71 protein-coding genes, 1 tRNA gene and 1 rRNA gene are annotated in these 83,785 nt (G+C 48.4%); 60 read left to right on the top strand and 13 right to left on the bottom strand.

All coding sequences use genetic code 11. The features are described from left to right. Positions 1 to 128 precede the first annotated feature (128 nt). The 3 genes from rrf (at position 129) to EKM89_RS14050 (ending at position 795) form a co-directional block, all read left to right on the top strand. A 5S ribosomal RNA gene (gene rrf, locus EKM89_RS05585) occupies positions 129 to 245 on the top strand. Positions 246 to 317: 72 nt separating this feature from the next. Continuing rightward, positions 318 to 390, top strand: a tRNA-Thr gene (locus EKM89_RS05580). Between the two features lie 213 nt (positions 391 to 603). Beyond that, positions 604 to 795: a hypothetical protein gene (locus EKM89_RS14050; protein WP_164510516.1), complete on the top strand. Its 192-nt coding sequence runs from the start codon at positions 604 to 606 to the stop codon at positions 793 to 795. Positions 796 to 874: 79 nt separating this feature from the next. Here the strand turns inward: EKM89_RS14050 and EKM89_RS05575 are convergent, their stop codons facing one another. Further along, entirely contained in the window at positions 875 to 1,126 is a 252-nt protein-coding gene (locus EKM89_RS05575) for a hypothetical protein (protein WP_125686499.1), read from the bottom strand. A gap of 325 nt (positions 1,127 to 1,451) precedes the next feature. Between EKM89_RS05575 and EKM89_RS05570 the strand changes: the two genes are divergently transcribed. Both EKM89_RS05570 and EKM89_RS05565 read left to right on the top strand, forming a co-directional pair. After that, complete coding sequence (locus tag EKM89_RS05570) at positions 1,452 to 2,054, top strand: type 1 periplasmic-binding domain-containing protein (protein ID WP_125686497.1); 603 nt, start codon at positions 1,452 to 1,454, stop codon at positions 2,052 to 2,054. Between the two features lie 2 nt (positions 2,055 to 2,056). Next, positions 2,057 to 2,308, top strand: coding sequence for a hypothetical protein (locus tag EKM89_RS05565; protein WP_164510515.1), 252 nt, complete (start codon positions 2,057 to 2,059; stop codon positions 2,306 to 2,308). Positions 2,309 to 2,482: 174 nt separating this feature from the next. Here EKM89_RS05565 and EKM89_RS05560 read toward each other — a convergent pair whose 3' ends face one another. Together EKM89_RS05560 and EKM89_RS05555 are read right to left on the bottom strand one after the other, a co-directional pair. Then, positions 2,483 to 2,998: an NUDIX hydrolase gene (locus tag EKM89_RS05560; protein WP_125686501.1), complete on the bottom strand. Its 516-nt coding sequence runs from the start codon at positions 2,996 to 2,998 to the stop codon at positions 2,483 to 2,485. A gap of 246 nt (positions 2,999 to 3,244) precedes the next feature. Then, a complete protein-coding gene (locus tag EKM89_RS05555; RefSeq protein ID WP_125686493.1) occupies positions 3,245 to 4,135 on the bottom strand; it encodes a helix-turn-helix domain-containing protein in 891 nt (296 codons plus the stop codon). Positions 4,136 to 4,240: 105 nt separating this feature from the next. Here EKM89_RS05555 and EKM89_RS05550 point away from each other — a divergent pair, with 105 nt between their 5' ends. The 6 genes from EKM89_RS05550 (at position 4,241) to EKM89_RS05525 (ending at position 13,587) form a co-directional block, all read left to right on the top strand. Beyond that, entirely contained in the window at positions 4,241 to 5,581 is a 1,341-nt protein-coding gene (locus tag EKM89_RS05550; RefSeq protein WP_125686491.1) for an MFS transporter, read from the top strand. 117 nt (positions 5,582 to 5,698) lie between these two features. Next, positions 5,699 to 7,033 carry a dihydrolipoyl dehydrogenase family protein gene (locus EKM89_RS05545; RefSeq protein WP_125686489.1) on the top strand — a complete coding sequence of 445 codons (1,335 nt, stop codon included), beginning with the start codon at positions 5,699 to 5,701 and terminating at the stop codon, positions 7,031 to 7,033. A gap of 524 nt (positions 7,034 to 7,557) precedes the next feature. Further along, on the top strand, positions 7,558 to 7,755 hold the full coding sequence (locus tag EKM89_RS05540; protein WP_125686487.1) for a hypothetical protein: 198 nt from the start codon (positions 7,558 to 7,560) through the stop codon (positions 7,753 to 7,755). A gap of 176 nt (positions 7,756 to 7,931) precedes the next feature. Continuing rightward, a complete protein-coding gene (locus tag EKM89_RS05535) occupies positions 7,932 to 9,104 on the top strand; it encodes a cation:proton antiporter (protein ID WP_125686485.1) in 1,173 nt (390 codons plus the stop codon). A gap of 151 nt (positions 9,105 to 9,255) precedes the next feature. Further along, positions 9,256 to 10,896, top strand: a complete 1,641-nt coding sequence (locus tag EKM89_RS05530) for an ATP-binding cassette domain-containing protein (protein ID WP_125686483.1) — start codon at positions 9,256 to 9,258, stop codon at positions 10,894 to 10,896. Between the two features lie 549 nt (positions 10,897 to 11,445). Continuing rightward, positions 11,446 to 13,587 (top strand): amidase family protein, encoded by a 2,142-nt coding sequence (locus EKM89_RS05525; protein ID WP_125686481.1) that lies wholly within the window; start codon positions 11,446 to 11,448, stop codon positions 13,585 to 13,587. Positions 13,588 to 13,986: 399 nt separating this feature from the next. Here EKM89_RS05525 and EKM89_RS05520 read toward each other — a convergent pair whose 3' ends face one another. After that, complete coding sequence (locus EKM89_RS05520; protein WP_125686479.1) at positions 13,987 to 14,214, bottom strand: hypothetical protein; 228 nt, start codon at positions 14,212 to 14,214, stop codon at positions 13,987 to 13,989. Positions 14,215 to 14,483: 269 nt separating this feature from the next. Between EKM89_RS05520 and EKM89_RS05515 the strand changes: the two genes are divergently transcribed. Together EKM89_RS05515 and EKM89_RS05510 are read left to right on the top strand one after the other, a co-directional pair. Further along, the gene (locus tag EKM89_RS05515; RefSeq protein ID WP_125686477.1) at positions 14,484 to 14,948 is read left to right on the top strand and encodes a hypothetical protein; all 465 of its coding nucleotides are present in this window, start codon (positions 14,484 to 14,486) and stop codon (positions 14,946 to 14,948) included. A 97-nt stretch (positions 14,949 to 15,045) separates the two neighbouring features. Beyond that, positions 15,046 to 15,573: a GNAT family N-acetyltransferase gene (locus EKM89_RS05510; protein ID WP_125686475.1), complete on the top strand. Its 528-nt coding sequence runs from the start codon at positions 15,046 to 15,048 to the stop codon at positions 15,571 to 15,573. Between the two features lie 340 nt (positions 15,574 to 15,913). On the opposite strand, the gene helD is transcribed toward EKM89_RS05510, so the two are convergent. Beyond that, entirely contained in the window at positions 15,914 to 18,220 is a 2,307-nt protein-coding gene (helD, locus tag EKM89_RS05505; RefSeq protein WP_125686473.1) for an RNA polymerase recycling motor HelD, read from the bottom strand. A gap of 574 nt (positions 18,221 to 18,794) precedes the next feature. Here helD and trpS point away from each other — a divergent pair. The 7 genes from trpS to EKM89_RS05470 all read left to right on the top strand — a co-directional run bounded on the left by trpS (position 18,795) and on the right by EKM89_RS05470 (position 25,826). Further along, positions 18,795 to 19,814, top strand: a complete 1,020-nt coding sequence (trpS, locus tag EKM89_RS05500; RefSeq protein ID WP_191988752.1) for a tryptophan--tRNA ligase — start codon at positions 18,795 to 18,797, stop codon at positions 19,812 to 19,814. Between the two features lie 20 nt (positions 19,815 to 19,834). Next, complete coding sequence (locus tag EKM89_RS05495) at positions 19,835 to 20,755, top strand: Ppx/GppA family phosphatase (protein ID WP_125686469.1); 921 nt, start codon at positions 19,835 to 19,837, stop codon at positions 20,753 to 20,755. A gap of 669 nt (positions 20,756 to 21,424) precedes the next feature. Next, positions 21,425 to 22,681: a hydroxymethylglutaryl-CoA reductase, degradative gene (locus EKM89_RS05490; RefSeq protein WP_125686467.1), complete on the top strand. Its 1,257-nt coding sequence runs from the start codon at positions 21,425 to 21,427 to the stop codon at positions 22,679 to 22,681. 15 nt (positions 22,682 to 22,696) lie between these two features. Beyond that, positions 22,697 to 23,662 (top strand): IpaB/EvcA family protein, encoded by a 966-nt coding sequence (locus EKM89_RS05485; protein ID WP_125686465.1) that lies wholly within the window; start codon positions 22,697 to 22,699, stop codon positions 23,660 to 23,662. 21 nt (positions 23,663 to 23,683) lie between these two features. Beyond that, a complete protein-coding gene (locus EKM89_RS05480; RefSeq protein WP_125686462.1) occupies positions 23,684 to 24,388 on the top strand; it encodes an NAD-dependent protein deacylase in 705 nt (234 codons plus the stop codon). A 5-nt stretch (positions 24,389 to 24,393) separates the two neighbouring features. Then, positions 24,394 to 24,720 carry a hypothetical protein gene (locus EKM89_RS05475; RefSeq protein ID WP_125686460.1) on the top strand — a complete coding sequence of 109 codons (327 nt, stop codon included), beginning with the start codon at positions 24,394 to 24,396 and terminating at the stop codon, positions 24,718 to 24,720. Between the two features lie 260 nt (positions 24,721 to 24,980). Further along, the gene (locus tag EKM89_RS05470; RefSeq protein WP_125686458.1) at positions 24,981 to 25,826 is read left to right on the top strand and encodes a DUF72 domain-containing protein; all 846 of its coding nucleotides are present in this window, start codon (positions 24,981 to 24,983) and stop codon (positions 25,824 to 25,826) included. A 482-nt stretch (positions 25,827 to 26,308) separates the two neighbouring features. Here the strand turns inward: EKM89_RS05470 and EKM89_RS05465 are convergent, their stop codons facing one another. Next, positions 26,309 to 27,343, bottom strand: coding sequence for an AraC family transcriptional regulator (locus EKM89_RS05465; RefSeq protein ID WP_125686456.1), 1,035 nt, complete (start codon positions 27,341 to 27,343; stop codon positions 26,309 to 26,311). Positions 27,344 to 27,502: 159 nt separating this feature from the next. On the opposite strand from EKM89_RS05465, the gene EKM89_RS05460 reads away from it, so the two are divergent. The 8 genes from EKM89_RS05460 to EKM89_RS05425 all read left to right on the top strand — a co-directional run bounded on the left by EKM89_RS05460 (position 27,503) and on the right by EKM89_RS05425 (position 37,238). After that, positions 27,503 to 29,953 carry a glycoside hydrolase family 2 protein gene (locus EKM89_RS05460; RefSeq protein ID WP_125686454.1) on the top strand — a complete coding sequence of 817 codons (2,451 nt, stop codon included), beginning with the start codon at positions 27,503 to 27,505 and terminating at the stop codon, positions 29,951 to 29,953. Positions 29,954 to 29,965: 12 nt separating this feature from the next. Beyond that, the gene (locus EKM89_RS05455) at positions 29,966 to 31,180 is read left to right on the top strand and encodes an MFS transporter (RefSeq protein ID WP_125686452.1); all 1,215 of its coding nucleotides are present in this window, start codon (positions 29,966 to 29,968) and stop codon (positions 31,178 to 31,180) included. A gap of 32 nt (positions 31,181 to 31,212) precedes the next feature. Then, complete coding sequence (locus tag EKM89_RS05450; protein WP_125686450.1) at positions 31,213 to 32,082, top strand: glycoside hydrolase family 43 protein; 870 nt, start codon at positions 31,213 to 31,215, stop codon at positions 32,080 to 32,082. A 313-nt stretch (positions 32,083 to 32,395) separates the two neighbouring features. After that, entirely contained in the window at positions 32,396 to 34,432 is a 2,037-nt protein-coding gene (metG, locus tag EKM89_RS05445) for a methionine--tRNA ligase (RefSeq protein WP_125686448.1), read from the top strand. Positions 34,433 to 34,683: 251 nt separating this feature from the next. Further along, the gene (locus EKM89_RS05440) at positions 34,684 to 35,463 is read left to right on the top strand and encodes a TatD family hydrolase (RefSeq protein ID WP_125686446.1); all 780 of its coding nucleotides are present in this window, start codon (positions 34,684 to 34,686) and stop codon (positions 35,461 to 35,463) included. Further along, the gene (gene rnmV / locus EKM89_RS05435; protein WP_125686444.1) at positions 35,450 to 36,019 is read left to right on the top strand and encodes a ribonuclease M5; all 570 of its coding nucleotides are present in this window, start codon (positions 35,450 to 35,452) and stop codon (positions 36,017 to 36,019) included. Before EKM89_RS05440 ends, rnmV begins: the two co-directional genes overlap by 14 nt. Beyond that, positions 36,012 to 36,902 carry a 16S rRNA (adenine(1518)-N(6)/adenine(1519)-N(6))-dimethyltransferase RsmA gene (rsmA, locus tag EKM89_RS05430; RefSeq protein WP_125686442.1) on the top strand — a complete coding sequence of 297 codons (891 nt, stop codon included), beginning with the start codon at positions 36,012 to 36,014 and terminating at the stop codon, positions 36,900 to 36,902. The genes rnmV and rsmA overlap by 8 nt, the downstream gene beginning before the upstream one ends. A 99-nt stretch (positions 36,903 to 37,001) precedes the next feature. Continuing rightward, positions 37,002 to 37,238, top strand: coding sequence for a Veg family protein (locus tag EKM89_RS05425; protein WP_011667243.1), 237 nt, complete (start codon positions 37,002 to 37,004; stop codon positions 37,236 to 37,238). A 652-nt stretch (positions 37,239 to 37,890) separates the two neighbouring features. Here EKM89_RS05425 and EKM89_RS05420 read toward each other — a convergent pair. After that, the gene (locus EKM89_RS05420; protein ID WP_125686440.1) at positions 37,891 to 38,577 is read right to left on the bottom strand and encodes a hypothetical protein; all 687 of its coding nucleotides are present in this window, start codon (positions 38,575 to 38,577) and stop codon (positions 37,891 to 37,893) included. 652 nt (positions 38,578 to 39,229) lie between these two features. Here EKM89_RS05420 and ispE point away from each other — a divergent pair. Next, positions 39,230 to 40,084 carry a 4-(cytidine 5'-diphospho)-2-C-methyl-D-erythritol kinase gene (gene ispE, locus EKM89_RS05415; protein WP_125686438.1) on the top strand — a complete coding sequence of 285 codons (855 nt, stop codon included), beginning with the start codon at positions 39,230 to 39,232 and terminating at the stop codon, positions 40,082 to 40,084. 25 nt (positions 40,085 to 40,109) lie between these two features. Then, positions 40,110 to 40,691: a uracil-DNA glycosylase family protein gene (locus EKM89_RS05410; RefSeq protein ID WP_125686436.1), complete on the top strand. Its 582-nt coding sequence runs from the start codon at positions 40,110 to 40,112 to the stop codon at positions 40,689 to 40,691. 165 nt (positions 40,692 to 40,856) lie between these two features. Here the strand turns inward: EKM89_RS05410 and EKM89_RS05405 are convergent, their stop codons facing one another. Next, positions 40,857 to 41,096: a hypothetical protein gene (locus tag EKM89_RS05405; RefSeq protein ID WP_125686434.1), complete on the bottom strand. Its 240-nt coding sequence runs from the start codon at positions 41,094 to 41,096 to the stop codon at positions 40,857 to 40,859. Between the two features lie 818 nt (positions 41,097 to 41,914). Between EKM89_RS05405 and EKM89_RS05400 the strand changes: the two genes are divergently transcribed. The 15 genes from EKM89_RS05400 (at position 41,915) to EKM89_RS05335 (ending at position 57,043) form a co-directional block, all read left to right on the top strand. Next, complete coding sequence (locus EKM89_RS05400; protein ID WP_125686432.1) at positions 41,915 to 43,330, top strand: MFS transporter; 1,416 nt, start codon at positions 41,915 to 41,917, stop codon at positions 43,328 to 43,330. A 22-nt stretch (positions 43,331 to 43,352) separates the two neighbouring features. Continuing rightward, a complete protein-coding gene (locus EKM89_RS05395) occupies positions 43,353 to 44,510 on the top strand; it encodes an ROK family transcriptional regulator (protein ID WP_125686430.1) in 1,158 nt (385 codons plus the stop codon). Positions 44,511 to 44,676: 166 nt separating this feature from the next. After that, positions 44,677 to 46,149 carry a 6-phospho-beta-glucosidase gene (locus EKM89_RS05390; RefSeq protein WP_125686428.1) on the top strand — a complete coding sequence of 491 codons (1,473 nt, stop codon included), beginning with the start codon at positions 44,677 to 44,679 and terminating at the stop codon, positions 46,147 to 46,149. Next, complete coding sequence (locus tag EKM89_RS05385) at positions 46,130 to 47,053, top strand: ROK family protein (protein WP_225421824.1); 924 nt, start codon at positions 46,130 to 46,132, stop codon at positions 47,051 to 47,053. The genes EKM89_RS05390 and EKM89_RS05385 overlap by 20 nt, the downstream gene beginning before the upstream one ends. Positions 47,054 to 47,422: 369 nt before the next feature. Continuing rightward, on the top strand, positions 47,423 to 47,578 hold the full coding sequence (locus tag EKM89_RS14045; protein ID WP_164510513.1) for a hypothetical protein: 156 nt from the start codon (positions 47,423 to 47,425) through the stop codon (positions 47,576 to 47,578). Positions 47,579 to 47,655: 77 nt separating this feature from the next. Beyond that, on the top strand, positions 47,656 to 47,976 hold the full coding sequence (locus EKM89_RS05380) for a hypothetical protein (RefSeq protein ID WP_125686424.1): 321 nt from the start codon (positions 47,656 to 47,658) through the stop codon (positions 47,974 to 47,976). A gap of 306 nt (positions 47,977 to 48,282) precedes the next feature. After that, complete coding sequence (locus EKM89_RS05375; RefSeq protein WP_382333493.1) at positions 48,283 to 49,224, top strand: alpha/beta hydrolase; 942 nt, start codon at positions 48,283 to 48,285, stop codon at positions 49,222 to 49,224. Between the two features lie 185 nt (positions 49,225 to 49,409). Continuing rightward, a complete protein-coding gene (locus EKM89_RS05370; RefSeq protein WP_225421823.1) occupies positions 49,410 to 50,306 on the top strand; it encodes a metal ABC transporter solute-binding protein, Zn/Mn family in 897 nt (298 codons plus the stop codon). Between the two features lie 2 nt (positions 50,307 to 50,308). Next, on the top strand, positions 50,309 to 51,007 hold the full coding sequence (locus EKM89_RS05365; RefSeq protein ID WP_125686418.1) for a metal ABC transporter ATP-binding protein: 699 nt from the start codon (positions 50,309 to 50,311) through the stop codon (positions 51,005 to 51,007). Continuing rightward, entirely contained in the window at positions 51,000 to 51,797 is a 798-nt protein-coding gene (locus EKM89_RS05360) for a metal ABC transporter permease (protein ID WP_125686416.1), read from the top strand. The genes EKM89_RS05365 and EKM89_RS05360 overlap by 8 nt, the downstream gene beginning before the upstream one ends. A gap of 705 nt (positions 51,798 to 52,502) precedes the next feature. Continuing rightward, positions 52,503 to 53,333 carry a pur operon repressor gene (purR, locus tag EKM89_RS05355; protein ID WP_125686414.1) on the top strand — a complete coding sequence of 277 codons (831 nt, stop codon included), beginning with the start codon at positions 52,503 to 52,505 and terminating at the stop codon, positions 53,331 to 53,333. A 20-nt stretch (positions 53,334 to 53,353) separates the two neighbouring features. After that, on the top strand, positions 53,354 to 54,733 hold the full coding sequence (glmU, locus tag EKM89_RS05350) for a bifunctional UDP-N-acetylglucosamine diphosphorylase/glucosamine-1-phosphate N-acetyltransferase GlmU (protein WP_125686412.1): 1,380 nt from the start codon (positions 53,354 to 53,356) through the stop codon (positions 54,731 to 54,733). Between the two features lie 83 nt (positions 54,734 to 54,816). Beyond that, positions 54,817 to 55,797, top strand: coding sequence for a ribose-phosphate diphosphokinase (locus EKM89_RS05345; RefSeq protein ID WP_125686410.1), 981 nt, complete (start codon positions 54,817 to 54,819; stop codon positions 55,795 to 55,797). Between the two features lie 342 nt (positions 55,798 to 56,139). Next, complete coding sequence (locus EKM89_RS05340) at positions 56,140 to 56,502, top strand: DUF3899 domain-containing protein (RefSeq protein WP_125686408.1); 363 nt, start codon at positions 56,140 to 56,142, stop codon at positions 56,500 to 56,502. A gap of 268 nt (positions 56,503 to 56,770) precedes the next feature. Then, a complete protein-coding gene (locus EKM89_RS05335; RefSeq protein ID WP_125686406.1) occupies positions 56,771 to 57,043 on the top strand; it encodes a hypothetical protein in 273 nt (90 codons plus the stop codon). A gap of 252 nt (positions 57,044 to 57,295) precedes the next feature. Here the strand turns inward: EKM89_RS05335 and yidA are convergent, their stop codons facing one another. From yidA to EKM89_RS05320, 3 genes are read right to left on the bottom strand one after another with little or no spacing between them, the layout of a single operon-like run. Then, positions 57,296 to 58,105, bottom strand: coding sequence for a sugar-phosphatase (yidA, locus tag EKM89_RS05330; RefSeq protein ID WP_125686404.1), 810 nt, complete (start codon positions 58,103 to 58,105; stop codon positions 57,296 to 57,298). A gap of 4 nt (positions 58,106 to 58,109) precedes the next feature. Next, a complete protein-coding gene (locus tag EKM89_RS05325) occupies positions 58,110 to 59,474 on the bottom strand; it encodes an HD domain-containing protein (RefSeq protein WP_125686402.1) in 1,365 nt (454 codons plus the stop codon). Between the two features lie 19 nt (positions 59,475 to 59,493). Continuing rightward, the gene (locus EKM89_RS05320; protein ID WP_125686400.1) at positions 59,494 to 60,321 is read right to left on the bottom strand and encodes a lipoate--protein ligase family protein; all 828 of its coding nucleotides are present in this window, start codon (positions 60,319 to 60,321) and stop codon (positions 59,494 to 59,496) included. 421 nt (positions 60,322 to 60,742) lie between these two features. Between EKM89_RS05320 and EKM89_RS05315 the strand changes: the two genes are divergently transcribed. The 3 genes from EKM89_RS05315 to EKM89_RS05305 all read left to right on the top strand — a co-directional run bounded on the left by EKM89_RS05315 (position 60,743) and on the right by EKM89_RS05305 (position 63,660). After that, positions 60,743 to 61,183 carry a DUF1934 domain-containing protein gene (locus EKM89_RS05315; protein WP_125686398.1) on the top strand — a complete coding sequence of 147 codons (441 nt, stop codon included), beginning with the start codon at positions 60,743 to 60,745 and terminating at the stop codon, positions 61,181 to 61,183. 44 nt (positions 61,184 to 61,227) lie between these two features. Continuing rightward, positions 61,228 to 61,884 (top strand): DNA-directed RNA polymerase subunit delta, encoded by a 657-nt coding sequence (gene rpoE, locus EKM89_RS05310; RefSeq protein ID WP_125686396.1) that lies wholly within the window; start codon positions 61,228 to 61,230, stop codon positions 61,882 to 61,884. Between the two features lie 168 nt (positions 61,885 to 62,052). Continuing rightward, the gene (locus EKM89_RS05305) at positions 62,053 to 63,660 is read left to right on the top strand and encodes a CTP synthase (RefSeq protein ID WP_125686394.1); all 1,608 of its coding nucleotides are present in this window, start codon (positions 62,053 to 62,055) and stop codon (positions 63,658 to 63,660) included. Between the two features lie 389 nt (positions 63,661 to 64,049). On the opposite strand, the gene EKM89_RS05300 is transcribed toward EKM89_RS05305, so the two are convergent. Then, entirely contained in the window at positions 64,050 to 64,469 is a 420-nt protein-coding gene (locus EKM89_RS05300) for a MarR family winged helix-turn-helix transcriptional regulator (protein WP_125686392.1), read from the bottom strand. Positions 64,470 to 64,607: 138 nt separating this feature from the next. Here EKM89_RS05300 and alsS point away from each other — a divergent pair, with 138 nt between their 5' ends. Together alsS and budA are read left to right on the top strand one after the other, a co-directional pair. Then, positions 64,608 to 66,284: an acetolactate synthase AlsS gene (gene alsS / locus EKM89_RS05295; RefSeq protein ID WP_125686390.1), complete on the top strand. Its 1,677-nt coding sequence runs from the start codon at positions 64,608 to 64,610 to the stop codon at positions 66,282 to 66,284. Positions 66,285 to 66,297: 13 nt separating this feature from the next. Further along, positions 66,298 to 67,008 (top strand): acetolactate decarboxylase, encoded by a 711-nt coding sequence (budA, locus tag EKM89_RS05290; protein ID WP_125686388.1) that lies wholly within the window; start codon positions 66,298 to 66,300, stop codon positions 67,006 to 67,008. Between the two features lie 497 nt (positions 67,009 to 67,505). Here the strand turns inward: budA and EKM89_RS05285 are convergent, their stop codons facing one another. Then, complete coding sequence (locus EKM89_RS05285) at positions 67,506 to 69,842, bottom strand: ABC transporter ATP-binding protein/permease (protein ID WP_125686386.1); 2,337 nt, start codon at positions 69,840 to 69,842, stop codon at positions 67,506 to 67,508. A gap of 190 nt (positions 69,843 to 70,032) precedes the next feature. On the opposite strand from EKM89_RS05285, the gene EKM89_RS05280 reads away from it, so the two are divergent. The 10 genes from EKM89_RS05280 to EKM89_RS05235 all read left to right on the top strand — a co-directional run bounded on the left by EKM89_RS05280 (position 70,033) and on the right by EKM89_RS05235 (position 83,581). Further along, a complete protein-coding gene (locus EKM89_RS05280; protein WP_125686383.1) occupies positions 70,033 to 70,569 on the top strand; it encodes a TetR/AcrR family transcriptional regulator in 537 nt (178 codons plus the stop codon). 186 nt (positions 70,570 to 70,755) lie between these two features. After that, positions 70,756 to 72,042, top strand: coding sequence for a UDP-N-acetylglucosamine 1-carboxyvinyltransferase (locus EKM89_RS05275; RefSeq protein ID WP_125686381.1), 1,287 nt, complete (start codon positions 70,756 to 70,758; stop codon positions 72,040 to 72,042). A 101-nt stretch (positions 72,043 to 72,143) separates the two neighbouring features. Next, entirely contained in the window at positions 72,144 to 72,395 is a 252-nt protein-coding gene (locus EKM89_RS05270) for a type B 50S ribosomal protein L31 (RefSeq protein ID WP_048732595.1), read from the top strand. Positions 72,396 to 73,395: 1,000 nt separating this feature from the next. Then, complete coding sequence (locus EKM89_RS05265) at positions 73,396 to 74,106, top strand: class A sortase (RefSeq protein WP_125686378.1); 711 nt, start codon at positions 73,396 to 73,398, stop codon at positions 74,104 to 74,106. A gap of 528 nt (positions 74,107 to 74,634) precedes the next feature. Then, positions 74,635 to 75,069: an LPXTG cell wall anchor domain-containing protein gene (locus tag EKM89_RS05260; protein ID WP_125686376.1), complete on the top strand. Its 435-nt coding sequence runs from the start codon at positions 74,635 to 74,637 to the stop codon at positions 75,067 to 75,069. Then, the gene (locus EKM89_RS05255; RefSeq protein ID WP_125686374.1) at positions 75,062 to 75,769 is read left to right on the top strand and encodes a WxL domain-containing protein; all 708 of its coding nucleotides are present in this window, start codon (positions 75,062 to 75,064) and stop codon (positions 75,767 to 75,769) included. The genes EKM89_RS05260 and EKM89_RS05255 overlap by 8 nt, the downstream gene beginning before the upstream one ends. Positions 75,770 to 75,800: 31 nt before the next feature. Then, on the top strand, positions 75,801 to 76,481 hold the full coding sequence (locus tag EKM89_RS05250) for a WxL domain-containing protein (RefSeq protein ID WP_125686372.1): 681 nt from the start codon (positions 75,801 to 75,803) through the stop codon (positions 76,479 to 76,481). 86 nt (positions 76,482 to 76,567) lie between these two features. Further along, positions 76,568 to 77,623: a DUF916 and DUF3324 domain-containing protein gene (locus tag EKM89_RS05245; RefSeq protein ID WP_125686370.1), complete on the top strand. Its 1,056-nt coding sequence runs from the start codon at positions 76,568 to 76,570 to the stop codon at positions 77,621 to 77,623. A gap of 793 nt (positions 77,624 to 78,416) precedes the next feature. Further along, complete coding sequence (locus tag EKM89_RS05240; protein WP_125686368.1) at positions 78,417 to 80,672, top strand: WxL domain-containing protein; 2,256 nt, start codon at positions 78,417 to 78,419, stop codon at positions 80,670 to 80,672. Positions 80,673 to 81,247: 575 nt separating this feature from the next. Next, positions 81,248 to 83,581 (top strand): L-type lectin family protein, encoded by a 2,334-nt coding sequence (locus tag EKM89_RS05235; RefSeq protein WP_125686366.1) that lies wholly within the window; start codon positions 81,248 to 81,250, stop codon positions 83,579 to 83,581. Positions 83,582 to 83,785: the final 204 nt, after the last annotated feature.

Genomic DNA, 83,785 nt, shown 5'->3' with positions numbered 1-83,785 from the left:
AGCGCCGTGAGGCGTGGAGCGGACCAGTACTAATCGGTCGAGGACTTAACCAAGTTGTAAAACGTGGTGTTCTCAAAAAGGAAATAATTGACTAATATCTAGTTTTGAGGGAAGAAGTTCTCTTATAGTGTGGTGGCGATAGCCTAAAGGATACACCCGTTCCCATGCCGAACACGGAAGTTAAGCTTTAGCACGCCGATAGTAGTTGGGGGATCGCCCCCTGCGAGGATAGGACGTTGCCACGCGACGGAAAGAACCCAGTGATTGGGTTCTTTTTTATTTGTCATTATTATCAAAAACGGTGATAATGACAGTATGCCGCTTTAGCTCAGAAGGTAGAGCGTTTCCATGGTAAGGAAGAGGTCGTTGGTTCAAATCCAATAAGCGGCTTATTAGTACGAATTAGAACCGTTTTGCAAAATAGGAACCGCGCTGGAACAGCATTCCGGCACGGTTCCTATTTTTAGTATCCACTAGAATGCACTAGAATCTCAAAAAAAGTTTGCGGCGAATTTTATAATCAAGGTAGCCACTTAGAATTTGGGACAAAATAAATACACCAAGACGTAAATCTCAGGTATCATTGGAGTTCCTACACAAACAATGAAAGAGGTTTTCGTCTTGATGCAAGAACAGCTTACCATGAATCGTCCCAAGGGTCACCATTTAACTTTGAAAGAGCGCGGAAACGTTGCAATTTACTTCAATCACGATGGATATTCTCACTGTAGAATCGTTGGCTTAATCGCGGGGGTGTATATGGCGGTCGCAAAATGTGGGGGAAATGGCAATTAGAACCGAATTAATCCTAAAAAATCAGCTCCCAAAATCACACTTTGATTTTGGCGGTTACTGCCGTTTAACGTTAAATTTGTTATGCGGATACCTGCGCATTGATCATGAATTTATCAATCACGAACTGCTTACGTAGATTGTAGTGGCCGTAAACCGCAATCTGGCTACCCAAGGTGGCCTGATAGAGAAAGTTTAGACCATGCTTATGGACGAGACAATTAATCAGTTGGCCGCTGCGTGTATCAGCAATTTTGACGAAGAGTAGAATGGGCGACATCTTTAAAACTTTCGGATCGCTAATAATGTTGCCGGTTAGAGCGCGTTGTTCCATGGTCATCACCTCTGTAAGTTATATTATACGAACGTACGTTCAGAAATGCAAGCCTTTTTATTACAACTGTGGGTGTCAACGGAATAGGAAAGGTCCCAGTGGTGATCGAGTCAAACTGAATATTTTAATCCAGTCTTTAACCGAAATAGATTCGTAATATTAATAAATACGACAACTATGTTTCTGAATAAGTTAAAACTCAGTCAGACTTAACCGCCAGTTATTCCCATTTTGAATGTAGCTAGAGTTTTTATGGCAATGGCTATGTATATTTGATAGTATATGAAGTGTTAAGAATATAGCTCACGGGTGAAGGAGAAGTATTATGAAGAAGTTGAACCGGGTTGGGGTTGCTATTGCTCTGGCTTTAATGGGAATTGGGTTCTGGGGGACGAAAACGAGTTACGCGGCGACACCGTCATCTGGCAGTGAGTCGGCTAAGGTGACGGCGAATGTCTACGGTACTGATGGCAAAGTTATTGGGACGACTCGTGACGCCGATGAGTCCAATAAAGTTTACGGAACTAATGGTAAGGTCATTGGTACCACCCGCGATGCGGACAACTCCGGTAAGGTTTACGGGACTAATGGCAAAGTTATTGGGACGACTCGCGACGCCGACGAGTCCAGCAACGTTTACCATCCGGATGGTAAAGTAGTCGGTACCACGCGTGATGCGGATGAGACGGGTAAAGTCTATGGTGCTGATGATAAAATGATCGGCACCACGCGCGCCAACAACGGTTCCGTCGGTGTCACGACGAACGTTTACGATGCGGAAGGCAATACGATTGGGACCACGCGTAGTGACAGTGAGATTCTGCCTCAAACCGCCGAAGCACGCTCCAAACTTTCTTGGTTGGGGGCCTTGATGGCGGCACTAACATTGACTGGCTGGCGGGTTTCTCGGCGTCGAGATCGGGCGTAATCATGACGAGAAAAATGATGATGAAGGGACTAGTTGCACTCATGCTGAGCCTGACCTTACTGGGGAGTGGGGGCGTGGCAGCACAAGCAACGCAAATAGAAACAACACCTGGGACTCAGCGGGGCGTAACCACGAGTATTCACCGGGTAACCGCCCAGTCTAGACGTCACCAGACAATCGAATTAACTTGGTTGGGGGCAACTTTAGTGGGAGCAATCGGCCTCAGTTGGGCGTTAAATCGTCATCATAAGTAAGTGCGGACCGGATAACTAATCGGTTCTTTTTACTTGTCGGCACAAAAGGAAATGGGCACACTAAATATAATTTAGGACTCGAAGGAGCACAATCATCATGGATGACTTATTGGCGTGTATCGAAATTTTACCGGACGATTCAAAAATAGACGACACCGCCATCGCGGCTGTCGCCTATTTTTGATTGAGATGTTCCCATGCCCGCCGAAGTTCCAGCGCGTAGGCGTTGAAACCAATCTGTTCAAGGTGGTTGTGGGCTGCTGCAGGGGAGAAGAAGGCGGCACGTTGAACTTCCGATTGTTGGAGGGTGAGACCATCCAAGGGCGTCGTTGTTTTAAATGCGAACCATGCTTCGATCCAGTGACTATAGGTGCGTAAGAAGTAGTTATCCGTTGCGGTCACTGGCAACTCTAACCCCAACTCCTCGTGCATTTCCCGGTGCATGCCGGCCACAATCGTCTCACCGGCGAGGACGGACCCGCCAACCGAACAGTCCCAACAACTGGGAAAGTTCAGCTTGTCTGCCGTCCGTTGCTGAAGAAGAACCTGACCATTTGGATGAAAAATGAAGGCGTCGACCACCAAATGGTATTCGCCCGGGCGTAGCGTTTCCCTTCGTTGGCGGCGCCCCACGACTTGTAGTTGCCGATTATAAATATCCCAATGTTCCGTTAACCGATCCGCGGCCATTGCGGTCACCAGCTTTCTTAAATTTAGTGTAGCACTTTTCCAGCTAGTCGTTGTGGGACAATAAATTAGAAGGGTTGGCAAGAGATGAACGACGATATGAGGCAATGTCCAAGTGTGTTCTCATCACAGTCATGAGCCTAATTTAGAAGTTGAAAAATATAAAATCGCCGGAAAATCAACCGCAGCAGATAACATCTCTAGTAGCCGTTGTGTGGTTAAATTTAATGATTCTAAGAAGGAAAGCGACTATTTTTTGTCCGCCAATTTCAAATGATAGCGTTTTGCTTGTTGTTGCCAAGAGCTCAGGATGGCCCGAATCCCCGGATCAATCCGCGCAACCTTCAGCTGGCGTAGTAGACTGGCCTGTTGGTCCGCAGTCGACGAATCACCAAAGAACCAGGTCCAAATACACAGGCAGAGCTGGAGCGTCAGGTTACCTTCGCTGGTGAGCTGTTCGAGATGACCAGTCATTAGTTCCGTTTTAAACGCCCGGGCCTGAGCATAGTCACGGTGACTGAGGAGTACCTGTAGGGCTACCAGGTCGAACGATAGTCGCAGATCCATCACGTGAAAGGGATCGGTCAGTTCGGATACATACCGGTCACAACTTTGATGCATTTTACGAATCGTTTCCGACACGGCAGCGTCCTTGAAGCCCATCAGCGCCATCAAAATGGGGCCCATCCGAATTTCCTGTAGCGTCCAGGATTTGGTGGACATAATCTGTTGCCACAGGTGATCCATATCGCTAGTTAACGTGGCATGTCGGTGACTGTAGGCTGTCAGAAGGACCGCTGCAATCGTCGCTATTCGACGTTCAGCGGGATTTTTGCTCTGACCGTAGCGTTGTGCTAAGTGACTAAGTTGCGGAAAGTTCTGCTGGTCATAAGCCAACATGACCTGACTGCGAAGAATTTCACCGTCGTCTGGGCGGTAGTCGTTTTGAATGAAGCGGAATTCGTCTGCAGAGACGCCCAGTCGCTCTAAAATTTCAAAGAGTTTAGTTGCCGTGACGTCGTGATCGCCATTTTCCAGTCGGGTTGCGAATGAGCGCGAGACGATGCCTGAATAAACTTCTTTTTGCGTCAGACCCTTAGCTTGTCTGATTTGTTTGATGGTAGTACCGAGTTCTTCCATGAGAAATGGCCCCCTAAGCAATGTGGCAAATTTGCCACATATTATACGGAACTTTTGATGAGAAATCAATTAGAATTAGATTAATAACTTGAAGGGGGAACCGTCATGGAAGTTCAAATTACCAATCGCCAGTCTGTGATTCAAATCGTGCGGGCGGCTAGCAGTGACATTATCAGTACCTTAGGCGGTGACACCTTTGGTTTTGCCTTAGGCCTCATGCTCCTACACACGACCCATTCTGCATTGAGCTTTGGGTTAGGATCGATCATCTATCCCATTGTGGGCCTCTTGTTGATGATTCCTGTTGGGAACCTGATTGACCGGGGTCATCACAAGCCCTTGATTTTAACCAGTAAGGCCTTAGACATCGGTGCGTATATTGTGTATGCCTTATTGGCCGATCGTGTTGCGAATCAAATGTTGCTTGCCATTTTAGTCTTAACGTTTATTGCCTGTTGCGATAAGGTCACCAATACCGGGTTCACCGCGTCGATTCATGAATTGGTCAATGATAACCATATCAAGACGTTAGCCACCATCGAACAGGCCGCGACTGCCGGTATTCAGCTGATTTCGCCAGTGTTAGCCGCTGCACTGTACGGGATGATCGGCTTTGACGGTATCGTTAGAGTTGAAATTGCTGCCGAAATTAGTGTGTGGTTGATTACACTTTCCATGCGCTTTCATCCACTAAAGGCCGCTGAAACGAAAGAAGTCAGTGCTGCCACTCCTGCCGATCAAACGAGTCAGTCAGATCAACCACGCCAATCAGGGGCGGTAAAGTCAGCAACCCAACCGGCCCAGACCCAGTGGCAGCTATTCAAGGTCGGGTTACGGTATATCTGGAATCGGTTTACGCTCCGTTCCGTGGTTATCATGGGGGTTTTCTTGAACTTTCTCTTTAGCTCGGTCGACGTCGGCTTACCATACGCCATTGTGCAGACTCGCCACATGAGCAATACGAGTCTAAGTGTGGTCATGAGTGGATTCGCTGCCGGAATTCTAGTTGGTAACTTGGTCTTATCTATGTTGCCAACGTTCAAACGCGTTCTGTTGACGATTCTGCGTCTGTCAATGGTCGTCGGCGGGGCAATCTTTGCCCTGGGAATGCTCTTCATGAGCACATTACCCGACACCCAATTGGTCTTAATCTTGGTCATTTGGGCCCTACTGGTAGGACTGACACTAGCCTTCGTCAACACGCCAATGTCCGTCTACATGCAAATGACCGTGCCCACTGAATTGCTCGGGCGCGTAGGGTCAACGTTTGGGACGCTGATGCAGCTGGCGGTTCCCGTGGGTACCGCATTTTACAGCATCTTCTTCCAACATGTATCCGCTGGCCCCGTCTACGCCATGACCGGAATCGTCGTGCTGGTTTACATTGGGGTTAATCTCCTGATTGTGCAACAGAAATTAGCGGCCGGCAAGCAAATTGACGATTGATCTGGCCTTTCCGTGCTAGAATCAAAGGCGTACATGGTGAATGTTTAGCAGTAAATTGGGACGGTTTAGGACCGTCAGATGGGCTAAGCATGCGACACGGAAAGGGAGGGTCAATGTATGCAAGAGTTTGATATCGGGATTATCGGTGGCGGGCCCGGCGGTTTAGCGGCCGCTTACGGTCTCCATGCACGGGGGATGAACGTGGCCGTGGTCGAAAAGGACCTTTGGGGCGGCACATGTCCGAACCGTGGCTGTGATCCTAAGAAGATCCTGATGGCCGCTGTGGAGGCTCAGGGCCACAGTGAGGCGTTGCAGGGCCATGGCTTAACCGGTATTCCCCAAATCGATTGGGCGGCGCTGATGGCAGCTAAGCGGGCTTACACGGAAAAGATTCCCGGTGGGACGAAAAGCGGGTTAGAAGCAGCCGGTATTGCCAATTTTCACGGGACTGCGAGCTTCAATGACGATGGTACGTTGACCGTTGGTGCTGAGCAGCTGAGCGCGGCCAACTGGATCGTTGCGACCGGTCAGGAACCCCGCTTACCGAAAATCGCGGGTCAGGAGTGGCTCCGCACCAGTAACGACTTTCTTGATCTCGACAAACTTCCTGGAGATATTACGCTGATGGGCGCTGGCTTCGTGGGGGTTGAACTGGCGGCAATCGCCAACGCCGCGGGGAGTCGCGTCCACCTGGTCCATCACAACGCGCGGCCACTGCGGGCGTTTGACCAAGACTTAGTCAATGATCTACTTGAGCGGTTACGGGAAAATGGTGTGGATGTCAGATTGGATACGACCATCACGGCTGTTGCGCCAGCTGATGACCAGTATCAAGTGACCACGGCAACTGGTGAGACATGGACGACTGGTCTGGTCTTTGCAACTGCTGGGCGTACTCCGGTCTTGGCGGACCTTCATTTGGACCGCGTCGACGTAGAAACGACTACTCATGGCATCACGGTCAACGGACGCCTACAGTCCTCTAATCACCATATCTTTGCGTTAGGGGATGTGGTTGATCGGCCACAACCCAAGCTGACGCCGGTGGCCGGGTTTGAAGGCCGCTACTTGACGGAAACGCTGACGACCTGTGACTCACCAGCCATTCAGTATCCAGTGATTCCAGCGGTAGTTTATGGGAAGACACAGTTGGCCCAGCTCGGCATTTCAACCGTTCAGGCGGAATCTCAGTCGGAGAAGTATGTGATCAATGACTTAGATCTAACCCATTGGTACAGTTACCAGCGGATTCAAGATCCTCATGCGCGGATTAAAGTGGTCGTGGATAAATCGTCGAATAAAATCGTTGGCGCCGCGGTATTGAGTAGTGAGGCGGAACAAGTGATCAATTATCTCGACTTCGTCATCAGTAATCAGCTCAGCATGGACGACATCAGTGCCACGATCATGGCCTACCCAACCTTGGCTTCAGACTTGACTTACTTTAATTAAAGGTTGAAAATCAAAATGTTTGTCTTACGCTTGCGACTGTGGAAATTGTCACCGCTAAATTAGGGGTACTGGTCGCATTCCGGCTGCCAGGAACTTCATTTGCTGTAGGAAACGCTTCCAGCCAAAGGATGGGCTTTCGGCTCGCCTGAAAGCCGCTAAGTTCAGGTGTCTCCCAGGTCGTCCCACGATGTAAGCCGGAAAGAACGCCGCCTAATATCGTCGACATGGCTAGCTGCATCTCTGTCCTGTGGGCTATGGCAGGTAAACTGCTAAAGCCTGAATATGACGTCGGTTGTTACCAAGTTATATTTTCCGCAAAGTGTCTGGCCATCGCTTAATTGATGATGGTCAGACACTTTTTTACTATCAAGGGAATTGTGGGGCGATACAAAATTTGGGGCAGGTGCTAGATTGTTAAGTTGCGCGTCCAATCGAGCGGGAAATGATTCTTGTATACGGACTCTTTACATGTGCGTGTTAAGTTGTAGCTGAACTGGCAGACACCACGAATGGGGGAGAGCGTTATGGGAATCAAATTCTGCAAGCACTTCTACAGCACGTTTTCGTTTTGGTTGGGACTTTTTCTATTTTTACCCGCGGCAAAGTGGCTGATGGTTTATCCGCATGAGGGATTGGGCGACTTCACGATTAACATTATCGCAATCGTCTGGGGGCTGATTGCAATCCTTCGCGCGCTGATTCAGGCTAAGGATGTGGCGTAGGGCGTGCCTGAGCACATAGCGGCTGACCTCTTAGGTTACTTGATTGTCCTGGGGCAGTGAGGCGTAAGCTTATAGAAAGGTTCTTGATTTAGGCTAAACCCTAATCACCACTAGTGAATGTTCCCGGATTTTGGCGTATCATAGGACTATTAATATTTTCTAAAGGAGGCGTCCGTGTGGCTTTTCTGGGAACACTCTGTTTGATTCTGGTACTGACGACGTTGGCGGGGAATTTTGCCAACCGGTTAGGCGTTCCGGCCGTGATCGGCGAGTTGCTGATTGGAATTATCATTGGGCCGGCCCTGCTCAACTGGGTTCAACTCAACAGTCTAGTCAGTTTATTCGCCGACATTGGGGTGGTGATCCTAATGTTCTTGGGCGGGCTCGAAAGTAATTTACAACTTTTGATGAAGTATCTCAAGCCGGCGATCGTGGTAGCGACTTCCGGGGTAATCTTTCCCATTGCGATGATGGGGTTGGCCTCCTGGTGGTGGGGCTTCACGCCGCTCGAAGCGCTGTTTATTGGTGTCATCTTTTCAGCAACGTCGGTCTCTATTTCCGTGGCCGTTTTGAAGGAGTACCACGCCCTCTCTACGCGTGAGGGTGCGACGATTCTGGGGGCCGCGGTGGCCGACGACATCATGGGGGTCATCCTGTTGTCACTGATGATCAGTCTGCTGGCCAGTCAAGGAATCCAGGCCGCGGGCAGTCAACCGGCGCTGGGCTTAGTCTTACTTGAACAGGTCGCCTTTTTCGGTGGGACTTACGTCGTGGTCAAATGGATCGCACCGTACCTGATGCATTTGAGCGAGCGGCTGGTCATGGCATCCAGTGTAACGATCATGTCGATGGTCATCTGTCTGAGTATGGCGTGGCTAGCTGACATTGTCGGGTTGAGTGGGGCTATTGGCGCCTTCTTTGCCGGAATTGCCGTGGCGCACACGCCGTACCGCGCGGTGTTGGCCGATCACGTGGAACCGCTGGGAAATGCCATCTTCATTCCTGTTTTCTTTGTGAGTGTGGGCTTGAACATGACGCTGGACCATTTGGCGGATAACCTGGGTATCATCGTGGGCTTAACGGTCCTGGCGTGCCTGGCAAAATTGTTGGGCTGTGGCTTGGGCGCACGTCTGTGTGGTTTCGACCTGAAGAGCAGCACCGTGATTGGTACCGGGATGATCGCCCGGGGTGAAATGGGGCTGATTACCGCCCAGATTGGGCATCAAGCGGGTCTGCTTGGTGGAGCAGACTATTCCGCCATGATCTTGGTTATTGTCTTGGCAACAATTATTGCACCACTCGTGTTGAAACAAGCATTGAAGGGCATGCCGCAACCGGCTGCTGAATAAGTCTGTTGAGAGAAGGTTCGCTAACTGGGCGAACCTTTTTTTTCTAAAGACTTTCTATTGACCATCATTATAAAAAAATTAGAATTAGTACACTTAAATGAAAAAAGCCTAATTATTGTGGTGATATAAATGAGAGGTCGTGGTTCCAAGTATGCGTAAATATATTCTACAACATCGTGGAGAAGTGTTGGTCGAGACGTTTCTGTTGATGGTGATTGAGGGACTGACGGTCTTGGGGTCAGTACTCAATGCGAACCTGTTGAACGCCCTAATCAAAGGCCAACTGAATCTATTTTTGCTGGCAGTCGGATTGCTGATGCTGGATTGGCTCGTGATTGCGGCCTTGAATTACGGGGCGTCTATCTATCAGGAAAAGGTGATTCAGAATATCGACATCTCTATTCGACAGGATCTGGCCGATATTTTGATCGCTAAGGATTATGAATCATACAATTCGCGGTCGATGGGGGTCTATGAGTCGTGGGTCAATAATGACATTCAGACGATCAACGTGCAGGGCCTTGAAAGCTTTTTTATCGTCGTCGAAGGCGTCTTTGGGACGGTCTTTGCATTGTTCACGCTGATCGCGTATCACTGGAGTTTAGCGTTATCGGCGCTGATCTTGGCGGGACTGATCATCGTGGCGCCCAAGGTTTTTGACAAGCGGATCATGCGGGCCAACACACAATTAACGCACCAAAATGAGGCCTTTGTTAATCGAACACAAGACGTGATGGGCGTGTTCAACCTGCTCTATGCCTTTCAGGCGTTACGGTTACTGAAGCAGGGGATCATTTCAGCATCTAAGGCGCTTAAGCGATCTTACGTCAACCAACGGCGTGCGCAGAGTAGCGTACAAGTTGTGGGATTCCTGGGCAACGTCATTTCCCAAGTCATGTTGATGGGGTTGACCGGGATTTTAGCGATGATGAAGTTGGTTTCAATTGGGACATTAAGTGCTGTGAGCAGTCTGTCGGGGAACATTTTCAATAACCTGGGTAATATGAGTACGTATTTAGGAATGATTCGTGGGGTGAAGCCCATTTTTGAAAAATTTGAGCTGGAACGTGAAAAATTCCCAGTCGAACCGGAGATGGCAGAGCTAGCCGTCTCCACAATGGCCGTGGTACCAGACATCATTCAGGTCCACGACTTAAGCTTTGCCTATCACACCGACCACCCCATTTTGTGTCACGTGACCTACAACTTTGAGCAAGGCAAAAAGTATCTGATCCTGGGTGAAAGTGGCTGTGGTAAGTCGACCTTCCTGAAAGTCTTGACGGGCTACCTGACCAATTATACCGGTGAAATTCGGCTGGCCGGTAAGTCACTTAAAGATTATTCAGCGAATCAGTTGGGGCAACAACTGTTGTATTTGGACCAACGGCCACAAGCGTTGACGGCTACGGTGCGGGAAAACCTCCGCCTAGCCGATGACTACGGTGACGAAGAGCTGGTGGCGGTCTTGTTGGCAACGAAACTGTGTCCGGACCAGGAGAGTGCCCGGGCGTTTCTGGATCAAAACGTTGGGGATGGTGGCAGTGATCTGTCTGGTGGTCAGCTACAGCGGCTGGCTTTAGCACGTGGGCTACTGCGACACGTCGGGCTGATTCTGTTGGATGAAGGGACATCGGCAGTCGATACCGTGAATGCGGTGAAGATTGAACGTGACTTGCTGGAAAACCCAGCGTTAACGCTAATTATGATCAGTCACACGCCACATGAGGAGACACAAGCGCTATTTGATGAGACGATTCAGTTTGAGGCGCTTAACGGGAAGCAAGCAGAGTGACGATTCCCAGTGCCACGAGAGACACGGGCGCGGGTTAGCTTTCTTTGAGGTTTCAGAAAAGATCGGTAGTCACATGCAGTTAACCTGACAAAGGCGGGATGCATGGGATGCCGATTTTTTTGGGGGAAAATAAGGCGGGTAGCGGCTACTTCATGGTATGAAATAAGTTTTAAATAATGAAAACTATAAATGAATATACAAACGCCGGTATTATCATTAATCCAAGGGATGGAATAGTTCTAAATTGCGGGATGAGGCGGTCACCTACCGGATGTAATGAATGAAGTAGGTGAAATAAATATAGTATTGATAATATTTTGCTTATTGAAAATGGCAAATAAGCGTTTTCATTCAGGCTTAAAACCTGTACTATGGAACGTGAGGTTGTGTTTTACAGAGGATAGGGAGCTAACAACTGGTGAATGGCAGTAATAGTGTGGTTCCTATGTTGTTTATTCTGACGCTTAAGAAAAAAATGGCGATTCGTCGTTAGTTCCTATGTCATCTGCAGAACATAAATTAGGTTGGAAAAGGTTGGAGGAATTTTGGATGAAACAAGTTAAGTTTAGCCACTGGTTAAAGACCAAAGCGGTGTTAGCGGCTGTGGTGGCTGCAACCATCGTAGGTGGCGCCGTTACCGGCGTGACTGCCAGTGATACCAGTGTACATAGTACTACCAGCAACGTCACGACAACCGCTACGGCTAATCCGTTAACGTTGTCGCAATACGAGCACGCCACCGCGACGCAACTCGCGCAGATGGTGCGTTCTGGTAAGGTTACCAGTCAACAGTTGATTCAATTGGCGATGACCAAGGTCAAACAGGATAATCCACAGTTGAATGCTGTGATTACCATGCGTGAGGATAAGGCCTTAGACGAAGCCGCCGCTATGAAGGATACCGGTCAGCCATTCTATGGCGTGCCCATTTTGATTAAAGGCTTGGCACAGGAATTAAAGGGCGAGTCCGCAACGCAGGGCCTGCCTTACTCCAGCACGCGAGTCTCGTCGTACACCAAGCCATTTGTGACTCAGCTGCAGAGTTTGGGTTTTGTCGTCATTGGGCAAACGAATTATCCCGAGTTGGGGCTGACCAATATTACGACGTCCAAGCTCTATGGGGCAGCGAATAATCCATGGAACACCGCCGATAATCCCGGTGGATCTTCCGGTGGTGCGGCAGCGAGTGTCGCCGACGACATGGTTCCAGTTGCAACCGGGAACGATGCCGGTGGGTCACTACGGATTCCAGCGTCATGGTCTGGCGTTATTGGTCTGAAGCCCTCCGCGGGGATGATCAAGGGAGACAGTGCCGCCAGCACCATGGCAAGCTTCGCTGAGACCAAGAGTATGGCAGATACGCAGACCTTATTTGATAACATGTTGAGTGGTAGCGTCACGGCAGAGGCCGCACCAAAGGACCTGAAGTCGGTGACGATTGCCTACTCGACCAAATCGCCTGTGGGCACGCCGGTCAGTCAGGATGCTGTGAACGCGGTCACCCAGGCCGTGTCTTTCCTGAAGAGCCAAGGATTTAACGTCAAGCAGGTCGACAGTCCAGTCGATGGTAAAGCCTTGATGCAGGCCTACTACAAGGGGGCAACAAGTAGTGGCTTTGCCGCTAATTCGTGGGCGAAAGCGGCTTATAAACGTGATCTCTTACCTGATGATGGGAGTATCATGACCTATGCGTTATTTGAAGCCAGCAAGAAATTAACCGCGCCAGACCGTGCCAGTTATGCCAGTGTGGTTGCAACGGCCAAACAACAGATGACTGATTTTCACCAAAAATATGGTCTGTATTTGACACCAACAACGGCCACCACAGCGCCAAGCAACACGGATCCGGCTTACTTGCCCGAGTACGTTGAGAAGATGCGCGACATTGCATCGCTGGACAGTAAGGACCAGATGCAGTTGATCTACGATGCTTGGTTACATGGCTTGAGCAAGACGCCATTTACCCAACTGGCTAACGTGACCGGCGAACCGGCAATTAGTTTGCCAACGTACGTGAGTGCTAGTCGGATGCCGCTGGGGATTCAATTGGAAGCCGCCAAGAACCAAGACCGGCTGCTGTTAGCGATGGGTGATCTCTTTGAAAGTAAGAATCAACTAAAATTCTTGGACAGCCAGTCGACAAGTGATAATACGACTGGGACCACAACGACCCCGGCAACAGCTGAAACTTCAGCGTCGAGCGAATCAAAGCCAGCAACATCAGAGTCCAAGCCAACCAAACCGGTAACGCCAGTCGTTGCCCAGGCACCAAAGGTTGTTTACGCCAAGGGGGCATTGAACCTGTATAAGGACGTCAACTTGACGCAACGGGTTCGGCACTACACGGCCAAGCCGCGAGTTCACAGTCGGACGTTTAAGACGCTGGGCGTAGCCTTTACCAAGAACGGTGCGTTACGTTACCGAGTCAAGGGTGGTTATATTACGGCTAATTCGAAGTTCGTGGCCTCGCTCTACTACCTGCAGAATCCACGGCGGGTGCGGGTCATCAGTCAGCACGGTATCTACAGTTATCGTGGCAAGACTTTTAAGTCCAGCCAACGGGTTCGTTTGATCAAGAAGGGACAGGTCTTGAAAATCAAGGCAATTCGTTTCCACGGTCAAATTGCACGCCTGGAGCTCACAAACGGCCAATTGATTACAGCAAATAAGCAGTTTGTGATTCGAAAATAGGTAGAAATAGGTAACCGCAGTACAGTAAACTTAAATTAATATGAGTAGAGAAAGGCCGCCAGATTGGTATTTTCTTCCAATCTGGCGGCCTTTCTCTACTCTTTTTTGAGGTCATGTAGATGTTTCGTGAACGCTTCAGCCGGGTACTTGGTGACGTTCCCTGTTCTTCACAGCTTTTAGAGCGACCTTTAGATCAATGGTCACCAGTAGTCGTCAGCAGTTCCCTTTGATCATTTGGGTAAGAAAGAGGGTGGCAAGTCGCTATCTAATTCTTTGGCGCCCTTTTCCGCTTGCTACTTACGGTTAGTGTCCTTAGCCTAGCTTATTCTGGTTTTGCCATAGTTTTTTCCCTAAATCTAGGCTTGTTGGCGAATGAATCAGTAACGATAGACGTATCGGCTAGCTCCAAGGCATGACACCTAGAAAACCTAGCCAGGTCAGGAGGCCGATAATCAGCCAGAGACCGTAAAAAACAATCAGACAACGGCGCAGGACAGACAATTGGTGCCAGCCGTGCTGCCGCCAACTGAAAAGATAAATGGTCAGCATGATCAGGCTCAGTACGCCCATTAGTAGGCTGCCACCGAGAATTAATGCGTCGGGATGGGACGGATTGTGTTCGGCCATTCCAATACCACCAATGATAAATAGGATGACGGGCAAAACTATAAGAGGGCGTTGATGAGTCCCTCAATGAATAACGTGCGTTTCGTCATTTGCATAAGCTACCTCCCCAGGTATCCTCAGCTTACCACGAAAGCGTGGCAAAGATAGTGGTATTGCTGTGGGGGCACACTTATTTTCTAAGAGCCAGTGGTTCGTCTTGCTTTCTGACCCGAAGTCGCGTAACTTTAGGGAGCAAGATGAACACAGCATTTCCTGGGGAGGAAAATGATTTGAAAAAACCAATCTTTTTACTGAGCTTAGCGGCGATTACGTTGGGGTTAGGTGCAACTAGTTTGACATCGTCGGCACAAGCAGCAACTTGGCATCAGGGAACGCCTAAAGCTTTGCGGCATACGTGGATCTATAATGGTCATGGTGATAATAAGGCGTACATCACGTACAGCAAGTCGACTAGCACCGGGAACCTCTTTGCACGGGATGAAACTAGTCACCACTACTACCGGTTGCCGGGTTATGGCCTGAAAAAGCTGAAATATCAATCGTTGGGTCACCACATTTATCGGTTGTCCGGCATTCAGTATTCGCCTAAGAACAGTCAGGTCCAGTTCGATGGGCAGCGACTGAGTTACAAGTTGAGGCTGACTAAGAACCATCTGCATTTTTACAAGGGTTACCGTAACTATGACCGGCACGCGAGTTTTGCGACGATGAAGACGCCAAAGGGACTGGAATAGGGAATTGACAGAAAAGGACTTGCGATACGCGTAGGTCCTTTTTGAGTCCCTTGATGGCGACACCTGCTATACTGAGAAAAATGGGGGATGAGGTCAAATGAGGGTGACACTAAGGCCGCTAACAATGGCGGATGCACCGGCGTTTTGGCAGCTGGCGTATGGGGATGAAGATGCCGAATGGACGCGGTGGAATGGGCCGTACTTTCACGATCAATTACCGAGTCGTGAGCAGTTTCTAAGCAACATTGTGCCAACGAAGTTTATTGATCAGCCGAATCAGCGGGTCATCTGGGCCGATTCGAAAATGGTTGGTAGCGTCTCCTACCACTATGCGGATGGCAATCTACGTCGGTGGTTGGAAGTCGGTATCGTCATTTATCGTCAAAATAACTGGCAACAGGGCATTGGCAAACAGGCACTGACTCAATGGGTCAATCAGGTCTGGGCCCAAACAACGTTGCCGCATCTAGGGCTGACGACCTGGTCGGGCAACACACGCATGTGTCGTTTGGCGAAAAGTATCGGTTGGCAAGAAGAGGGCCGCAGCCGACAAGTTCGTTATTGGCAGGGGCAGTACTGGGATTCGGTCAAGTATGGCTGCTTGCGCGAAGAATGGCGGGGATGATGAGAAAGCCTAGCCGTTGCCGAATTACGCTGGCTTGTGGCAAACGTATTTCTCGAGATAGTCAATAAAATAGCGGCGCTGTCGTCTGAAAGATTCAGCTGACAGCGCCGCTATTTGCTTGATGGGATATTAGTCTAAGATGTGTCTAAAGCTTGAAATCTGAATGAGTTAAATGACTCTGGTGACAGTAGGACTTGTCACCACTAAGTTAGTGACAATGATCGCACTGCAGCTGCCAGGAGTGGGCAGCGCCTCAAGCCTATATCTACCGACCGATAAGACGCTGGCTGACCAATGTTGCCTAATTCTAATCTTAGTATCGCTGTTACAATAAACTGGTTTAATTCTGGAATTCATGTTCGATCGTTAAATCGGCTTGCGGAATTTTGTCCGATGCAATCAACGGGGAGGCGGCCCCAATACTCAACAGGGTCAAGTGGTGCATGGCCCGCGACGCAATCGTGTAGAGCGTCCCGGTCAACTGCTCGTCGGGGTAGTTCTCGGCGGATACGTTGTAGGCAATGACGCTATCGAACTCCAGTCCCTTGGCCAAGTAGATTGGTAAGACGACGATCCCCTTTGGCAAGGAGCGGTCGGTGTCGGTCAGCCGCGTCAGGTCGAACTCGGTATGAAGTTCCTGATAGACGTACTTGGCCTCGGCTGTACTCTTAGTGAGAATCGCGACGGTCCCATTTGTGGCGAGCTCTAAGCGTAGTTCGTGAGCAAGGGCTTTGAAAGCCGCAGCGTTATCGTAACGGATGACCACCTTGGGCAGGTCGCCTGGCCGGTTGAAGGCTTCAATTTGGTCGCCGTCGGGTAGAAGGGCCTTGGCAAAGGTAGTGATGGGTAGCGTTGAACGGTAGGAACGCCGTAACGTAATCAGGCGCGACCGTTTGACATTGAGCGCGGCATCCAACTTTTTCAGAATGGATTCCGGTGACTCCACCGCCTTGAAGAGGGCCTGTTCGCTATCGCCTAGAAGGGTCAGCTTAGCCCGCGGGAAGGCGTGCTGCAGGTAAATCAGTTGGGCCATCGAGTAGTCCTGCATTTCGTCGACGAAAAGGTGTTGCATCCGGTGATTCGCCCCGCCCCCAGCGAGAATGTCACGCAAATACAGCAGAGGAGCGGCGTCAGTCAGCGCGAGTTTATGGTATTCGATGTCGTGCTGGTAGGCGTCAATAACAGTTTGCCAGTCTGTAGTCAAAACGTCGTCGGGAAGCGGACATTGCTTGAGAAAGGCGGTGTACTGCGCGTAAGCATCCAGAAAGTAGCCGTTGTAAATGGCGTCGTCGACCTGCCGTAGACGACGGCGAACAATTTGCCGGGCGATGAAGTCAATCTCATCGTCGAGTTGTTCAAACTTACCCAGGTGTTTTTCGCCTAGTAGGTTGTGATAGTCCTCGTCGCTGAGCTGGTCGATGGTGTCACGCACCCAGTCGGCCTTGGCTTCTTCGCGAATCCGATGTTTAAGTCGCTTTTCTAGTTCATTTTTAGTGCGCAAAAAGCGGTCGGCTGGTGCCGTGGCTGCTGGGAAATGACTGTAAATGTCGCGAATCTCTTCCTTATCAAAAAAGACGCGACCCTTAAACCGAATGTCCGTGAACTGCAACTCATCCGGAGATACCTGATGACAGTAGTCGTTGACGGCTGTCATCATGGTGGCACTCTCACGAAAATTTCGGAGGGGCAAGTTGACCGGTGTTTGCTGGTCTTCTTCATAGCGCGCGAATTGGGTTTGAACGTTAAGCCCTTGGAAACGTTGGGTTAAAAACTCGGCCAACGTGACCTGCCGCATGTTCCGTTCCCCCAGACTAGGAAGAACGTCGCTGATGTAGTGACTGAACAACCGATTAGGTGAGAACAGAACAATCTGATCGGCTTCTAGGTCGCGCCGACTGTGGTACAGCAAAAAGGCAATGCGCTGTAAGATAGCGGACGTCTTGCCGGAACCGGCGACCCCTTGAACGACCAGCAAATCACTCTTAGTGTCACGAATGATGTCGTTTTGTTCGCGTTGAATGGTCGACACGATGTTCTGCATGGTGGCGTCGTTTTGTTCACCCAGGGCATGTTGCAACATCTCATCGCCGACGGTCTCGTTGGTGTCGAACATACTGGTAATTTGACCGTTTTGAATCAGAAATTGGCGTTTCTTCAGGAGGTTAGTTTCTTGATCGCCGGCGGGCGTACTGTAAGCGACTTCGCCGAGCACCCCGTTGTAATAAATACTGGAGACGGGCGCGCGCCAATCGTAGACCAGAAAGTTCTGGTCCTCGTCGACAAATGAGGCGGTCCCAATGTAAAGTGACTCCGGCTGAGATTCACCGGGATCTTGAATGTCAATGCGGCCAAAGTAAGGTGACTTTTTGAGTTCCTTATAAGTATCTAATTGGCCTTCAATGATATTTTGATTTTCGGTCAACCGGGAAACCAAGGCCCGTTGTTGTTGCAGCTCGGCACTAGTTTCAATTCGGTCATCGACTTCAAACCAGTTGACTGAGGTGTTTTCACTATAATTCTTTAACACATTGCGCAGTTCTTTGTGGGCGGCCGTGTAGTCGGCGACGGTCTTGTCGATGCGTTCGCCAATCTGGTCGGCCACTTGGTCCACACGCTGTTGTTCCTCTGCTTGTTCGCTGGTGGTCAAATTGACCGCCTCCTTTTTTCAAATTCTGATTAAGTGTAGATTGTTCATTGGTGGTTCGCTTCCGGCTATCAGACGCTACGCTGTGGGGGAGCATATAGAAGCTTTTGAATCCCGGCTTGAAGTCTTAATGAGTGAGTCTTCAAATCCTTCAGTGGTGTTGCCCACAGCAGGTAGCAACTTTGGCAACCGGTATGCAGCAATGCCACATTTTAAGTCCTAAATTGCTTAACAAGTTTAGTCATATTCCGGGGCAGTGTCAATCAATCCCACCGTTTTTGATGGAAATAAATCTTCTGGGGGCTGACAGTTTACATTGCCCGTAAAAACCGCTAATATAAAGGAATAGGGACTCGAAAAAAGTAGGCCAATTGCAGAGAAAAACCGGCAGTGCTGAAACGGTTTTGTGGGCGAAATGGGTCGAGTCAGTTTTATTTAACCGATAACTAATTTTATCGCGGTGTCTCCGTTAACGACAAAAGTGGTGGCTAAAATGGTCACAATTTAGGTGGTACCGCGCATAAGCGTCCTATTGGCATTGGCCAATGGGGCGCTTTTTCAGAAAGGATGAAAAATATTGAGTAAAAAACACGTCATTTTAACTGGGGACCGACCAACCGGAAAGCTTCATATTGGACACTACGTTGGTTCGTTGAAGAACCGGGTCGCTTTACAGAATACCGGCGATTACGACACCTACATCATGATCGCTGACACGCAAGCGTTGACCGACAATGCCCGCGATCCCGAAAAGATTCGGCACAGTTTGCTACAAGTAGCTTTAGACTACCTAGCCGTGGGAATCGACCCCGCCAAGTCAACGATTCTGGTGCAGTCTCAGATTCCAGCCCTAAGCGAATTGACCATGGCTTACTTGAACTTAGTCAGCGTCTCTCGGCTGAACCGGAACCCAACGGTCAAGGCAGAAATTAAGCAAAAGGCCTTTGGTGAAAGTGTCCCGGCCGGTTTCTTCATCTATCCGGTTAGCCAGGCTGCCGATATCACGGCGTTCAAGGCCGATACGGTACCTGTTGGTGAAGACCAAGAGCCAATGTTGGAACAAACCCGTGAAATCGTCCGGACCTTCAACAACGTTTATGGTCAAGAAATTCTGGTAGAACCTGAGGGCTACTTCCCACCAAAGGGTCAAGGTCGGATTCCTGGGTTAGATGGCAACGCTAAGATGAGTAAGTCTCTGGACAATGCCATTTACCTCGGCGATAGTGAAGATACGATTCAAAAGAAGATCATGTCCATGTACACCGATCCCGAACACATTCACATCGAAGATCCAGGTCACATTGAAGGGAACACTGTCTTCACGTACCTCGATATTTTCGCTGAAGATCAAGCACACGTGGCTGACTTGAAAGCTCAATACCAACACGGTGGCCTCGGCGATGTCAAGATCAAGCGCTACTTAAATGACGTCTTGCAAGCCAAATTACAACCGATCCGCCAACGCCGCGAACAGTTTGCTGCCGACGAAGGGGCTGTTTATGACATCTTGAAGCAGGGGAGCGAACGCGCGAACCAAGTGGCTGCGCAAACCTTGCACGAAGTACGCCACGCAATTGGTGTGGACTACTTCGGCTAAGTTGAAATGGGGGATAGACAATGCAAAATTTAGCCATTGTTGATTTGGGGTCAAATTCGGTCCGCATGGCCGTTAATGAGCTGCACGATGACGGCACCTATCGGGAAGTTAACCGAGTCAAGGTCGATAGTCGTTTGTCAGAGGGCATGGGGCCCGAGAAAATTCTCCAACCGAATGCGATGGACCGCACGATTGCGGCGTTAAAGTCGTTTCGGCCCTACTATGAACAACTTCCCCATTTAATTGTCCGGGGGATTGCGACAGCGGCAGTGCGTCAAGCGCGTAACCGCGATGATTTCTTGAAACGCGTGGCCGAGGCAACCGATATTCAGCTTGAAGTGCTGTCGGGTGATCAGGAAGCCTACTATGACTACTTAGGGGCCGTCAACCGCTTGAAAATTAAGGACTGTCTCCTTTTGGATACCGGTGGGGCCAGTTGTGAACTGGTCCACGTAAAAAATAGTCGTGATGCCAATCTGATCAGTGTGCCGTTTGGTGCCGTCAACCTCTCCGAACAGTTTCATCTCGACGACCAAGTGACAGCCGTTGACCTCTTCTCGGCTCAGGTCTTTCTGCGCGAACGGCTTCAGGACATCTGGTGGCTAAATGATGCGAAACACCTCCCGCTTGTCTTGTTGGGTGGCGCGAATCGGACGCTGGCCCGGATGAATCGGCAGCAGCAAAAAATCTTACACGTGGAAAATATCCACGGTTACCGACTGACTACCGGCCAGGTTATGAAGACCTTTGAACGGTTGTTGGAAGTGCGACTAGCCGAACGACGGCGAATCTCCGGCTTGGAGCCGGAACGTGCCGACATTATCATTGGCGGGATGTTGCCGTTGGTGACACTGCTGCAGATGTTGGATTCGGATAGGGTCATCTTCTCCGAAAGCGGCGTCCGCGAAGGCATCATCTCGGAATACCTGAGTCAACGGTAACCCTGATGCCGCCTGCGGAGACTAGGTACTACGTCCGTGGGGCGACCTCTGAAGCCTGAAGAGCGGTCTTCAGAGGCGGCTTGGAGCCTCGAAAGACGAGTCTCCAAGCCGTCCCGTGCTGTAACCTAGCAGAAACGCTAGCTAACAGCACCGACACGGACTCCGTACCTAGTCTCCTCCAGCTCCGGCAACCCGAGTTAATGTTGACTGGATTTTCCGGTGGCCTTTCGCTACCTAGAGGTGGGTTGTTGGAGAGATTGGTTTAGTGATTATGGGGATTTTACCTGCGGCTGGCAGACGCCCATACTGTGGGGACCGACCGAAGCCTATGCAGCGGTCTTCGGTCTCACCTTGAAGCCGCCAAGAGCGAGTCTCCAAGCCGTCCCGTGCTGTAACCTAGCAGAAACGCTAGCTAACAGCACCGACACGGACTCCGTACCTAGTCTCCTCCGGCTCCGGCAACACGAGTTAACGTTGACTGGATTTTCCAGTGGCCTTTCGCTACCTAGTGGTGGGTGTTAGAGAGAGTGGTTTAGGGACTGTGGATTTTTTCTGCGGCTGGCAGACGCCCATACTGTGGGGACCGACCGAAGCCTGTGAAGCGTTCGTACAATAAGCGACACGCACTAGCTTCGCAATATTTACACGATTGAAAGGAGTCGATGGTCGATGACGGCTTTTTACCGGTTACCTTATCGGGTACGACGCGATCAGCTTGCGCGTACCAGTCATTTGACGGTGGCACAATTGGCATTGCTGGCACAGCGTCGGCAGGCCACCGATGAAGATTTAATTGAAAACTATTTAACGACTTATGGGTTGCCCGAGGGGGTGGCTGTCAATCTGCGGGTCAACGGGTGCGACGTGGCCGTTCCCATGGTGACCGAGGAACCGTCAGTGATTGCCGCTGCCAGCAATGGTGGCCGTTTGCTGACTAGCGCTACAGGAATCACGACCGAAGTCTCTCGGCGCGAGTTGATGGGCCAGATTGTGTTTAGCCACGTCCGTGATCCACAGCACTTACAGGATTGGCTGATGAGCCATGAGAAGAAACTCCTAAAGGTGGCCGATGCGGCGCACCCCACGTTGCTCACGCACGGTGGCGGCGCTCGGTCCTTGCGCGTTCGTATTTTGCCGCCGGACTGGGTCTCCTTAGACCTGTTCATCGACGTTGGTGAGGCGATGGGAGCCAATTTAGTCAACACGCTGACTGAAGCCGTCGCTACCGAAATCAAGGCACACTTCGACGTGGATATTTTGATGAGTATTCTTAGTAATTACGCCACGCACAGTCTGGTAACGGCGAGTTGTGCCGTGCCGGTTGGGCAGTTAAAGACGAAGACAATTGCGGGTGCCACAGTGGCCAAACGAATTGCTGAGGCTAGCGATTACGCGCAGGTCGATCCGTACCGCGCCGTAACTCACAACAAGGGGATTATGAACGGTATCGATGCCGTGGTGCTTGCCATGGGCAACGATTGGCGAGCCGTCGAAAGTGGCGTGCACGCGTATGCTAGCCGAAATGGGCGTTATCAAGGCCTAAGTCGCTGGTGGGTCAGTGCAGGAGTCCTGCACGGTGAACTGACGATTCCTTTAGCGCTTGGCTTCGTTGGCGGGGCGACCAAGGTGTTGCCGTTAGTGCAGATAAACCAGCAACTCGCTCAGGTTGACAACGCCCGTGAACTCATGGGCATGACGGCCGCCGTGGGGCTGGCACAGAATGTGGCGGCACTGCGGGCACTCGTGACCGATGGCATTCAGCGTGGTCACATGTCGCTTCAGCGCAAGTCACTAGCACTGTCCGTGGGAGCGACCCCAACAGAATTACCAGCCGTGACGCAACGGTTGGCCCAATTCAAGCAGCCGACCACGGCGCAAGCGACGGCGGCACTTCAAGCCGTTCGTCAGGCAAATTTAAAGAAATAGGGGAACTTAAAAATTATGCAAGCAAAAGATGTGCAATTAAACGATGAGGTTCAAGGCCTCTTAAATCAGGTTAACGCGCTCTATCCCGGCAAAGTCGAAGTTCAATTTATTGGTGAACTCCAAGCGGGTTTCGTCCGTCACGACCAAGCCCAACAGGTTCAAATGGGTAAGGACATTAATATTCAGGTCGCCGATTTGACGGCACCAAATTACACGGCTTCTCACGAACTGGTTCATTTGCTAATGATCCTGTCTGGTTTCCCCCAAGTCTTCTTCTCGTTGACGACCGGCCAACCCCAGCTCGACGAACAATTGATGATCATGGGGACCGAGCTTTATGATATCGTGAGCCACATTGTGGTAGTTAGTGAACAACGCAAGCATGGACTGATCACTGATGAGATTGCGGGACTATACTTAAATGGGGTCACGGCGACACTCAAGCCGGAACCCACACCGGTCGATGATGAAATGACGTTGCGAACGCTGACACTGTTGGATGCACTGGTCTTCTTTGGCCTTGACAACGATAAAATCATCGCCCAGTTCAAGCGCGACTATCCAATTAGTTACGCTGCCGCGCGGAAGTTATACGATATCATTAGCGAAAAGCCAGTGGATTCGCCGTTTACCTTACGCCGTAACGTAGTCAAATTGTTCAAGGCATTCGACGCCCAATTAGAGGCTTGGCATTTGCCAGCACTGCACAATACGGAATTCACAACGCTGACCAGTGTGCTATCCAAGCGTCAACTAAGCTTGACCGTCAAGCAAATTTTCGAACTGTACCATTCAGATATGCACGAAAAGACGACCCAGCGGCGCGGCTACGTTGGCTTTAACCGGGCTGATCAGCAGAACGCCTTTGTCTTGCCGTCACCAGCACCGAAGGATGACACGCCGGATTATTACACGAAGATCTATGATATGTCGGTGGAAGACCTCTTCAAACAGTTGAAGATGCCATACATCTTGCGTTAATTTTAGAAAGGATGATTGGGTATGGAAGCGAGCTTACAAGCAACCTTTGACGAGGCGAAGCACATTGTATTTTTAACTGGTGCGGGCGTCTCGACGCCTTCTGGGATTCCAGATTATCGGTCGAAAAATGGCCTATACACTGGACACCGCAACGCCGAGTATTATCTGAGTCACACCTGTTTAGTTCAGGAACCAGATGTATTTTACGATTACGTAAAACAGAACCTCTACTACCCGGATGCCACCCCCAACGTCATTCACGAAAAGCAAGCGGCCTTGACGCAACAGGACCGTGCAATGGTCATTACGCAAAATATCGACAACTTGTACAACGTGGCCCACACCAAGCATCTGGTGGAATTTCACGGCAACATGTACCAGGTGCACTGCCAGGTCTGCGGCGCTAAAGTGGCGTGGCAGGACTATCTGAAGGACCCACACCATGACGTGGATGGCGGTTGGTTACGGCCAGACGTCGTGCTCTACGATGAGGGACTAAACGAAACGAACATTCAACGGTCTGTGGCGGCCATGAATCAGGCCGATTTGGTGGTTATCGTTGGGACGTCGATGCGCGTTTACCCGTTTGCTGGTTTACTCGATTACAGAAACAGTGCGGCCAAAGTAGTCGTTGTGAATCAGGAAAAATTAGATTTAGGCTTTGACTATGATATGGTCCAAGCCGACGCCACTGACTTCTTTAACGAACTCCAGGTCCGGGGGTAACGCGCATGAGCCATCAAGAAGTGATTCATCAACTCAAGCAGTTGGTCCGGCGATTACGCTGGCTTAGCTTTCTGCAACTGATTCCGGACACCTTGGTCATCTATGGTATTTTACAGGTGGCGTTCAACGGTCAGCTAGTCACACTATTTAGCGTGACGTTCACGCGGCAACAGGCGGTACTGGTGACGGCACTGTTTGCCTTGATCGATTTGTGTGTCACCGGGATTCGCTACAATGATCGATTAGCGGGGAAACGGCTGATCAGTCAGCTTAGCGGTCGCCTGACCACGCCCGAGGCTGAACTGATCAAGCAATTCGAGCGGTTTAAATAGGTTTTACCCGGGGGGTGGCGTTTCTATTTGTTGGCGATGATGACCTGGGAGACGCCTGAACTTGGCAGCTTTCAGGCGATCCGGAAGCCCGCCCTTTGGCTGGAGGCGTTCTCTACAGTAAGCGGAATCCCTGACGGTCGGAGTGCGGCTGTTTTCACTAATTTAGCCGTGATAATTCTTACTGCTGCAAGAGTAACGCAAACATTTTGGTTTTCAACCTTTGGTAACTAGTTTAAAAATCTTAGAGGAGGACTCTGCGGATGATTAGTATTGGGTTAACCACTTGGACCGAGCACCCGGCGTTGATTGGCGGTGAAGATCGGCCAGTGACCTTAACTGAATACGCGGGCCATTTTCCGGTGGTTGAACTGGATACGCCATTCTATGGGATTCCGCGGCAGACTACGATTGGCAAGTGGGCCGCTACCGTGCCGGATGGCTTTCAGTATATTCTGAAGGCGAATCAGGTCATGACCAAGCACAATCGCAAGGAGCCAGTTGATGCAGTGGCATTGGCAACGGTATTTGAGCAGTTTAAGGAAGCCATTCAACCCCTGGTAGTCAGTGGCAAGTTGTTAACGGTGCTGTTTCAATTTCCGCCGTTTTTCAATCGGACGACGGCCAACATTGAGTATCTCCGTGACGTGCGTGTGCAGATGGGCAATCTGCCAGTAGCCGTTGAGTTTCGAAGCCCGAGTTGGTTCGCAACACCGGGGATGACGACCGACGTGCTGGACTATCTCAAGTCACTGAAGTTGACCAACGTGACGACCGACGAACCGCATAATTTAAACGATGGGATTCCGTTGATCGACACAGTGACGACATCGGCACTGGCGGTGGTCCGCTTGCACGGCCGCAACGCGCAAGGCTGGTTTAATCAAGGCGCTAGCTGGCGTAAGACGCGGACGCTGTATCGGTACTCAGAAGAGGAGCTGCAGAACTTTGCGGCACTGGCTAAACGGCTAGATCAACAGGCAAAAAATGTCTGCGTCATCTTCAACAACAACTCCGGCCGAGATGCCGCACCGAATGCGCAACGGTTGCAGGCGATTCTAGGCTTACATTGGGCGAATTTGGCGCCACAGCAGTTGGATTTGTTTTAAAAGAATAAAGTCAGCGGTGGAGAGTGGGACATAAAGCGGCTAGTTTGCGAGCATTAACGTGATAGCAGGAATTATGCTTGATTTTGGCATGATTTTTGCTATCGGGTTAAGCGCAACAAACTGCTTTATGTCCCACGTTTCGGCACCATAGTGGCGTAAATAAAAGTTGCTCTTTTCAGAATCATTAGATTCTGAAAAGAGCAACTTTTTGAGCTAATCTTAGTATGTTTTTGTGTTTCCAAATCTATATTACCGAAACGGGTGAAAAAGTAGCCGGCTCCGCTTAAAACTGATAACTGAAAGGTTTAAGCCATGACATATGACTGTTGTCCAGCCATCGCCATACCCGGCCGGTAACTATGGGACTAGATCGGTGCGAACACAACTTAAAACTTCGAAAATGCCGAGTCTGCAAGCTTATTTTTCTACTAAACACTCCTTGACTTAATAGAACGACGCACCTGAACCCGGTTTTGCCGCTGTTAGTGAACCTGGTGTTCTTTACGATATTCTGCTGGTCCCATGCCGTGTTTCTGTTGGAAGAGGCGATTAAAGCTAGTACGATTCGTAAAGCCAAGTTGGGAAATGATTTCTTTAACCGATTTGTTGGAGTTGATAAGGAGGTAGTCTGCGCGACGGATACAGACAATGTTACTGTATTGCTTAATGGAAAGGCCGTATTCTTTTTGAAATAGTCGGTTTAAATAATTACCGTTATATTTTAGCGCCGCACCTAAATCGACATAGGAAATTTTCGCCTCTCGAAGGTCGATAAGTTGCTTAACCTGTTGAATGACAATATTACGTTCAGGGGAGAGTACGCGAATAGCAGATCCAGTATAGAGGTTGCCATTGGCCAGGGCGTCTAGCAGTCTGACCAGCAGTCCTTTTAGCATGAAAACAAAACCAGATTGTTTTACTTTGAACTCGGCTTCAATAGCTGAAAAGCCAACTAGAACTGAGGCAATCTTTGCCGGCGAATAATTTCGTTTTAGAATGAGGGCTTGCTTCTCAGTTGTTGTTTCATCGAGTGTCTGTTGAAAAAAGTCGAAAACCGCACCTGAACGGTGAAAATAAACAAAACGATTATTGAATAATTGCCGCATTAAGTCCGCCGAAATATTTAAAAAGAAAGTCTGAACTTCATTTTGCCGAGCAACCTCTGTGTGAAATAGATTCTTGTCCACAATGCAAACATCACCCTCATTTAGCTTCACAACATGACCATCAAGGTTGACAGAAAGCTCACCTTTTAGCGGACAAATGAGGACAAAATAGTTTTGCGCATGGAGAAGATTGAATTTTTCAAAGTACTTTGACTCCTGTGTATTCATTGAAAATGCTGAGTTTTTATTTAAGGTGTAACGATAGAAATAATTTGTCGTTGCGCCTTTTTCGAATGTTTCGAGAGAGATATCATAGTCACTTTGTCGCGTTGACCGAATTTCCGCAATAGATACTTTTTCCTCTCGCTCTGTGCGTAAATTCTTGTGTACGAAAAAATCTTGTTCGGACAATTGCGTTCACCTCACTAGCTAATGATGTTTAAAAAAGGTACATGGATGTCTGAATAGGTAAAGAAATGATACCAAATTTAAGGCGCCCGTCCCGTAAGATAGGACTTGTCAATTAGGAAAGCGCTTTCGTAAAAACCAACAAGTTAAGGAGCGGTTTAGATGGAATCTATTTTAATTAATGAGTCTTGGAAAGTAAAGAATGGGACTACGGATGTTAGTGATCAAGTGTCAGGTGGTACCGCAAAGATCCATGACGTTAATGTCGACTTGCCCTACGATGGGATGCTGCGAACGCAGAGACGTGCAGAAAATGATACAGGATCAGACATGGGATTCTTCGCTGGTGAAGACTATGAGTATGTCAAGGAAATCTTGATTGATGCGCAACATGTAAATCAGGAAGTATTTTTGAAATTTAAAGGTGTCATGGGAAATACGACGATTTTAGTCAATAACCAGGTCGTTGGCCGCCATCCCTATGGTTATACCGGCTTTACGGTTGCCGTTCAGGACTACGTTGTCTTTGGTCAAACCAACACGATCAAAGTTGTTGTGAAAAATAAAGCGCAACCGGCTAGTCGCTGGTATACCGGGTCGGGAATTTTCGATGATGTGTGGCTATTGTTTGGTCAGCCATTGCGCCTCAGCGACGATAGCGTTCATATTCAAACGGAAAGTGCGGATGCGGATAATGCGACGTTAGTTGTGAGCGCACAACTAGTTAATCGGGAAATTGGTGCGAAGACGGTTCATCTGAAATATGAGATTTTTGATAGCGAAGAGCAGGTTGTTGCAAGCAGACTTGAGAAGGTCAATTTAAAGTCGACTTCTAAGCTTGAACTTTCAACCAGAATTTATTTAGCATCGCCAAGATTATGGTCCGTGGCTACGCCGAATTTATACCGGTGTCGGGTGTCCTTATTAGTGGCCGATGAAATTGTTGACAAGGAGTCAGCTATCTTTGGTGTCCGAACCCTGGCATTAAACAATCGACAAGGCCTAATGTTGAATGGAAAAGTGATTAACCTGAAAGGTGGTTGTGTTCATCCTGACGAAGGATTCTTGGGGGCAGCCATCTTTAAGGATAATGAGGAACGTAAGGTTAAACGACTTAAATCGGCTGGCTACAATGCAATTCGCTCGGCGCACAATCCAATGAATGACAAATTAATTGCTGCGTGCGACAAGTACGGCATGCTCGTCATCGATGAATTTACCGATGTGTGGACGCAACCCAAAACGCCTTATGATTATGCACTCTACATGGAACAGCAATGGGAACAAGACCTCACGGCAATGGTCAACAAAGATTTCAATCATCCGTCTGTCATTATCTATTCCATTGGCAATGAAATTCCCGAGACGGGAACCGAGACATCCGCTTTCTGGGGCCGGAAGTTTATCGATAAGATTCGGTCTTTGGACGCGACGCGGTATGTGCTTAATGCGATTAATCCAACCTTATCTAGTATGGACAAATTACCACAGATTGCAGCTTCACTGAAGACCAAAATGAGTCAGGAAAATATCAATGATTTGATGAATAACTTTAAGGAACTTATGCCGTTGGTCAATACGCATCCAATCACGACCGAAGCAATTGCGGAGTCCTGTGACATGGTAGATATCATTGGCTACAATTATGCGGCGGCGCGGTATGAACTTGATCATCAACGGGATGCGCACAGAGTCTTTATTGGAACGGAAACAAATCCATCAGATTTAGCGACCAATTGGGATTTAGTCACGCAGCATCCGTACGTCTTAGGCGATTTCTCGTGGACGGCTTGGGATTATTTGGGAGAGACCGGCGTTGGCCGCTTAGTACCCGATGACGGTAATCAGTCCTTCACGGCCCCTTATCCGTGGGTAACGGCTTACTGTGGTGATTTTGATTTGACTGGTAATCGCAAGCCCGTTTCGTATTGGCGATCGATGATCTGGAATCGCCAACAAAATGAGCCATACATTGCCGTTCAGCGGCCTGAAAACTTTGGTAAGAAGATGTTTGTCAGCAATTGGTCATGGACCGATTCGGAACACTCTTGGACGTGGCCGGGATTTGATGATCAACCAATCATTGTAGAAGTCTACGCAACGGGGGATGAGGTCGAACTGTTTTTGAATGATCAGTCCTTAGGAAAGAAACCAGTTGGTGATGATTTTCAAAAATTTTACAGTAAATGGCAATTGACCTATCAGCCAGGAACCTTGAAAGCAGTGACCTATAAGCATGGTGTCGTTGTCGGTGAAAGCAACTTACAGACAGTTCAGGCGACGAATCATTTAGCCGTGCAAGTTGATAATGCACAGATTCAATCCGGAGAAGACCATTTATGCTTTATTGAAATTGAAGCAGTTGACCAAGATGGTTTGTGTAATCCAATTGATACCAGTGACATTAGGGTAACCGTCACCGGTCCGGGGACACTACAGGCATTGGGGACGAGTGATCCGTGTCCAGAAGAAGGTTTTACGACACCTACACAGCATCTATTTAAGGGGCAGGCCCTTGGAATCGTTCGTTTAGGACAGCGCTCGGGGACAGTAACGGTTCGTGTTGCGGCCGAGAATTTAGCAGAAGTGACGACTGAAATCAAAGTTAATTAAGGAGAGATTATAATGGCGACGAAGAGTATATTATCAAGAAAAGTTGGAATTTTAGCCTTAAGTACATTGTCGATGATCTCATTGACAACATCACCATCCTACGCTGCGATTGCGCAAGCTTTCCATGCAGGGAATACGTTTGTTCAGATGCTGACGTCGATTCCAAACCTGGCTGCCTTGATTGCTGGATTGGTCATTGGGCGATTAGCTGCCGGGCGGATGCCACATAAATATTTGGCGATTACCGGTGTTGCCCTGATTTGCTTAGGAGGACTGGCACCGCTGGTATACCATGCTAGTTTAAGTTTTCTGTTAGTCTGTTCTGCTGTAATTGGGTTTGGCCAAGGGATGGTGACGAACATCGTTCAGGTTTTGATTACGGAAGAGTTGCCGGAAAATCAACGGCAGGATGTTATGGGAAAGAACACAGCGTTTACGAACTTTGGGGCAATGCTGGTTATTTTTGCAGGAGGCGTCTTAGCCGCCAAATCCTGGGTGAACAACTATTTGGCCTATCTCTTTCCAGTTCTGATTTTAATCATTGTTTTGATAGCGCTGCCATTGCATAAGAGTGAAGCTGTGGAAAATGTTCAGACGAAAAATTCACCTGTCGAGAAGACTAAAATTTCCGTGAATAAGTTTACGTGGCTCATTGCATTAGGTGGTTTCTGTTCAATGGTACTGTACAATGTTTTTTCCAACAATATTTCATTGTTCGTGACCGCGCATCATCTTGGTGGTAGCGCCCTAGCCGGTGGTCTCTCAATGATTGGGCTACTAGGTGGGTTGCTCTGCGGAATTATCGTTGGATCGTTAGCTAAGGTCCTAAAAAACTATACGATTAGTTCATCATTTTTGTTAATGGCGTTATCGTTCTTGATTATCGGCTTTGCGAACTCAATGATTATGATTGGGGTTGGTAGTTTCTTGTCCGGTGCCGCATTAAGCCTGTGCATGGCCCAATATCCCTACTTAATTTCAATTTCTGCTGATAAGACCAGTGTCCCGATGTCGATTGGTGTTTACTCGGCTGGGTTGGCGATTGGCGGCTTTGCAAGTCCATTCTTAATGAATATTTTGGCCGGCAGCGATACATCAGCGTTAAATATTTTCACGACCAGTGGTCTGGCTAGCCTGGTTCTGTGCATTTTGATTGCCGCAATTGGGTTGCAAAGAAAAATTGTCGAACAGGCCTTTGGTCAATCTGGAAAAACGGAAAATGCTTAAAAAGGATAATCTAATGGTGGGAGGAAACTAGTTTGAAAACAGCTGATATCAATATTCGTGATCCGTATGTTCTTGTTCAAGATGGTAAGTATTATTTATTTGGCACGCGTAGTCAATCGTGTTGGGGTGAGATGGATGGTTTTGACTGCTATGTCAGTTCAGACCTTGAAAATTGGCAGGGGCCTAATGAGGTCTTTCATCGACCAGAGGGCTTTTGGGCAACAGAAAACTACTGGGCGCCGGAAGCGTACGAACATAATGGCCAGAACTACCTGGTAACGACCCTAGGTGGTGCGCATCGGAAGAAGTCCATTAACTTGTTCAAAGCGGATAAGCCATTGGGTCCCTACCACTACGTGACACAATTGACCGCAGCAGACAGTGAAGCAATCGATGCAACAATTTTTGAAAAGGATGGTCGGTCCTACTTAGTTTACTCGCATACGTTACAGGACGTGCCACAAGGCGATATGTGTGCGGTAGCTTTGACTGACGATTGGACTAAGACAGTCGGCGAGCCGGTTCGTTTATTCTCGGCTGCAGAAGCCAAGTGGGCGAAACCAGTGCCATTTGCAGAAAAGGAGTTTGGAATTAAGGGGGATGCCTACTTTGCTGATGGACCAACTGTTTATCAACAGCCCGATGGTTCCCTAGTGATGTTGTGGTCAAGCTGGGGAAATGCGGGATATTCAGTTGGACAGGCTATTTCTAAGTCCGGGGATATCTTTGGCGATTGGCAACAGTTACCCGATCCAGTAATTGAAACGGGGGGCCATGGCATGCTATTTACGACGTTGACCGGACAAAAACGATATGTTTTGCATTCGCCGAATGATTTTTATCAGGAGCATCCGAAGTTTCTACCCGTGGGTGAAAAGAACCAGCAATTGATCATCAAGTAGGTGCGGTATGCGGTGCAGGGGTAACCTTCAACGGCGTAAAATCAGAGCTAGAATGTCGTCGGCCGAGTCGGGGAAACGGAGTACGCCCACAGCAGATGAAATCCCTGGCAGTTGCAGTATGACCAATTTACATGACCTCAAGGGCTTTAATTTTTCAGCTCGATTTGGGTAATTATCCCCTAAAATTAAGATATAAAACCCCGGTAAAGCGCTATGGCTGAACCGGGGTTTATGCTATACTTAATTAGAATTTACATTGAATTTTAACCCGAAAACAACGGAATAATTTAGAGCGAGGGAAGGCTTTTCTTTTATGGCAGACAAACCAACTTTTTACATTACAACGCCGATCTACTACCCATCTGGGCGGTTACACATCGGGAATTCTTATACGACGATTGCGTGTGACGTGGTTGCGCGTTATAAGCGGAGCAACGGTTACGACGTGTTCTTCTTGACGGGGACCGACGAACACGGTTTAAAAATTGAAGATAAGGCCCAATCTCAAAACCAGACGCCTCAGGAATACGTGGACGGCATGGCTAAGGGAATCAAGCAACTGTGGCAGACGTTGGAAATTTCTAACGACAAATTTATCCGGACGACCGATAAGGAACACGTTGCGGCTGTTCAGGAAGTCTTCGAACGCTTACTGAAGCAGGGCGACATTTACTTAGGTGAGTACGAAGGCTGGTATTCCGAGGACGACGAAGAATACTTTACGGAAACGCAGCTCGCCGAAGTCTACCATGATGATAATGGTAAGGTGATTGGTGGGAAGGCCCCATCTGGTCATGAAGTTTCATTGGTTAAGGAACAGTCGTACTTCTTCAAGATGAGCAAGTACGCTGACTGGCTGTTGGACTTCTATCACAGCCATCCCCACTTTATCCAACCAGAATCACGGATGACGGAAATGATCAATAACTTCATCAAGCCTGGTCTGGAAGACCTCGCCGTTTCCCGGACGACCTTTACTTGGGGCGTGCCGGTCAAAAGTAATCCCAAGCACGTGGTCTACGTGTGGATCGATGCCTTGCTCAACTATATTACGGCGTTGGGCTACACCAGTGACGATGAGAGCCTCTTCAAGAAGTTCTGGCCCGCTAATGTTCAAATGGTGGGTAAGGAAATTGTTCGGTTCCATTCCATTTATTGGCCAATCGTGTTGCACGCGTTAGGTGTTGAAGCACCCGATGAATTATTTGCGCACGGCTGGTTATTGATGAAGGACGGTAAGATGTCCAAGTCTAAAGGAAACGTCATTTATCCTGAAACGTTGGTCGATCGTTACGGTCTCGATGCGCTACGGTACTACCTGATGCGTGCGATGCCTTACGGAAACGACGGGACATTTACGCCCGAAGACTTCGTGGACCGCTTGAACTATGATTTGGCCAACGACTTGGGGAACTTGTTGAACCGGACCGTTGCCATGATCAACAAGTATGAGGATGGCAAATTGCCAGTCTATACAGCTGGTGTGACTGAATTTGACGGTGACCTCGAAGCCACCGCTGATGCCGTTATTGCCAACTACCATGACTTGATGGACCAAATGCACTTCGCCGATGCACTGTCTGAGATCTGGAAACTGGTTTCACGGAGCAACAAGTACATTGATGAAACTGCCCCTTGGAACTTGGCTAAGGACGATAGTAAGGCTACCGAGTTGGCCGCCGTTATGGCCCACCTGGCTGCTAGTCTGCGGGTAATCGCTGCGCTGATCAGTCCAGTGATGACCCATGCGCCTAAGGAGATCTTTACGCAATTGGGCTTGGATCCAGAGACGTTGACCATGACCGATTTGAAACTTGCTGACTTACCAGCCGGCAAGCAGGTCGTTGCTAAGGGGACGCCAATTTTCCCACGGATCGACGTGCAAGAAGAAGTCGACTTCATCCAAGGCCAAATGACCAAGTCTGAAAAGACGAAGGGTCGTGCGGCCATGGCTGCTAAGGCGCAAGCCCAACAAGAGGCTGCTCAGGCAGACGATGCTGGTGACCTGACGTTAAACAAGCCGGAGATTCGTTTTGACAAGTTCGAAAAGATTGAACTCCGTGTGGCCGAAGTTAAAGCGGTTGACCACGTTGAAGGTGCCGACAAGTTGCTCAAGTTCCAACTGGACGCTGGTGACCAGGGGACGCGGCAAATTCTGTCCGGAATTGCCCAATGGTATCCAGAACCACAAGAACTCGTGGGTAAAAAGGTCGTTATTGTGGCCAACTTGAAGCCACGGAAGATGCGTGGCCAAGTCAGTCAAGGGATGTTGCTTTCTGCCGAACATGATGGCAAGGTTCAACTCCTGACGCTACCAAGCGCCATGGTCAACGGCTCTGACGTTAGCTAGAAAATTCAAAAATAACCATAACCAAAACGTGGGCGGCGGGTCGATGAGACGCCAACCCGCGTTTTGTTGGTTATGAGCACCTTCTTCTGGCAACGATACTAAGACTAAAATGTTCAGGCATCGTCTAACCGACCGGCTGACTTGGTCATAGGTTATGCCTATAGAAACGTTATTGATTTACACTAAAAGTTAGCACGCAACCTTTAGTGCTTAACCTTGAGATTAACTCTTAAAAATCAAGGAGGAATTCGATGAAGATATTTGATTCGCATACGCATTTGAACAGCGAGGAATTTATTAACGACGTGCCCGGCTACCTGAAACGGGCGGCCGATTTGGGCGTTGTCAAGATGACCAACATTGGTTCCAACACGCAACTGAACGCCGACGCAATCAAGTTGGCTCACCAATATCCGCAACTCTATGCGGCGGTTGGCTGGCATCCAGAAGACTCTAAGAATTACGATGCCGCAGCTGAGAAGCTATTGGAAGAACAGTTGGCCGATGACCGAGTCGTGGCTTTGGGCGAAATTGGACTGGACTATCACTGGGATTCGTCGCCACAGGACGTTCAGCGTAAAGTTTTTGCCCGGCAAATTGCGATTGCTAAAGAAGTTGGTAAGCCCATCGCTGTCCACAACCGCGATGCCTTTGAAGACACTTATCGGATCATTAAAGCAGCTGGTATTAGTGAAATCGGTGGTGTTATGCACAGTTTCAACGGTAATCCGGAATGGCTGAAAAAGTTTTTGGATTTGGGTATGCACATTTCCTACTCCGGGGTCGCCAGTTTTAAGAACGCTCATGAAGTCCATGATTCCGTACGGGCCACGCCGCTAGACGTCATGATGGTCGAGACTGATGCGCCATATTTGACGCCGGAACCGCATCGTGGGGAGCAGAACGAACCCGGATTCACGCGTTACACCGTTGAGGCCATTGCCAAGGAACGGGAAACGACACCGGAAGAAATCGCTGCTGCCACGTTTAAAAATGCAGAGGAGTTTTACAAAATAAATGAAGAAGATTAAAGAGGTCCTCGTGGTCGAGGGTAAGGACGATACTAAGCAGATCAACCGGGCGGTCAATGCCGATACCATTGAGACGCGCGGTTCTGCTATTGATGACGACACGCTGGCCTTAATTGAAAAATTAGCCGACCAACGCGGTATCATCATTTTTACCGATCCTGATTTCTCTGGCGAAAAGATTCGTAAAATTGTGGCCGAGGCCGTTCCAAACGCCAAACACGCCTTTTTACCTAAAGCCGAAGGACGACCAGACAAGGCCGGTGGCTCACTGGGTGTGGAGCATGCCAGTCCTGAAGCAATTCGAGCCGCACTAGATCACGTGTACACGGAAACTACGGCGGCGCCAACCTTGATTACTCATGAGGACTTGTTGGCCGCTGGACTGATTGGTGGCGCTGGGGCCAAAGAGCGACGGGAACAACTCGGCGAACTCTTGCAGATCGGTTACGTTAATGGCAAACAGCTCGAGAAACGCTTGCGGATGTTTAGCATCCAGCCGGCAGATTTTGCCGCGGCTTTGAAGCGGGTTCGAGCAAAGGAGAATGCAAATGAATAACAGCGTACCAGAAATTGGGTCACCAGCCCGGACTAAAGCGATTCTCAACCGGTACCACTTGGTTGCGAAGAAGAGTTTAGGCCAGAACTTCTTGTCCGACCTGAATATTTTACGCAACATTGTGGCGGCTGGCGATGTGAACGCTCATGATAATGTTATCGAAATTGGTCCTGGGATTGGTGCCTTGACCGAACAAATCGCCAAACAAGCGTATCATGTGGTGGCATTTGAAATCGATGAGAACCTCCTGCCAGTCTTGGACGAAACGTTGATGGATTACAACAACGTCACGGTCATCAATCAAGACATTTTAAAGGCGAATTTGCCAGAAGTGGTCAAGCATGATTTTGAGCCCGGTCATCCACTGAAATTAATTGCGAACTTGCCTTATTACATCACGACACCGATCTTGATGGGTGTTCTGCAGAGCGACGTGGCGTTTGATACGATTGTGGTCATGATGCAGGCCGAAGTTGCAGACCGCTTGGTCGCTAAACCCGGCACCAAGGCGTATGGATCATTGTCGGTGGTTATGCAATACCGCGCGCACGTTGAGGTAGCCTTTGCGGTTCCCCGGACGGCATTCATTCCACAACCGAACGTTGACTCGGCAATCATTCGGTTGACCCGTCGCGACCCGTTACCGGTTAAACCGTACGAAGACCAGGCCCTCTTCAAGTTTGTTAAGGGCTGCTTCGCTCATCGCCGGAAATCATTGTGGAACAATTTACAGGGGATTTTCGGGAAACAACCAGAAGTCCGTGAACGAATTGAAGCCGCTTTAAATCAGACTGGAATTTCTCGTCAACTCCGCCCAGAGCGGCTAACCTTGATAAATTTCATCGAATTGACCAATGCTTTTCACAATGAAGGACTTATGTAACCCTTACCAATTGAGGATTCTTGCGGTTTTAAGCCGGTTGTGGTATAATTTGCGTTTTTTGTGAAACGATGTTATAATTGTTTCACAGAGGTGAAGTGCATGCCAACAAGTTTAGCGAACATTAAGAACAAACTGGACGATCGCATCGGCGAAAAGTTGATGGTGATTGCACAGGCCGGGCGTAAGAAGACGACAGAGCGGCATGGAATTCTTCGGGAAACCTATCCAGCCGTTTTCGTAGTGGATCTAGACCAAGACGAAAACTCGTTTGAACGGGTTTCATACAGTTACACCGATATTTTAACCAAGAACATCGAAGTTGACTTTGATGAATAGATAATTGGGCCGATTGCGGCCTTTTTATTTTGCGGACATTTCTGTCACTGTGATGTAATGAGTTAACCAGTAGTAACGCCGAGTTGACTGGTAACTGAAGGTTGAAAGTCCCAAAATACACGTTATGACTGTTGTCACAACGATACTGGGTCTAAATTAGGCAACGTTGGCCGACCATCGCCTTACCGGCCGGCAGATATGGGATGAATCGGTGTGAACACAACTTGGAGCCTCGAAGGGACCGAGTCTCCAAGCTTGGTTTTCTATTAAGCCAACGAGGAACCACCACCCACTGATTAAGTAGAACGACGCGCCTGAGCCCATATCTGCTGACCTCTCGGCTACCGTAGTTGGTCTGAGGCAACATAGATCATGCCTATTAGAAATAGCTATTGCGCCGTGTTGAATTCTAACACCTACCTGGAATTCAGCGTTCGAAATGGACGGGCACAGTCAGAGCCGAAGTGCGGCTGTTTTCCACTAATTTAGCCGTGATAATTCCTACTGTCGCAAGAGTAACGCAAACATTTTGGCTTTCAACCTTTAGCTGGTAACTAAAAGCGCTCCCCTAAGCCGCAATCATCACTGGATAGGGGAGGGCTTTTAATTAGTAAATGGGATAAAGGTGTGTTAATTGAACAACTGCTTGAGCTTAGTGATTGTCAATGAATTTCAATGCTTTATTTAGATTCCCTGATTTTTGTAGATTATTAAATGTAATTCTACGAGAATTGGCATTAGAGTCAGTATATTTCACAAAGAAAGCGTTGTTAGCGTTTATTTTTGCATTTTTAATAACGACATCATATCTTTTCTTGCCCAACTCTTTTTCTAAAGTTGCCATATTAATACTGGGTAGATCATTACTTTGTTCTAATGAATACAGGCGAATTAGATGGTTCACGTCTTTATATGAGTGATCTGTCTTTCTATAGAAGTAAATGGGGAAGTCTTTATATGGATTATACGACTTGGAATTTACTTGTTTTTCAACTGTGACAGCGCTTATTGGATAAGGTGTTACATGGTAGCTCTTATAATTGGGAGACTGTGTGAATTGAAAAATATAGCCACTCAAAGTTACGACTAGAATACTAAAGTTTAGCCATGTTTTAAAATTTAACTCTTTAGTGCGAAAATAAAACCATACTAAATCATTTAAGATTAAAATGATTACCAAAATCCAAAGAATCAAAATATAATTCTTTAAGTGGGCGTCAGGATGATCCACCCACATCTTTGATAGTTGATAATAATCAGTTATCTTGATAGACAATAGGATTCCGGCGATTAGACTAAAGGAAACAGTAGCAATGTTTAATTTTCGTTGCGTATTCATTAGCATCTCCATAACAACCAAATTAATAATAAGCGGTATAAAATTCCTTACGCTCTCCGGCGCCCCCCAACCTTGCTAACCATGGTTGTCTTACCGCCACTGGTTTTAGATATGCCGGGGACAGAAAAAAGCCACTGAGTCGAGTGTGTTATTTACCAATACAAAGCTATCACTTGATTTGGTTGCTTCCTTTTCTACTTAAATGTAGCATGTTTCTTCACTTTTTTCCCGTAATATAAATTCATACTCTTGGTTCTGCGTTTGTGAACTGTGCCTGACTAAACCCCTTTTCTGGTAATCCCCATTTGGGAATAGTAAAGAGGCGGTCCGGTTTTATTTTGCCCAAAATTTCTTAGCAACAAAATTTGAGAACGTTGTGGTTGCTTTGCCTTACCTTACCGGGGTGCCAGATAGGGGCTGGCAACGGTGCTAATCCAACTTGCAGCGCGTCTTCAAACACGAAGCCAACAGAATCTCTGGCGGTCGTCGTGCATCACCAGTCAGCAGCAAGCCGGCTTTCTCTATGTATTTCCAGAAAGAATTCACAGCGCTTGGAGAACCCTTTTTCTTTTGGGAGTAACCATAGTATAATAGGCTTAATCAGATTCACGAGAATGGTAGGCGGTGGCCTATTTAGAATTAAGGTGAGCTCATGCAACTGATTGAAAAGGCGCCTGCCAAGATAAACCTCGGGCTCGATACCCCCTATCACCACCAAGATGGGGCGGAGGAGTGGAACATGGTCATGACGTCCGTGGACTTGGCGGACTATGTCGAAATTCAAACACTAACCAAGCACAAACGCATCCGGGTAGCCTCGGATAGTGGCTTTTTGCCCAATGATCAGCGAAATCTAGCATTTCAGGCAGCACATTTGCTCCAAACAAAATATCACGTTGATGAAGGGGTCAATATCCGCATCAAGAAGAATATCCCGGTAGCGGCTGGTCTCGGTGGTGGATCATCCGACGCAGCGGCGGTTCTGCGGGGGCTTAATCAGCTGTGGCACCTCAATTTAAGCTGGCAAGAGCTGGCGGAACTAGGCTTGCAGATTGACTCCGATGTGCCGTACTGCGTTTATGGTCGTACGGCGCACGTTCGTGGCAGGGGAGAACGGATTACACCGTTGTCCAAATTGCCGGCGGCCTGGGTTGTCCTAGCCAAGCCGAAGGTCAGTGTTTCCACGCCCAGTATTTTACAGCAGATTCGGTATGACAATCTGGAGCATCCAGATATCGACGCTCTATTGCGCGCAGTTCGGAATCAAGATATTGAGGCGATGTGCGCGGTCATGGGGAATGCGTTAGAGCCGTTAACAGCCCGTCGTTATCCAGAAATCACGCAGTTGAAGCAACAGATGATGAAGTTTGGTGCCGACGCTGCCCAGATGAGTGGGACTGGGCCGACCGTTTTTGGCCTGTGTGGCAAGCAATCACGCGCCCAACGAGTCTTTAATGGGATGAAAGGTTTCTGTCGGGAAGTCTATTTGGTTCGGCCGTTACCTTAAAATGGATGGCGTAAGGATGGCAGTAATGACGAAAGCAGACGAAATTTTTCAAGCAATTCAAGATGATCCGCAAAACGCTGACTTCACATCTCAGGGGATTTTACCGCTGTATCATGTGACGGCTGGCGCGGAAATTTTGTTGGTCAGCCAAGCGCCTAGTCGTCAAGCGCAAGCATCTATGACATTTTGGGATGACACCAGTGGTAACCGGCTCAGAGACTGGATGGGCGTGACTAAGGATCAGTTTTACAATTCAGGTCGGTTGGCGGTATTGCCACTGGATTTTTACTATCCCGGAAAGCACGAGCACGGGGGAGATCTGCCACCGCGGAAAGGCTTCGCTGAAAAATGGCACGCGCCACTGCTAGAATTGATGCCTAATATCAAATTGACGTTATTGATTGGGCAGTATGCCCAGAAGGCCTATCTGACGCATCACGAAAAAACGTTAACCGCAACGGTCGCACACTATGCCGACTATTTGCCGGACTACTTTCCATTAGTTCACCCATCGCCGCTCAACTATGGCTGGCAACATCAACATCCGTGGTTTGTGGAGTCGGTGGTTCCGGAACTCCAACAACGGGTTCACGAGATCATGAATTAGACCGGTTTTAAAAAGTTGCTTGGTTTACGCAATCAAGATAAAACTCAAAAAGGAGCGATTTGCCCGTTTGCCACGAATAAGTGGCGACGAGTAGATCGCTCCTTTTAGTCAATTTATGTCGTAAATCGCTTCAAATAGTCACTTCGGTAACTGAACTTTCCTTAGCTATGCGTAAGGGAGAAGGTTGAATCCGTTAGTAGCTGTATAAGGAATTGTCACCGCTAAATTAGTGGTACTGGTCGCACTCCAGCTGCCAGGGATTCCGCTTGCTGTTGGGAACGCTTCCAGCCAAAGGACGGGCTTCCGGCTCGCCTGAAAGCCGCCAAAATCAGGCGTCTCCCAGGTCGTCCCACGATGTAAGCCGGGAAAAACGCCGACTAGCATCGTCGACACGGCTAGCTGCATCCCTGACCGCCTCCGGCTCTGATTGTGCGCGTCAATTCCAATCACTGACTCCCAAGTGGCTGCTAAAGTTTAAGCATAACTCAACAGCGTTCCTAACGGCATGATCCTTGTTGCCTCAGACCAACTACGTCAGCCGAGAGGTCGGCAGATATGGGCTCAGGCGCGTCGTTCTACTTAGTCGGCAGGTGGGCTTCCTGCTGGCTTAGTAGAAAACCAAGCTTGAAGACTCGGTCCTTTCGAGGCTTCAAGTTGTGTTCGCACCGATCCAGCCCATATCTGCCGGCCGGTAAGGCGATGGTTAGCCAACGTTGCCTAATTTTAGACCCCGTATCGTTGTGACAACAGTCATAATGAGTGTCTTGGAACTTTCATGTCTTCAGTAACACGCAAAAAGGGTACCCCAACGACCAATCTCACTGGAGTACCCCAAATTAAATTCAAAAATAAATATGTAAACAACCAACTCGCTTTAATTTGGTCGACGTGGGCTGGACGCCAACACTACTCGGAGCGAAATCCGGGTATAAAACAACTGAGACGGGGCTTCATGCCGCGTCAATTCGGTAGTTCTAACGAACAACACCTCTGACAAAAAATTTCGGAAATTGAATTTTTTAATCGTCACCAATAGTGTAGCCGAGCAACTGTTAATTGTCAACGCTTTCATATAAATATTTCTATTAAATTTCGTTTAGAACTTGATATAGGTAGATTATCCCAAAATAGCTATTGACAACTGGAAGCGGTTACAGTATGATTTGCATTGGAAATTGAATTTTTTATCACCGTCATACACTTACTTCTAAGAGGTGCTTCATATGAGTGAAAACGCTGCCAAAGCCGAGGTTACCACGAAAAACATGGTTCCTTGGAATGAACGAATCGCTTATAGTTTTAGTGATTTCGCTTGCAACTTGTCCTTCCAAATGGTTGGGACGTACTTAATGATTTTCTACACTGATACTTTTGGTCTCAGTGCTGCTGCTGTTGGGACTCTGTTCCTGGCTGCCCGGGTTGTGGATGCCTTTGATGGTCCATTCTGGGGTATCATGATTGACCATACGCATACTAAGTGGGGGAAGAGTCGGCCATACTGGTTATGGTTCTCAATTCCATTCGCGGTGTTCTGTGTTCTGGTCTTCACCACGCCAAGCATGAGTTTAACGGGTAAGTTAGTTTGGGCTTACATTACTTATATTGGTGTTGATGTGCTGTATTCAGCCGTTAACATTCCAATTACTTCTATTTTGCCATCATTGACTAGTAACCCACAAGAACGGGTTACGTTGTCGACCATTCGTCAATTCATGGGAACTGCCGGTGCCACTATTATTACTGGTATCACGCTGACCATGGTTGCCTTCTTCGGTCACGGTTCAACGACTAGCGCACGTGGCTGGTTCATCTGGGCCTTGATTGTTGCTGTAATCGTTATTGTTATCTTCTACTTCGTGTTCAAGTACACGAACGAACGGGTACAAACGAAGAGCTCTCGTCAATCTATTCCAATTAAGGAATCCTTGAAAGCTTTGAAACGTAACTGGCCATGGGCCATCATCATCTTCATTAACTTCATTTACTGGATGGGGATGCAAACGCGTTCGCAAGTTACTGTTTACTTCTTCAAGTACAACATGCACGATGCAACGTTAGCTTCATTGATCCTGAGTTTACAATTTGTTTCTCTGATTGCCGTTGTCTTAACGCCAGCTACCTCTAAGTGGTTGGGTAAGCGGAACACCATGCTCGGTGGGATGATCTTGGCCGTTGTGGGTCAATTACTCTTGAGCTTCGGTGCTAACAGTCTTAGTGTTCCTATGATTATCTTTGCCACCGTTGTTGGTTACATGGGGACTGGGTTCGTTTCTGGCTTGATTGCCGTTATGCTTGCTGACGCCGTTGATTACGGTGAATGGAAGAACGGTGTCCGTGCCGAAGGGATCGTTACCTCCTTCTCTAGTTTCAGTGCGAAGTTAGGGATGGGTATTGGTGGTGTGATCACCGGTTGGATTTTGACTGGTACTGGTTACGTTGCCAACCATACACAATCCGCAGGTGCCTTACACGGTATCGAATTGAACTACATTTGGGTTCCACTGTTGGGCTTCGCGCTTTCAGGTATCGCGCTGATGTTCTACCACGTTGACGGCATCGAAAAGCAGATGCAAGGCGACTTGGCTGAAAAGCATGCACGTGAAAACGCCGAAGACGACGACGAATCTAAAGAAGACTAATCGGAAAAAGTGAGTGACTCAGATGATTATTAATAAGGACGTTATGCGCATTCACAACGAACGTTCGGTTCTTCAAGCCATCGTCAATCATGGTCCGATTTCCAGGAACGCGGTCTCAAAACTTTTGGGACTAAATAAGGTGACGGTCTCCGATATTATTGGATCTTTCATCGAACGGAAATTAGTGACCAGCCTTGGTGAAGCTCGGGGGACCAGTACTGGTGGTCGACGGCCGGAGTTAGCGGCATTCAATGCAACTTACGGCTACGTGATCAACTTCAGTATTTCTGGCGACGTCGTGGAGTTACTTGTCACCCAAATGGATGGCCGAGCATTGGCGTATAGTACGAGTCCCATTGATAATCAGTCGGTTGAAGATGTTGTGACTAAGATGGAAGGTCTGATCAATCAACTACCCCATTTCGAGGTGGTCAACGGGTTGCAGGCAATTTCCATTGCCATCTTCGGGGTCGTTTACCATAACAAGGTCATTACGTCACCGTTTGTGGATTATGCGGACTTTGATATTGTCGGCTATTTCCACGATCGGTACCAGGTGCCCATTGTGATGGAAAATGAAGCGAACCTGTCGGCGGTGTTTGAACAGGACTTTAGTAAGCAGGAACTTGAGCACATTGTGTCCGTCAGCATTCATGAGGGCGTCGGTGCGGGGATTATCCTCAACACGCAGCTCTATACGGGTAATTACGGTCAAGCCGGGGAAATCGGGCAGACCATTATTCAAGAGTCGCGTGATCATCGTCGGCCGCTCTCGAAGCTCGCCAGTTTCGACGCGGAGTGGTCACAGACCGCTTTGCTAGAGAAGGCGCGGGTGCTGAAGAAGGCTAAGAACTATGACCTTAATCAATTGGTCAACGACTACCAAGTCGAGGACGAGGCGATTATGGGATTACTCGAGGATTTCTGTTACTACCTGGCTTTGGTCACAAGTAACTTGATTGCGGCGTATGATCCGCAGATGGTGTTCTTCAATTCACCACTCATTGACCGGTTGCCTGAAATTTTAAAGAATATTCAGATGAAATTGGGGTTCATGTCGTTGGTGCCACCCCTGGTCATGTCGAAGGATGTGAAGTATGCAACGCTTTTAGGCGGCGCTTCACTCGCCATTCACCGGGTGCTTAACATGAACGGAACGCGACTGATTTTTCATCACTAACAGACTTCACGAAAATACGATACAGGATGGCTCGCAATTGGGTCGGCCGGTATCGTATTTTTATCAGGAAATGGTCTTCGTTGGGCCGCCGGTGAGTTTCAGACGCCAAGCGTGTCTTCATAGTAGGCGAACCACATAATCGAATTATTTTTAGGAGGAAATTGAATTGACTAAACATGGATTACCGAAGGACTTTTTATGGGGCGGTGCAGTTGCTGCACACCAAGTTGAGGGGGCATATAACGTTGGTGGCAAGGGCCTCAGTGTTGCCGATGTCATGACCGCTGCTGGGAACCACGACGAACGGAAAATTACGGATGGTGTGCAAGCGGGCGAATTCTACCCGAACCATGAGGCCGTTGATTTCTATCACCAGTATCCAGAAGACGTGAAGCTCTTTGCTGAAATGGGCTTTAAGAGTTTTCGGACATCGATTGCCTGGTCACGTATTTTTCCTCAGGGCGATGAGATTGAACCGAACGAAGCGGGGCTGAAGTTTTACGACCGCCTCTTCGATGAATGTCTGAAGTACAATATCGAACCCGTTGTTACGCTGTCTCATTTTGAAATGCCTTATCACTTGGTCACAAAATATGGTGGCTTCCGGAGTCGCAAGACGATTACCTTCTTCACGCGCTTTGCCAAGGCGGTGTTCGAGCGCTACCAAGACAAGGTCAAGTATTGGTTAACGTTTAACGAAATTAATAATCAGAGTAACTATGACCGCGCCTTCACTTTATTTACCAACTCGGGGATTCAAGTGAAGCCCGGTGAAAATGCCGAAGAGGTCATGTATCAGGCCAGTCACTACGAAGTCGTTGCCAGTTCGTTGGCGGTGCAAATTGCCCACCAGATCAATCCGGATTTCCAAGTGGGGGCCATGGTGGCCTTCTCACCTGTTTATCCAGCGACGGACAAGCCGAGTGATGTGTTGAAGGCACAACGGGCCATGCAAGCGCGGTTCTGGTTCTCTGACGTTCAATGTGAAGGGGAATATCCGACCTGGCTGACGCAGTACTTCGACGCCAAGGGTTACGACTTAGACATCACCAAGGCCGATCTGGCTAATCTGAAGCGCGGGACCGTCGACTACCTTGGGTTTAGCTACTACATGTCCTTTGCAACACAGGCGAGTGACCATGAAGACAAGCAGTTCTCCTACAATGAGAGCCGTGACTTGGTCACGAACAAATACGTGCCACAATCCGATTGGGGCTGGCAAGTTGACCCAGAAGGCCTGCGTTACGGGCTGAACTGGATGAACGATCGGTACCACTTACCGTTATTTATCGTGGAAAATGGGATTGGGGCCATCGATAAACTGACCGCCAATCACGAAGTTCACGACCAATACCGGATCGACTATCTGCGGGACCACATTGTCCAAATGAAATTGGCCATGGTGGAAGACGGTGTGCCGGTCATGGGTTACACGCCCTGGAGTGCCATCGACATTGTATCCGCTAGCACGGGTCAGCTGTCGAAGCGCTATGGCTTTATTTATGTTGACCGCAATGACGATGGCAGCGGTAGTTTAGCCCGTTACCGGAAGGATTCCTTCTACTGGTACCAGCGGGTGATTGCCACCAACGGAGCGGACCTTTCATTGGATGGTGAGCATGATGACACAAAAGCCTGAACCAATCCTGGCCATTGATATTGGCGGGACCACTGTAAAATATGGCGTTTGGGCGGCGGAAAACTTAACGCGCAAGAACCGCTTCAACACGCCTAAGACCTGGCCGGAGCTATTAGATAAGCTGATTGCGGTCAAACGTGAGCTTGCCTTACCATTTGCCGGCGTTGCTGTCAGTCTGCCGGGTGGCGTCGACACGATTGTGGGGAAAATTTCCGGGACCAGTGCCGTGGACTACCTGAATGGTTTTCCCATCAAGGCCACGCTGCGCACGGCTCTCGGCGTTCCCGTTAGCATTCAAAATGATGCCAACTGTGCGGCATTGGCCGAGGCCTGGCGGGGTAACGCCAAGGATGTTGCCGATGCCATTTACATGATTATCGGGACGGGTATTGGCGGCGCCGTGACCATCAACGGGCAGCTGATGGCTGGCCAGGATAACTTTACCGGGGAATTTGGCTATATGGTGATGAATCCGGCTGGCGAAACGTTCAGTCAGCTAGCGAGCCCAGTCAAAATGGCGGCACGGTACCAACGACTGAAGGAATTGCCCATGGCATTTACAGCACAGGATGTTTTTGACCTCGCCAATAACGGCGATAGTATTGCCCAACAGTGTGTGGGTGAAATGCTGAATTGGCTGAGCATGGGCGCATTTAATCTGTACGTCAGCCTGAACCCACAACGCTTGTTGATTGGTGGCGGCATCTCGGCCCGACCGGGATTTGTAGCCGACCTGCAGCAACGGATTCAACACCTCATGCATGAACACAAGGCCGCCTTGACGGCCGATGTGCGGGCCTGCCGTTTTCTGAACGACGCTAATCTGATTGGCGCGGTCCGGCAATTCTACGTGGAAAACGGGGATGAACCGGCGGAAGGTGCTGTGCGGCTGGAGGCACGGTAGTTAAGATAGACGTATTTTGAGAACTTTGTTGGCTTGAATTTGAAGCCGATGAGGTTCTTTTTGTTACTATAGTAACTGAATGACGGCCCTTGTTCACAATGATATTTGCATAACGAAACTAAAGAGGCTGAAAGTCAAAATGCTTACCTTTCTCTTGCAATCGTAGGAATTGGCACCGCTAAATTAGTGGTTCTGGTCGCACTCCGGCTCTGATTGTGCAGGTCAATTCCAATCACTAAATCCCAAATGGTTGCTAAAGTTTAAGCACAATTCAATAACGAAATTTATAAGGTGCTTTTATTGTCTTTCGTGACCAAGTCCGGCATTCTGTTACCAGAGGTGAGACGTGTGGCAAGGGAGCAACGACGCTTGGATACAGGACTAGCAGCGGAGTTAAACACGACATTGAAAACGAAGCGAACCCAGTTGGCGTTATTTCAACTGCTGCATGGTCAAATGTCAAAGCTACGGGACAAATGCTCATCAGAATCAACTGAGCAAGACGTTCGGACGGACACAGAGTGAACTGGCAATTATAAGTTGCTAGGTCTTGGTGGGCTATCCTATGATGGGAGTAATTCATCAGGAATGGGATGATCGCCATGGTTCGACTAATTGGAGAAGGCTTGATTCTAACCTACCTTTCAGTAATGGGTGTGGTAACACTAGTCAATTGGCAGAGTTATCGCCAATCAAATGTTCTCGTACAGGCAACGGGGATGGCCAACGTCCTCAGCATGCTAGTGGCTTGGGTCGTTGTGCTATTCTTACGGCCAGCTTTCGTGTGGGTAGGAACAGGCTTGATCCTAGTGATAGTCGTCGCAGCTATGCTTCATGGTAAGGCGCTAAAGAGCTTTCACTGGTCCCACCACATTAGCCGCCTAGTATTGGCGACGATTTTAGTTATTGTTATGTGGATTTAAGCGACTAATTGTGACCGCCACTTCCTGAAAGTGAGTTGCGGTTATTGAAAAATCTGAACGATACTTAGGCTTTCAAGTTGCGTTCGGACCGTTTCTAGCCCATAGCTGCCGGCCGGTAAGACGATGACTGGCCTAAGTTGCCCAATTTTAGTCTCAGTATTGTTGTGACAACAGTCATGATGGGCGTTTTAGACCCTTCATCCTTCAGTAAGCAGTTAAATGACGCGTCAAAACTGACGTAAATAGTGGCACTCCTCACGAATTTTGGGTACAGTTAAGGTAACAAACAAAAAACGAAATGGGGTCGTGCAGTTGAAGACTTGGCAAAAGTGGGTCACTGGTGCGGTGGTTGCGACCACGGCTAGTGCAGTTGGCGTTTTAGGTGGTTCAGCGGTTGTATATCAGGCAATCACGAAGTCCTTCTCACGGGGACGTCGAAAGTCCAAACTGCGGGCAATTGCGGAAAATGCACCGGCGGATAATGCGTGGTATCTACGTCAGCATCCGGTTGAGTGGACGCAAACAAGTTTAGATGGTCTGGTCTTACGGTCAAGCTTCATTGCCGCTGACCACCCAACGACGAAGGTCGTCATTTTGGCGCACGGGTTAGGCCACGCTCGCGAGCAAATGATTCCCTGGGCCCGGACCTTTCATGATTGGGGTTACGATGTGTTAATGCCGGATGCGCGGGCACATGGTGAAAGCGAAGGATGTACCATTGGCTATGGCTGGCCGGATCGCATTGATTATCAAGGGTGGATTCAAGAGATTCTCAATAAGTGTGGCGAAGATAGTCAGATTGTTCTGTTGGGAATTTCCATGGGGGCCGCCACCGTTATGGCGACTGCTGGGGAAGAACTTCCCAGCAACGTGAAGGCGGTGGTGGCCGACTCCGGGTACGCTTCCGTCATGGCTGAGGCCCGGTTCCGCTTGCACCACAAGTACCATGTGCCAACAACGCCAACGCTTCCGATTGCCGATCAATATTCACGTTTGGCTGGTTACCGGTTGGCAGATGGTGATATCGCCGGCCAATTGCGGAAGACACGATTGCCATTACTGTTGATTCAAGGCGCTAATGATGAAACGGTGCCGGTCACGAATCTCAACATTCTCTACCAGGCAGCGGCTGGTCCAAAACAGAAGTATCGTGATCCGGTTGCGGGACACATTGAGACCCGCAAGCTAGATCCCGAACGTTACGATCAAATGGTCGCGGATTTCTTGCAGCCGTACGTGGTGGGCTAAGTTATTGCTGGCAGATAACTAACTTTGAACTTAATTGAATTGAAAGATTTGCCTAAAAGGTAAGGGCCCCATGCGGGACTCTCCCTTTTTTCGTCTGGTCAATTTTGAGACTTATTGACAAGCTTTCAGTTTCTGGTAGAATACTAAATGGTAATCATTATCATTTACATAAAAGGTGGATGAACATGCGGAAGTGGTCACGGGTTTTAACGCTAATCATGAGTTTGGCGGCAATTTTAATACTGGCTGGGTGTCAGACAACGACGCCGAAACGGTCGGGAAAGATTAATGTGGTCGCCACACTAGACTTTTACGGCGAGGCGGCCCGGGCTATTTTAGGGCAGCAGGGCAAGGTGACTACGGTCATTAACAGTCCCAGTATCGACGCCGAGAGCTACGAGCCAGACGTCAAGACAGCTAAACAGGTTGCCACAGCCGATGTGGTGATTGAAAATGGTCTCGGCTATGATAGCTGGATGGACCGCGTCGTTCAGGCCAATCAGGACTCCGGCACCAAGACGCTCAACATTGGCAAGCTGATGGGCAAGCAGACTGGGGACAATCCTCATTTGTGGTCAGATCCTAATGTGATGATTAAAGTCACCCGCCACTTGGTGACCCAGTTTAGTAAAATTGATCCCCCCCATGCCAAGGCCTTTCGTCGACGGGGAGCGGCCTATGAACGCCAGCTGACGGTCTTGCCACGCTTAGCCAAGCAACTCGCGAAAAATGGGCGTGGACAACGGGTGGCGGTCAGTGAGCCGGTCTTTGATTTTGCCCTGACTGCGATGGGCTACCGTATCAGTGACGGGCACTTTGCCCAGTCCATTGAGGAAGATAGCGACCCGACACCAGCTGACATTACCCAATTACAGTCGCAACTGAAGCATCACCGCGTCGCATTCTTTGTGGAGAATACGCAGAATACCAGTAAAAACGTGACGAATATGGTCCATTTGGCCAAAAAGTACGGCATTCCCGTCGTCAAGGTGACCGAGACCATGCCCGCCAACCAAGACTACCGGACGTGGATGTTGAAACAGTATCAGCAAGTCCAACGGATCCAGCAAAAGGAGAAGTAACTATGACGGCAGCACCCATTTTAAAATTGGAACATCTCGGGGTCACTTTCCCGAATCATCCAGTCTTTAGCGACCTCAATCTGACGATTCGGCAAGGCGAATTCTGGAGTATCGTCGGTAAAAACGGGGTGGGCAAGACGACGTTGATGCGGACCGTATTGCATCAGTTGCGGCCCACGCACGGGCAGGTCGCTTACTTGCCCAATGCCAACGAAGTCAAAATTGGCTACGTCCCACAATTTCGAAATATCGACGCGGATTACCCCTTAACCATGCGTGATTTTGTCGGGCTAAACTTGACCGGCTGGAAGTGGCCGTGGTTATCACGTAAAGAACGGGAAAAAGTCCAGACGATTTTGACGCGCACAGGATTAGAAGCCATCGCGAATCGACCGATTGGACAAGCATCTGGTGGGGAAAAGCAGAAGGCCTACCTCGCTCAGGCGTTGGTGGAGGCACCGAACCTGTTGATTCTAGACGAATCGACAGCTAGTTTAGACCCCGTGACTAAAACGGAACTCTTAGACCTGGTCATTGAGTTGAACAAGTCGCTGCATTTGACCGTGCTGTTTGTCACGCATGACATTCCGATGGCGCGTAAATACAGTTCGCAGTACTTGATGTTGACGCCAAATGGCGCAGAACAAGGGCCAATCGGTGGCCTTACGCAGGAAAAGGTTTGGGAGGGCGAAAATGTTTAGTTATGAATTTATGCGCAACGCCTTCGCGGCTGGGACCATCATTGCCATCATCTGTGGTATCATGGGCGTCTTCGTGATTGCCAGAAACATGTCCTTCTTGACGCATACGTTATCTGAAATTGGGTTCTCTGGTGCGGCCTTTGGGGTCTTTGCCGGGTGGGCACCGTTGAACGGGATGCTCCTGTTTACGGTCGTTAGTTCGGTTATCGTGGGCCAATTGAGTGCCCGCAGTGAACGCCGGGAAGCGGCAACCAGTGCCATCTCAGCACTCTTTATTGGGATGGGGATTCTGTTCTTATCGTTAGCCAATAAAAATGCGAGTTACGCCACTAGCATTTTATTTGGGAGTGTCATCGGCATCAGTGCTGGCGATGTTCAGCAGATGTTGTGGTTGTCCTTATTGGTGTTGCTGGTCGTGTTCGTCATCTATCGTTTCTTGAAATTCGATTCGTTCGACCACACCGGAGCACGGGTCAAGGGACTGTGGACTAACGCGCTATCCGTAACCTTCTTGGTCTTACTGGCACTGAGCGTGAGTGTTGCGGCGCAAATCGTGGGATCGTTACTGATATTTATCCTGCTCACATTGCCCGCGGCGACTGCAAAGTATTTTGCCCACACGGTCGGTGGCATGATGGTCTTGGCCATCGTGCTGGCACTGGTCGGTGTCTGGAGTGGTTTGACGCTGAGCTATGTGACGAACTACCCAGTGTCCTTCTTTATTGCGGCAATCGAAGCCGTCTTCTACTTCATCGCCCTTGGCTGGCAGAAACTCCAAACGGCTGAGTAATTTTGGCAGTATAATCGTTGTTACAACGGTGATAGTTAAAGTGTTCCTGTTATTCTTGCGACAGTGAGGGTTGTCACCGCTAAGCTGGGTGAAACAACCGTATTCCGGCTGCCAGAGATTCCGCTTGCTATCGGGTTGAGCGTCACAAACTGCTTTATGGCGCGCACGTTCTGGCACTATAGTGGCATAAATAAAAGTTGCTCCTTTCAGAATCGTTAGATTCTGAAAGGAGCAACTTTTGTGTTATTTCCCAGTCTCATTTTTCTATGGCTACGATCACGACCGTTCGGAATTCGCGTTTACGCGGGTTGTTGGGAAAATTGAAAGCGCTGTGGCCATCAACGGCTAAATTGTGATTATCGATGGTCATTGCTTGAATTCACGTGACAGACCGGAGTAAGGTTGGATTGAACTGTAGCGGCCGAATGTGCTGGGGAGCACTAGTTGACTGTGTCTGGAGCACCGTTGGCCAAGGCGCCAGACTTTCCTAGCCGCAGGTGGTGTTCTTAAACGCGCAATCTCCCCCATAATTCAAAATTTGTAATAAGCCCAGGTGATAGCCGGTGTGAACGGGTTTCATCCGCTTACAGAAAATCATCTGCCGTAAGTTTTTCCATTTCTCACGAAAATATCGCGAAAAACCCGAACATTTATGCTAAAATTAGCTTTACAATTAACTCTAAAGAAATAGTTGAGGTGAAGAAGTTGAAAGTCAGAAGAAGTGACCGGTTAGTGGACATGACCCGGTATTTATTGGAACGGCCGCATCAATTGGTATCATTGACCTTTTTTGCAGCTCGGTACGAGTCGGCTAAGTCTTCCATCAGTGAAGACCTGACCATCTTGAAGCGAACTTTCCAAGCCCGGGGAACCGGTCTTCTGGAGACGGTTCCTGGTGCTGCTGGTGGTGCGCGGTTCATTCCGTATATCCTACGTGAAGAAGCCGAACAATTCGTTGATGAAATGATTTCAGAATTATCTGAAGCCGACCGTTACCTCCCAGGGGGCTACGTGTACATGTCAGATATTCTTGGCCGACCAGCCGCTTTACGGCAAATCGGACGAATTCTGGCGACCCAGTATCTGAACCAAAACGTCGACGTGGTCGTGACCGTGGCAACCAAGGGAATTCCATTAGCACAAAGCGTAGCTAACTATCTAAATGTGCCGTTTGTGATTGTCCGGCACGATTCGCAAATCACCGAAGGGTCGACCGTGAGTGTGAACTACGTTTCTGGTTCGACCAAGCGTATCGAACGTATGGCCCTGTCCAAGCGCAGTGTGAAGCCAAATTCACGGGTGTTGATCGTCGATGATTATATGAAGGGTGGCGGAACCGTTGGTGGTCTGCGCTCATTAGTCGACGAGTTTGATTCACAATTGGCTGGCGTGGCGGTATTTGCTGAAGGCGACTTTGCTGGACAACGGACCGTTAGCAAGTATACGTCGCTCTTGAAGATTCAGACGGCAGACGAACAGATTCGCGTGACACCAGGGAACTATCTCACACAGATTTTTGGCGACGAAACTAAATAAAGCTAGGAGTATATTTAGAAATGACGACTAGAAATACCATTATCCTCGCAGCCGGCAAGGGCACCCGGATGAAGTCAAAATTGTATAAAGTGTTGCATCAGGTTTGTGGCAAGGCCATGGTTGATCATGTGTTGACGCAGGTTGAACAAACCAACATGGATAAAATTGTGACGGTCGTTGGCTACGGTGCTGATGACGTCAAGACCACCCTTGGTGACCGGACGCAATACGCCCTGCAAGCCAAGCAGCTTGGGACGGGGCATGCCGTGTTACAAACGGAGCCCATCTTAAAGAATGAAGAAGGAACAACTTTAATCGTTAGTGGGGACACACCGTTGTTCCGTGCTGAAACGTTCGAAGACCTCTTTGCCTACCACGAAGCGAAACATGCCGCAGCAACCATCTTAACCTCGATTGCGCCGGACCCAACCGGTTATGGCCGCATTGTTCGTAACAATATTGGCATCGTTGAAAAAATCGTTGAACAAAAGGATGCCAGCTCCGAAGAACAAGAAATTCACGAAATCAATACCGGTGTTTACGTTTTTGACAACCAGAAGTTATTTAAGGCGCTTCATGAAACGTCCAACGATAATGCCCAAGGTGAATATTACCTGACCGACGTCATTGAAATTTTGAAGCACCAAGGAGACATCGTTGCGGCATACCAAATGGCCAATTTCGATGAATCCATGGGAGTTAACGACCGGGTAGCTTTGGCCGCTGCTACCAAGATCATGCGTGACCGGATCAACCGGCAGCATATGCAAGACGGGGTCACGTTGATTGATCCTGAAACAACTTACATTGATGCCGGCGTCAAGATCGGTGCAGACACGATTATCGAGCCTGGCGTTTTACTGAAGGGCGACACGGTGATTGGCGAAGATTGTTACATTGGGGCGCACTCCGAATTACGGAACGCTAAGTTGGCCGACCACGTGACCGTGACGTCTTCTCTGTTGGAAGATTCCGACATGGCGACCGGGAGCAACATTGGACCAAACAGTCATTTGCGTCCAGAATCACACATTGGGCCTAAGGTACACCTTGGTAACTTTGTCGAAGTAAAGAAAGCTACGATTGGTGAAGGCACGAAGGTCGGTCATCTGACCTACGTTGGTAACGCCAAGCTCGGCAAGAACATCAACGTCGGCTGTGGTGTCGTCTTCGTTAATTACGACGGTAAGAATAAGCATGAGACCGTTGTGGGCGATGATGCCTTTATTGGATCGAACTCAAATCTGGTTGCACCATTGGCTGTGGCCGACCACAGTTTCATTGCGGCAGGCTCAACAATTACCGACGCTGTCAACAAATATGACATGGCAATTGCCCGGCAACGGCAAACCAACAAGCCTAATTACTATCAGAAACTACCATATCGTGGTGAAGATTAAGCTGAAGGTCTTGTGTTTCCCGACCCGATAGCATAAAATTGTTGTAGTAAATTCAGGCAGACTAGTTGCTATTGGAGGAAATTATGGCTACGCAATATTTTGACCCTAAATTAAAGATTTTTGCGTTAAACTCCAACAAACCGTTGGCGCAAAAGATTGCTGACGAGGTTGGTGTCGAATTAGGGAAGACTTCGGTGGATCGTTTTAGTGACGGTGAAATCCGGATCAACATTGAACAAAGTGTCCGGGGCAGTCACGTTTATGTGATTCAGTCGACTTCAGCACCCGTCAACGATAACTTGATGGAATTGCTGATCATGATCGATGCTTTACGGCGCGCAAGTGCGGCGACCATTAACGTGGTCATTCCGTACTACGGTTACGCGCGTCAAGATCGTAAAGCCCGGTCACGGGAACCCATTACGGCTAAATTAGTCGCAAATATGCTCCAAACGGCCGGTGTAACGCGGGTCGTAGCGTTAGACTTACATGCTGCGCAGATTCAAGGATTCTTCGATGTTCCGGTCGACCATTTGATGGGCGCACCGTTACTGGCGGACTATTTCTTAAGCAACGGTTTGGCAGAAGATGCTGTCGTCGTTTCACCTGACCATGGTGGTGTGACACGGGCACGGGCATTGGCCGAATTTCTCAAGGCACCGATTGCTATTATCGACAAACGGCGTCCGCGGGCTAACGTCGCAGAAATCATGAACATCATCGGGGACGTTAAAGGTAAACGTTGCATCATGATCGATGATATGATTGACACCGCTGGGACGATCACTTTAGGGTCCAAGGCATTGATGGAGGCTGGCGCTAAAGAAGTTTACGCGAGCTGTACCCATCCAGTTCTGTCTGGTCCCGCAATTGAGCGAATCAAGAATTCGCCAATTAAGAAATTGGTTGTGACGGATTCAATTCAATTAACGGCCGATAAGCAAATCGATAAGATCGAACAAATTTCGGTTGGTCCCCTGATTGGTCAAGCTATCAAACGGATCAATGAAAACCGGCCGGTCAGCCCATTGTTCAAGAACCGTTTTCGGAGTCATGAACAATAAAGATGACAAAAACTTGAGCAGCGCTGTGCGTTGGCTCAAGTTTTTTAGTAAGTATCTGAAGGTTGAAAGTTAAAATATTCATGTTACTCTTGCGACAGTAAGCGTTGTCACCGTTAAACTAGTTGAAACGGTCGTACTCTGGCTGCTAGGGATTCTGCCGGCTGTGGGGAATGCCTCCAGCCCAAGGACTGGCTTCCAGCTCGCCTGAAAGCGCAGGTCGTCCCACGACGTAATCCGGTAAGGCGATGGTTGGCCGACGTTGCCTAGTCTCAGTCTAGCTGTTAACAAGCATACTAGGTGTTTTAGAGTTTTCAATCTTTAGTAAGTATTAGGAGTGATTACATGAATAGTTGGCAGAGATGGGCGACGGGAACCGTAGCGGCGGGAGTGTTGGTGGCATTAGTCATGAAACTGTTGGGACAGCCGTTAATGGTGATCGGCAATATTTTATTTCTGGTCGGTCTCGCCCTCATCGTATTTGGCGCCATCTGTGTTCTGTTAAAAGGACACTTGTTCACGGGATGGCGGCACCTTTTCCGGCGGCAAAGTCGAAAGGATAAAGAAGACCTCATGCCCGGAGAAAAGGTCGAGGTTCATCATGTGGCGACCGCTAAAAATGCACCGATCGTCGTCAACGCGCCGGCCCGATTTGGGTTGATTTCTGGGACTTGTTACCTGGTTTTGGGAATCGTCTTTACACTTTAGAATAACTTGGGGACGTTTTCCGCTGAGAAAGTGGAGAATGTCCTTTTTTGTTAACCTGATTAACCGGAAAGCACTGTAAAACGATTGAGGGAAGAGTTGCTGTTACTTAAGTGAAATATCAAATTTCCCACCATCACAATGGCATCTTTTGGTGGGAAATCTTAGAGGCTATTATGCAGTTGATGTAACGAAAAATGTCAGAATGCAATTTCAATCCTAATTAAAGCCAATGTTGTAAAAATACCGGTTAAGGAGATTAGTGATTATCGTGATAAATAAGCAAGTAGAGTTTAAACTGAATCGCCCAGTTGCGCCTGGAGAAAGTATTGCCGATGCACGCTGGTATTTAGAGATATTACCGGAAGATTTGGCGCAAGAGACGTTTGCGCCAGTTGACTATGTGAAAGCTGTGCTGCAAGGAAATAGAGCCATTACGCCTCAGTTTGCGCAACAACTAGAACCGATTCTAAAAATTCCAGCCGATTTTGGGTTGTGTTACGATAAGCAATTTCAGAAACTGCAACAAGAAGCGGCGGCGTGATTCAAAGCAGTAAGTTGAAAATTATCCAGCTAAAAACGTCTCCTCGAATTAACTCAGAGAAGACGCTTTTTTAGATGCTACTGTTCAAAATTAAAGGTTGAAAGCTAAAATGATCACGTTACGCTTGTGACAGTACGAAGTGCTCCTAATGAGTTAGTGAAAATAGGGACACGCCGGCAGTCAGGAATTCCTCTAGTTGTGCGGGAACGATTCCAGTTTAACTTTCATGACGTGTCTTTCTTTCACAAGCCTTTAGTTCAGTGCGTACTTCCGTATGGCTGCGGCCACACCGTCTTCGGCGTTGGTCAGCGTCACGGCTTGGGCCGCTTCCTTGACCTCATCGATGGCATTGCCCATGGCAACCCCGAGACCGGCATATTTAATCATAGTCAAGTCGTTGCCTTGATCACCTAATGTCATGACTTCATCGGCTGTGATGCCGAGTTGTGTAGCCAGTTCGGCAAGGGTGCCACCCTTGCTGGCATGGTTGTTCATGACCTCGATGAAGTACGGCGCACTTTGAACGACGCTAAAGCGTTTCTTGAAACTTTCGGGCATGTTGTCTTTGACACGCGTAATGACTGCTGGATCATCGACGAACATCGCTTTAGAAATAGTCAGGTTGCGAGAGGTTTCACCAACTTCGCGGTATCGAATCAACATTCGGACCAGGTAGCTTTCGGCAATTGTGTAGGCGCTGATGTTCTTGTTGGCCGTGTAGATGTAATCCGGTGTTTCAATTTGAAAATGGGATTGTAGCTTCCGGGATAGGGCTTCAAGGTCAATGAAGTCGTCGTAGGTCAATGAGTGGTTGGTCAGCACCTTGCCGGCCACCGTCTGGGCGACCGAGCCGTTAAACGTGATGGCATATTGGTCGTCACCAGCGATGTCCATGGCATCCAAGTAAGGCTGTACGCCAGTCAAAGGTCGACCGGTACACAGGACGACCTTGATCCCCTGGGCACTAGCTGCTTTCACGGCCGCAACCGTGGCTGGGGCGAGTTCGTTCTTTTCGTTAAGTAGCGTGCCGTCGATGTCGATTGCAATCAATTTGATCGTCATGAAATTAGTTCTCCTTTGGGTGAATAAGTTGGTTGTTTTGAATGTAACGGCCGAAGTTATCATAAATCGGTTGGAAGATCTCGGGGGCGTCATCGCCCGGGTTCAACATTTCCTTTGGGAAGAAGAAGCGTTGATCCCCGGTGAATTTTCCCCGAATGGCATTGACCAAGTCGGAGACCGTCGAGAGTTCCTGTAGCGTGCCATCCGGTTCTTGCAATTCAATCTGTGTCAATGGGTGGGTCACCTTGGGGTCGTAAGCATCATCGTACGGGAGATCATAACTATTGTCGGTCGCCGTGTAATAGTCGGTATTGAAGCCCACGGAGCGAATCATGTCCTGTAGCTGTGGTAAGAGCGTCGCCGTGTCTTCGGTGACCACGGCACTCTTTAGCGGTTTGCGATCCAAGAAGCGGTGGGCCATGTCGGCTAAAATGTCGTCGGGTGACTGGCGCCAGTGGATGAAGTAAGTGGTCAACACGCCATCGTCCAAGTTTAGGTAGTCTTGTAGGTTGAATTCGTGATCGAAGAAGGGCAATAGCAAGTGAGGAATGAAGCTCTCATCACTTTGCCCCGTTTGGTAGAGCTCGTTGGCCCGGCCGAGCAGGTGATCCAAAATGACCTCCATGGAACGGGAGACGGGGTGAAAGTAGACTTGCTGGTACATTTGAAAGCGGCTGACGATGTAGTCTTCGACCGCGTGCATCCCGTTCATGGCAAAGGCGATGCCATCCTTGTAAGGGCGCATCACGCGCAGAATCCGGGTCAGGTCAAACGTCCCGTACTGGGTGCCGGTGTAGTAGGCATCACGTAGGAGGTAGTCCATCCGGTCGGCGTCAATCTGACTGGAGATCATCTGAACAACTTGTGGATTCGGGTAGGTTTTCTGAATGACACTGGCGACTTCGGCGGGGAAGGTCGCGCTGACCCGCCGCAGAACCTGATTCACCTCCGTTTCTGGTGAAGTCAAGATTTCGGCCGTGATGGCTTCGTGGTCGGTGTGAAAGATGTGTTCAAACGTGTGTGAGTAAGGGCCGTGGCCGATGTCGTGGAGCAGGGCCGCGCACAATGCCGTTAAGCGTTCGTGGTCGTCCCAACCGCCATCGCCCGGTACCTTGGTGGGGTAGTTGCGTTGAAAGTTGTCGCAAATCTGCCGCGTGATTTCGTAAACGCCTAGTGAGTGGGTGAAACGCGAATGTTCGGCGCCGTGAAAAATCAAAGAGGCGGTTCCCAGCTGTTTAATGCGCCGGAGCCGTTGAAATTCCCGGGTGTTGATCAAATCTAAGATAATCTGGTGTTGCACGTAAATATAGTTGTGCACGGGGTCCCGAAAGACTTTCTCCCGGGGTAAACGTGCTTGGGCGTAGTTCACAGTGATTCCTCCTCATAGGTTAGTCTAGTTGCGGTTGGCGGCGGGCCATCTGCGCGGTGGCGTGGTCGAGCGCCGTAGTGAATGTGGGTGTGGCCATTAAAGTGGCTAGTTTTTCACGTTCGACGGTGAGACCGGCCGTTTGGCAGGCCGTAATGAAGCGAGTTTGAGCGTCAGCCACGGTCATGTCTTGTTGGAGCAAGGCAGCCGTCGTGGTCATGACGGCGGGGTCAACGTTTGGAAAATCCCAGTCGTTGGTGTGGCCGCCTAACCCAGCGTGGTAGAAATCACGAACGATTTCGCCACGTGCGGTCTGATTGCCAGTCACGCCGAGGTAGAGCATGGTCACCAGCGCGTGAGGACTCCGCCGTTGCGCGATACCGGCGATTTTTAAACCGTTAACGCTAAGGTCGTAGTCGCCGGGACAATAGGAACGGGTAATCTCGTAGTGATCGATCGCCAGTTCAGGCCAGGCGGCGGCCACCAGTTGCATCATTTGCGCATAGGCTGCGTCAACGCTGATGGGGGGCGAGGTCAGCGGTGTAAATAGGGAAACGTTGAGCACGCCACCGTCACTGATCACGGCCAAGCCACCGGAATTGCGAAGCACGTAATCGTAACCGTGTCCCTGAATGGCTCTAATTGCCGCTTTAAGGTCTGGCAGCCGCTTATCCTTCAGTCCCATGATAACGGTCGGTTGCATGGTCCAGAAGTGCAAAATGGGCTGCTGAAGGGTCACCACGAGGTCTAACAGGGCATTGGTATACCCGAACGCTTGATTTTTTTTTGTGGCCAAAATGGGCGTGGTCACGGTTTGAATGGTTGTAGTCGGTAAAGCAAAGGGACCCATAGTCCCACCTTCCTTTTTATTTAGGTTTGGGTCGTAAAATGGTTATATCCGGTCGTGTGGTCATCAGGTGGCACTTTGATGACCAACGGCAACGCATCAATAGCGTAAAGGAAACACGGATAAATAGACTAGCGTAAGTCTAAAGACGGTGTTTGATGTTCTACTCGCCGTAGACAGACTTCAACGTCTTATTATACTAGAAAACGCTTGCTACGTCATTGTTTGGCCGGTTTGACGGCGTGCGTCATATTTTGTTCCACTCTCGTTAGGCATTCCCCACAACAGACAGAATTTCCGACAGCCAGAGGCGTACCCGCTGACCGAAGCCGGAGTAACGAAAATCCAATTACACAAATGGTAGGTTTTCCATGGAAAATGAACTATAATTAGGCCAGACAATTCGCGGAAAGGAAGGGTGTAAATGGATCAATTATCTACGGGGGTGCCCGTTATGATTCACTTGGAAACGCATATCAAGCAAGACGAAAATGTTTCCGATTACCGTTTGGACGTGGATGGTCAGCTGGTCCAGATGGGCAGCAACCTCTATCTGCGGTACTTGGAGCCGAATAAAGAGACGGGTGAACAAACACCGGTTACCATGAAGTTTACGCCGGATGGTGAAGTCCACCTGACTAGAAATGCTGAGGCCGAACTGCGGCTCCATTTTGTCAGTGGCAAGCGAGTCACGGCCCGGTATAGCACGCCTTATGGTATTATGCCGATTGAGACGGTCACACCGTACTTGGAGACCAGTTTCAAGCAAAAGCCGTTTAGTGGCAATGTTAAGATTGATTACCTGCTTTATGCCAACGACGATTTGGTCGGGAACTACAAGATTAGATTGCAATTTACGGCATAAACGAGTATCATATTTCGTAGACTGTGGAAAGGACGTGCACCAGTTTGGAATTAAAAGTCTTTGAGGGCCAGAATAAAAAGGAATTATCAATGATCGAAGTTGCTCACGCCATTTTGTCTCAACACGGCGACGTGATGGGGTTTGCCGACTTAGCCAACGCCGTCCAATCGTATTTGGGCGACAGCGACGAAGAGATTCGTGACCGGCTGTCCCAATTCTATACGGATTTAAATGTCGATGGTAGTTTCATTTCTCTGGGTGATAACCTTTGGGGACTGCGAACTTGGTATCCGTTTGAATCCATCGATGAAGCGACGGTTCACGCTGAGGAAGATGAAGATCAACCTAAGCGTAAGAAGCGTAAGAAGGTTAACGCCTTCTTGGCCGACACGACCGACGATGATGACGTGATCGATTACGACGATGACGATCCAGAGGACGACGACACCAGCTACGCGGCTGATGACGACGATGACGATGATACTGGTTCAACGACCCCTGATTTGGGTAAGTTGCAGACCGGTTTAGGCATCGACGACGATGATGAAGAAGACGATTCGGAAGATATTCCGGATGGTATCGAAGACCAGCTTTCCCAAATGGAAACGCCGGACGACGATGAAGATGATAATCTTGACTTCTCAGCCGACGATGACGAATCTGACGACGATGATGAAGAGGACGACGAGCAACAAAAATAAATGTCGTCGTTCGCTTGACCTCCTCCCTAAAAGCAGGTATTATGTTTTTTGGGCTCCCTGCTACTTGTAGCAAGGACAACTGGACGGTAAAGCTCCCTATTCGCAATGGATAGGGAGCTTTTTTTATAATTTTTTCCGACCCTAAATAATCTTACGAGGAGTTTGCACATGACCAAATATATTTTTGTCACTGGCGGCGTGGTTTCATCACTAGGTAAGGGGATTGTGGCCGCTTCTTTAGGACGACTATTGAAGAACCGTGGTCTAAACGTAACCATTCAAAAATTTGATCCGTACATCAACGTGGATCCCGGCACGATGAATCCTTATCAACATGGGGAAGTCTTCGTAACCGACGATGGTACCGAAACGGACCTGGACTTGGGTCACTATGAACGGTTTATTGACAATAATTTGAATAAATATTCGAACGTCACGACTGGTAAGATTTACTCTGAAGTTTTGGAAAAGGAACGCCGTGGCGACTACTTGGGTGCCACGGTTCAGGTTATTCCGCACATTACCGGAATGATCAAGGAAAAGATTATGCGTGCCGGCAAGACGCTCGGCGCTGACTTTGTGATCACCGAGATTGGTGGGACCGTTGGGGATATCGAATCCCAACCGTTCTTGGAAGCCATTCGGCAAATGAAGTCGGAGGTCGGCGACGAAAATGTGGTCTACATCCACACCACGTTAGTGCCAACGCTGCACGCGGCACACGAAATGAAGACGAAGCCGACACAACACTCTGTGCGCGAACTTCGGAGCATTGGGATTCAGCCAAATATTTTGGTCGTACGGACGGAAAATCCAATTACCGACGAGATGCGGCAAAAGATTGCGTTGTTCTGTGACGTGAAGCCGGAAGCCGTGATTGAATCGATGGATGTGTCCACGATTTACTCGATTCCGCTACGCTTACAGGACCAGGGGCTAGACCAAATTGTTTTGGACCACTTCAAGGTCAATGCACCAAAGTCGGACATGGCGCAATGGGCAGCGATGGTCGATCATATGCAGAATTTAACACGGACCATCAAGATTGCCTTGGTAGGAAAGTACGTGGCGTTACACGATGCCTACATTTCCGTGGCCGAAGCTTTGCAACACGCTGGCTACCCGGTTGATGCCAACATTGATTTGGACATGATCGATGCCGAAAAGATCACCGATGACAACGTCAAGGACATCTTGGGTGATGCCGATGGGATCATCGTTCCCGGTGGATTTGGCGACCGGGGAATCGAAGGTATGATTACCGCCATCAAGTATGCCCGTGAAGAAGATGTGCCATTCCTGGGCATTTGCTTGGGGATGCAGGTTGCCAGTATTGAATTTGCACGTGACGTTTTAGGTTATAAGGACGCCAACTCAACGGAAATGAATCCGGGTACCACGCATAAGATCATTGACCTGATGGCTGACCAAGCCGACGTGCATGAAATGGGGGGGACCCAACGGTTGGGCCTGTACCCTTGCAAGTTGAAGCCCGGTAGCAAGGCTGCTGCCGCTTACGACAACCAAGCCATGGTGGAAGAACGCCACCGTCACCGCTACGAATTCAACAACCAGTACCGTGCCGAAATGGCCGCTAAGGGATTGGTCTTCTCCGGAACGTCACCTGACGATCACTTGGTAGAAGTCATTGAGCTGCCAAAGAAGAAGTTCTTCGTAGCTGCCCAATATCACCCAGAATTTCTCTCACGGCCAAACCGGCCAGAGGGCTTGTTCCGTGACTTTGTGGCTGCAGCTAGCAAGGAAGTTAAGGACTAAATTTGAAGGCAGAGTGGGACAAAAGGCGATTAGCTGGCGAGCATTAAGGCTGATAACCGAATAATCCCGGGTTTGGATTATTTGGCTATCAGTTTTAAGCGGATTCAGCTGCCTTTTGTCCCACGTTTTAGCACTATAAATTCGGAGATATCAAAGGAGCCTGGGGAGTTATTATCCCAGGCTCTTTTCTGCTATTTAAAGATTGAAATTTGCAAAACATCTAGTATGACTGTTGTAACAGCAATACAACAGTCATGCTGCGGCTACAGCTAGGCAACACAGTCCAATCATCGTCTTACCAGCCAGCAGATATGGGCTAGATCGGTGCGAACACAACTTGAAGCCTCGCAAGTACCGAGTCTCCAAGCTTGCTTTTCTACTAAGCCAGTCTAGTCATCAATAATACTAGCAACTGCCGCTTCAATCGCTGGAATCAGGGGGCTGTGGGCGTCGATACCAGTCTCATCAAAGCGGGCCTGCCACCAGCTACGACGAATGGTTTGGACTTGGTCGACGACGGCCTCACCAGTTTTTGTGAGTGTCAGGAGTTGTGCCTTACCGCTGCCAGCCGTTTTCGCTAAGTAGTCGAGACTTTGGAGCTTATTGACCTCGCGGGTGGTTAGTCCCTTATCGATGACGAGTGACTTGGCCACCTGATTCTGGTTGACCTGGGGGTACTCGTGGACGGTCAGTAAAACACAAGCCGCCGTAGGGTTAAGCCCCAATTCTTTGAAGGACTCACGGGTATCCTTGTAGTATTTTCGGTGAAGAATCGAGATGTCTTGTGCTAAGTAACCGAGATCTTTCATTGGGAAAACTCCTTTCACAAACTTTCATGGATTTTCATGTTGACAAAACAACTTACAGCTATTATGATGAACTCATGTTGATTTGTCAACACAACTAAATTTAATTTCAAATTTAAATCTAAGAATGGGGTATTGCTAATGACAACTTCAAAAACAGGTGCACAAGCATTGATCCAAAGCATGATCAATCAGGGAATCAAATACGTTTTTGGTATTCCTGGGGCCAAGGTTGACCAATTGTTTGAAGGCTTACAGTATAGCAAAGATCCACGCACACCAAAACTAATTGTAACGCGTCACGAACAGAATGCGGCCTTGATGGCTTCCGGAATCGGCCGGGTTACCGGTAAACCTGGGGTCGTTGCGACGACTTCTGGTCCCGGTGTTTCCAACATGACGACCAGCCTGATTACGGCTACTGCCGAAGGGGACCCCGTCATCGCTTTGGGTGGCCAAGTGCCCCAAGATGACCTCGGTCGGTTGACCCATCAAAGTATTCCTAGTAAGGAACTGATGGATTCCGCAACCAAGTCCAGCGTGGAAGTTCAAAACGCCAATAACTTATCCGAAGCTTTTGCCAACGCCTATCAGACGTCACGCTCCGCTAAGGCTGGGGCAACGTTTATCTCCCTGCCACAAAACGTCTTGAACGGTGATGTTGACCGCCCAGAAATTGGGGCAGTGCCAACGGTCAATCAGGGTGTCGCTGATGACGCCACGATTACTAGCATTGTTGACAAGATCAAAGCTGCTAAATTACCGGTCATTTTAGCCGGCATGCGGGCCTCCGCACCAGCCGAAACGGCTGCGATTCGGGCCTTGCTCAAGCAAGCTGATCTTCCCGTTGTTGAAACGTTCCAGGGCGCTGGGGTGGTTGCACATGACTTAGTGCGCGACTACTTTGGCCGGGTTGGCCTGTTCCGTAACCAAATTGGGGACAGCTTGCTGAAACGTAGTGACCTCGTCATTGCCGTTGGGTACGATCCCGTGGAATACGAAGCGCGGATCTGGAATACCGACCGTAATGGGGAAGTCATTAACATTGATAGTATCGTTCCTGAAATTTCAACCGATTACCAACCAGAAATGGTGGTTAAGGCTGACATTGCTAAGACGGTGACCGCTATCGCTGACAAGTTGCCAGCTGGCTGGGCATTGGCCGATGACGTTCAGAAGGAATTGAGCGAACACCGAAAAGCCTTTGACGACCAAGCGCAAGTGCCTGCTGCCGATGATGCTAATGGGATTCACCCACTGGCTATCATCCAGGCTTTACAAGCAAAAGTCAACGATGACACTACGGTGGCGGTTGATGTGGGGAGTTTTTACATTTGGATGGCCCGTTATTTCCGGAGCTACCAACCCCGTCACCTACTGTTCAGTAACGGAATGCAGACGTTAGGGGTTGCCTTACCTTGGGCGATTGCTGCTGCGCTGGAACGTCCAGGCCAACCAGTCGTTTCTGTTGCTGGGGATGGGGGCTTCCTGTTCTCTGGCCAAGATCTGGAAACGGCTGTCCGCTTACATTTGCCAATCGTGCAACTGATTTGGGATGACGGTTACTACGACATGGTTAAGTTCCAAGAATTGGCGAAATACGGCAAAGACGCCGGCGTTAAGTTTGGTCCGGTGGACTACGTGAAGTATGCTGAAAGCTTTGGTGCCAAAGGATTGCGAGTTGACCATGCTGCCAATCTGGGCAAGATCTTAGACGAAGCCTTCAAGTCTGACGGCCCCGTTGTAGTTCAGATTCCGGTTGACTACCGTGATAACCTTAAGTTGAAGTCACAATTATTAGAGGACGTCCTCAGCTAAAGGGAGTAATCGAATGAAAACAGACACACTTTATCAACACGGTACGTTAGCATTACTGGTTCCTGGCCTTTTGACCGGGACGCTGACCATGAAGGAATTGCTGCAACACGGTGATACCGGAATTGGGACTGGTGAAGGTCTGGATGGCGAGCTGATCATCTTAGCGGGCAAGCCCTATCAGGTCAATAGTCGCGGCGAAGTTCACGTGGTCGGCGATGACTTCACGTTGCCATTTGCCAACAGTCACTTTGCGGACTACCAACCTCTGATGTCGGTGGAATCTGCCAGCAAGACGGATTTGAACCAACAGATTTTGGAGCTGAGTGGGTTACAGAACGCGTTCTTCTCGATTAAAATTACCGGGACATTTAGTGGCGTGAAGACCCGGGCGGTTGCCAAATCGAGCCAACCGTACAAGTCATTGGCCGAAACGGCTAAGCAACAGAGCGTCTTCACCCGTGATGAGGTCGCCGGGACGTTAATTGGCTACTACTCACCACAACTGTTTGACGGCATTGCTGTGGGCGGATTCCACCACCATTTCTTGGCGGACGACCATACCTTTGGCGGCCACCTGCTAGATTTTGCAGCAGTCACTGGTGACGTCAGCATCCAGCTGTTTTCAACGTTGGAACAGCACTTGCCTGTTGACAACGATGACTACCGACAACACGATTTCGCGCAGGATAACATCAAGGAAGATGTGCACCAAGCGGAAGGTTAAGTTATAAATCAGACAGCGTTATCTGGACACCGATTACGGTCGATGTCCAGATAACGCTGTTTTTTGTGCCGGTGTTGAACGCATGGGAGTGATTGCCATGGATCAACGTGAGGCTTCAAGTTGGGTTCGCACCGTTCCAGCCCATATTTGCTGGCTGGTAAGGCGATGACTGGACTAAGTTTCCCAATCTTAGTTTCCATATCGTTGTGACAACAGTCATGATGAGTATTTGAGAACTTTCAACCTTCAGCACATACCAAAAGGAGAGTGGGACATAACTCAAAAAGTTGCTCCTTTCAGAATCTAATAATTCTGAAAGAAGCAACTTTTGTTTACGCCACTATGGTGCCGAAACGTGGGACATAAGGCAGTTTGTTGCGCTTAACCCGATAGCAAAAATTATGCCAGAATCAGGCATAATTCCTGCTATCACGTTAATGCTCGCAAACTAACCGCCTTATGTCCCACTCTCCTTTTCATTTACCATGAAACAAAGCTTATTCCGAACGCAAAGCTGTTGCCGCGTCCTTCTTGGCCGCCATCCGTGCAGGGATGTGGCCACCCAGCATGGTCAGGACGGTACTGATGATGATCAGCACGATACCATGAATTGGGTTGAGGTGCGCGACGTTACTGAGGTCGGTGATGTTTTGCAAGACGATGTTGATGGGGAACGTCAACAGCCAAGCAATCACAACGCCCAGGGCACCGGAACCGACACCGAGGATAAAGGTTTCAGCATCGAACACGCGGGTGATATCCTTTTTCCGTGCCCCCAAGGCCTTCAGAATCCCAATTTCCTTGGTCCGTTCTAGAACGGAGGTGTAGGTGATGATGGCAATCATGATCATACTCGTGACCAGTGAAATACCAGCGAAAGCTACCAGAACGTAGGTGATGGCATCCATCAGACCACCCGTCAAGCTGGAGACCGTACCGGCCATATCCGTGTAGATGACCTTGTCTGCCTTACTCTTGCCCTTGTTGTACTTGTCCAAGTAACTTAGGACCTTGTCCTTGTTCTTAAACGTATTTGGGTAGATCAGGATACTAGCGGGTGTGGTCGAGCCCCCCAGATAGCTGACCAGCGTCTTCTTGGTCGTACTATCAACGTTTTGGCCAGTGATTACATTGCTGTCGGCCTTCTTTTGGGCCTTAACGATCTTGGAGTTTTTGTTGGCCTGAATCATATTTTGGGTCAACTTGTCGCTGTAGGCAATTCCGGAAGCCAAGACGTTCTCGGATGATTTCGACTTGACCCGCAAGATTCCAGCGATTTTAATGGTAGTATTGTCATTCTTGTTGTACAAGGAAGTCGTTGCCTTATTAGGAACATAATTCCCGGTAGGTAGGCTTTGGTAGTAGTCGTCGTTGTTGACGGCCTTGATGGTCGTACCAACGATTTTACTGTAGTTGAACTTCTGGTTGTCCTTGACGGTGTAACCTAGGTTCTTCAGGGCGTTGATGTTGGTCGAATTGTCGCGGTCGACAATCAGAACCACGTCGTTGGCGCCCTTAGGGTAGGCACCAGATAACAATTTGTAGTGTTTCTTCAGAAAGGTCGTGCCACCATCGTTAGCACTGGGGTAGACGGAGACGCCGACCCCGGTCGAGTTGGCCATAGCTGCGGACATCGCACTTGCGGAGCTCGCATTACTACTGTCAGTGTTGGAGAAGGAGACCGTCTTGGTCTTGCCATTTACCTCACGCAATAAGTTCATCCCGGTCGAATAGGTGTAGGTCACGTTTTTACTCAGCTTACTGTCGAGTTTTTTAACGTAGTTTAAGTAACCTTTGGTAAGCTTATTGGTATGAGTTGCCTTATCCGCGTCACTGACCTTGGCCGTGACCTTGCTGGACTTACTGGTTTTGACCTTGTCATTGCTGTTGGTCCCACCCGTGGTGCTCGTGGCCGTCTGTGAAATGGTCACAGGAAACTGAGCCAGCGTGTTGGCTTGGGTCTTGTTGATCTGCGCCTGGAAGCCGTTAGATAGCGCCAAAACGATGGCAATACCGATGATTCCGATACTGGAGGCAAATGCCGTCAGCGCGGTCCGGCCTTTCTTGGTCCGAATATTGTTGAAGGATAACTTCAGCGCCGTCCAGAAAGTCATCTTCGTTTTCTTTAACTCAAATTGTTCGGCATCGGCGTGTTCGTCGTAGGGGTTGGAGTCGTGTTGAATCTTTCCATCGGCAAATTCGATGATCCGGTCGGCGTATTGTCGCGCCAAATCAGGATTATGCGTGACCATGATAACTAGGCGTTCAGCGGACAGTTCTTTGATCAGTTGCATGATCTCATCGCTGGTCTCGGTATCCAGGGCGCCGGTTGGTTCGTCACACAGTAGAATTTCGGGCTCGTTAGCAATGGCCCGCGCGATGGCGACCCGTTGCAGTTGCCCACCAGATAGTTGGTTAGGTTTCTTACCAATGTGGTCGGTCAGACCGACCCGGTCGAGGGCTTTGAGCGCCTTCTCCTTCTTTTCTTGGTTGGGGACACCACTCAGTGTCATCCCCATTTCAACGTTATCGAGAATGCTTAAGTGACCAATGATGTTGTAACTTTGGAAAATGAATCCCACAGAGTTGTTTCGGTAGGCGTCCCAATCGGCTTCGGAGAAATCCTTGGTCGACTTGCCTTCGATGGCGAGGTCGCCGGAATCATAGATGTCCAGGCCACCAATGCCGTTCAGCATGGTCGTCTTCCCGGAACCGCTGGGCCCGAGGATGGCGACAAACTCCTGGGAACGAAAAGCAACAGAAACGTCGTCGAGGGCCTTAGTGACCGAATCGCCGACGTAGTAGTATTTCTTGATGTGTTTGAGTTCCAGCATTTAAAATAATCCTTTCATATTCTGAGTATGACTATCGTTCCAGCATTTTTTCTGATAAAATGGCATTACTGCAACACTGTGTCTTATATTCTAAAAACAAACAGTGCCGCTGGCAATCAGCAATGTTAGCAGAACTGTTGTTAACGCAACAAATTACGCATAACTGTTGCATTTATGGGAGTGAGTCTTTATGGTTGGTGTGAAAAATAATCGCCGGGCCCAGTACACTCAGCAGGTGATTCAAGAGACCGTGCTGTCCTTATTGGAAAGTAAACCGATCAACGCGATTTCCGTCACCGAAGTCTGTGAACAGGCCGACGTTAACCGCACCACGTTCTACCGGTATTATAACGACATTTATGATTGCGTCGAAAGCATCGAGAAGGCCTTTGTGACCTCGCTCAATCCACTGGATGGGGAGACACCCACCCAGGCCTTGGAACACCTACTGACGGCTTTTTATCGCGATAAGAAGCTCAGCAACCTCGTCTTTGTCGAGGGCAAGACCCAGTTGTTGGAACGCATGCAGGAGTTGATGAGGACAAGCGGACCGGAACCACCGTTGATCAACAACTATCAGGGGGTCTACATTGGGGCCGGGCTCCAAAGTATTTTGAAAAAATGGGTCAAAGATGGTATGCCGGAGACCCCACAACAGCTGACACGTATCATTATCGACACTATTCTGGCGAAAGATTTGGATGATATGCGTGACGTGGTGTTGTAGGTGGTTTAGTAGGCGCAACTCGTGTTATTAATAAAATTATGTGAAAATCACGTAAATGTGCACGAGAAATATTACATTTTGCCCGAAATGCCGGGAAACAGTTGTCTTTTTGCCTGGCATTATTTATCATGGTATCTGACTGTATGGAATTATATGGAAGAAAAATTAAGTGAGGAACACATCACAATGAAGAAAATGATTATTCATGGCGGCCAACGCCTCACAGGTGAAGTGACGATTGGCGGCGCTAAAAATAGCACAGTAGCATTAATTCCGGCAGCAATTTTAGCTGATACACCGGTTCGCTTCGATACGGTACCGGATATTCTTGATGTGCATAACCTAATGTTAATTTTGAAATCAATGAACGTGCACTCGACGTTTGAAGAGGGGGTCTTGACCATTGACCCTACGGAAATCGTAGAGGCACCACTCCCAAGTAAGGCCATCAAGAGCTTACGGGCGTCGTATTATTTTATGGGGTCCTTGTTGGGGCGGTTCCAACGGGCCACACTAAGTTTTCCTGGCGGCGACAATATTGGGCCACGGCCAATCGACCAGCACATTAAGGCATTCAAAGCTTTGGGTGCTTCGGTCGAGGAACATGATGGAACGGTCCGCATCACGACTGGACCTGAAGGCTTACACGGGGCCCGTATCTTCTTAGATATGGTCTCTGTTGGTGCGACGATCAATTCCATCTTGGCGGCTGTTAAAGCGGTCGGCACAACGGTGATTGAAAATGCGGCTAAGGAACCGGAAATCATCGATATTGCGACCTTCTTGAATAACATGGGTGCTCACGTCCGTGGGGCGGGAACCGATGTGATTCGAATCGAAGGTGTTGCCACGTTGCGGGCGATGAATACACATACGATTATTCCGGACCGGATCGAAGCCGGTACTTATTTGTCGATGGCGGCTGCAGTGGGGGATGGCGTCGTTTTGAAGAACGTCATTCCAGAACACTTGGAAGCCTTCACCGCCAAAATGATTGAAATGGGTGTGCCGTTAGAAATCAACGAGGACAGTATTTATGTGCCTCGCGCGGACAACTTAAAGCCCATTCAGATTAAAACGATGCCATTCCCAGGATTCGCGACGGACTTACAACAGCCAATTACGCCGTTGTTGTTCAAAGCAGATGGGAGTAGTGTGGTTATCGATACGATTTATCCCAAACGAATCAAGCACATTGCCGAGCTGCGGAAGATGGGCGCCAATATTCGTTCTGAGGAGGGAACCATTGTGGTCGACCCGACGAACGATCTGATGGGGTCACAGGTCCAGGCTGGTGAAATTCGGGCTGGTGCATCGCTGGTGATTGCTGGGTTAATGGCCGATGGCGATACGGAGATCAGCCAAGCGGATAATATCTTGCGCGGATACGATCGAATCGTAGATAAATTAACGGCGTTAAACGCCGATGTAGAAATCGTTGAGGATAGTCTGGTGGAGAATGGCCAAGATTAGCCATTGCCGCAGGCTTGGTTTCATGTTATAATTCAACGGTTGACGATTAAAATCAATCTCTGTTCCAGTAAATGGTTCAGGGCAAAGGAGCGTAATACATTATGAAGCAAGGAATTCATCCAGATTACCACGAAGTTGTGTTCCAAGACTCAAGTACTGGTTTCCAGTTCTTGTCTGGTTCAACGGCAACTTCAGCTGAAACGGTTGAATGGGAAGATGGTAACACTTACCCATTGATCCGTGTCGAAATTTCTTCAGATTCCCACCCATTCTACACTGGTAAGCAAAAGTTTACTCAAGCCGATGGTGCTGTGGATCGTTTCAACAAGAAGTACGGCTTATCCAACGACTAATTATAAAATTTATGATTTGTCTGATCCGGTACGGTTTATCCGTTACCGGATTTTTTTGTGCAGTTATTGCGGTTGAAAGATCCTAAATACCGTCACGATGCTACTGAGACTAGAATTGAACAACTGAATCTGGTTTATTGCTTTGGCAACTGCCAGATATTGGCTGAAGCCGATGAGTGAACTTTCTGCTGATTTGATAGAAAAGTAAGATTGGAGACGCGGTCCTTTAGAGGTTTCAAGTTGTGTTTGCACCGTTTCTCGCCTAAATTTGCCGGCTGGGAAGATGATGATAGGGCTATATTGCCTAGCTTTAGCTACAGTATTGTTGCGAGAACGGTCAAAATAGGTGTTTTGAAACTTTCAATCCTTAAATTACAATGCAAGCAGTCGGGTACTAATTAAGTTGTGACGTCAAGGGTGCTTACACAGACAAATCAAAATTATAGGGGGACTAGTTGCGGTGGGAGTATAGCCTTAATGGCGTAAAATTATATTTGGCAGAAGAAAATAGCACCTATTTACAGAAATAGTAGACAGGTTGGGGCAATGATCCGCGCGTTCGGTCATTAATTGAAGAAATACAGGCGATAGGTGGTTTGCGGTGGACGGTGAGTTAATTAAATACTTATCTATGGGTAAGCGTTTTGGCACGCCACAGAACGTTGCATTGCTAATTGGTAAGTGGCCAATCAGGTACGGGTAACCACCGATCAGTAAGTGACCGGTCAGGTTGTGATAACTACTTTGTGGGTCTTTAGGTGCAGACCACGAGATAATTATGAGAGAACTTGACAAGCTGTAGGGGAATGGCGACCGGTTTAAGGGGTGTGACACGCGGCCGGGACAATTCCTCTCGGAACAGAGAAACGAGCAGCATTGGCGCTGTTAGGCACCCTGACAAGCTATTTTGTTTCCGGTACCCCCCAATCGTTCCTGTTTCCTTTTTGTAAGAAATAGGGTAAACTTCACAGCGAAGAGATAAATGGGGAAGTGGAAAACCATGGCAGAGAAGCAACAACCCAAGAAGCACCGGTGGCGGTGGTTCTGGTCGGTAATTTTTCTAGTGTTAATTGTGATTTCATTGGGTCTGATTTTTAACGAGCAGATCAAGAATTGGTTGATTTCGTCCTATCAACCACAGATTACGCAGAAGTCAGTTAAGAAAAATGAGAAGCAAAAGGCTTCCTACGACTTCAGCAAGGTTAAATCCTTAGACTTCTCGACGGTGGCCAAGGCGCGTTGGAATACGGCTGATATTCACGTAGTTGGGGAGATCCTCATGCCGCAGTCTAAGATTCATTTACCGATTGCTAAGGGCGTCAGCAATGAAGTGCTTGCTTTAACGGCGGGAACCATGCGACCAGACCAGACAATGGGGCAAGGAAATTACCCGTTAGCTGGGCATCATATGAGTTCACAAACGCTCTTGTTTAGTCCACTCTATTGGAAGACCAGAGTTGGTCAGTCTATCTACCTAACTAATGCGAAGAAGGTCTATGTGTATAAGGTCAGCGTGCGTAAGTTTATTCCAGCGACCGACGTACAGGTGGTTGCGCAGACGCAAAAGAAGTTGGTCACACTGATTACGTGTGATGCAACTGGTGCTAACCGGTTAATGATCCAGGGGACTTACGTCAAGCAGATGGCTTATAAGAACGCACCAGCATCGGTTCAAAAAGGGTTTCAAGGAAGTTTTAACAATAAATATTGAAGGGAATCCTTCGAAAAATGACGTTTTTTGCCCAAAAAGCAAAAAATGTTATTTTTTTATGATTTTTTATGCTTGTGAAATTTTTAAGGCGCCTTTAAGACTGTAATGTCGATAGCATGGCTATTTGCAAGGGCTTTCAAAGGTTGCGTTACAATACCAGCGACTAATCTAACTGAGCAAACACCCTATGAACAAACATTGAAATTCGCTTATCAAACGATATTTTTCAAGTTAGTCTACCAAAAGTACCAACTGTACTGTAGTGATGAATGAGCAACAAACGTTGATATAATAACGTTTTAACTGTAATGACGTTTATACTATAAAACGATATTGATGGGATAAAAGAATTCTACAGGACGCGTTTTGTACCACACATGATTAATTGTGGACAGAACTCAAAATGCGTGGTACTATAACAATGTAATCAGATGAGAGGTCATCAGATGATTCAAACAAACACCATGAAAATGGTACGTTGCAAGTTGAAGAGGCTACAAGGATCAAGGATGTGAGGATGGGACAGCGATGCGATTTAGAAAAATAGGATTGCTGATACTGAGCCTGCTAATCGTCGGTTGGGGATTTCCAATGGCCGTTCGGGCCGATGTCCAGCAATCAACTTATACGGTAGAGTTAACACCGCCAAAGTCATCCACTTCCGGAACATTGGAATCGGGTAACGACGGGGACCTCGTGAATGAGGGCTCTAACAGCGGAACGACGATACCAACGAACGTGAGCAATTCGGGTTCGGGGGCTACCGTCAGTCAGAGTGCTGACAAAGGAACGCCAGCTACAAGCCAAGGTTTGACCGGACGCTTACCTCAAACTTCTGAGGAACGCGCAGGCCTAGGGGCCATGGCGGGTATCATCCTAATGTTGTTCGTTTGGATAGGGATTTTAATTGGTAGAAGAAAAGACAAGGACAATCAAGTTGAGGGAGATAAATATCATGACTAAGAAAACTTTACAATTACTTGCTACTGCTGCACTCGTTGCTGGATTTGGATTCACGACTGTAACTGCTAACGCCGCAACTACCAGTACTGGGAAAGACACGACGGCTACTGCAACTTTGAACACGCCAAAGCCTGACACGACTGACCCTGGTGATGCTGGTGGTATCAAATTAGTTACTGTTCCAAATATCGACTTTGGGACTGCAACTTTGGATGCTAGTTCTGACTTAACTTTGGACACTAGCAAGGTTCCAGCAGGAACTGATAAAGATGGTAATGCTACTGGGGTGCAAGGCAGCATCGATAACCCTGTACAAGTTAAGAATGCTGGGTTCAGTACCGGCTGGATCGTTCAAGTATCCACTGCCGATGCGATGAAGGATGCTGGCAAAACGCATCAACTGACCGGTGCACAAATGGTCTTAAATCCAGGGGCATTGACTTCTACCAACGTAGGTGCTGATGGGACAACCGTTGACAGTACGACGGGCGCTCCTACAACCCAAGTTGTAAAACTTAATGGTGGGGCTGCTAATGGTGTTCAAACTGTTATGTCCGCTGCTGCAGGCGATGGTATGGGAACTTGGAACGAAGCATTCACAAATGCCACGATCAGCATCCCTTCACAAACTGTTGCTGGTGTTTACACCGCTAACCTGAACTGGCAATTAACTAACGCCCCAACTAACACAGTGGCCTAAGCTTTTAAATTAAAGCAAGGGGGGTTGCGCAGTGACTAGATATCTGTTATTGATAGTAGCTTCGCTAGCTCTGGGAACTGGTATTACGGGTACCGCGCTTGCGCAGTCCACTGATTCGGGTGCGAGAACTTCACATGCGGAAGCCACACTTAATCCCAATGAAGACACTTCACCCGTTGATCCGAAAGATCCAAATGGATCGGGCAATGAATTTCCGGGTGAGGGAACAGATTCCACAGGTAAATTGACTTTGGATTACGTTTCTAATTTAAACTTTGTTCAGCAGGGAATTAGTGGCACTCAGATAGTTTCAAATGCCACTAACACAAAGGCTTTCGTTCAAATTAGTGATAGAAGGTCAACCGGTGCTGGCTGGCAATTGCAAGTGAAGCCGAGTGCCCTAGTGGGTGATAAGGATTCAACAGCCATTTCTCAAGCGAGTATCGAATTAGGTGCGGCGAGGTTTATTCCTTCAGGAAAAAATGTTAGTGGAACACCTAGCGTCGTTGCGACATCAACCCAATTACTGCCAATTGGAAGCTATTCATTAATTGGTAGGGCTGGCAAGAATGCTGGTATGGGTACTTGGATTATGAACTTAAATTACGATGCAAGTGCGCCTACTAAGTTACTTGTGATGAGTGCTGCTGTTACACAGCAGCAAACGTATCGCGGCACACTATCATGGTTGTTGTCGGATACACCACAATAAGGAATATTTAGATGATAGCGGTGACGACAGTCATCGCTATTTTTGGTATAATGTAGGTATTATGTGAGAAGTCGGAGGCTGGAACCATGAAACGATATTTGCGAATATTAATGTTGTTGGGGGCTATATTTGTCTTTGGTTCATGGGGGCAAGCTGTCGCTCATGCGGACGGGGTAGGATTTTCCGTTGCAGCGCAATTGCCTAAAAATCAGGATGATAAATCCGTAACCTATTTTGCGTTACGGGTTAAGCCAAATCAGAAGCAAAAGCTGGGAATTATTATCGCTAACTCAGGAAAAAAGAAAGCGACTTTCCAGTATGGCGTTAACCAATCGATTACGAATGATAATGGGGTCATTGATTACAGTAACCATAATCCTAAAAAAGATAGCTCATTAAAAATTGGGATTAGTGATATTTTTATTGGATCGCGTTCGCAAAAGGTAACGATTCCTGCTAAGAGTAAAAAGGTAGTTTACGTTACATATAAGATGCCGGCCGATAAAATAAAAGGAATGATCTTAGGTGGTGTCTTCGTTAAGAAGATGGGCTCTACCAAGGGTAACAGTTCAAAGGGTGTTAATATTAAAAACCAGTTCGCATATGTTATCGGTGTTCGCTTACGTGAAAGTAGTGCGTACGTTGGGCCTAACATGAAGCTGAATACGGTTAAGGCCGGCCAGATTAACGCCTATAACCAAGTTCAAGCTAACTTACAAAACCCAGAACCCGGAATTATGTCGAACCTAAAGATTAAGGCTAAAGTGACGAAACAAGGTGAAAGTAAGACTGTCCTGAGCAATGAAAAAGCAAACATGGCGATGGCACCTAATAGTAACTTTAACTACTCAATTCCTTGGGGGGACACCAAACTTGCAGCGGGAGATTACACGTTAACTTTGGATGCTTCTGCCAAGGGTGGGTATACTTGGCACTTTGTTAAGAACTTTAGTATCACGCAAGCACAGATCAATTCGTTAAAGAACAAAATTAATACGCCACAACAAAAGAATTACTTCTGGTGGTTCGTTGCTGGTGGTATCTTGATTCTCTTGTTGATCGCAATCATTATTTACCTCTTGTGGAAGCGTCGCCGAGATGACGATGAGTACTACGATGACGATGATAGTGATGAAAAATAACTAAATAAATTGGCATACTGAAGCGTCATGGTGGACGGAAACGACTAACTGTCGGATTCATTCACCGTGACGTTTTTTACTATGCCAAGCGAAAGGTTGAAAGCCAAAATGTTTGCGTTACTCTTGCGATAGTAGGAATTGTCACAGCTAAATTAGTGAAAACAGCCGCACTCCGGCCGCCAGGGATTGGGGAACGCTTCCAGCCAAACACAGGGCCAATGGACACGTTCGAGTCATGCGAATGTGACAAGAGCTAAGTTAGGCAGGTAAAGTTACAAACATAAAAGGTTATATAAAGAACGTTTACGGGTTAATTAGGGGGCAAGACACCACTAAATTTATTTTGAGGTTAAAAAATTGTCCTACAAAGTTAAGTTTTAAGGGTGATTGGAATTGCTCACAAGTTAGTATATTTACACAACTAGCTAACCATTCTTCGTTTAAAGTGTTTATGGAATTAATTGCGAGTTTTAGACATGAACAGCTTTGATTATTCGCCTTTATACCGTATAATGGGGTTAGGCAGATAGCCTAGAACTAGGGACTAGCATCTGATTACGGGTGGAAATGGGCTTAAATGACGCATTCCACATAAATGACTAATTGTAACGTCTAAAATGACACCTAATTCTGTTAAAAATGTGTCACCCGATTGTGAATTTACAGTCAATGTGAACTGCTGACGTGGGTTTAGTGGTTATGCTATTTAATTTTACCCATAAAACAATGCGCACATTGGCCGTTGTTCTTGGGGGCGATTACGGAAGTCAAAGATAGAGGGGAGAAATCGCCCATGAAATGTAAGCGATTATTAGTCGCATTGGTCAGCGCGTTTGCAATTTTGGGATTGGGCCAGCCACTGATTGGTCATGCGGATGCGGCGGCAGATGCCGACCTTGCAAGTGCAAAGGCGTCAATGCCACAAGGCTTGCCCATTGAGCAGTATTTTAATGTACCATCATTTAATAATGCTACAATGACTAATTCAGCGGACGTGACACCGTTGAATTCAAACAATACTCAGGCCGTGCAGTTAACAAATGACGTTGGACAATTGGGAACGATCTGGGCAAAAAAAGATGATTTTTACTTTGATTTAAACCAGAAACAGAAAGCCTCAATGTGGATGTATTTCGGCAATGGCGCTGTGGGTAAAATGGGCGATGGTATGGCCTTTGTGATTCAAAATCAGGGTGCAAACGCGACCTCAGTTGATAAAGATGGCAACCCTCGAGGACAGGAAACAATGGGGGTCTGGGGTTTCCCCGATGATGTTTCGAATTATTACCCGACCTTAGTCGGTGCACAAGCTATTCAGAAGAGCTGGGCGTTGGAATTTGATACGTTTCCTAATACGAGCTCGAGTGTCACTGTTGATCAGGCCAAGGCTGCCACTAGCTTTGATTTGGGAACTGGCAATCAAAATACTTCTGGAAACGATGCTGTGATTACTGGAAAACAGCATATTGCGGCTGCCTATCCGGCGGCGACCGGGCAGGGTGCAACTTACTATCGTAAACTGACAAAATATGATAGCGTCACGTATTTTACCAAAATGAATCATAATGGTCCCATTGCAAATAGTGGAAGTTGGTTGACTAATGGGGCTTGGCATCATCTAACCGTGCAGTACACACCGCCTACAACGAGTGGTGGTAAGGGTGACGTGGTATACACAATCAACGATAAGGATCCCAATACGGGAGAGGCAACGACGTCAGACGTTCAGCAGTCGAATCATTATGAATTAGATCCAACGACGGTTGACGATGGAACGGGCCACGCCTATTGGGGCTTTACTGGATCGACAGGGGCCTATGCCGAAAATAACCTGGTGGTCTTCGAACAAATTCCTGGTTTAGTGGATGCCGATGCATCTACTAGTATTCATAACCAGGCGGACAACAGTGCCGTGACCAATGGCCAAATCATCATGGGTGGGAGCCGCTTGCGTCTGGACTATAATTTAACGTATAATTCCGGACGGAGTGAGTGGCAACCCAAAGCCAAGATTAGTATGCCTAGTGGTTTTGTCCCCAAGTCTGGTGTGGTGACTTATGCGAATGGGACGACGCAGACGATTGATCTTGCTTCGGCTCAGAGTGCGCAAGAGTTGAATTTTGCGCTGAGTGAGGCTTTGGACAACAAAAATAAGACAGCGGACATTACAATTTATGGTCGGCAAGACAACCCGACAAGCTCGACGGCTACCATTAGCGGTACCACGAGTAAGTTTGTGGGAACTTACGGGGTTGCGACGGCAGATATGGTGCCCTATACAGTGTACAAAGCCACGACGCAATTTAGAATTGGGTGGCTCGCTGGTGAAAGCTACGATTCGATTATGACTGAGCCTAATCAGGATGTGACCGTTAAGGGACAATTTAAGCTATCAGGGTCGCCGATCACTAGTGGCGGGTTCACCTTGCAAGGGAGTTTGAATGGCTTGCCAATCGATGATATGACTATCGATCCTAGTTCTGTTTCTGGAAATACAACGAGTGGCTACACGGGAACGTTCTCGTACACGGTGCCCGCGGCTAAATTGCAACACGGGAAAAACGAATTGCTATTGCATCTCCTAAGCTACGATGGCTATACAACTGATGATCTCATTTCGGATATTACCGTCAGCGGGCCATTAGCATTTGGTAACGTTGACGATAATGTATCATACACGGCCGACTTGACCGGTTCTCATATGTTAGTTCCGCGAGACGGACCGTGGCAAATTAATGTTGATGATCAACGTGGTACGGGGTCTAGCTGGCAGTTGACGGCGCAAATGTCTGCGCCGTTGCAGGCCAGTAATCTGCCCGCGACGACGATGAATTTGGTCTACAAATCCTCGGCAGACGCGACGCCGGTTGTGCTGGGATCATCGACCGAAGTTGTGGCTAAACGGACGACCACCAGTGATGATGATTCGTTTAATGCGACTAGTCAGTGGAGCGACGATTCTGGCCTCTTGCTGGATGTTAGCAGTGGGGCCGTTGCTGGGACCTACACGGGCACAATTCAGTGGGGACTGGAGAACGCACCAGGATAAACAATGAGTTGAATACGTTTGAAAGTAGCTGCTATATCTGGTCGACAACGACTAGCTGTAGCAGTTATTTTTGTGGTGACTAATTGGGAGGCACATAGGCGAAGACGCTTTTTTCGAGATTGATTGCCTGATGCAAGGAAAACCAGGACTTAAAATTCCGGTTACACTTTTACTGGTATGGCTAGGACCATTCGGAAGTTAGTGCGCTTCTTTTGGATTTCGTAATCAGACGATAAATCTGTCGTAAGTATTGCTACTAAAGGAACCAGCTGTATAAATAGGATAATAATCAACTATGATTAAATTAATTTTTGACCTTTACCTTTTTGGTTCTGATGGTATACTATATTTAGTGATAAGCTTTAGTGAAGGACATGGTTAGCCGCAGTTAAGTAAGTTCACCGGTAGTACCAGTCACGATAAGATGTAAATAGCATTTTTTCACAAATACATTAACTGGTAAGATAGTAATCGGGTCATAAGTTGAGTGATAGCAGTAAAAAGGACACGAGTAGACTAGGGCGTGCACCGGATGTTTTTTTGCCTGATGAGGGTCGGGCGAAGGGAGCTTTTTTATGAGATTTCGAAATAAGATGTTAGCAATTACTGGAGCTGTTGTGGCCAGCTTTAGTTGGGGGTTGTGGCACGGGACAGTTGTGGGGCAAGCCGTCACGACGGATCCGCAGTCCGTGTTAAATTCAGCACCACAATCACTTAAGGTTGCGGGGAATAGTTATTTTAATAAGCCGGATACGATTGGCTCTGGTACCAGTCAGATTAGCAACGCGGCGCAAATCTTGACGGGGAGCAAGGGCGATGGTGTTTCGCTGACGCAAGATGGTGCGGCGAATACGGGTGGTGCCATTTGGTCTAACGGAAAATCATTTAACATGTACAAAAACCAGCGAGCATCAATGTGGGTGTACATTGGCACCAATGGGGCAACCCCTGGTGACGGGATAGCTTTTGTTCTTCAGAATAGCAGTAATAGCGCCTTTTCCGGAACCGGTGAGTCGTTAGGCGTCTGGGGAGTGGATCCCCGAAAGGCTGGGAGTACCACGACCGACTTACAGAATTCAGCGATTCAAAAGAGCTGGGCACTGGAGTTCGATACGGGAGTTGACCAAACAGTTCCCGCAAAAAACTGGATAGTGAACCAAACGGATCCAAATTCATTTGATATTGGTCAATATACGGCTAATGATGATGGTACGAATCCGGTGTTTAATGGTATTGGGTATAATCCGGGCTCGGGTAATGATGATATTAATGAAACAATTAAAGGGGAACACATTGCGTCAAATTATCCTGATATGAACACCTCTTATTACGCTTATCCACAAGCAGGAAAGTTCTTTACCGGATATGGTGGTATTTTTAACATCCCGCAATACAGCTACGGTACCTACAATTACTTTGGCCTTGCTCACCGGGGGTTGATCCGTGATAATTCCGGGGATCGGTTCATGTCCTTGGGGAACTGGCAACACATTACGTTAGACTACACGGCGCCCACTGATGGTGGCAATACGGGGACCATCACGTATTCCTACAATGATAAAGACGCAACGACCGGAGCCCCTAAGCCCCAGAACAACAATACGTATGCGAGAGAAAGTATCGATCTTTCTAATTTAGATGTCTCTGAATCGGATCCCAACGTCTACTGGGGGTTCACTGGGACGACTGGGACCAACAGTGAAACCAGTGTTGTGGCCTTTGAACAAGTTCCGGGTCAAGCTAATGTGAATTCCACCGCAACGTTGACCGATGAAACTAAGAACAACGCGACGATTACTTCGGGATACGGGGTCAGTGGAAACGATGCCGTGAAGGCGACCTATACGTTAAACTATGAGAGCGGCGAAGAAGATTGGTCCAACATTAAGAGTTCACTGAATTTACCGGCGAACATCAATTGGAACAAAGCAGAAATCTCCTACCCGAATTCAACGACCGCGACCAAGTCACTTTCACCCGCAGATATTAGTAATAATAAATTAGATGTTAACGTGGATAACCTGAATAGTAGCAACAATCAAGCAGTCATTACCCTTGAGGGGACGGCCAATAATGTGGCCGCAACTTCCGCCACAGCGGTGTCTTCATTTGTCGGGGATAATGCGATCACTAGTGCAAAAACTAATAGTTTCAAGATTACAGCGTCACCATTTACTGTCAGTCTTAGCCCTAAGACGATCGCCGCTAACGCGAACACGGCAACGACGGTCAAGGGAAGTGTTTCCTCGACGGATAGTACCGTTACGGGAAGTAACACGACACTCACAGCGACTATGACGGCACCCGATGGGACGGTGACTGACATTGCCGCTAAGGACATTGATTTATCCACGACGGCCAATGCTGCTGGTGGGTATGATTTTACCGTAAATATTGATAAGGTGCTCGCTGGAAGTTCTACAGTTCAGGTCAGCGCTAAGTCGAGCAGTTATAGTGCCAGTGATACGGCAACTGTGACTGGGGGAACCGTTGACTTCGGTGATACCAGCGGGGCAATGACATTTGAGACCACGACGTTGAGCGGCAGTGGGACGCAGACCGTGCCTCGAGATGAATCGAATGGTGCTTGGCGTCTGGATGTGGACAGTTCATTGATTGCTGGGAGTAGTTGGAAAGTGACTGCCAAGACGGCTGGTATGTACAACGATAACGTTCCGGACAGTGAGCTAGATGGGGCCTTGATTTACAAGAACGCTGCTGGAACCACAACCTTAAATAGCGATGATGGTACGGTTGTTTCCAGTGACACAACGGATGGCACGGCTAATTCGACTAACATTGCTAGCGACTGGACCAGTAATTCTGGCATCCTACTCAATGTGAACGGTGGGGCGGTCAACGGCTCCTACACGGGGACGATTGACTGGACACTGGAGTTGGCACCTTAGACGATAACCACAGTAGAATAGAAAGTAACAGGCATCAATGGTGGCACCTTAGAGATGAGGCGCTGATCATTGGTGCTTTTTTGTAGAATTTAGGTGAAGTAGAGATGCAGTATAACTTATTTTGTTTGGCTCTTTGTCAACCGGTGTTGATGGAGGGAATTTCGGAGGTTCAATTCATTTACGAATTGGGCCTCTTTTTTGTAC

This window comes from Levilactobacillus fujinensis, assembly GCF_003946335.1.
Taxonomy (GTDB): domain Bacteria; phylum Bacillota; class Bacilli; order Lactobacillales; family Lactobacillaceae; genus Levilactobacillus; species Levilactobacillus fujinensis.
This window is presented reverse-complemented; position numbering and strand designations above follow the sequence as displayed.

Excerpts from the sequence above, each read along its gene's own strand:
- EKM89_RS05305 (WP_125686394.1), top strand. The coding sequence starts at position 62,053 with ATGACCAAATATATTTTTGTCACTGGCGGCGTGGTTTCATCACTAGGT.
- EKM89_RS05255 (WP_125686374.1), top strand. The coding sequence starts at position 75,062 with ATGACTAAGAAAACTTTACAATTACTTGCTACTGCTGCACTCGTTGCT.
- alsS (WP_125686390.1), top strand. The coding sequence starts at position 64,608 with ATGACAACTTCAAAAACAGGTGCACAAGCATTGATCCAAAGCATGATC.
- EKM89_RS05550 (WP_125686491.1), top strand. The coding sequence starts at position 4,241 with ATGGAAGTTCAAATTACCAATCGCCAGTCTGTGATTCAAATCGTGCGG.
- EKM89_RS05395 (WP_125686430.1), top strand. The coding sequence starts at position 43,353 with ATGATTATTAATAAGGACGTTATGCGCATTCACAACGAACGTTCGGTT.
- EKM89_RS05370 (WP_225421823.1), top strand. The coding sequence starts at position 49,410 with ATGCGGAAGTGGTCACGGGTTTTAACGCTAATCATGAGTTTGGCGGCA.
- EKM89_RS05525 (WP_125686481.1), top strand. The coding sequence starts at position 11,446 with ATGAAACAAGTTAAGTTTAGCCACTGGTTAAAGACCAAAGCGGTGTTA.
- EKM89_RS05405 (WP_125686434.1), bottom strand. The coding sequence starts at position 41,096 with ATGCAGCTAGCCGTGTCGACGATGCTAGTCGGCGTTTTTCCCGGCTTA.
- EKM89_RS05545 (WP_125686489.1), top strand. The coding sequence starts at position 5,699 with ATGCAAGAGTTTGATATCGGGATTATCGGTGGCGGGCCCGGCGGTTTA.
- EKM89_RS05460 (WP_125686454.1), top strand. The coding sequence starts at position 27,503 with ATGGAATCTATTTTAATTAATGAGTCTTGGAAAGTAAAGAATGGGACT.
- EKM89_RS05570 (WP_125686497.1), top strand. The coding sequence starts at position 1,452 with ATGAAGAAGTTGAACCGGGTTGGGGTTGCTATTGCTCTGGCTTTAATG.
- EKM89_RS05360 (WP_125686416.1), top strand. The coding sequence starts at position 51,000 with ATGTTTAGTTATGAATTTATGCGCAACGCCTTCGCGGCTGGGACCATC.
- EKM89_RS05380 (WP_125686424.1), top strand. The coding sequence starts at position 47,656 with ATGGTTCGACTAATTGGAGAAGGCTTGATTCTAACCTACCTTTCAGTA.
- yidA (WP_125686404.1), bottom strand. The coding sequence starts at position 58,105 with ATGACGATCAAATTGATTGCAATCGACATCGACGGCACGCTACTTAAC.
- EKM89_RS05285 (WP_125686386.1), bottom strand. The coding sequence starts at position 69,842 with ATGCTGGAACTCAAACACATCAAGAAATACTACTACGTCGGCGATTCG.
- EKM89_RS05410 (WP_125686436.1), top strand. The coding sequence starts at position 40,110 with ATGACGAAAGCAGACGAAATTTTTCAAGCAATTCAAGATGATCCGCAA.
- EKM89_RS05300 (WP_125686392.1), bottom strand. The coding sequence starts at position 64,469 with ATGAAAGATCTCGGTTACTTAGCACAAGACATCTCGATTCTTCACCGA.
- EKM89_RS05270 (WP_048732595.1), top strand. The coding sequence starts at position 72,144 with ATGAAGCAAGGAATTCATCCAGATTACCACGAAGTTGTGTTCCAAGAC.
- EKM89_RS05245 (WP_125686370.1), top strand. The coding sequence starts at position 76,568 with ATGAAACGATATTTGCGAATATTAATGTTGTTGGGGGCTATATTTGTC.
- EKM89_RS05470 (WP_125686458.1), top strand. The coding sequence starts at position 24,981 with ATGATTAGTATTGGGTTAACCACTTGGACCGAGCACCCGGCGTTGATT.
- EKM89_RS05260 (WP_125686376.1), top strand. The coding sequence starts at position 74,635 with ATGCGATTTAGAAAAATAGGATTGCTGATACTGAGCCTGCTAATCGTC.
- EKM89_RS05555 (WP_125686493.1), bottom strand. The coding sequence starts at position 4,135 with ATGGAAGAACTCGGTACTACCATCAAACAAATCAGACAAGCTAAGGGT.
- EKM89_RS05315 (WP_125686398.1), top strand. The coding sequence starts at position 60,743 with ATGGATCAATTATCTACGGGGGTGCCCGTTATGATTCACTTGGAAACG.
- ispE (WP_125686438.1), top strand. The coding sequence starts at position 39,230 with ATGCAACTGATTGAAAAGGCGCCTGCCAAGATAAACCTCGGGCTCGAT.
- EKM89_RS05240 (WP_125686368.1), top strand. The coding sequence starts at position 78,417 with ATGAAATGTAAGCGATTATTAGTCGCATTGGTCAGCGCGTTTGCAATT.
- EKM89_RS05560 (WP_125686501.1), bottom strand. The coding sequence starts at position 2,998 with ATGGCCGCGGATCGGTTAACGGAACATTGGGATATTTATAATCGGCAA.
- EKM89_RS05235 (WP_125686366.1), top strand. The coding sequence starts at position 81,248 with ATGAGATTTCGAAATAAGATGTTAGCAATTACTGGAGCTGTTGTGGCC.
- EKM89_RS05540 (WP_125686487.1), top strand. The coding sequence starts at position 7,558 with ATGGGAATCAAATTCTGCAAGCACTTCTACAGCACGTTTTCGTTTTGG.
- EKM89_RS05365 (WP_125686418.1), top strand. The coding sequence starts at position 50,309 with ATGACGGCAGCACCCATTTTAAAATTGGAACATCTCGGGGTCACTTTC.
- EKM89_RS05425 (WP_011667243.1), top strand. The coding sequence starts at position 37,002 with ATGCCAACAAGTTTAGCGAACATTAAGAACAAACTGGACGATCGCATC.
- glmU (WP_125686412.1), top strand. The coding sequence starts at position 53,354 with ATGACGACTAGAAATACCATTATCCTCGCAGCCGGCAAGGGCACCCGG.
- EKM89_RS14050 (WP_164510516.1), top strand. The coding sequence starts at position 604 with ATGAAAGAGGTTTTCGTCTTGATGCAAGAACAGCTTACCATGAATCGT.
- EKM89_RS05345 (WP_125686410.1), top strand. The coding sequence starts at position 54,817 with ATGGCTACGCAATATTTTGACCCTAAATTAAAGATTTTTGCGTTAAAC.
- EKM89_RS05565 (WP_164510515.1), top strand. The coding sequence starts at position 2,057 with ATGACGAGAAAAATGATGATGAAGGGACTAGTTGCACTCATGCTGAGC.
- EKM89_RS05485 (WP_125686465.1), top strand. The coding sequence starts at position 22,697 with ATGCAAGCAAAAGATGTGCAATTAAACGATGAGGTTCAAGGCCTCTTA.
- EKM89_RS05510 (WP_125686475.1), top strand. The coding sequence starts at position 15,046 with ATGAGGGTGACACTAAGGCCGCTAACAATGGCGGATGCACCGGCGTTT.
- EKM89_RS05440 (WP_125686446.1), top strand. The coding sequence starts at position 34,684 with ATGAAGATATTTGATTCGCATACGCATTTGAACAGCGAGGAATTTATT.
- EKM89_RS05275 (WP_125686381.1), top strand. The coding sequence starts at position 70,756 with ATGAAGAAAATGATTATTCATGGCGGCCAACGCCTCACAGGTGAAGTG.
- budA (WP_125686388.1), top strand. The coding sequence starts at position 66,298 with ATGAAAACAGACACACTTTATCAACACGGTACGTTAGCATTACTGGTT.
- EKM89_RS05320 (WP_125686400.1), bottom strand. The coding sequence starts at position 60,321 with ATGGGTCCCTTTGCTTTACCGACTACAACCATTCAAACCGTGACCACG.
- EKM89_RS05520 (WP_125686479.1), bottom strand. The coding sequence starts at position 14,214 with ATGGCCGAACACAATCCGTCCCATCCCGACGCATTAATTCTCGGTGGC.
- EKM89_RS05385 (WP_225421824.1), top strand. The coding sequence starts at position 46,130 with ATGATGACACAAAAGCCTGAACCAATCCTGGCCATTGATATTGGCGGG.
- EKM89_RS05530 (WP_125686483.1), top strand. The coding sequence starts at position 9,256 with ATGCGTAAATATATTCTACAACATCGTGGAGAAGTGTTGGTCGAGACG.
- EKM89_RS05495 (WP_125686469.1), top strand. The coding sequence starts at position 19,835 with ATGCAAAATTTAGCCATTGTTGATTTGGGGTCAAATTCGGTCCGCATG.
- EKM89_RS05490 (WP_125686467.1), top strand. The coding sequence starts at position 21,425 with ATGACGGCTTTTTACCGGTTACCTTATCGGGTACGACGCGATCAGCTT.
- metG (WP_125686448.1), top strand. The coding sequence starts at position 32,396 with ATGGCAGACAAACCAACTTTTTACATTACAACGCCGATCTACTACCCA.
- EKM89_RS05400 (WP_125686432.1), top strand. The coding sequence starts at position 41,915 with ATGAGTGAAAACGCTGCCAAAGCCGAGGTTACCACGAAAAACATGGTT.
- EKM89_RS05455 (WP_125686452.1), top strand. The coding sequence starts at position 29,966 with ATGGCGACGAAGAGTATATTATCAAGAAAAGTTGGAATTTTAGCCTTA.
- EKM89_RS05475 (WP_125686460.1), top strand. The coding sequence starts at position 24,394 with ATGAGCCATCAAGAAGTGATTCATCAACTCAAGCAGTTGGTCCGGCGA.
- EKM89_RS05265 (WP_125686378.1), top strand. The coding sequence starts at position 73,396 with ATGGCAGAGAAGCAACAACCCAAGAAGCACCGGTGGCGGTGGTTCTGG.
- rsmA (WP_125686442.1), top strand. The coding sequence starts at position 36,012 with ATGAATAACAGCGTACCAGAAATTGGGTCACCAGCCCGGACTAAAGCG.
- EKM89_RS05340 (WP_125686408.1), top strand. The coding sequence starts at position 56,140 with ATGAATAGTTGGCAGAGATGGGCGACGGGAACCGTAGCGGCGGGAGTG.
- EKM89_RS05575 (WP_125686499.1), bottom strand. The coding sequence starts at position 1,126 with ATGGAACAACGCGCTCTAACCGGCAACATTATTAGCGATCCGAAAGTT.
- EKM89_RS05420 (WP_125686440.1), bottom strand. The coding sequence starts at position 38,577 with ATGAATACGCAACGAAAATTAAACATTGCTACTGTTTCCTTTAGTCTA.
- EKM89_RS05480 (WP_125686462.1), top strand. The coding sequence starts at position 23,684 with ATGGAAGCGAGCTTACAAGCAACCTTTGACGAGGCGAAGCACATTGTA.
- rnmV (WP_125686444.1), top strand. The coding sequence starts at position 35,450 with ATGAAGAAGATTAAAGAGGTCCTCGTGGTCGAGGGTAAGGACGATACT.
- EKM89_RS05280 (WP_125686383.1), top strand. The coding sequence starts at position 70,033 with ATGGTTGGTGTGAAAAATAATCGCCGGGCCCAGTACACTCAGCAGGTG.